Source organism: Micromonospora gifhornensis, from assembly GCF_016863515.1.
In the GTDB taxonomy this organism is placed as follows: Bacteria; Actinomycetota; Actinomycetes; order Mycobacteriales; family Micromonosporaceae; genus Micromonospora; species Micromonospora gifhornensis.
In genome coordinates this window covers 1-115343 of record NZ_BOPA01000018.1, presented here as the reverse complement: position 1 = coordinate 115343, position 115343 = coordinate 1, and the positions used below count along the sequence as shown (strand labels likewise).

79 protein-coding genes, 1 pseudogene and 1 riboswitch (1 of these 81 running past the window's edge) are annotated in these 115343 nt (G+C 70.5%); of the genes and pseudogenes, 27 read left to right on the top strand and 53 right to left on the bottom strand.

Annotated elements, in window-relative coordinates; translation table 11 throughout:
• On the top strand, nt 1-797 hold the 3' portion of the coding sequence (locus Vgi01_RS13025; protein ID WP_102660732.1) for a LacI family DNA-binding transcriptional regulator. It extends 229 nt beyond the left edge of the window; only the last 797 of its 1026 coding nucleotides appear in the window; its start codon lies beyond the left edge, outside the window; it ends in the stop codon at nt 795-797.
• 168 nt (nt 798-965) lie between these two features.
• On the opposite strand, the gene Vgi01_RS13020 is transcribed toward Vgi01_RS13025, so the two are convergent.
• From Vgi01_RS13020 to Vgi01_RS13005, 4 genes are all read right to left on the bottom strand, one after another.
• Complete coding sequence (locus Vgi01_RS13020; RefSeq protein ID WP_233197073.1) at nt 966-2009, bottom strand: LacI family DNA-binding transcriptional regulator; 1044 nt, start codon at nt 2007-2009, stop codon at nt 966-968.
• 626 nt (nt 2010-2635) lie between these two features.
• Entirely contained in the window at nt 2636-3193 is a 558-nt protein-coding gene (locus Vgi01_RS13015; protein ID WP_102657127.1) for a dihydrofolate reductase family protein, read from the bottom strand.
• 163 nt (nt 3194-3356) lie between these two features.
• Complete coding sequence (locus Vgi01_RS13010; protein ID WP_204291163.1) at nt 3357-5930, bottom strand: M14 family zinc carboxypeptidase; 2574 nt, start codon at nt 5928-5930, stop codon at nt 3357-3359.
• Between the two features lie 199 nt (nt 5931-6129).
• Nucleotides 6130-7731, bottom strand: a complete 1602-nt coding sequence (locus Vgi01_RS13005; RefSeq protein ID WP_102657059.1) for a DHA2 family efflux MFS transporter permease subunit — start codon at nt 7729-7731, stop codon at nt 6130-6132.
• A gap of 368 nt (nt 7732-8099) precedes the next feature.
• On the opposite strand from Vgi01_RS13005, the gene Vgi01_RS13000 reads away from it, so the two are divergent.
• The 4 genes from Vgi01_RS13000 to Vgi01_RS12985 all read left to right on the top strand — a co-directional run bounded on the left by Vgi01_RS13000 (nt 8100) and on the right by Vgi01_RS12985 (nt 11446).
• Nucleotides 8100-8690 (top strand): hypothetical protein, encoded by a 591-nt coding sequence (locus Vgi01_RS13000; RefSeq protein WP_102657060.1) that lies wholly within the window; start codon nt 8100-8102, stop codon nt 8688-8690.
• A gap of 9 nt (nt 8691-8699) precedes the next feature.
• Entirely contained in the window at nt 8700-9317 is a 618-nt protein-coding gene (locus Vgi01_RS12995; protein WP_204291162.1) for a copper resistance protein CopC, read from the top strand.
• Nucleotides 9318-9920: 603 nt separating this feature from the next.
• Nucleotides 9921-10343 (top strand): SgcJ/EcaC family oxidoreductase, encoded by a 423-nt coding sequence (locus Vgi01_RS12990; protein WP_102657062.1) that lies wholly within the window; start codon nt 9921-9923, stop codon nt 10341-10343.
• Between the two features lie 89 nt (nt 10344-10432).
• Entirely contained in the window at nt 10433-11446 is a 1014-nt protein-coding gene (locus Vgi01_RS12985) for an NAD-dependent epimerase/dehydratase family protein (RefSeq protein ID WP_102657063.1), read from the top strand.
• A 79-nt stretch (nt 11447-11525) separates the two neighbouring features.
• Here Vgi01_RS12985 and Vgi01_RS12980 read toward each other — a convergent pair whose 3' ends face one another.
• The 13 genes from Vgi01_RS12980 to Vgi01_RS12920 form a co-directional block, all read right to left on the bottom strand.
• Nucleotides 11526-14546 (bottom strand): AMP-binding protein, encoded by a 3021-nt coding sequence (locus Vgi01_RS12980; RefSeq protein WP_204291161.1) that lies wholly within the window; start codon nt 14544-14546, stop codon nt 11526-11528.
• Nucleotides 14547-14822: 276 nt separating this feature from the next.
• Nucleotides 14823-16175: a cytochrome P450 gene (locus Vgi01_RS12975; RefSeq protein WP_204291160.1), complete on the bottom strand. Its 1353-nt coding sequence runs from the start codon at nt 16173-16175 to the stop codon at nt 14823-14825.
• The gene (locus Vgi01_RS12970) at nt 16172-16753 is read right to left on the bottom strand and encodes a flavin reductase family protein (RefSeq protein ID WP_204291159.1); all 582 of its coding nucleotides are present in this window, start codon (nt 16751-16753) and stop codon (nt 16172-16174) included. The genes Vgi01_RS12975 and Vgi01_RS12970 overlap by 4 nt, the downstream gene beginning before the upstream one ends.
• Nucleotides 16754-16772: 19 nt before the next feature.
• A complete protein-coding gene (locus Vgi01_RS12965) occupies nt 16773-17213 on the bottom strand; it encodes an acyl-CoA thioesterase (RefSeq protein ID WP_013733448.1) in 441 nt (146 codons plus the stop codon).
• Between the two features lies 1 nt (nt 17214).
• Nucleotides 17215-22953 (bottom strand): type I polyketide synthase, encoded by a 5739-nt coding sequence (locus Vgi01_RS12960; protein WP_204291158.1) that lies wholly within the window; start codon nt 22951-22953, stop codon nt 17215-17217.
• The gene (locus tag Vgi01_RS12955; protein ID WP_204291157.1) at nt 22950-23963 is read right to left on the bottom strand and encodes an RnfABCDGE type electron transport complex subunit D; all 1014 of its coding nucleotides are present in this window, start codon (nt 23961-23963) and stop codon (nt 22950-22952) included. The genes Vgi01_RS12960 and Vgi01_RS12955 overlap by 4 nt, the downstream gene beginning before the upstream one ends.
• Nucleotides 23964-23968: 5 nt before the next feature.
• Entirely contained in the window at nt 23969-25918 is a 1950-nt protein-coding gene (locus Vgi01_RS12950; RefSeq protein ID WP_204291156.1) for a CRTAC1 family protein, read from the bottom strand.
• A 368-nt stretch (nt 25919-26286) separates the two neighbouring features.
• Entirely contained in the window at nt 26287-27282 is a 996-nt protein-coding gene (locus tag Vgi01_RS12945; RefSeq protein ID WP_204291155.1) for a DUF1702 family protein, read from the bottom strand.
• 57 nt (nt 27283-27339) lie between these two features.
• Nucleotides 27340-28398 (bottom strand): carboxymuconolactone decarboxylase family protein, encoded by a 1059-nt coding sequence (locus Vgi01_RS12940; protein WP_204291154.1) that lies wholly within the window; start codon nt 28396-28398, stop codon nt 27340-27342.
• Entirely contained in the window at nt 28395-30050 is a 1656-nt protein-coding gene (locus tag Vgi01_RS12935) for an FAD-dependent oxidoreductase (protein ID WP_204291153.1), read from the bottom strand. The genes Vgi01_RS12940 and Vgi01_RS12935 overlap by 4 nt, the downstream gene beginning before the upstream one ends.
• Nucleotides 30047-30577: a DUF5987 family protein gene (locus Vgi01_RS12930; protein WP_102657071.1), complete on the bottom strand. Its 531-nt coding sequence runs from the start codon at nt 30575-30577 to the stop codon at nt 30047-30049. Before Vgi01_RS12930 ends, Vgi01_RS12935 begins: the two co-directional genes overlap by 4 nt.
• A 327-nt stretch (nt 30578-30904) precedes the next feature.
• Nucleotides 30905-32419, bottom strand: coding sequence for a polyketide synthase dehydratase domain-containing protein (locus Vgi01_RS12925; protein ID WP_204291152.1), 1515 nt, complete (start codon nt 32417-32419; stop codon nt 30905-30907).
• A 39-nt stretch (nt 32420-32458) separates the two neighbouring features.
• Nucleotides 32459-33406 carry a DUF1702 family protein gene (locus Vgi01_RS12920; protein WP_204291151.1) on the bottom strand — a complete coding sequence of 316 codons (948 nt, stop codon included), beginning with the start codon at nt 33404-33406 and terminating at the stop codon, nt 32459-32461.
• Nucleotides 33407-33850: 444 nt separating this feature from the next.
• Between Vgi01_RS12920 and Vgi01_RS12915 the strand changes: the two genes are divergently transcribed.
• The 6 genes from Vgi01_RS12915 (at nt 33851) to Vgi01_RS12890 (ending at nt 51349) form a co-directional block, all read left to right on the top strand.
• Nucleotides 33851-34657, top strand: a complete 807-nt coding sequence (locus Vgi01_RS12915; protein ID WP_204291150.1) for a TIGR03084 family metal-binding protein — start codon at nt 33851-33853, stop codon at nt 34655-34657.
• Nucleotides 34658-34782: 125 nt separating this feature from the next.
• Nucleotides 34783-35856 (top strand): AraC family transcriptional regulator, encoded by a 1074-nt coding sequence (locus tag Vgi01_RS31405; protein WP_373306944.1) that lies wholly within the window; start codon nt 34783-34785, stop codon nt 35854-35856.
• A 707-nt stretch (nt 35857-36563) separates the two neighbouring features.
• Nucleotides 36564-37985 carry an MFS transporter gene (locus tag Vgi01_RS12905; RefSeq protein WP_204291149.1) on the top strand — a complete coding sequence of 474 codons (1422 nt, stop codon included), beginning with the start codon at nt 36564-36566 and terminating at the stop codon, nt 37983-37985.
• Between the two features lie 52 nt (nt 37986-38037).
• Entirely contained in the window at nt 38038-38568 is a 531-nt protein-coding gene (locus tag Vgi01_RS12900; protein ID WP_102657077.1) for a winged helix-turn-helix transcriptional regulator, read from the top strand.
• 87 nt (nt 38569-38655) lie between these two features.
• On the top strand, nt 38656-50388 hold the full coding sequence (locus Vgi01_RS12895) for a non-ribosomal peptide synthetase (protein WP_204291148.1): 11733 nt from the start codon (nt 38656-38658) through the stop codon (nt 50386-50388).
• Nucleotides 50389-50545: 157 nt separating this feature from the next.
• Nucleotides 50546-51349 carry a VOC family protein gene (locus Vgi01_RS12890; protein WP_239088923.1) on the top strand — a complete coding sequence of 268 codons (804 nt, stop codon included), beginning with the start codon at nt 50546-50548 and terminating at the stop codon, nt 51347-51349.
• Between the two features lie 130 nt (nt 51350-51479).
• Here the strand turns inward: Vgi01_RS12890 and Vgi01_RS12885 are convergent, their stop codons facing one another.
• Both Vgi01_RS12885 and Vgi01_RS12880 read right to left on the bottom strand, forming a co-directional pair.
• Nucleotides 51480-52475: a ribonucleotide-diphosphate reductase subunit beta gene (locus Vgi01_RS12885; protein ID WP_204291247.1), complete on the bottom strand. Its 996-nt coding sequence runs from the start codon at nt 52473-52475 to the stop codon at nt 51480-51482.
• Nucleotides 52476-52528: 53 nt separating this feature from the next.
• Nucleotides 52529-54904, bottom strand: coding sequence for a ribonucleoside-diphosphate reductase subunit alpha (locus tag Vgi01_RS12880; RefSeq protein WP_204291147.1), 2376 nt, complete (start codon nt 54902-54904; stop codon nt 52529-52531).
• Nucleotides 54905-55039: 135 nt separating this feature from the next.
• Nucleotides 55040-55245, bottom strand: a riboswitch (cobalamin riboswitch).
• Between the two features lie 240 nt (nt 55246-55485).
• Between Vgi01_RS12880 and Vgi01_RS12875 the strand changes: the two genes are divergently transcribed.
• Complete coding sequence (locus Vgi01_RS12875; RefSeq protein ID WP_204291146.1) at nt 55486-58860, top strand: endo-1,4-beta-xylanase; 3375 nt, start codon at nt 55486-55488, stop codon at nt 58858-58860.
• Nucleotides 58861-58950: 90 nt separating this feature from the next.
• Here the strand turns inward: Vgi01_RS12875 and Vgi01_RS12870 are convergent, their stop codons facing one another.
• A complete protein-coding gene (locus tag Vgi01_RS12870) occupies nt 58951-59139 on the bottom strand; it encodes a hypothetical protein (RefSeq protein ID WP_204291145.1) in 189 nt (62 codons plus the stop codon).
• A gap of 202 nt (nt 59140-59341) precedes the next feature.
• Nucleotides 59342-60349 (bottom strand): glycoside hydrolase family 11 protein, encoded by a 1008-nt coding sequence (locus Vgi01_RS12865; RefSeq protein WP_204291144.1) that lies wholly within the window; start codon nt 60347-60349, stop codon nt 59342-59344.
• Nucleotides 60350-60999: 650 nt separating this feature from the next.
• On the opposite strand from Vgi01_RS12865, the gene Vgi01_RS12860 reads away from it, so the two are divergent.
• A complete protein-coding gene (locus Vgi01_RS12860; protein WP_204291143.1) occupies nt 61000-61743 on the top strand; it encodes an alpha/beta fold hydrolase in 744 nt (247 codons plus the stop codon).
• Between the two features lie 126 nt (nt 61744-61869).
• Here Vgi01_RS12860 and Vgi01_RS12855 read toward each other — a convergent pair whose 3' ends face one another.
• The gene (locus tag Vgi01_RS12855) at nt 61870-64089 is read right to left on the bottom strand and encodes a protein kinase domain-containing protein (RefSeq protein ID WP_239088943.1); all 2220 of its coding nucleotides are present in this window, start codon (nt 64087-64089) and stop codon (nt 61870-61872) included.
• Between the two features lie 275 nt (nt 64090-64364).
• Between Vgi01_RS12855 and Vgi01_RS12850 the strand changes: the two genes are divergently transcribed.
• Nucleotides 64365-65411: a 1-aminocyclopropane-1-carboxylate deaminase gene (locus tag Vgi01_RS12850; RefSeq protein ID WP_204291141.1), complete on the top strand. Its 1047-nt coding sequence runs from the start codon at nt 64365-64367 to the stop codon at nt 65409-65411.
• Nucleotides 65412-65598: 187 nt separating this feature from the next.
• Nucleotides 65599-66273 (top strand): GntR family transcriptional regulator, encoded by a 675-nt coding sequence (locus Vgi01_RS12845; protein WP_102657090.1) that lies wholly within the window; start codon nt 65599-65601, stop codon nt 66271-66273.
• Nucleotides 66274-66347: 74 nt separating this feature from the next.
• Here the strand turns inward: Vgi01_RS12845 and Vgi01_RS12840 are convergent, their stop codons facing one another.
• A complete protein-coding gene (locus Vgi01_RS12840) occupies nt 66348-66995 on the bottom strand; it encodes an FMN-dependent NADH-azoreductase (RefSeq protein ID WP_102657091.1) in 648 nt (215 codons plus the stop codon).
• Between the two features lie 120 nt (nt 66996-67115).
• Here Vgi01_RS12840 and Vgi01_RS12835 point away from each other — a divergent pair, with 120 nt between their 5' ends.
• Nucleotides 67116-67601 carry a MarR family winged helix-turn-helix transcriptional regulator gene (locus Vgi01_RS12835; RefSeq protein WP_233196689.1) on the top strand — a complete coding sequence of 162 codons (486 nt, stop codon included), beginning with the start codon at nt 67116-67118 and terminating at the stop codon, nt 67599-67601.
• A gap of 146 nt (nt 67602-67747) precedes the next feature.
• On the opposite strand, the pseudogene Vgi01_RS12830 reads toward Vgi01_RS12835, so the two are convergent.
• Nucleotides 67748-68584: pseudogene (locus Vgi01_RS12830) on the bottom strand (alpha/beta fold hydrolase); the annotation flags it as partial.
• A gap of 66 nt (nt 68585-68650) precedes the next feature.
• On the bottom strand, nt 68651-69520 hold the full coding sequence (locus Vgi01_RS12825; RefSeq protein ID WP_204291139.1) for an alpha/beta fold hydrolase: 870 nt from the start codon (nt 69518-69520) through the stop codon (nt 68651-68653).
• A 556-nt stretch (nt 69521-70076) separates the two neighbouring features.
• Between Vgi01_RS12825 and Vgi01_RS12820 the strand changes: the two genes are divergently transcribed.
• Both Vgi01_RS12820 and Vgi01_RS12815 read left to right on the top strand, forming a co-directional pair.
• Nucleotides 70077-71951 carry an LLM class flavin-dependent oxidoreductase gene (locus Vgi01_RS12820; RefSeq protein WP_239088921.1) on the top strand — a complete coding sequence of 625 codons (1875 nt, stop codon included), beginning with the start codon at nt 70077-70079 and terminating at the stop codon, nt 71949-71951.
• Nucleotides 71948-72880, top strand: coding sequence for an LLM class flavin-dependent oxidoreductase (locus tag Vgi01_RS12815; protein WP_204291138.1), 933 nt, complete (start codon nt 71948-71950; stop codon nt 72878-72880). The genes Vgi01_RS12820 and Vgi01_RS12815 overlap by 4 nt, the downstream gene beginning before the upstream one ends.
• 41 nt (nt 72881-72921) lie before the next feature.
• Here the strand turns inward: Vgi01_RS12815 and Vgi01_RS12810 are convergent, their stop codons facing one another.
• The 6 genes from Vgi01_RS12810 to Vgi01_RS12785 form a co-directional block, all read right to left on the bottom strand.
• On the bottom strand, nt 72922-75318 hold the full coding sequence (locus tag Vgi01_RS12810; protein WP_204291137.1) for an RICIN domain-containing protein: 2397 nt from the start codon (nt 75316-75318) through the stop codon (nt 72922-72924).
• Between the two features lie 74 nt (nt 75319-75392).
• Nucleotides 75393-76244, bottom strand: a complete 852-nt coding sequence (locus tag Vgi01_RS12805) for a sugar phosphate isomerase/epimerase family protein (RefSeq protein ID WP_102657098.1) — start codon at nt 76242-76244, stop codon at nt 75393-75395.
• A 5-nt stretch (nt 76245-76249) separates the two neighbouring features.
• A complete protein-coding gene (locus Vgi01_RS12800) occupies nt 76250-77434 on the bottom strand; it encodes a substrate-binding domain-containing protein (protein ID WP_204291136.1) in 1185 nt (394 codons plus the stop codon).
• 13 nt (nt 77435-77447) lie between these two features.
• The gene (locus tag Vgi01_RS12795) at nt 77448-78431 is read right to left on the bottom strand and encodes an ABC transporter permease (RefSeq protein ID WP_102657100.1); all 984 of its coding nucleotides are present in this window, start codon (nt 78429-78431) and stop codon (nt 77448-77450) included.
• On the bottom strand, nt 78428-79402 hold the full coding sequence (locus Vgi01_RS12790) for an ABC transporter permease (RefSeq protein WP_204291135.1): 975 nt from the start codon (nt 79400-79402) through the stop codon (nt 78428-78430). Before Vgi01_RS12790 ends, Vgi01_RS12795 begins: the two co-directional genes overlap by 4 nt.
• On the bottom strand, nt 79399-80910 hold the full coding sequence (locus tag Vgi01_RS12785; RefSeq protein ID WP_102657102.1) for a sugar ABC transporter ATP-binding protein: 1512 nt from the start codon (nt 80908-80910) through the stop codon (nt 79399-79401). The genes Vgi01_RS12790 and Vgi01_RS12785 overlap by 4 nt, the downstream gene beginning before the upstream one ends.
• Nucleotides 80911-81468: 558 nt before the next feature.
• On the opposite strand from Vgi01_RS12785, the gene Vgi01_RS12780 reads away from it, so the two are divergent.
• Nucleotides 81469-85032, top strand: a complete 3564-nt coding sequence (locus tag Vgi01_RS12780) for a ThuA domain-containing protein (protein ID WP_204291134.1) — start codon at nt 81469-81471, stop codon at nt 85030-85032.
• Nucleotides 85033-85118: 86 nt separating this feature from the next.
• On the opposite strand, the gene Vgi01_RS12775 is transcribed toward Vgi01_RS12780, so the two are convergent.
• Entirely contained in the window at nt 85119-85277 is a 159-nt protein-coding gene (locus Vgi01_RS12775; RefSeq protein ID WP_204291133.1) for a hypothetical protein, read from the bottom strand.
• A 244-nt stretch (nt 85278-85521) separates the two neighbouring features.
• On the opposite strand from Vgi01_RS12775, the gene Vgi01_RS12770 reads away from it, so the two are divergent.
• Nucleotides 85522-87822 carry a cellulose binding domain-containing protein gene (locus Vgi01_RS12770; protein WP_204291132.1) on the top strand — a complete coding sequence of 767 codons (2301 nt, stop codon included), beginning with the start codon at nt 85522-85524 and terminating at the stop codon, nt 87820-87822.
• 90 nt (nt 87823-87912) lie between these two features.
• On the opposite strand, the gene Vgi01_RS12765 is transcribed toward Vgi01_RS12770, so the two are convergent.
• A complete protein-coding gene (locus Vgi01_RS12765) occupies nt 87913-90504 on the bottom strand; it encodes a tetratricopeptide repeat protein (protein WP_204291131.1) in 2592 nt (863 codons plus the stop codon).
• A 142-nt stretch (nt 90505-90646) separates the two neighbouring features.
• Complete coding sequence (locus Vgi01_RS12760; RefSeq protein WP_233196691.1) at nt 90647-91198, bottom strand: pyridoxamine 5'-phosphate oxidase family protein; 552 nt, start codon at nt 91196-91198, stop codon at nt 90647-90649.
• Between the two features lie 292 nt (nt 91199-91490).
• On the opposite strand from Vgi01_RS12760, the gene Vgi01_RS12755 reads away from it, so the two are divergent.
• Both Vgi01_RS12755 and Vgi01_RS12750 read left to right on the top strand, forming a co-directional pair.
• Nucleotides 91491-91697, top strand: a complete 207-nt coding sequence (locus tag Vgi01_RS12755; protein ID WP_102657108.1) for a hypothetical protein — start codon at nt 91491-91493, stop codon at nt 91695-91697.
• 362 nt (nt 91698-92059) lie between these two features.
• Entirely contained in the window at nt 92060-92413 is a 354-nt protein-coding gene (locus Vgi01_RS12750; protein ID WP_204291130.1) for a DUF1801 domain-containing protein, read from the top strand.
• Between the two features lie 140 nt (nt 92414-92553).
• Here Vgi01_RS12750 and Vgi01_RS12745 read toward each other — a convergent pair whose 3' ends face one another.
• The 5 genes from Vgi01_RS12745 to Vgi01_RS12725 all read right to left on the bottom strand — a co-directional run bounded on the left by Vgi01_RS12745 (nt 92554) and on the right by Vgi01_RS12725 (nt 97854).
• Nucleotides 92554-93363 (bottom strand): class I SAM-dependent methyltransferase, encoded by an 810-nt coding sequence (locus Vgi01_RS12745; RefSeq protein WP_204291129.1) that lies wholly within the window; start codon nt 93361-93363, stop codon nt 92554-92556.
• Between the two features lie 161 nt (nt 93364-93524).
• Nucleotides 93525-94772: a mandelate racemase/muconate lactonizing enzyme family protein gene (locus Vgi01_RS12740; protein ID WP_204291128.1), complete on the bottom strand. Its 1248-nt coding sequence runs from the start codon at nt 94770-94772 to the stop codon at nt 93525-93527.
• 1 nt (nt 94773) lies between these two features.
• On the bottom strand, nt 94774-95601 hold the full coding sequence (locus Vgi01_RS12735; RefSeq protein ID WP_204291127.1) for a carbohydrate ABC transporter permease: 828 nt from the start codon (nt 95599-95601) through the stop codon (nt 94774-94776).
• Complete coding sequence (locus Vgi01_RS12730) at nt 95601-96581, bottom strand: carbohydrate ABC transporter permease (RefSeq protein ID WP_204291126.1); 981 nt, start codon at nt 96579-96581, stop codon at nt 95601-95603. Before Vgi01_RS12730 ends, Vgi01_RS12735 begins: the two co-directional genes overlap by 1 nt.
• Before the next feature lie 4 nt (nt 96582-96585).
• Complete coding sequence (locus tag Vgi01_RS12725) at nt 96586-97854, bottom strand: ABC transporter substrate-binding protein (RefSeq protein ID WP_102657113.1); 1269 nt, start codon at nt 97852-97854, stop codon at nt 96586-96588.
• A gap of 155 nt (nt 97855-98009) precedes the next feature.
• On the opposite strand from Vgi01_RS12725, the gene Vgi01_RS12720 reads away from it, so the two are divergent.
• Nucleotides 98010-98777, top strand: coding sequence for a FadR/GntR family transcriptional regulator (locus Vgi01_RS12720; RefSeq protein ID WP_102657114.1), 768 nt, complete (start codon nt 98010-98012; stop codon nt 98775-98777).
• Nucleotides 98778-98837: 60 nt separating this feature from the next.
• Here the strand turns inward: Vgi01_RS12720 and Vgi01_RS12715 are convergent, their stop codons facing one another.
• The 7 genes from Vgi01_RS12715 to Vgi01_RS12685 all read right to left on the bottom strand — a co-directional run bounded on the left by Vgi01_RS12715 (nt 98838) and on the right by Vgi01_RS12685 (nt 106270).
• Nucleotides 98838-100232 carry an RICIN domain-containing protein gene (locus Vgi01_RS12715; protein ID WP_102657115.1) on the bottom strand — a complete coding sequence of 465 codons (1395 nt, stop codon included), beginning with the start codon at nt 100230-100232 and terminating at the stop codon, nt 98838-98840.
• A gap of 140 nt (nt 100233-100372) precedes the next feature.
• A complete protein-coding gene (locus Vgi01_RS12710; RefSeq protein WP_204291125.1) occupies nt 100373-101941 on the bottom strand; it encodes a hypothetical protein in 1569 nt (522 codons plus the stop codon).
• A gap of 18 nt (nt 101942-101959) precedes the next feature.
• A complete protein-coding gene (locus Vgi01_RS12705; protein WP_204291124.1) occupies nt 101960-102241 on the bottom strand; it encodes a YciI family protein in 282 nt (93 codons plus the stop codon).
• Nucleotides 102238-103560, bottom strand: coding sequence for a helix-turn-helix domain-containing protein (locus Vgi01_RS12700; RefSeq protein WP_204291123.1), 1323 nt, complete (start codon nt 103558-103560; stop codon nt 102238-102240). Before Vgi01_RS12700 ends, Vgi01_RS12705 begins: the two co-directional genes overlap by 4 nt.
• Nucleotides 103561-103603: 43 nt before the next feature.
• A complete protein-coding gene (locus Vgi01_RS12695) occupies nt 103604-104365 on the bottom strand; it encodes an SDR family NAD(P)-dependent oxidoreductase (protein ID WP_102657118.1) in 762 nt (253 codons plus the stop codon).
• A complete protein-coding gene (locus tag Vgi01_RS12690) occupies nt 104362-105342 on the bottom strand; it encodes an alpha-ketoacid dehydrogenase subunit beta (RefSeq protein ID WP_204291122.1) in 981 nt (326 codons plus the stop codon). The genes Vgi01_RS12695 and Vgi01_RS12690 overlap by 4 nt, the downstream gene beginning before the upstream one ends.
• Entirely contained in the window at nt 105335-106270 is a 936-nt protein-coding gene (locus Vgi01_RS12685; RefSeq protein WP_102657120.1) for a thiamine pyrophosphate-dependent dehydrogenase E1 component subunit alpha, read from the bottom strand. The genes Vgi01_RS12690 and Vgi01_RS12685 overlap by 8 nt, the downstream gene beginning before the upstream one ends.
• Nucleotides 106271-106398: 128 nt before the next feature.
• Between Vgi01_RS12685 and Vgi01_RS12680 the strand changes: the two genes are divergently transcribed.
• Nucleotides 106399-107529, top strand: coding sequence for a mandelate racemase/muconate lactonizing enzyme family protein (locus tag Vgi01_RS12680; protein WP_102657121.1), 1131 nt, complete (start codon nt 106399-106401; stop codon nt 107527-107529).
• 105 nt (nt 107530-107634) lie between these two features.
• Here Vgi01_RS12680 and Vgi01_RS12675 read toward each other — a convergent pair whose 3' ends face one another.
• The 6 genes from Vgi01_RS12675 to Vgi01_RS12650 form a co-directional block, all read right to left on the bottom strand.
• On the bottom strand, nt 107635-107958 hold the full coding sequence (locus Vgi01_RS12675; protein WP_204291121.1) for an L-rhamnose mutarotase: 324 nt from the start codon (nt 107956-107958) through the stop codon (nt 107635-107637).
• 122 nt (nt 107959-108080) lie between these two features.
• The gene (locus Vgi01_RS12670; RefSeq protein ID WP_013733402.1) at nt 108081-108914 is read right to left on the bottom strand and encodes a carbohydrate ABC transporter permease; all 834 of its coding nucleotides are present in this window, start codon (nt 108912-108914) and stop codon (nt 108081-108083) included.
• Nucleotides 108911-109870: a carbohydrate ABC transporter permease gene (locus Vgi01_RS12665; RefSeq protein WP_102657135.1), complete on the bottom strand. Its 960-nt coding sequence runs from the start codon at nt 109868-109870 to the stop codon at nt 108911-108913. Before Vgi01_RS12665 ends, Vgi01_RS12670 begins: the two co-directional genes overlap by 4 nt.
• A 63-nt stretch (nt 109871-109933) precedes the next feature.
• Nucleotides 109934-111235 (bottom strand): ABC transporter substrate-binding protein, encoded by a 1302-nt coding sequence (locus Vgi01_RS12660; RefSeq protein WP_233196692.1) that lies wholly within the window; start codon nt 111233-111235, stop codon nt 109934-109936.
• A gap of 15 nt (nt 111236-111250) precedes the next feature.
• Nucleotides 111251-112255, bottom strand: a complete 1005-nt coding sequence (locus Vgi01_RS12655; protein WP_204291120.1) for a Gfo/Idh/MocA family protein — start codon at nt 112253-112255, stop codon at nt 111251-111253.
• Nucleotides 112252-113502, bottom strand: a complete 1251-nt coding sequence (locus Vgi01_RS12650) for a M20 metallopeptidase family protein (protein ID WP_204291119.1) — start codon at nt 113500-113502, stop codon at nt 112252-112254. Before Vgi01_RS12650 ends, Vgi01_RS12655 begins: the two co-directional genes overlap by 4 nt.
• A 113-nt stretch (nt 113503-113615) precedes the next feature.
• Between Vgi01_RS12650 and Vgi01_RS12645 the strand changes: the two genes are divergently transcribed.
• The 3 genes from Vgi01_RS12645 (at nt 113616) to Vgi01_RS30610 (ending at nt 115069) form a co-directional block, all read left to right on the top strand.
• Nucleotides 113616-114455 (top strand): amidohydrolase family protein, encoded by an 840-nt coding sequence (locus Vgi01_RS12645; protein WP_204291118.1) that lies wholly within the window; start codon nt 113616-113618, stop codon nt 114453-114455.
• Nucleotides 114455-114607 carry a hypothetical protein gene (locus Vgi01_RS30615; RefSeq protein ID WP_239088920.1) on the top strand — a complete coding sequence of 51 codons (153 nt, stop codon included), beginning with the start codon at nt 114455-114457 and terminating at the stop codon, nt 114605-114607. The genes Vgi01_RS12645 and Vgi01_RS30615 overlap by 1 nt, the downstream gene beginning before the upstream one ends.
• A 66-nt stretch (nt 114608-114673) precedes the next feature.
• Entirely contained in the window at nt 114674-115069 is a 396-nt protein-coding gene (locus Vgi01_RS30610) for an HAD family hydrolase (protein WP_239088918.1), read from the top strand.
• Between the two features lie 84 nt (nt 115070-115153).
• Here the strand turns inward: Vgi01_RS30610 and Vgi01_RS12635 are convergent.
• A partial coding sequence (locus tag Vgi01_RS12635) for a non-reducing end alpha-L-arabinofuranosidase family hydrolase (RefSeq protein WP_275409911.1) occupies nt 115154-115343 on the bottom strand: 190 nt, incomplete at its 5' end.

Here is a 115343-nt window from a genome sequence, read left to right as displayed (position 1 = left end):
GCGGCAGGTTCGCCATGTCCATCCTGCTCGGCGCCGAGAACGCCCTCGGCAACGGGCAGATGTCCGTGCTGCTCTGCGACGCGCGCGGCGACGCCATCCGCCGCCAGCACTACATCCGCACCCTGCTGGCCCGCCAGGTCGACGGGTTCATCGTGGTCGGTGACAGCAACGAGGTGAGCCCGTCGGTGACCCAGCACATCCCGGTGCCGGTGGTCTACGCGTACGCCCAGTCCACCGACCCGGACGACCTGTCGATCGTCGCCGACGACGAGGGTGGGGCCCGACTCGCCGCCGAACACCTGGTCTCGCACGGTCGGCGACGGATCGGGCACATCACCGGCCCGGACAGTTACCGCGCCGCCCGCGACCGGGCCGCCGGGCTGCGCGCGGTCCTCACCGAGGCAGGTCTCGTACCGGCCGGCGACCCGCTGTTCGGCGAATGGTCCCAGCGGTGGGGTCGGCACGCGGCACGTCTGCTGCTGGCCGCCCGGCCGGACGTGGACGCGATCTTCTGCGGCAACGACCAGGTGGCCGCAGGCGTCGCGGACACGCTGCGCGACCTCGGCCGTCAGATCCCGGACGACGTGGCGATCGTCGGCTACGACAACTGGGAACTCTTCGCCGAGGAGTGCCGCCCGCCGCTGACCACCGTGGACCTCAACCTCGAACAGCTCGGCGCGACCGCGGTCCAGCACCTCATCGCGGCGCTGGACGGCAACGCCACCGGTGGGGTGATCCGGCAGCAGGGCCGCCTCGTCGTCCGCGAGTCCACCGGACCGGCCCTCACCCGCCACTGACCCTGGTGCCGGCGGCGCTCGTCCCGCCCGCATTTTGCTCGGAGGCCACCTGGCGGCTCGCGCGCGCCCGACGCGAAGGTGCCGCAGGCCCGGCGTCAGGGTGCCGCGTGAGGGGGCACGGCCGACCATGTTCGGGCCGCCACCCGGCAGGTCGAGAGCACCCGCGCGTCAGGTGCCGCGTGACGGGCCGGACAGGGTCAGGCCCGCCGCCGCGCGGTCGCCGTCGCAGAGTGCCGCCGCGCTGCGCCGGATGACCAACTCCGGCACCAGTACGTCGCGGCGGGGTCGCGACTTCGACGCGGGCCGGTCGAGTTGTGCCAGCAACAGTCGCAGGCTGCGCCGACCCAGCTCGGCGAAATCCTGCCGGACCGACGTCAGCGGCGGCAGGAAGTGGGCACCGTCGGCGGTGCCGTCGAATCCGACCACGCTTACCTCACCCGGTACCCGCCGGCCGGCCTCGTGCAGCGCCCGCAGCACACCGAGGGCGAGTTGGTCACTGGCGCAGAAGATGGCCGTGACGCTGCGGTCGCGGGCGAGCCGCTCACCCTGCTCGTAGCCGGTGCCGGCGCTCCAGTCACCGGGCACCACGGCGGGCGTCGGCGCACCGGCGGCACGCAGCGCGGCATGCCAGCCGGCGACCCGCTCCCGCGCCTCCGGCCAGTCCTGCGGGCCGGCGAGGTGGTGAACGGTGGTGTGTCCGAGGTTGAGCAGGTGTCGGGTGGCGAGCCGGGCACCTTCGGCGTTGTCGATCTGCGCACTCGGTACGGCCTCGGTGCAGCCGCCGCCCACGGTCACCGCCGGCAGTCCGGACGACGCCTCGGCCAGGGCGTCGGCCATGGCGGGCTTGGGCGCGATGGCGATGATCCCTTCGACCGACTGGCGGCGGAGCCAGTCGACCGCGTCGAAGACCGATCGACGATCCAGGTGCCGCAGACTGGCGACGCTGACGAAGTAGCCCGCGGCCCGAGCCGCGCCCTCGATGGCGTACAGCATGGAGGTGGGCCCGTAGAGCGGGCTCTCGTAGCCGACGATCCCGAGCGTGCCGGAGCGGCGGGTGACCAGGGCGCGGGCGGCCGGATTCAACCGGTAGTCGAGCTGGCGCATGGCGTCCAGGACCCGCTGTCGGGTGTGGTCGGCGACGTACGGATGCCCGTTGATGACGCGGGAGACCGTCTGGGCCGACACGCCCGCCAGTTCCGCGACGTCCCGCATGATCGAACGGCCCGAACCTCTGACCGGCCGTTCGGCTTCGTTGCCGCGTGCGGGGGCGGACGGGGCTTGTCGCTGCCTGTCCGGCCGGGCACGGCCGCTGTTCTCGATCACCCTGCTCTCCTCGTCAGGAGGTGCCCCGCGCGACGCGGCGGAGGAAGCGGTGGCCCCTCCACCACCGATGTCACCTGACCTCTGACAATGAACGCCGAAAGCGATTTCGGCAATGGCCACCAGGAGATTCGCACAGAAAGCTGAGGCGACCCCCTCCCCTTTCGCCCCGACCGTCCACACCCACCCCTCCCCCACCGTCCCCCTCCCGCCACCCCTCGCGCCCCTCCTGCCCTACCCTGCCCCGCGATCTTGCACTATTGGTCGCCGATATGCGGCTTTTCAGTCGCTACGCCCCGACTGTAAGTGCAAGATCGACGCGGGCGAGAGAGGTGGGGGTGGGGGTGGGGGGTGGGGGTGGGGGGTGGGGGGGGTGGGGTGGGGCAGCGTTGTGGGTGAAAGGGTTTTCGGCAAGGAGTGCCGGGAATTGCGTGGGTTACCTCAAGAGCCGGTGCGGGTACTGACCGCGTCGGCGCGCCCCCGGCCCCCGTGTCCGGGGGTGCGCCGACGAGACCGGGTCAGTGGTTGACGTCGTAGACCGCCAACTGCACACCGTTGCCGTACGTGGCGTGCTCGACAAGGGTCAACCGCTGCTTGTCGGCGCCCTCCGGGGCGAACAGCCGCCGGCCGCCGCCGAGCAGCAGCGGAAAGATGAGCAGGTGGTACCGGTCGACCAGGCCGGCTGCGGCGAGCCCCTGGGCGAGGGTGGCACTGCCGTGCACCAGGATCGTGCCGCCGTCGCCCTGCTTGAGCGCGGCGACCTCGTCGAGCGACCGCAACACCGTGGTGTTGTGCCACTGCGGGTCGGTGAGCGTGGTCGACACCACGTACTTCGGCATCGCGTTGTACTCGGCGAACTCCTCCATGGTCGGCCAGACCGGCGCGAACTCGTCGTAGCTGACCCGGCCGATCAGCAACGCGCCCGCCTCCTGCTCCTCGCGGGCCTTGATCTCCCACACGGCCTCGTCCATCGGCACGTCCTTGAACGTCCAACCGGCGTGCGGGTGGCTGCCACCGCCCGGCGAGTCGATCACGCCGTCGAGGGACATGAACTCGGTGACGATCAGCGTACGCATGGCGCGGGTCTCCTTCATCGGCGATCTGTGGTGCCTTCACCAGAACGTCGAACGGGCCCGGCGGGATTCGACAGCCGACGGAGAAATTTTCCTCGCCGACGAGCAGTGCCCCGCCGGTGCGAAAGCTCGCACCGACGGGGCACCGACATACCTCAGGAACGGACTACTTCTTGTCCTTCTTGGGCTTCTTGTCCTTCTTGGGCTTCTCCGGGTCCGCGTCACCGATGGTGATCGTGGCCTTGTTGAAGTTGTTGCGCTTGTCGGCCTTCGACGGGTCGTAGTTCTTCTCGATGTTGCCCGCCGAGTCGACCGAGAACCAGTGGAAGGTGGTCGTCTCGGTCACGTGGAACACCTCGCCCGGCTCCCGGAACTCGGTCGCCTTGTAACGGGGCGAGTCGAGGGTCGGGCGGCTGCCGTCGATGGTGTAGTAGATGGTCGCCGGCTCGCTGACCTCGAACCGCACGTCGACCGGGCCGGAGAACCGGCCGGCGCCCGGCACCAGCGTGGAGGTGGGGGCCTTCTTGTCCTTGCCCCACTCCGCCGCGATCCGGAACATCTCCATGATGCCGTTGGCGTACTCCATGGTCTCGGCGTGCCCGCTGACCAGCTCCGGGTTGCCCTCCCACGGCGGCTGGAAGGAGCCGCCCTGCCAGTTGCCGGTCGCCGGGTTGTAGATCGAGCCACCGACCTCCCAGCCGAAGGAGAAGATGCCGTAGGTGTGGTACAGGTCCTCGCGGACGTTGCCGGCCGACGAGTAGAGCACGTCGGACGAGCCACCCACGTTCTGCGGCGTGACCACGGTCTCCCGGTACGCCTTCACCTGGGACAGGATGCGCGAGGCGGCCTGCCAGTAGAACATCTCGTCACCCAGCGGCGGACGAGGGGTGGTGACCCGACCGTCGGCCTTGTAGGAGCCCGGCTGCCAGAACAGCTGGCCGCCGTTGGAGTGCACCGACATGAAGAACTTGATGTTCGAGTACGTCTCGGCGAGCCAGACGATGTTCTTCGCCTCCGGCTCCGACAGCTTCTCCGGACCCTGGTACGTGTCGCTGGTGCAGCTGAACGAGCCGCCCGAGTAACCGTCCTGCGCGGAACCCACCCGGTAGTTGCGGTTCAGGTCGACGCCCCAGTTGTTGCGGCGGCCCGGATCGGCGTTGTCGTCCGCGCAGTGGTTGGTCAGGTTACGACGCTGCGAGGCGTTGTTGTAGAAGCTGTAGTTCGCCCCGTCGGGGTTGTTGCTGGGGATCAGGAAGATGTCGGTGTTGTCGACGATCTTCTTGGTCTCCTTGTCGGTCTTGTAGTTGGCGACCAGCCGCTCCGCGGTCTCCAGGGTGGTCGTCGCCGGCACCCACTCGCGGGCGTGGTCCTGCGCCTGGATCAGCACGCCGGGCTTCTTGCCGTCCCGGTGCTTGCCGATCCGCAGAACACGAACGGTGTTCGGGCCACGCGGCACGTCGCCCTCGGGGGCACCGACGCGCTTCTGGTCGAGGAAGTCGGTCAGCGCCACCGGCGCCGTCGGCTGCACGATGCCGGTGCCGGTGTTCGTGCGGTACGGGTGCGAGCGGTCGATCAGCCCGTTGGACTGGGTCTTCAGGGCCGTCGCCACCTGGGCGGCGGTGCTGGCCAGCGCACCGGAGGAGTCCTTGGCGAGCAGGACCCGTACGGCCTTGCCGTTGACCTCGACGGACAGCGGCAGGTTGGCGCCGGGCCGGTCGACGAACTCGACGGTGATGTCGTTGCCGCCCTCGTGGCCCCAGGCCGCGGAGGTGACGACGACCGCGGACTGACCGGTACCACCGATGGTGGCCTGCGCCTTCCGCTGGTAGCCGTTCGTCTTGTACGGCAGGTAGACGATCTCGGCGATCTTCGGGTTCTCCCGAGCGATCTCCTCGATCCGGTCGTGCAGCTGCTGCGGGTGCTTGTAGCCGTCGACCAGGTTCCACTTGTAGCCCGGCTTGTCGGTCAGCGGCGGCTCGCCGTCCTCCAACCAGTCGGACACCGGGCCGACCGCGACGCCACCGGTGGAGCTGGTGACCCGGATCTTGCTCGGACGGGTGTCCAGCTTGAACAGGTTCCGGTGGAACATGTACTGGCCGGAGTCGATGAAGCGGCTCATCGTCCGAGCGAGGGCGAAGTCGGTGCCCGGCCCGGAGTCGTTCTCCACCTGCATGCCGATGATCGGGTTGGTCTGCGCACCCTCGGTGGTACGCGCCTCGACGTAGAGGAAGCCCTGGCCCTTGGTGGTGAACCAGTCGGCGCGGGCGATGCGTACCGTCGTCTCGTGGCTGAAGGTCGACGTGCTCGTCGCCGCGGTGCTGTCGGTCGCCGCAGCGGACCTCGCGGCGACCCGCGCGCCGGCGGCGGCGAAGCCGCCGTCAGCCTCATCGCTCCAGGTGAAACCCTCGCCCTCGGCCAGGATCCGGACGCCCATCGCCTGGAGTTCGGCGACCTGCTCGGGCGTCGCCACCACCTCGGCCTCGATCCCGTCCGGCACCCGCGTCAGGCCGTGTTCCAGGTCGAAGCCGGCGGCCGCCACCTCGTCCAGCATGTCGGAGCCGGTCAGGTGGACGCGCACCACGTCAGCGTGGTCCGCGTGCTCCAGGTGGGAGCGCTCGGCGTCGGCAGCCGGCGCCGGCGTCGCCGCGGGCTCCGCGACGGCCGGCTGGCCCGCCAGCAGGACGCTTCCCACCAGAACGGGTACTGCGAGAAGAGCGATGCGTTGTCGAGTGCGCCGCATTCTTCCCTCCTTCTGCTTGAGCAAGTGTGGGGAGCAACGTATCGGCGTCGACCGCCCTCGCCGGCCCATGTCCTGCCTGGTTGACCGAATCTTGAGTTTGGCGGGTGCCGGGAGGGGTTGACAGCGGGCCGGAGCCGGTCCTGGGGCGAACGCCGAAGGGGCCGCCGGAACACTCCGGCGGCCCCTTCGCTGCAGGTGATCAGTGGATGACGACCGGCGCCTTCGGCTGGTCGCCGGGCTGGTCGTCGAGCAGGTGGGACCGCTCGCGCCGCCGGGGCAGGAACGCCGCCGGGACGAGCGTCAACACGACGAGCGCGAACGCCACCCAGAAGGTGGTGGCGAAGGCGTTGGCGGCGAAGTCCAACCCGCGCTGGATCAGCGACGGCTCGACCGGGAACTGCTGGAGCAGTTCCGGTTGCTGTTGCGCGGCGATGGCCAGGCCGGACTCGGTGACCGGGTTGCCGTTCGGGTCGGTCACGCCCGGGATCGGACGGGAGTTGTTCAACTCGTTGGTGAGGATCACCGACATCACCGCGGCGCCGATGGATCCGCCGATCTGCTGGAGGATGTTCACCAGGGTGGAGCCGCGGGCCACCTCGTGCCCGGTCAACGTCCGCAGCGCCGAAGTCATGATCGGCATCATTGTGCCGCCCATGCCCAGGCCCATCACGAACAGCGAGCCGCAGATCAGCACGTACGAGGTGTCCGCGTCGATCTGGGTGAAGGTGGCGAACCCGGCGATGATCAGCAACAGCGCGAACGGCACCGTCCGGCCGACCGGCACCTTGTCGGCGAGCATGCCGGCGATCGGCATGGTCAGCATCGCGCCGATGCCCTGCGGCGCGATCAGCAGACCGGCGGCCAGGGTCGACTCACCCCGCACCTGGAGGAAGTAGCTCGGGAACAGCAGCCCGGCGCCCATGAAGGCGATGATGAACACGAACATCGTCACCGCGGCCACGGTCAGTCGACGGTTGCGGAACAGCCGCAGGTCCAGCAGCGGGTGCCGGGGGCGGAACGAGTAGATGACGAACGCCACCACCAGGGCCGCACCGATCAGCATGGGCAGCCACACCCCGGTGTCGGCGAAGGTGCCGGTCTCGGGCAGCGTCGAGACGCCGTAGAGGAACAGGGCGAGTCCCGGCGAGAGCATCAGCATGCCGAGGAAGTCGAACGACTCGGAGGGCTCGGGGTTGTCCTTCGGCAGGGCCTTCTGCGCGTACACGAGGGCCACCAGGCCGATCGGCAGGTTGATCAGGAAGATCCAGTGCCAGCTCGCGACGTCGATCAGCCAGCCGCCGAGGATCGGACCGCCGATCGGGCCGAGCAGCATCGGGATGCCGAGCACCGCCATCAACCGGCCGATCCGGTGCGGCCCGGCCGCCCGGGTCATGATCGTCATGCCGAGCGGCATGAGCATTCCGCCGCCGAGGCCCTGCACCACCCGGTACGCGATCAACTCCCCGATGGTGTCGGCGGTGGCGCAGAGCCCGGAGCCGATGGTGAACAGCGCCAGGGCCATCATGTAGAGGCGTTTGGTGCCGAACCGGTCGGCGGCCCACCCGCTGAGCGGGATGACCGTGGCCAACGCGAGGGTGTAGCCGGTCATCGTCCAGGCGACGCGGGCGTACGAGGCGTCGAACTCGCTCTGGAAGGTCGGCAGGGCGACGCTGACCACCGTCACGTCGAGAATCGACATGATCGCGCCGAGCACGACGACGCCCGCCACCTTGAGAACCGCAGCGTCGAGCTTGTCCGATGTCGGGACAGGCTGCGACGCCGCGACCGATTGCTGTGTCACGAGGTCTCCTGAATCGAAAGTGCCCGTCGGGCGTCGCTGGCGGCACCAGCCGGCGATGGCGGGCATGACCGTTGGGCGCTAACCCGCAGCGCAGATTAACCCGCACCAGCGACGAAACTCGCGTGGATTAACGGTCAGCAGACCAACACGTGACGTGTTCCTGGTCACGGCGGGGCACGGCGGGTCGGAGACGTTCGCCTGCGGACCGGGGCGTTCCTGTCAGGCGACCGCGCCGGATCTGCGGTTGGCGGAGTTCGACGTCGCCCTACCGGCAAAGATCGATAAATGCGCAATTATGAGTAAGCGAATCGCGTACGCGTACACCTAACGTAATCGTCAAATTACCCAGCTCTCTGGATGGAGTCCACATGACAGTGGCCAAGGAGCATGCCGCTCGGCGTGGAGTGATCGGCGCGATCAACGAAGCGCATCACCGTGCGGTTCTGGGGCTGTACATGCTCATCGTGCTGGCCCACTGGGCCGAACACCTGGTTCAGGCGTACCAGATCTGGGTGCTGGGTTGGGCCCGGCCACAGGCGCGCGGCGTCCTGGGCATGCCGTTCCCGTGGCTGGTCAGCTCCGAGTGGCTGCACTACGGGTACGCGATCGTCATGCTGATCGGTCTGTTCGCCCTGCGTCCCGGTTTCGTCGGGCGAGCCCGCACCTGGTGGACGATCGCCCTGGCGATCCAGTTCTGGCACCACATCGAGCACCTGTTCCTGCTGTTGCAGGTGCAGGCCGGCTTCCTGTTGCCCGGTACGTCAGTGCCGACGAGCTTCGCCCAGCTCCTCATCCCCCGGGTCGAACTGCACCTGTTCTACAACTCCGTCGTGTTCCTGCCGATGCTTGTCGCGATGTACCTGCACCTGCGCCCCAACCAGCAGGAGTTGCAGTTGCAACGATGCAACTGCACCCTGGAAGGCCGTCAACGGCTCGCCGCCACCAACTCCGGCAGCTGACCGGCCATCATGTCTGCCGGGCGCCGCACGCTGGCCATCGTCACCGCCCTCGCCTCCGTGGGGGTCGCCCTCACCGTCGCCGCGGTCGTCCGGCAGTCCGACGGCACCGTCGCCCAGGTCCTATCGGTCGACCCGGGTGACGGTGCCGCGCTGGCCGCCGCGCCGGACGCCGTCACTCTCCGGTTGTCCACCGGCGCCGACTCGGTGCTGTCCCACGTCACCGTGCGCGACAACGCCGGCAACGCGGTCAACGACGGCCGGGTGCGCACCGACGGGAAGACCGGGCTGCGCCAACCGGTGCGGCTCACCGACCCGGGCGACTACAGCGTCGCCTACCACATCACCTTCTCCAACGGGCAGGACGCCACCGGCATCCTGCGCTTCAGCGTCGGCACCGGTGTCCCGCCCCAGGGCATCGTGGACGTCCCCGACCCGATCCTGGACGACGCCGACCACGCCCACGGCATCGACCCGTTGGGCGCGACGCTCCTCGTCATCGACGGCCTGGTACTGGTCGTCGTCCTCGCGCTGCTGCTGCGTCGGCCCGCCCGTCACCGGCGCGCGCCGGCCGTCTCGGCCGCCTCCGGTCACCTCGACGGGTCACCCGACGAGCCCACTGGCCGCTGAACCACTTGAACGGTCCGGTCGGTGCTGATCACCGACCGAGCCGGTCCTGCGTGTACTGACGTCGCGATGGCCGTGCTTCGCCATCCATCAGCAATCGGCGCGCCGGCCGTAGGGCCGGCATCCACCCTCGCATCCTCGGGTGTGCGCACCGGTTGTCCCACAGGCGCGAGCACGACGAAGGTGGGTGCCTGCGAAGGCCTCCGACCCGGTGCAGGCCTGTCGATGTTCATCGATCACTTGTCCATTCGTGGCCCAGCCTGCGGTTCGGTCGAGCGGCGACCGGTGACGGCGCGCGTAGGCAACGGTCCGAGCGACCATCATTGCGCTGACGTGCGGCGGAGCACTGTCCAGTCACGCACTCGGAGAGATGCGACGGCCGCTGCACCACTGTAATTCTCACAGGTGACGGGCTGCGCCGTCCGGCACCCGCTTCCGGCGGGATCGCCCTCAGCACGCAGCAGGGTGCCCATGGCGTGGAGTCGCCGACCAGCCGACATCAAGGAGAGCGCAGTGCCAGCCACCGACGTCTGGAATGCCGCAAACCTTGCCCTGGACACCCGCACCATCTGAGGCCTGACGCGCCTCTGACGGAAGGAGTCACCCGTGACCACCAACAGCCTCGGACCGCAGGTGTCCGCCGACGACCGAGCCGCTGTCGCGGCCCTACCCGAACGGCTCGTGCGGGCGTGGGCGGCGAACGACGCCGACGCCTTCGCCGATCTCTTCACGCCGGACGGCACCATGATCCTGGCCGGTGTGGCCCGCAAGGGCCGCGACGACATCCGCGACTTCATCGCGCAGGGCTTCGCCGGCCCCTACAAGGGGACCCGCGTCACCGGGCAGCCCTTCGAGATCCGCTTCCTCCGTCCCGACGTGGCGCTGTTGCTCACCGAGGGCGGCGTGCTCGCCCCGGGTGAGACGGAGGTGGCGGCCGAGCGGGCCATCCGCGCCTCCTGGCTGCTGGTCCGTACCCCGGACGGCTGGAAGTTGACCGCGTACCAGAACAGCCCGCGCGACGCGCGCTGACCGTGCACGTCCTTCGGCGCCTTGTCGAAGGTCCCGCTGACCGGTGCCGTCCAAGGTGTCCCAGCTTCCAGTGAAGGGCAGGAACGAACGTGCGTGTACTGGTCACCGGCGGCACCGGTTTCATCGGCTCGCACACGGTCGCGGCGTTGCTGCGTGCCGGGCACGAGGTGCGACTGTTGGTTCGTGACCCCGACACGGTCGGGCGTGCCCTCGGACCACTCGGATTGTCCGCCGCGGACGTGGCGGCCGTCGCCGGTGACGTCACCGACGCGCGGTCGGTCGGCCGGGCGGTGGGCGGCTGCGCCGCGGTCCTGCACGCCGCCGGGGTCTACTCGTTCGACAGCCGCCGTCACGCGCACATGCGGCAGGTGAACGTCGATGGCACCGAGGTGGTGCTCGACGCGGCTCGCGCGGCCGACGTCGAGACGATCGTGCATGTGTCCTCGGTGGTGGCCCTGGCACCGACCGGAGGGGTTCCGCTCGCCACGGATCTGCCTGTCGGCCGTCCGCGGGAGCGGTACATGGCCACCAAGGCGGCTGCCGAGGAGGTGGCCCGGCGGCACCAGGCAGCGGGATCACCGGTGGTCATCACCTACCCGATGGCCACGCTGGGCCCACACGACCCGTACGTCGGCGACCAGGTCGCCAGGTTGCGGGCGCTGCTGCGCGGGCAACTGCCCATCTGGCCGGGCGGCGGATTTCCGGTGGGTGACGTCCGCGAGGTGGCCGACCTGCACGTCGCGGCGCTGGGCTCCGGGTCGGGTCCGCGACGCCTGCTGGCACCGGGACGGACCCTGTCCACCCGCGAGTTCGTCGCGGCCGTACGCGAGGTCACCGGCCGCCGGTTGCCGGTCGGCTACCTGCCCTCGGCGGCGGTGCTGCCGGTGGGGGCCGCCGCGTCCGCGTTCCAGCGGATCTGGCCCTGGCACGTCCCCGTCGAGTACGGCGCGGTCTACACCTGTCACTGCGACCTGCGTACCGGCCCGGAGGTACCTGCGCCGACACGCCCGGTCACCGAGACGATCCGGGACACCGTGGCGTGGTTGTACCGCACCGGTCGCATCAGCCGACGACAGGCCGGGCTGGCCGCCGACGCCGCTTGACGAGGCGACGGCGTCACCTCGGCGGGCGCATCCTCCTAGGCGATCCGTCGCCGGCCGCCCTGGCGGTCCGCCGGCGCGCCTACGGTGCCGCGGCTGCGACAGCTGCGAGGTCTGCCCGACCTTCCGCTGCCTCGACCAGGGCGATCATGCCGGCCAACGTGTGGTGGGTGAAGCACTCGCGCAGCGGAACCGTGACACCGAAGCGTCGCTGGATCCGCTGGACGAGCTGGGGGACGAGCATCGAGTGCCCGCCGGCGTCGAAGAACGAGGTGTCGGCCGCGAACGGACCGGTGCCCAGCAGCGCCGACCAGATCTCGGCCAGGCCCCGTTGCACCGGGCTGTCCACCGGCCGTCGCGCCGCTGCCGATCTCGGTGTGGGCGGTCGGCGACGCTTCCCCTCGCCGGCCGCAGAGCGAGGCAGAGCCTCGACCGGATCGCGGCGACCACGCAACTCCAGCAGGCCGTCCCAGCGCCAGCGGCCGAGGTCACCGGTGCGGTACCAGCGCAGGTCGGTGTCGTCGTCCGGCTCCCCGTCGGGGGCCCGGAAGGCCGCCCGCCGCCAGCCACTATCGTCGCCGCTGCCGTCGTGCTCACCGTCGCGGTCGTCGAGGTAGCCGTCGCATACGTAGCGGCTGCGTACCACGATCTCGCCGGTGAGGCCCGTCGGGCAGGGCTGGTCCGCCTCGTCGAGGACCAGCACCTGCCGTCCGGGAATCGGGCGGCCGATCGGCACGCTCGCCGGCACCGGGCCGGTGATCTCGTGCCAGGTGGCCGCGATGGTCTCGGCGGGGCCGTAGACGGTCGCCAGCCGGGTCGCCGGCAGCACCCGCCGGAAGCCGTTCACCACCTCATCCGACAGTGTCTCGCCGGTCAGCACCAGCCGGCGCAGGCTGGTGGGCCGGTCGGTCGGCTCCCGGGCCGCGAGGACGCCGAGCAGCTCCCGGGCGAGGCTCGGCACCGTCTGGAGGAAGGTGATGCGCTCCCGGACCAACCAGTCGACCAGCTTCTCCGGGTGCGCCCGGATGCGGACCGGCACAGGATGCAGGGTGCCGCCGCCGACCAGCGTGGCGACCGTCTCGCACAGGCTCGGGGCGTGCTCCGGGGCGAGCCACTGCGCCACCCGGGCGCCGGGCGTCAACTCCAGGGCGTCGGCCATCCAGGTGACGAACTGGGCGAGCGCCGCGTGGTCGTGAGCGATGACCGCCGGTCGCCCGGCGCACTCCGAGGCGTACGCCACGTAGGCCGTGCGGGTGAGGTCGTCGGTCGGTGCCGGCGCCGTCGTCGTCGACGGGCGGGGCAGGCACGTCACGTCGACCAGCCGGCCGTCGAGTTCGTCGCGGAACCAGCGGGCCAGGTCGTCGTCCGGGTCCTCCCCCGTCCGGAGCAGACAGACCGGACGCAGCTGCGACAGGATCGCCCGGCCGCGCCGCCCGGCGTCGCCGGTGCCGAACCAGACCAGGTGACCACCGGCGCGCAGGACACCCAGGGACGCGGCGAGCTGCCATGGCCCGGGTGTCATCCGCACTGCCACGGGCTCGCCCTCGACGGCCAGCCCGCGCAGGTAGGTGGCCACCGCCGCGGTGCGGCGCTCCAGTTCGCCGTACGTCCACCGGCCTTCCCGGCTGGCCACGGCGACGGCCTCCGGAGTCTGCCCGGCACGCCGTCGGACGATCTCGTGCACGGGCAGCGCCTCGGCGCGCGGGCCGTCGGTCGAGCCGACCAGCGCCGGGCCGTCCAGGGAGAGCCGATGCACCGGCGTGTGCGGCGCGTCGAGCGCGGCCGACAGCAGCGTACGCACCTGCCCGAGCAGGCCGGCGGCGGTGGCGGTGGCGAACCGGTCCGCGCGGTGGCTGAGGGTGCCGGCGACCGTGGGCCAGGTACTGCGGACGGTGATCGCCAGATCCGCGACGGTGGGGCCGAGGTCGGTCACCGCCGTCGGCACGACACCGGCACCGGCCAGCCGCAGGTCCGCCTCCGGACCCGGTAGGGCCAGCAGGACGTCGCAGAACGGCACCCGCCTCGGGTCACGCTCGACGGGCAGTTCCCGGACCAGCCGCGCGAACGGCAGCTCCCGGTGTCTGGTGGCGGCCCGCAGCACGGCCGCGGCCCGGTCGACCACCTCGCTGAAGGTGGGGTAGCCGCCGAGATCAGCGGTGAGGACCAGCAGGTTGTCGCAGGGGCCGACGAGCGCGGGAAACCCGGGCGGTGGCACCGGTACCGGCATCGCGACGGTCACCCGGTCGTCGTCGCCGTACCGGTGCAGGACCGCCTGCACCGCGGCCAGCAGCACCGCCGCCGGGGTGGCCGACCGGGTCCGGCAGTACGTGGCCAGCTGGTCGGCGAGGGCGGTGCCCCAGTCGAACGGCACCAGGCCGGCGGGCCCGGCCGGGCGGGTGGCGCCGTCATGGTCGACGGGCAGTGGCACCGGCGGCGGCAGCGGGGTGAGGTGGGCGGTCCACCAGTCCAGCAGCCGGCGACCGACGGGACCGTCCACCAGGTCACGCTGCCAGCGGGCGTACTCGGCGTAGCGCAGCACCGGGGCCAGCGACGCGGGTGTGACCGGCCCGGGGCGCACCTGCGCGGCGTAGCAGATGGACAGCTCGTCAACGATGATCGAGATCGACCGGTCGTCGGCCACCGCACGATGCAGTGCCAGCACCAGCCGGTGCGTGGCGGAGCCGGTACGCACCAGCGTCAACCGGGCCAGCGGCGTGTCGGTGGCCCGCTCCGGGACGGAGGCGGCCGCCGCGCAGACCCGGTCGACGGCGCGTTCGCGTTCCGCGTCGGCCAGGTGCCCGAGGTCGACGTGGACGAACGCGCCGTTGGTGTCGGCGGAGACCACCGGCTGCGGGACGCCGTCCACCTCGACCAGCCGGGTCCGCAGCACCTCGTGCCGATCCAGCAGTGTGCGCCAGGCCGATCGCAGCGCCGGCACGTCGATCGTCCCGTGCACGTGCCAGGTACGGACCAACCGGTGCACACCCCGGTACGGGGCGAGTTGCTCCAGCAACCACACACCGTCCTGCACCCAGGAGGTGGGGCCTGGCTCGACCGTCACCTCGGCGTCGCCGGTCAGCGTCGTTTCTCCGCTCGTTGCCACGGACGAATCGTGGCATGTGGAATTGCGGCGGCCTTCTCAATAATTGCGATCCCGAATACCGGCTATGACGGTTGCCCCATCGAGCAGTTCAGCCGGCAGAATGGGGCCATTTTCGACTGCTTTTCCGACCCCGCACACACCGCATTACCGCCGCGTGCGGCCGCTGCTGGTGCACAGCGAAATGCATCGCGACGGTGCGCATCGTCAATGTGTTCCGGGCTTGCGCCGGCGTGCCGCCGTCGGCGGCGGCACGCCGTCCGTTCATCGCGCCATCGGTCAGGAGACCCCCGTGACCCGCATCGGCAGGCCGCCCTTGATCCGCAGGGAGAGCATCGGTTCGGGCACCACCTGGTACGCCGGGTCGCCGGTCAGCCGCAGTTCCCGCACCACCATGGCGGTCACGAAGGTGGCCTCCATCAGTCCCAGGTGGTTACCCACGCAGAACCGTGGTCCGGCGCCGAACGGCACGTACGCGTAGCGCGGCCGGTCGTTCGGGCGGGCGGGGTCGAACCGGTCCGGGTCGAACCGGTCCGGGTCGTCCCAGAACTCCGGGTGCCGGTGCAGGGTGTACGGGCAGATCAGCACGTCCGAGCCGCCCGGCACGTGGTAACCGCCGATCACGTCGGGTTGCTGGGCGATCCGGGAGAGCATCCACACCGGCGGGTACAGCCGCATCGCCTCATTGATCACCTGTGCGGTGAACCGCAGCCGGGCCAGGTCCTCGTACACCGGCTGCCGGTCGCCGAGCACCTCCACCGCCTCGGCGCGGACCCGCTCCAGCACCTCCGGGTGCCGGTCAAGCAGGTGGAAGGTCCAGCCCAGCGTGCTGGCCGTGGTCTCGTGACCGGCCAGCAGCAGGGTGACCAGTTCGTCGCGCATCCGCAGCCGACCCACCCGAGGGTCGGCCTCCTGCCGCGTCGAGACGATCAGCCGAGACAAGGCGTCGTCGCCCTCCTCGCCCCGCGCCCGCCGCTGGGCGACCAACGCGTCGACGACCCGTTGCAGGTCCCGCCGGGCCCGCCGGAACCGCAGCTGGTGCGGCAACGGCAGCCAGGTCGGTACGGAACCCATGGTGACCATCTCGAACATGGCCTGGTCCTGCATGACCTCGAAGGAGTGGCCCACCGAGCGGTGCTCGCTGAGGTCGCTGTCGAGCAGCGTACGACCGAGCACACCAAGGGTGAGCCCGGTCATCTCCTTGACGATGTCGACGGGAGCGCCGTCGCGGTGCGCCCGCAGCCGGTCCACCAGCCCGACGGCCTCCTCGACGACCACACCGGCCTGAGCGGCGATCCGCTTGGCCTGGAACGCCGGTTGGATCACCCGCCGCTGTTTGCGCCACAGCTCACCCTCGCTAGTGAGCAGGCCGTCGCCGAGGGCCCTCCGGGCCTGGGCCAGTCCGACGCCCTTGTGGTAGTTCTGGCTGTTGTCGGCCAGCACGTACTTGGCGTGGTCCGGGTGATTGAAGAAGTAAAGCCGTTTGAAACTCGGCCCGAGCCGGACCACGTCGCCGTAGCTGGCCGCAGTGCGCATCATGCCCAGCCGGTCCTGGGCGAGCTGCCAGAGCGTACGCAGCATCGCCGCTCCGGTCGGCCCCGCCGTGACCCGCCGCGCTCCTGCGATGGTCATCCCGTCACCCCGCCTCGGGCCGCGGCCTGCCATGCCGGCACACCGTCAGCCACGTCGATGCCGTTCCGGTCGAGTTGCCGGAACCGGCCACGTACGAACAGCACCCCGTCGGCCTCGGGTTCCCGACGGACCGCGAGCAGGTTGGCCACGAAGATGGTGTGGTCCCCACCCTCGTAGGACCGCCACAGCTCGCACTCGAAGTGCGCCAGCGCCCCGACGATCAGCGGGGCGCCGGTGAGCCGGCCCGGCACCCAGTCGACCGCGTCGAACTGAGCGGCGCCCAACGGGCGTCGGCGGTCGGCGAAGTGCCGGGCCACCGGCTCCTGGTGTGCGGCCAGGACGGAGACCCCGAACTGGCCGCACTCGATCAGGCTGCGATGCATGATCGCCTGTTGGTCGACGCAGATGAGCACCAGGGGCGGATCCAGGGAGACCGACGTGAACGAGTTCGCGGTCATCCCGTGTGGACATTCCCCGCCCACGGTCACCACGGTCACGCCCGTGGCGAACGTGCCGAACGCACGGCGCAACTGGACCGGATCGCACGGCTCGACGGTGGGCTCTGGCTGGACGTTCACGTGTACCTCCCGTGGATCGCTATGCCGCCCGCGCCCGCACCCGGTAGGGCGCCAGTGCCCGGGCCAGCGCCTCCGGCACCCGGGACGGGCTGGTGCGGTTGTTCGGCCCCCGCATGCAGGCCACCCGTTGCCGGCCGCGGGCGACCAGCACCTCGCCCTCGGGATGCATCCGGACATAGTCGAAGCTGAATTCGATCTGTGTCTGGGCGAGTTCGACCAGCCGCATACGAATGGCCAACTGGTCGAAGGCGGTGATTTCCGCGAAGAACTCGCAGTCGACCTTCAACGTGAACAGCTTGAGATCGCTGCGCAGGTCATCGAGGACATCGTTCGCCTTGTCGTGCAGGAACATCTCCCGGCAACGGCCCTGCCAACGCAGGTAGTTGACGTAGTAGACGTTGCCGACCAGGTTTGTCTCCTCGAAACCGACCGTGTGCCGATACTCGTAGTAGTCCTCCACCTCACAGCCCTCCGTCGGTGCGCACGGTGAACACGACCGGCGTGGCCGCTTGGCCCACGGTGGTGGCGAAGGTCGCCACCCGCGTCGCGCCCGCAGCGAAGACCAGCCACCCGTCGCGTTGGATCGGCGTCAGCGTCACCGAGAGGTGCTCCGGCAGGTCGACCTGCCGCAAGCAGTCCAGCGCCGCCTCCACCTGGGTCGCGGCGGTGTCCCGGTCGACGCCGAAGCTGGTGACCGCCTGGTCGACCAGCACCTCGTACCGGCCCAGAACCGGGGAGCCGCCGTCGACCGGTCGCGGCGAGACGGACCGTACGTCGCAGCCGACCGGGGTACGGGACGCCACGGCGAGGCTGAGCTCCGCGCCGTGGGAGACCGCCACGTACCGCCCGTCCACCTGCTCCGGTTGCCCGTCGGGGGTGTACCGAAGGTCGGCGGCGTACCCGAGTGCCCGGCCGACCGCCAACTCCGGCTGGTCGCCGGCGTTCGGCTCCACCGCCACCGCGATCGCGGTGCCGATCAGGTCGCCCAGGGTCCGCTCCAGGTAGGAGCCGAGCAGCGGCGCCACCCAGGGGCCCCGGCCGTCCTTCTTGCGTACCGCCCGCAGCTGCAGGCCCTCCCACCGCTCGACGACCTCGCCGGTGCTGGTGCGCAACGCGATGTCGTAGACGTAGGTGTCTCCGTCGCGCTCCCGCTCGGTGGCGCAGTAGCGCAACGGCTCACCGGTGCCCATCTGGGACCCGGCCGGGTACAGCCGTGCGATCGCCACCGGCAGCAGCGTGGCGTCCGGTACGCAGACCTGGTTGCCGTGCATCAGCGCGTCGCGGACCCCCGGGTCACCGAGCACCAGCGTGTCCGGCAGGTAGGCGCTGAACCAGTCGGTCTCCGGCACGGTGGCCACGTCGGCGTCGACGTCGCGGGCCGCCGCCCGGTGGAAGGCGCGCAGCCGTTGGAAGCGCGCTCCCTGGAACAGGGTGTCGCCGTACAGGTCCCGGGCCGGGTCCAGCGGCACCGGCGGCAGGTCGTCGGCGACCTGCTCCGGCGGACCGGCCGGCACCGGACCTTCGACGAAGCGCAACGTCGCCTCGAAGTGGTCCGCGGCGAATCCGGTGTCCGCGGTACGGATCACCGCCCGTACCGTGTCGTCGGCGGTCACCAGGGCCGCGACCCGGATGGTGGTGCTGCCGTGCGGTGGCACCACGATCGGCCGGGCGAAGCGGGCCTGCTCGATGACCGGCACCTCGCTGCGACCGGTCACCGTCATGGCCGCCTGGGCCATCGCCTCCATGCCCATGACCGCGGGGAAGAGCAGGTTCCCGTCGAGCAGATGGTCGGGCAGGTACAGGTCGCTGCCGGCGGTGAGTTCGATGTCGGTGACCAACTCCACGCCGTGGTAGCGCACCTGCGGCTGGTCCACGAAGCGCAACAACGGCAGTTCCGGCTCCTCGAAGCGCAGCGTGTCCAGGCTGTCGGCACGTCCGCTGATCACCACCACGGGCGGGGTGTCCGGGTCGGTGACCAGTCGGCGCAGCACCGCAACCCCCTGCTCGGGAGTGATCGGGGTGATGCCGTCGCGGGCCAACGACTCGACGACGGACAACTTCTCCCCCATGCCCACACCGGACCAGACCGACCACTCCAGGCAGATCGAGCGGCAGGTCGGGTGGGCCGCGCCGAAGCGACGGGTCTGCTCGGCCAGCCGGTCGTTGGCCGTGGCGTAGTGCGCCTCGCCCCGCAGCCCGGCCCGGCCGATGATGCTGCCGAAGGTGACCAGCAGCTTCAGCCGGTCGGCGTCGACGGCGTCCAGGACCGCGGCGAGGCCGCCGACCTTGGGTGCCAGCGCGCCGTGGACGGCGTCCATGTCGAGCGAGGTCAACGCCGCCGGTTCGTTGCGCCCGGCACCGTGCAGCACCCCGGTCACCGGGCCGAGCAGGCGCTCGACCTCGTCGACCGCGGCCCGCACCGCCACCGGGTCGGTGACGTCGGCACGCAGGTAGCGCGCCTGCACACCGGCGGCGGCGAAGCGCTCCAGGTTGGCCGCCAGTTCCGCGTCGGCGGCCAGGTCGGAACGGCCCAGCACGGCGAGTTTGGCACCGGCGTCGGCGGCCAGGGCGAGCGCACACTCCGCGGTGATGCCCTTGCCGCCGCCGGTGACCAGCAGCACGTCACCGGCGCCGAGAGGCTGTTCGACCCGACCGGCGTCGATGGGCAGGGCCCGCAGGACCTGCTGCCGACGCGCCCCGGTCACGTCGTAGTGAACCTCGTGATAGGTGTCGGTCGCGGCGACCTCGGCCAGCACCCGGTCGGCGACGTCCAGGGTGGCCGGCAGATGCACCACAGTGGTCCGGATCCGGGGGTCCTCCAGCCGCAGGGTCCGGGCCAGGCCGCTGGCGCCCAGGCCGTGCTGCACCAGCACGAAGCGGTCACCCGCTGAAGCGGTCAGCGCCGCCCGGGCCCCCTGCAACGCCGGTTCGAGTTGCTCCGGGGTGCAGTCGGCCGGCAGCCAGACCAGAACGCCGCCGCCGACGCCACCGGCGGCCAGCGCCTGCCGGGCCTGCTCCGCGCGCGGGTCGGTGTGGCCACCGAACAGTTGCCACCCGGCGTTCGCCTCGGCCGCTCCCGGCGCCGGTGGGGGCGCCTCGACCAGGTCGACCGCGAACGCCCGGATGAAGGTGTCCACGCCCGGCACCGACGTGGGCTGCGTCAGGTCCTCGGCCAACCCGGTGCCGATCAGCGCCTCCATCGCCTCGGCGACCTCCCGTACGGTCGCCGTGGCCACGTTGGTGGGCAGCCGCGACGGCGGTACGCCGAGCTGCTGCGCAGCCTGGTTCACCACCTGGCTGACCGTGATCGAGCTCAGGTGCAGGTCATCGAGGAGTCGGCTGTCCTCACCGACCATCTCCAGCGGAAGTTCCGCCCGGGCGGCGACGAGTTGACGCAGCACCAGCGAGGCCGGCTCCCCGGTCGGTGCGGCACCGTTCACGGAGGCCGGCGCGGCGACCGGCTGCGGCGAGTCGGGCAGCACCACGTCGGAGTCGGTCTCGCACGGGCTGGCGAAGAAGCTGAATTCGTCGACGTCCTTGACCGGCCGGACCAGCCGGCCGTCGAAGAGCTGAGGATGCACCCGCGCCGCCCCGACCACGTACGCCGCGGCGGCGACCCGCAGCACGCTGGCCAGCGTCTCGTCGTCGGTGTTGAGCGCGACCGTCGGCACCGAGGTGTCGGTACGGCCCAGGTCGGACAGGATCCGTCCGGGTCCGACCTCGACGAACAGGTCCACCTCCTTGGCGGCTATCGCGATGGCCTGCGCGAACAGCACCGGCTCGGTGATCTGGTCACGCAGCAGCACCGACAGGTCGACGCCGGCCGGCAGAACGGTGCCGGTCACGGTGGAGACGACCTGGCGTTGCAACGGCTGGAACCGCTCCTCGGCGAGGTATCCGCCGAACGCCTCGGCCGCCTCGGCGACCAGCGGCGAGTGGAAGGCGTGCGAGACCCGTAGGCGCTTGCCGGGGATTCCGGCTGCCTCGGCTCGTTCCAGCACCCGCTCGACGGCGTCGATCGGGCCGGAGATCACCGTCTGCCGCTGGCTGTTGTAGCCGCCGATGACCACCGGCTCCCCGCTGAGCAGGCGGCGTGCGGTCTCCGGGTCGGCCGGGACACCGGCCATGGTGCCACCCGGACGGCCGTGCTCGGCCATGGTCCGTCCCCGGGCGGCGGCCATCCGCAGCAGCGAGGACAGGTCCATCGCCCCGGCCCAGTGCAGCGCGGTGAGCTCGCCGAGACTGTGCCCGACGGCCACGTCGGCCTCGATACCGAGCGCGCTCAGCACGCTGAGCCCGGCGACCGAACCGGTGACGATGCGTGGCTGGGCGACCTCGGTGGCCACCACGTCACCGGTGGGCAGCGCCGCCTCGGTGACGATCCGGTCGGCCTGGGTGAACCGGCGGCGCAGCGCTTCGGCCGGTCGACCCCGGCCGGTGCCCTGGCCGGGGAAGAGGAACCCGACCCGGGCGGCGCCGCGGACGTGGCCGAGGAAGGCCCGGCCGTCTGCGGCGTACAGTCGGCTCTCGCCGGCCTGCAGCGCCGCGTGCACCCGCAGCAGTTGACGCTCGGCGTCCTCCGGCGAGCGGGCCACCACCGCGGCCCGGTACGGCCGGTCACCGAGTTCGGTGTAGATGCTGGCGGCCAGGTCGCCGAGTTGGGCGTAGGACAGGCGGATCACCTGTGCGGCCAGGGCCTGGACCCGCTCGGCCAGTTCGGCCGGGGTGTCCGCGTCCAGGACCAGCAGTTCGACGTTCTGGGCGCGGGCGGCGATGGTGCGGGTCCGGGCGTCCGGCGAGCGACGCGGAGTCTCCTCACCGGACACCACCAGGTGGGTGTTGATGCCACCGAAGCCCATCGCGGTGATCCCGGCGCGCAGCGGCGCGTCGGCCGGCCACGGCTCGGCGGTGGGCAGCACCCGCAGCTTCGCCTCGTTCGAGGTGAGCACCTCGTGCGGCTCCTCGCAGGCGACCGTCGGCGGCAGCATCTGGTGGTGCACCGCGAGGACCGCCTTGAGCAGGCCGGCGACCCCGGCCGCTGCCTTGGTGTGCCCGATCATCGCCTTGATCGAGCTGATCGCGGCCGGGGTGCCGGACGCGCCGGCGGCCCGGCGCGCCTCGGTCAGCGCCCGCAGCTCCGTCGCGTCACCGACCTCGGTGCCGGTGCCGTGTCCCTCGAACATCGGCACGGTCTCGATGCCGAACCCGGCGCGGGCGTACGCCCGGGTCAGCGCCAGTCGGTAGCCGTCCTCCTCCGGCCGGGTGATGCCACCCTTGCCGTCGGAGGACATGCCCCATCCGGCGATGGAGGCGTAGATCCGCCGGCCCTGCGCCACCGCGTCCTCGTGGCGCATGAGGACGACCATGCCGCAGCCCTCGCCGGGCCAGAAGCCGTTGGAGCCCTGGTCGTAGACCTTCATCTCGCCCCGTGCCAGCGCACCGGTCTTGGCGAAGCCGATGATCTCGAACGGGTCGATCGACAGGTCGACCCCGCCTGCGACCGCGACGTCCAGTTCGCCTTCCACCAGGCTGCGGCAGGCGGTGAGCACCGACAGCAGCGACGATGAGCAGGCGCCGTCGACGGTGTAGCCGCCGCCTTTGAGGTCGAAGTAGTTGCAGATCCGTCCGGCGATGGTGTTGGACAGGCCACCGGCCAGGGTGTCCTCGTCGATGGCCGGGAACGGCGCTTTGTATCGCTGTTCCAGGGTGCCGAGGAAGTCGGCGAGCTGGTCGTCGTCCCAGCCCTGCTCGCGCAGGGCGGCACCGACTGTCCGCCGGACGTACGGCCAGCGCAGCCGCATCACGTTCGCCCGGGAGAACTCCCCGGTCAGGGTGTTGCCGACCACCACGCCGGTGCGCTCGCGGGGCAGTTCGGCGCCCATTGGGAAACCGGCGTCACCGAGCGCCCGGGCTGCGGTGTCCAGGGCCAGCCAGTGGGTCAGGTCGGTGGATCGGTACGTGCTGCCGGCGATCCGGTACTTCTGCCGGTCGAACTCGTACCCCTCGATGACCGCGGCGTTGCGGGCGTAGAACCGGTCCGGGACGCTGCGGTCGGCGTCCCAGTAGTCGGCCAGCCGCATCCGTTCGTCCGGCAGGCGGCGGAAGGCCCGCCGACCCGTGATCACGTTCTCCCACAGTTCACCGGGAGAGGCGGCGTCGGGATATCGGCATCCCATGCCGACGACGGCGATCCTGCTCATGCCGGCACCGCTTCCTTGTGGGAGTTGGGGCCCGCGGCGTGGGCGTCGGTGGTGGCGGTCGCGGGGACCGGCACCCCGTCGGTGGGCGCCGCCGCGGCGGCGGCAGCTTCCCGCTCTTCGCGAGCCTTGTTGGAGATGTGCAGCGCCCAGAGGAACATGCCGCGGATGAGGCAGACCGCCGCGGTGGCGAAGAAGAGCCCGTACGCGATGCCCATGCCCGTGATGAGCCCGTAGAGGCTGGCCACGCCGGCGCCGAAGGCGATCTGTGACGCCGGGCGGGACGGGCTGGTTCCCGGGTCGGTGATCATGTAGTTCGTGAACAGCACGAACGCCACGCTTGTCATCATGCCCAGAGCGCCCAGGATGGAGACGTCCAGGACCACGCCACGGATCACCGCCTGGAGCACGAACGCGGACAGCCAGCCCATGATCAACCACGTCCGGCCGGTGAGCTTGGCGTTGAGCATCGTGCCGGCGGTGAGGATGATCGCCGGCACCAGCCAGTCACCGAGCGCCGGGGTGTGCTCGGTGAAGTGGTACGGCGGCGCGATGCTGGCCCACGGGAAGAGGATCAGGATCATCGCGATGCCGAAGTTCGACGGGTTCATGTAGTGCCGCAGTCGACCCCGGACGGGGGCTCGCAGGATCCATTTCGCGGCGATCGCCACGGTGACCCCGAACATCATCACCCAGACCCGGTCGTTGACGTAGGTCAGCATGTTGACGGCCAGCGAGGTGATGTGCGCCGGGAAGAGGAACTCGACGAATCCGCGCCTTCCACCGCCGAGGAAGCGCGGCGCGCGACCCTCGGCCCGGGCACCGATCACCTCCAGCACGATCTCCACCGTGTAGCCGGTGGCGAGCGCGATGAACGGCCACAGCCAGGGCTGCTCGAAACCGAGGTAGACGTAACCGACGATGTTGAAGATCGTGATCGAGATCGCGAAGCGGCGCAGCGCCGTCGTCGTCTTCGCGTCGTGCCGGACGGGGTTGGTCTTGGTGTCGGCCATCTCCGTTACCTCTCGTTGGCCTGCGAGCCGAGCTGCACGTCGTGCCAGCCCGGGGTCAGCTGAAGGTCCTGCTTACGGATTTGTCCGGTGCGGTCGCGCCAGCAGAGCGTGACCTGTACCGAACCGGTGACCTCGGCGCCGAGACCGATGTGCACCTCGTTGCTGCGCTTGCCGGAGTGCCCGCCGCCGCCGTCGACCCGGGAGACGAACTTGCGGCCGTCGGGGGTGGTGACCATGACCTGGGCGCCCACCGCCGGCGAGCCGGTAGCGGCCGGGTCGGCGGTCTCGTGGGTCAGCCGCAGGCCGAGGAAGGCGCCGGCGTCCGGGCTGGTGTTGCGGTAGAAGATCGGCTCGGCCCACTGCCGGGCCACCGCCATGTCGAGCCGGCCGTCGCCGTCGGCGTCGCCGGTGGCGATGCCTCGGGTCGGCAGCGGGATGTCCAGGCCGAGCTCGGGGGCGATGTTGACGTACCGGCCGTCCTTACCCTGAACGAAGAAGTGCAGACGCTGACTACCGCCGATGTCGTCACCGGGACGCACGTTCGGCCACCAGCTCGTGTGGCGCACCAGCGTGTCGTTGGTGGTGGCCAGTTCCTGCAGCTGGGGCCAGCGGTTGACCTCACCGCGGACGAAGCCGGTGGCCTGGGCGATGGCGAGCCGGCCGCCGTTGTCGAAGTCGGCCATCTTGACGTCCCAGCCCCAGCCCGACCAGGCCAGGCCGAGGTCGGCGCTACGGTCCCGGAAGGGCGCCTTGCCGCTGCTGAACGCCGTCTTGACCCCGCTCTGGTCGGCGGCGGTGTTCATGAACGTGTAGTTGCTCTCCTGGATGCCGAACGGGGTGGTGATGTTGCTGACGAACAGGTCGTACAGGCCGTCACCGTCGATGTCACCGAAGTCGGCGCCCATCCCCTTGAACGAGTCCCGGCCCAGCACCTTCGACTTCGGGATGGTCGCGCTACGGGCCCCCTGGACCAGGGCGAACTCGATGTTGCCCGGGGTGGACCGGTTGTAGAGCAGCCGGTCGGGACCGAAGTCGTGCGCCAGGTACAGCTCGGGCAGCAGGTCACCGTCGAGGTCGACGGCGGCCGCGGCCAGCGCCCACCCCTTGGAGGCACTGTGCGGGATCACGTTGTCCACCCGCTGGAACTCGGCGGTGGGCTCGGCGCCCCCGGTGCCCTCGATGAACCGGAAGACGTAGTCCTCGCCGCCGTTGAGGCCGTAGGACATCGAGTCGTTCATCTCCACGCCGCCCTTGACCGTGTCGTCGAGGACCGGGCTGTGCGGGAAGTAGTTACCGACGTAGATGTCGACGTGGCCGTCACCGTCGAAGTCGTCGATGGCCACCGCGTTGGTGTTCCACAGCGGGCCGTTGTACTCGCCGACACCGACGCCGGGCACCAGCTCGACCGGCCGGAAGGCGGCGGTGCCGGAGCTGAGCTCCTTGCCGTTGTTGAGGAACAGGATCGGAGTCCGGGCCCAGTAGTAGACCAGCAGGTCCATCCGGCCGTCCTCGTTGAAGTCACCCGGCGCGCAGCCCATCGGGGCGGTGATCCGGCTGATCGGCAACGGCGCGGCGTCCAGCGCGAACGGCTGGTAGCGCTGCTCGTTGAGGCCCGGAGTCGGGGTGACGATCGTCTGGTCGGTGCGCGGATCGGTGATGCACAGGTCGTTGGCGAGACCGTCACCGTCCAGGTCGTTCATCGCGATGCCGGCGCCCACCGAGGAGATCCAGGCGTCGATGTGGGTGTACGTCTGGTTGACCTTGCGTACGGTCTGCTGATGCTTGCTGGCGGGCAGTGCGATGCCCATGGGCTCGAACGCGTACCGGGACGCCAACTCCGTGCGCTCCGTGGCCGAGGCGCTGGGGAGCCGGACGGCGAAGAACATCCCGACCACGAGGGCGAGGCCGATGATTCCGGCCAACTGCCGGCGCAGCAAGCCAATCGTCATTGACATGAACTCAAGACCTCCCGTTGGTGACGGATTCGTCGGTGGCGACTCCACCGCGCGTCGCGGTGAACTACCGGCCCGGGCCGATCGGACCGCGGGCCGCTCGGCCACACGCAATAGCCGGTGGCTTACGCCCCGTCCGGTTGGCGGGCGGCACGCGTGACCCGGATCGAGATGCTGGTCCGAACCCTCTTCGTGCCGCCCCACCATTCGTAGGGCGTGTCAGCAGATCCTCACAGGAGGTCAGAAACCCGGGCTACTCGAAAAGTGCCAAGCATTGCTGTTCATCGAACTGATGACACATAAAGATATGCTTCCCAATCTGCGGAACTGAGTCCCCAAAAAGGACTGGGAAGGACCTGGAATGTCGGGCATCACTCGGCTGTGGCGGCCGCCGTCTGCTCGAATTGCCGACGGATGTTGGCCCGCCACCGCTCGTACGGCGGCACGGATCCGCCGGCGTCGGGCGCCGGTGCGGTGTCGTCGGCCAGGGCCACGGCCGCCGGCACGGACAGCCCGGACAGCGCTGCCGCCGCCACCGCCGAGTGCGGTGGCACGAAGCCCGCGTGCACTCGCGCGCGCAGCGCGAACACGCTGCCCAGCGCCAACTCGGGGGCGTACTCGCCGGCCACTCGGCGCAGCGTGGCCAGGTCCGCTTCGCCGCACCCACCGGCGAAGGTGGCGGCCAGTCCGACACCGCTGAACAGGTCGGCGTGGCGTTCCGGGGCGAACCGCCGGACGGCGGCGTCGACGTCGAGCACACGGGCACCGTGGATGAACCACAGGGCCCTGCCGATGCCCTGGTCCACTGCTCGACCGAAGTAGTCCCGGTGCCCCTGCCAGTCGTACGGCGCCGGCCTGCGCTGCTCGTCGACCCACTTTGCGACGTCGAAGTAGGCCAGGTCGAAGCCGTACCCGTCCACCGCCAGCCAGGTCATCGTCGGATGGAAGGGGCCGGGCTCCAACTCCGGCACGACCTTGCGCCACAGCGGTCGCGGCAGCCGCGCCATCGCGAAGCCGATGCCGATGTAGGCCAGGAACAGGTGCGGCGCGCCCGGGCCGAGCAGCAGCTCACGGGTGCGTCGCCGCCGCCCGCTGCCCATCGCGTCGAGCACGGTGAAGGCCATCGTGACGCCCTCGTAGGCGAAGCCCCGCATGCCCTCGTCGACCAACTCGACCCGCTGCTGCACCTCCTCGAGGCCACGGCAGTCGATCCCCCACTCGAAGCCGCAGACCACCGCCCGTGGAATCGCCTCCAGCCGTGCCGTGGCCGGTGACGACGGCCCCGGGAAACCCCGGCGGGCGAAGCCGACCTCACTCAGCGCCGGTGCCAGCGCCAACCTGCGCAACGAGCCCAGAACGGTGGACATCGCGTTCCTCCCTCGACGGAGTCGTACCGGACAGCATGGCCGCCGACGCTGCGGCGGTCACGAGGATGCGGGGGCGCCCGGGTCGACCGGGACCCAACCGGCCGCCCGGCGGGCCGCGGCCATGCTGGCCCATGCGGTCAGCTCGATCAGCGCCCGGTCGTCGGCCCCGGCGGCGCGTACGTCGGCCACCACCTGGTCGTCGACCTGGTAGGAGGCGAAGGCGGTGAGCAGCGCCAGCCGCGCCGCCGGTCGGTCGACGGTGGGCAGATCACGCATCGCCTCGCCGACCCAGGAACGACTGATCCCCGTCGGCGCACCGTCCCAGTCGTCGAGCCGGGCGGTGACCAGGTCGCGTACCGACGTGGGCACCGACCGCTGCCCGGCGGCGTCGATGGCCGCGCTGCCCCGGGCGAGCGCGTCGGCCAGTGTGGGGTGGCCGCTGCTCCAGGCGAGGTCCGGGGCAAGCGGCGCGGCCGGCAGCAGGTCCCGGGCGGTGCCGGGCGGCCGGTCGCCGCGGGCGCCGCGGGCCATCAGCTGGCCGAAGACCCGGCGGACACCGCCGCGCATCGCCGACGGCAGGGCGGCCGGCAGCGGCGACGGTTCGAGGAAGACGTTCACCATCCGGTTGAGGTAGTGGAAGACGAACGCCACGCCGAGCAGTTCGACGGCCTCGTCGGCGGGGACCGGCGGCACGAGGTCGCGGGCCTGCGCGCGGTCGGTGCCCGCGCGGGCCCACTCGGCCACCCGGCGCCGGTTGTCGTCACCGGCCGGGTCGGTGGCGGAGCGCAGCAGCCCCGTCATGGTGGCCGAGTGCACCTCCACGCAGTACGGGCAGGAGTTGACCGTGGAGACGGCGGCGGCCACCGCCTCCCGGGTGGCCCGGTCCACCCGGCCGGCGGCGACAAGCGTCTCGCGCAGCACGATCCAGCACGCGGCCAGCACCGGTGGCGCGGGCGAGTGCAGGCTCACCGGCGGGGCGAGCATGCCGAAGTCCCGCTCCACCTGGCCGTACACGACGGCGGTGAGGCCGTCGGCTCGCTCGATGGGCACCGGGGTGACCCGGCGTACGTGTCCCCGGGAGGGACGCCGGGCCACCCTGGCGTAGAGGCCACTCACTGTCGCAGTGCGCTGCGCGCCAACGGCAGCACCGCGTCGCGGCTGCTCGTGCCCCCGTCGGGGGCGGGAGCGCCGTACCGGACGTCGACTCCTCGGGCCCGCGCCGCCGCGACGATGCCGGGCACCGCCCGCTCGGCCAGCGCGGCGATGGTCATCGCCGGGTTCACGGTCAGGCCGGCCGGTACGGCGGAGCCGTCGGTGACGAAGATGCCCGGGTGATTGCGCAGTTCGTGCCGGTCGTCCAGGGCCGAGGTGGCCGGGTTGTCGCCGATGCGGCAGGAGGCCAGCGGATGCACCGTGTAGGCCCCGACCACGTCGTTGGTCCACGGCATCACCCGGGACAGCCCGTCGCGTTCGAGGATGTCGCGCACCTCGGCGTCGGACAGCGCCCATCCGCGCAGCGTGTTCTCGGTCGGCTCGTAGCGCAGCGAGCCACGGGCCAGCATCTGCTGGGACAGCCGTACGGCGTTGCCGCTGGGCGGCACGGCACCGAACTCTCCCTCGTTGTCGTCCTCGCTCATCGTGAAGACGGTCAGCCAGGACTGCCAGGTGCGCAGCAGTTCCTTCTTCTCCGCACCGAACCAGGTCGGCCCGACGGCGTCGGGCACCTGGGCCAGGATGGTGCCGAAGCCCGGCGGGAAGTACAGCTGCTCCAGCGAGAACCGCTCGTACTCGGGCAGGGACCCGTCCAGCCGGTCCCAGCTGGCCACGCAGGGGCCCTTGCCGATCTGGTACGCCTCGTACGGCACCCCGTCCGGCCGGCTGAGGCCGAGCACGTCGCGGATGCGCTCCTCGTCGAAGATGGCGGTGTTGAGTCGCTCGCCGTTGCCGGAGAAGTACCGGCCGACGGCGTGCGGCATGGCGCCGAGGGTCGGCTCGGAGCGCTGGAGGATCACCGGCGTGGCGCCGGCACCGGCCGCGATGATGACGATCTTCGCGTCAATCGTGCCGCTGTCCACCTCGACGCGGTAGTCGACGTCGTCCAGGACGGTGTAGTGCACACGGTAGCCACCGTCGTCGGTACGGCTGAGGTACTGCACCTCGTGCAGCGGACGGATCTGCGCGCCGTGCGCCAGTGCAGCCGGCAGGTAGTTGAGCAGCAGGGAGCGTTTGGCGTCGAACCGGCAACCAGCCATCATCCAGTTGCAGTTGGTGCACTTTGCCTGGTCCAACGCCACCGGCACCGGGTTCGCCGTCCGCCCGGCGTGGTCGCAGGCGGCGCCGAACAGCCCACCGGAGAACGGCACCGTGTCCCAGCTCGTCTGGGAGACGGGCAGCGCCTCGGCCACGCGGTCGTACCAGGGGTCGAGCGTGCCGCGGGAGATGGCGGACGGCCACATCCGGTGCCCGAAGCGGCCCTTGCGGTCGAAGACGAAGCGGGGCGCGCGGGGCATCGCGGCGAAGTAGACGACGCTGCCGCCGCCCACGCAGTTGCCGCTGAGCACACTCATCCCGTCGCCGACGACGAAGTCGAAGACCCGCGTCGACGACGAGCCAAACTTGAAGTCGTGCTCGAACTCCTCACCGGACAGCCACGGCCCGCGCTCGAGCACGACCACGCGCGCGCCGCCCGCGGCGAGATGATACGCGGTGATCGCGCCGCCGAAGCCGCTGCCGATCACAAGGACGTCAGTGCTCTCGGAACTCGTCATGCAGGGCTCCCGGAGGCTGTGGTGTCGGGGTGTGGCTGGGCAAGTTGCCGGCCGTAGCTGTAGGTGTCGAACCGCCACAGCCCGTCGGAGTCGGGCTGGCGGAAGCCGATGATTTTCAGTCCGACGTGGCCGGCGTCGAGCGCCTCCACGGTGTGGGAGTGTGCGGCGGCGTCGAAGGCGATGACGCTGAACATGGCGAGACTGATCCACGCCTCCCGTTCCGGGTGCGTGGGGTCGGTCAGGCGCTGCACCAGCCGGACCCGGTCGGGGAAGTCGAGCGAGACGAACGCCGGCACCTCCGGGTCCAGCTCGATGCCGGCCTCGGCGGCGTACTCCTCGGCGTGCTCATCGAGTCCGTCGGCCAGCGCGTCCAGCGCCGGGGCTAGGCCGCCCTCGGGAGAACCCAGCGCCAGCAACGCTCCGGCGGCGACCGCGCCGCCGTCGGACGAGACGCCGGCCACGGCACGATCGCCCGGCCACCGCTTCTCGCCCGGCAGAATCGTGTCGGCGTACGCCTCCAGCACCATTGTTCGTCCCTGGTTGGTTTCGATTGCCGGGGGCACGGGCATCACCTCTGACGCTCAACTCGAACTGACAGGAAACGCAGGGCCCGAATCGGCGACCGAGGGCAATTCAAGTCACTACTGAAGGCGCCTGACGCCCTCCGCTACATTCATCCAGCCTGGCGTACACCAATGGTGTACGGCGAGCGGCGGGTCGGCATCTCGTGTCATGCTGTCCGTATCTATTTAGGACCCTCAGGCGATGGGAATAGCACGGGCGCACAAATGCGCCCGCCGGTCCCGGCGGCCGGCGCCAGGTGACCATCTGTGGCAGCCGGGAATCCCGCCGGGTCAGCCGGCGGTCGGCTGGTGGCGGGCGGCCACCGCCACCACCAGATTGTCCGGCCCGCCGCGCAGCCCCGTGGCGCAGGTGGACACCCGCCAGCCGCCGGCGCTGAGCAGCAGCCATCCGTCCGAGGTGTCCCGGTCGTAGGTCAGCGGGGTGAACGCGGTGACGCCGACCTTGTGTAGCGACTCCAGCGCCGACCAGACCCGGGTGCCCGCCCGGTGCGGCGATTCGCCGGTCTCGGCGACGATCAGTTCGGCCAGCGCGTGGTGCGCGCCGAGCAGTTGACGCCACTCGACGGGCGTACGCTCGACGACGGTTTCCAGGTCGCAGCCGACCGGCGTACGCGCCGCCACCGCGAGGGTGTGGCCGGCGCCGTGCGCGGCCGAGATCCACCAACCGCCGCCGACCTCGGGGCGCCCGTCGCGTCGGTAGCGCACCGTCGTACCGTCACCGAGCAGCCGGGACACGGCCAGCGCGGTGTGCTGCCGCCGCCACCCCCGGCGCAGGCCCGGCTCCAGCACGGCGGCCACGTCATGGGCGGTCAGGGCGGCGAGCCTGCGGCGCAGGTACGGCCCGAGCACCTGCGCCGGCCACGGACCGGTAGCCCGGCGTACCGGCAGCGGTCTCAGGCGCAGCCCGGTCCACCGTTCCACGATTCGCCCGCCGGCCAGGGTTTCCAGGTCGAACCGGTGAACGTCGTCGTCCTCGACCCGGCGGGTCGCGCGCAGCGTCACCTGTTCGTAGGGGCCGGCCCCGGCCAGCCAGATCCGGTCGACGCCCAGCGGTTGCAGCACCGTGTCGGGCGCCCAGGGGCGCAGTGCGCGCAGGAAAGCGTCCCGCACACCGGGGTCGCCGAGCACCAACGGGCCGGCGACGGCGGCGACCGATCCCACCGCATCGCCTTCGGTCAGCTCCAGCACGCAGCCCGACGCGGTGATCTCGCGGTAGCGCAGCCGGCGGCCCGAGTCTCCCGCCTGGATGAAGAAGGCGCGAGAAGGCCGGTACGGCGCGAGGCCACCGACCCGCGCGGGCGGCATCGGCAGCGCGGTGGGCACCGGCAAATCGGCGGCCGACGGTACGGCGGAAGCGGGAACGGCCGACCGTCCGGCGCCCGGGTGCCGCAGCCGGGCGTGGGCGTAGGTCACCTGACGGCCTCGGTGCTCACCGCGCAACGTGACCACGACGGCGTTGGCCACCGGCTCAGCCGCGGCGGTCAGTCGCAGCCTGACGACGTCCTCGCCGACGGCGAGCGGCGCACCGAACTCGACCGCCTCGAACACCGGCGGACCCCGGTGGCCGGTGAGCGCGGCCCACCCCTGCGCGAGCGCTTCCAGCACGTGCGCGGCCGGCAGCAATGGAGCGGTGGGGTCTCTCGGCTCGTCGAGGCCGGGTGTCTCGCCGGGGCTGAGCGTGGTGGTGGTGACCAGCAGCCGACCGGGGTCGTGGACGAGCACCACGCGGGTGAAGCGCGCGGCGAACGCCAAGGGCTGGGTCATCCCGTCCGCTGTTGTCGCCATGCGCTGCACCGTGTCCACTCTGTGCGGTAGGTCACCGGGTCAGGCGAACTGCGCCTGGATCCGCTGACGCCACACCTCGTAGGCCGGTTCGGCGCTGTCGGGCGGGAGGTTCTCCCGGGCCCGGTCGGTGACCGCCGCCGCCTCCTCCGGGCTGCACCCGCAGAACACCTCGGTGGCCAGGGGCGTGTGCTCGGTGACCAGTCCGGCCCGCAGTCGTGCCTGCGCGCCGAAGGTGGCGCCCTGGGCGAGTTGCGGACGGTACCGGCCAGCGTGGACGGCGAGCTTCTTCAGGTCGTCGGGGTCGGCGCCACCGGCGTAGGTGGCCGCCAGGCCCATGCCGCTCCACAGATCGGCGTGCCGGTCGGCGTCGAAGCGACCGATGATGTCCGCAGCGACGTCGGGATCGGCTCCGGCGACGAACCAGCTGGCCCGGCCGATGCCCTGGTCGAGCGCGCGCCGGGGGTAGTCGCCCGGCAGATCCGGCGGCCACGGCACCGGAGCGACCGTCTGCTGGCGGACGTACCGGTCGGTCTCGAAGTAGGCGCGGTAGAAGCCCAGGCCGTCGAGGACCAGCCAGCGCAGCAACGGGTCAGGCGCGGCCAGCGCCCGCCAGCGCCAGCGCGGGACCTTGGCGAACGCCCAGCCGATCCCCACGTAGGCCATGTAGATGTGGGGCGCGCCGGCGCCGGTCAGGAAGCGGGTGGTGCGGTTGCCACCGGCCATCCCGTCCAGCACGGCGTAGCCCATGGCGGCCCCTTCGTAGGCAAAGCCACGGAACTGCCGCTCGATCAAATCGAGTCGACCGATGTCCGACTCCTCGCGGGCCTCGACCGCGGTCCGGAAACCGGTGAGGAAGCTGGCACCGACGGATTCCAGCCGCTGGCGGGCCGGCTCGTCCTTGACGTGAAATCCACGTCGGCTCATCGTCGTTTCGGCAATGTCCGGCGTCATCAGCTGCGCGCGGAGGGTACGCCACAGGCCTGCCATGAGCTCTCCCCAGGGAAGACGGACCCGATCGGGTCCGGGTCCTCGTCCGGTGTCTCCAGACGAACCGAGGCTATGGGCACGAGTTGACCTGCGCCTACTTCACAGTTGCTCTGAGTGACAGAACGATCACGGAAGACGCTCCCTGGCTGGCCGACGGGGCGATGGCCACCCGAACGCAATTGGCGCCGCGGGCCAACCGGCTGAAAGCACGAACAAAGAAGGAATACGGTCGCCGACTGGGGCACACTCGGAAAGTCTATTCGACGTGATCACACCCAGGGCGCGTCGCCGCACGTCAGAGAATTCTCTCCACGCGCAGACACTTCCACCGAAAATTACTATATCCACCCAAGGCAATGATGCCTACCGATGGGTAAGAAGCAAAATTCGCCGGCCCCGGCGGAACGCCGCCGCCGACCAACCATTTCAGGAAGAGGTATCGACGTGACACAGGCACCGGACGTGATCGCCGATCTCACTGCGGAGAGTGGGGCTCTCGACGCCGTCGTGGCCACGCTGAGCGACGAGCAGTGGGAGACCAGCACACCGGCACACGGCTGGGCGGTCCGACACCAGATCGCCCATCTGGCCGCGACCTTCCGACTCGCCGGACTCGCCGCCGCGCAACCAGCCGCCTTCCAGCAGATGACCTCCCGGCTCAGCGACGACTTCGACGCCAACGTGGCGGCCGCCATGGCCGACTTCGTCGTCGAACCACCGACGGTCCTGCTGTCCCGGTGGCGGACCGAGCGGGCCACCGCGGAGAAGGCACTCGCCGCGGTGCCGCCCGGCCAGATGGTGCCCTGGCTGGTGCGACCACTGCCGGCGCCGGTGCTCGCCGCGGCCGGCATGATGGAGGTCTTCGCGCACGGCCGGGACGTCCTGGACGCTCTCGGGGTACGCCCGGCCTACACCGACCGCCTCGGCCACCTGGTCGGGTTCGCCGTCCGGACCTGGGACTTCGGCTACCTCGCCCGGGGGCGGACGGCGCCGGACGTCCAGTTCCGCTTCGAGATCACCGCCCCGTCCGGCGCGCTCTGGGAGTTCGGGCCGCCCGACGCCAACCAGCGGATCACCGGCCCGGCTGAAGACTTCTGCCTGCTCGTCACGCGCCGGCGGCACCGCGACGACCTCGCGGTGCGGGCCGTCGGCAGCGACGCCGAGCACTGGCTCGACATCGCCCAGGCGTACCGGGGGCCGGCCGGGCCCGGCCGGCGGCCGGGGCAGTTCTCCCAGACCGATCAGGACTGACCGGTCAGGTCAAGCACACACCACGTGAAAAGGCGTCGGACATCTGTCTCGCGCAGGTCCGCCCGCCGGAACGGCGGATCGTCCCATTTGCGAACGTTCCGCCGGGCGGGCATCCGACAAACTGGATGATCACTCCTCGACTCACCGCACCAATTGCTGCTTTCGCCACATACGATGCAAGCGCCCGTTTTTTCCGGCCTGACCAGTGTCGGCGGGAAACTCGAATTGACCTGCATGATTCGCTGTTGATTACGACGCTGAGCCCGGATAGCATAACCCTGCGTCACCGCACAACTTCCCTCCGTCAACAGTCAATGTTTTCCTCGCAAATAAAAGCTGGGTTAACAGAACCAGCACGCGCGGAACGGCGTATCGCCACACGCCAACATCTGACGTCGCCACGCCACAGTCACACAAACGTCGCCACAAGCGCAGCCATCGGATTGGGGGATGCGATGGAAGACAGTATCCAGCGAGCCGTCGGTCGGGTAATCGAAACCATCCGGGAGGACCTAGCGGAGCAACACACCGTGGACGGCATGGCCCGAACAGCCATGTTCAGCAAGTTCCATTTCACCCGAATCTTCCAGCGCACCACCGGCATCTCCCCCGGACGCTTCCTCATGGTCATGCGGCTGCACCGAGCTAAACAGCTGCTGCTGTCCACCTCCATGAGCATCACCGAGATCACCCATGAGGTTGGCTACGCGAGCGTGGGCACCTTCAGCTCCCGCTTCAGCAGCAGTGTGGGGGTCTCACCGAGCACCTACCGCAGACTGCGCGGGGTGACACCACAGGTCCCCGTCGACAACCGGGCTGTTGCCCAACCGCCGATCCCGGCGATCCAGGGCATACTCCACGCACCCGAATCCGAACAGGCCGAGGACCGGCTAACCTTCATCGGGCTCTTCCGCGACCCGGTCCCGCTCGGGCGTCCGGTGCGGTGCACCGTACTGGAAAAGCCCGGACCGTACCGGTTGGAGAGTCCACCACCCGGGCGGTGGTACGTGCTGGCCTGTTCCCGCCTACGGGATCGCCAAGACTACTGGCAGGCCCACTGGAGCGACGACGACGCCCTGATCGGCGTACACGGCCCGATGACCATCAGCCGCCGACCCGGCGCCATGGAGGCCGATCTGCACCTGCGCCGGATGACCCCGCTCGACCCACCGATCCTGCTCGCACTTCCCCTGCCCTGAGCCCGCGCTTCGGGAGCACCCCCACCGGTCCACCACCACCCGTCCACCTCAATCAACCATCGTCGACCTCCGCACCCGCCCCCGTCGCCACCGCACCGTCGCGGCGTACACCGGGACTCGGAGACGTTCTCCGACACATGGACCAGACCCGCCACCGGTGTCGGACCCACCCGCCGGCAACAGAACCGGCGCGGTCACTCGCGACAGCACACCCGCCCGGCCCGCCGGATCCACCCGGTGGGCCGGTCGATGCCGGCCGCCCACCACGGGAGGACGCCGACGGGTGCCCGGTCCTGCCGCACATGACACGTACGGAGAAGTCGCGACCATCCCAGGCGAAGGAATAGCGCCGACCCGCCGCATGAGCGGCGTCCAGATCGCCCCGAACAGCAGCCGGTGCGCACCGTGCCGTCCACCGCGAGACCTGACCGATCGACAGGCGTGACACCGCTCAGGGAACTCAGGAAACACAGGCTCGTGCTGTGGACGCACTGCTGCTATCTTCATTGACCCACGTAAGTTTCAAAACCGGACCGACGTGGCTGAGGGTGGTCCCGTCACGCGCGGCGCCCGGCCACCGAGACACAACCCGGTTCGCACCCGGGTCCGTCTATCCGTGGCCACCGTGGTCGTTAACTGTTGACGGCACGTCCCGACACGCGCCCGAGGCAACAAGCGTCCGCGACACGGGGGAACCAAGGGGCTGGATGGTGGAAAACTTCAGCGGAGCGTCGGCAGCCCGTCTCGGCGCACGGCAATGGCTGGCGCTCGGCGCGCTCGGCGCGTCGTTCCTGGTGGTGGCAGCGGACAGCACAATCGTCTACACCGCGATCCCGAGCATCCAGCGGACACTTGACCTCTCCACGGGGACCGTGCAGTGGCTCATGTCCGCCTTTCTGATCAGCTTCGGTGGCGTCCTGCTGCTCAGCGGCCGGCTGGCCGAACTCTTCGGCCGACGCCGGCTGTTCACCATCGGGCTGGCGCTGATGACCGCCGCCTCGCTGTTGTCGGCGGCGGCCTGGGCCGGTGAGGTGCTCATCGGCGCCCGCGTCCTGCAGGGCATCGGTGCGGCACTGATCGCGACAACCGCGTTGCCGCTGCTCGCCATCGCTCTCGGTCCCGGTCCGGCCCGGGCCCGCGCGCTCGGCCTCTGGACGCTTATCGGCGCCTTCGGTGGCACCGCAGGGCTTCTGCTCGGCGGGCTGCTCACCGACACTCTCGGGTGGCGGTGGGTGTTCCTCGTCAACGTGCCGGTGGGGATCGTCGCCGCGCTGCTGGCACCGATCCTGCCGCCCGACCGCTGCGGCGGATCCGGGCATCCGCTGGAGGTTGCCAGCGGGGTCAGCCTGGTCGGTGCCCTGACCCTGATCGGCTGGACGGTCGTCGCAGCCTTCGCTCCCGGACGCTCGACCGGCCCGGCGCTCCTACGGTTGGCCGCAGCGGCGGTGCTGCTGCTGCTCTTCCTGGTCATCGAAGCACGGACAGGCCGCCGCCTGGTACGCCCCGGACTCCTGCGGTCCCGCACCCGGCTGGGTGGTCTGGTGGTGCTGTTCGCCGCCGGCACGCTCATCGACGGGGTGCTGCTACTTGTCACTCTGTACGGACAGGGTGCGCTGGGACTGTCCGCCGCCAGGTTCGGTGCGTTGATGGTCACCCTGACCCTGTCCTCGGTCGTCGGCTCGTACGTGGGTCAGGCGGTGGTGGTACGGCACGGGCTGCGGCTGGTCGCGTTGACAGGCATGTCCGTGGCCGGTGCCGGCCTGTTGGCGCTGGCCATGGTCAACGGCCCGCTGGACACCGCGGACTTCCTCAGTGTGCTGCCCGTGGTCGGTGCCGGCGCCGGTGCCGCCTTCGTCGCCGCGCAGATCGCCGTGACCCTCGGCGCCGCCGATGCCGATTCCGCGGCAGCCTCGGGCCTCAGCGACGCGTCGTTCAGCCTGGGCGGGGCGCTCGGGCTGGCCGCGGTGTCGGCCGTGCTCGTGGCGAACCAGGCCGCGTTGCCGGTGCCGATGGGCGCCGCCCTGCCGATGGCGTTCGCGGTGACCGCCGGGCTCGCCGCGGTCGGTCTGGTGGCCGCGTTGCTGATGTTGGGTCAGCAGCGTACGCCGGTGCCCAGCCAGGGAACGTAGGGGTGAGATTTCCATCCGACCGGAGCGAGCCGATCGCCTCTACGATGGCCCAATGGCTCTCCGCAGGTACGGTCAGGACTGTTCCATCGCACGAGCTCTGGAGGTCGTCGGTGAGCGTTGGACGCTGCTCATCGTCCGCAATGCAATGGTGGGTGACTGCCGCTTCGAGTCCCTGCTCGACAGCCTCGGCATAGCCCGCAACGTGCTCGCCCAGCGACTCACCACACTGGTCGAGGCCGGCGTCCTCGAACGTGTCCCCTACCGCGAGCGGCCGGTACGTCACGAGTACCGCCTCACCGAGCGTGGCCGTGAGCTGGCACCCGTGCTGGCCGCGTTGATGCGGTGGGGGGAAAAGAACTGCCCCACCGAACAGCCCTCGCCCAACCGGACCCTGGTGCACGTCCGCTGCGAACACCCGGTCGAGCTGGTGTTGCACTGCCCGTCCTGCGACGAGTCAGTCCCGACCAGCGAGGTGGTGCCTCGTCCGGTCGTGCGTTCCGCGGTCGAGCCCGGCGACCCGCAGCACTCGGCGGACGAACGGCCACCGACGGTTCTCACGACCACCGTTCCCGGCGTCCACTGACCGCAGGGCAGCGCAGTCGCCGTCCATACGGTGACGGTCGGCAACTCCGGTTCCCGCCCCAAGATCCCAGCCACCTACCATCCTGCTGTGTCGACTGCGAGCGGGCCCGGCGCCCACCACGGCCTGCTGGGCGTACTCCTCGACGCCGCCGACCGGACACCGCAACAGGTCATCGTGCACGTCCGGGAGGATGGCACGGAGCGTACGGTCAGCTTCCGCCAGCTGCGGGACGAGTCGCTGCGGATCGCCGGCGGCTACCGGGCCGCCGGGGTCGCACCCGGCACGGCCGCCCTCCTGCTCGCCGACGCCGGCGACGACTTCCAGCCGATGTTCTGGGGCGCGCTCGCCGCCGGGCTGGTGCCGGTGCCTCTGCCGCCCGAACCGAAGCGGGTACGCGCCGTGCGGGAGGTGCTGCCCGACGCCGTGCTGGTGACCGACGACGCCACCGCCGCCGTGGTCGCCGGGCTACCCGAGCCGGTGCTGCGCCTGGCCGACCTGCGGACCGGCACCGCACCGGCGGAGCTGCCCACCGTCACCGGTGACGGCATCGCCTTCCTCCAGTTCTCCTCCGGCAGCACCGGCGCGCCCCGGGGCGTGGAGCTGACCCACGACAACGTGCTGGCCAACCTCGAACAGGCCCGGTCGGCCAGCGCGGCCCGCCCGGACGACGTGCTGGTCAGCTGGATGCCGTATTTCCACGACATGGGGTTGATCGGCACCCACCTCACCCCGCTCGCCATCGGCCTCAAGCAGGTACGCATCCCCCCGCTGGCGTTCGCCAAGCGCCCCGCCCTCTGGTTCACCACCGCCCACCGGCACCGGGCCACCCTGCTGTCCGCGGCGAACTTCGCGCTGGCCCTGGCGGTGCGCAGGGTGCCGGCGGAGATCCTCGCCGGGCTCGACCTGCGCGCGGTGCGGTGCGTGGTGGTCGGGGCGGAACCGATATCTGCGACGGTCTGGCGGTCCTTTCTGGCCCACACCCGTCCCGCCGGGCTCGATCCCGCCGCGCTACGACCGGTCTACGGGCTCGCCGAGGCCACCCTCGCGGTGACCTTTCCCCCACCCGGCGAGGTGGCCGTGCCGCACGTGCTGGACCGCGCCGAGTTGAGCCGCGGCCGAGCGGTGCCGACCCGGCCCGGCCCGCACGCGGTCGAACTGATGGACCTGGGCCATCCGGTGGCCGACTGCGCGGTACGCGTCGTCGACGACCACTGCCGACCGCTGGCCGACCAGCGGGTCGGCCAGATCGAGGTACGCGGCCCGAACGTGGCCCGGGGCTACCATCGCGATCCGCAGGCCAGCCGGGACACCTTCGTCGACGGCTGGCTGCGTACCGGCGATCTGGGTTTCCTGCGCGACGGTCGGCTCTGCGTCACCGGCCGGGCCAAGGACGTGGTGTTCGTCAACGGCCGCACCTTCCACGCCGCAGACCTGGAGACCGTGGCGGTGGCCACCCCCGGCCTGCCCGCAGAGGTGAGCGTGGTGGTCGGCGCGACCGACCCGGATTCCGGTGGCGAACGGATCGTGGTGTTCGTGCCGTGGGCCCGTCCACCGGCCGACGCCGGTACGGTGCTCGCCGCGGTGCGGGGCCGGGTGGCCGAGGCGTGCGGTCACGACGAGGTCCGGGTGCTGCCGTTGCCGCCCGGCGCGTTCGCCCGGACCACCAGCGGGAAGTTGCGCCGCCGCCGGATGCGCGAACGGTACCTGGCCGGCGACTTCGCCGACCGCGAGCGGCGCTGGTGTCCGCCGGCCCCCGCCGATGTGCCGCGCGACACCCCACCGGCCAGTGCGGATGTGCCGCGCGACGTTCCGTCCACCGCCAGACTCTCCGGACTGGAACTGGAGGCGCTCGTCCGCGATGTCTGGGCCCGGGTGCTGGGACGTCCACCTGCCACGATCGGGCCGCACGACCGGTTCCTGGCCATCGGCGGGTCGTCGCTCAAGGCCATGGAGGTGCTCGCCGGGCTGGAGGACGCCCTCGGCATCCCGTTGAACCCGGCGGACCTGCGGGACTGTCCCACCGTGGCCAGCCTCGCCGACCGGCTGGCCGACGCACCACTGCGCTGGCTCACAGGTGGCACCGTCGACGCCCCGGCCCAGGGCCAGGTGCCGGTCGCGGTGATCGGCATGGCCTGCCGGTTTCCCGGTGCGGACACCCCCGAGCAGTTCTGGCAGCAGCTGGTCGACGGCGTGGACAGCGTCGACGTGGTGCCCGCACACCGGTGGACCTCGGCGGACGGTACCGCCCGGTGGGGTTCCTTCCTCGACGATCCGATGCTCTTCGACGCCGGGTTCTTCGGCCTCACCGACGAGGAAGCGCGGCTCACCGATCCGCACGCGAGGCTGTTCCTCGAGATCGGCCACGAGGCGCTGGAACGTGCCGGGTACGCCGGGCCACGCCGGCACCGGCACCGCATCGGCGTCTTCGCGGCCGTCGGGGAGAGCCCGTACCCGCAGATGGTGGCGGCGGACGGGTCGGCCGGCGGGGCGACGGCGCTGGTCGGGAACCTGCGCAACCTGATACCGGCCCGGTTGGCGCAGACGCTGGATCTCACCGGGCCGGCGATCGCGGTGGACACGGCGTGCTCGTCGGCGTTGGTGGCGCTGCACCTGGCGGCCCGCAGCCTGGCCGCCGGGGAGTGCGACGTCGCGGTGGTCGGCGGGGTGAACCTCAACCTCGCCGAGACCGGATACCGGCTGCTGGCCGCCGCCGAGGCGCTCTCCCCCACCGGACGGTGCCGCGCCTTCGCCGCCGACGCCGACGGTTTCGTTCCCGGCGAGGGCGGTGCCGCGCTGGTGTTGCGCCGCCTCGGTGACGCGCAGGTCGACGGGGACGAGGTGCTGGCCGTGGTCGCCGGGACCGCCGTCGGCAACGACGGGCGGGCGCTGAGCATGCTCGCGCCGAACCCGCACCGGCAGTGGGAGGTGATCGCGCGGGCGTACCGGGAGGCGGGCATCGACCCGGCTCAGGTGTCGTACGTGGAGGCCCACGGCACCGGCACCGAACTCGGTGACCCGGTCGAGGTCCGGTCGCTGGCGGCGGCGTACCCACCGCCCGTCGACGGGGTGGCGCGCGGGCTGGGTTCGGTGAAGACGAACCTCGGTCACCTGCTCAACGCCGCCGGCCTGCCGGCGCTGGTGAAGGTGGTGCTGGCCCTGCGGCACCGGTATCTGCCGCCCACCCTGCACCACACCCGCCCGGCCGACCGCTGTGACCTCGCCGGAGCCGGCTTCGCCGTGGTCACGCAGGGGCGACGGTGGAGCGCGTCAGGTCCCCTGATGGCCGGGGTGAACGGATTCGGCTTCGGCGGGACGAACGCCCACGCGATCCTGCAGGAACCCCCGCCCACCGCGCCCACCGCGCCTGGCGGGCCGGAACTCGGTCTGGTCACCCTGAGCGCGCACTCGGTGCCGGCGCTTCGGCAGGCGGCTCGGGACCTCGCCGCCCACCTGCGGGCGCACCCGCACCTGGCCGAGGCGGACGTCTGTGCCAGCACCGGCAGCGCCCGCGACGACGCCGCGTACCGGCTGGCGATGATCGCCGACGGCGAGCTGGCCGTGCGGCTCGACCGGGCCGCCGAGACGCCGGGCGAGCAGATCGCGCCGGTCAGCCGGCGACCCCGCACGGTGTTCGTCCTCCCCGACGACGGCGCCACGGTGCCCCCGGCGGCGGTACGTGACCTCTACGACCGGCTACCGGCCTTCCGCGACCGGCTGACCGAGGTCGCCGCCCCGGCGGTACCGGGTCGGCCACTGCTGACCTGGTGCCTGACCGGCACCGACGATCCACAGGTCGCCCGGCAGGTGGCGGTGGCGGTCGGGCTTGCCCTGGTCGGTCAGCTCACCGCCTGGGGCGTACGGCCGGACCGGCTGCTCGGTGTCGGCGTCGGTGACCTGGCGGCTGCGGCGGGCCGGGGCGAACTGGACCCGGCCGAGGCGATCCGCCGCGCCGCCACGGCCACCCCGCCGACCGAGCCGGATTTGCGCGTCGCGCTGAAGCAGCTGTGCGCCGACGGGTACGACACCTTCGTCGACCTGGGCGCCTCGGGTCGGCTGCGTGCCGTGTCGCCGCACGTCGGGGTCGACCCGGCACGGGTGTTCACCGTACTGGAGGGGCCGCCGGCCACCGGGGCTCTGCTGGCGGCGGTGGGACGGCTGTGGGCCCTCGGTGGCCCGCTGGACCGGGCCGCTCTGCACGCCGGTCGACGGCGGGTGCCGGTGCCGACGTACCCGTTCCAACGACGGTCCCACCCGCCGTCGCCGGTGCTGCCCCTGCACCGAGTCACCTGGCGGGAGACGCCCTCGACCACCGGCGGGCCGACGGCCGGCCGCGACCTGCCGGCGCGGGTGCGGTTGCGCGGCCCTGGTGCCGACGGTGACCTGGCCGCCGTACTCGCCACGGCGCTGCGCGAACGCGGCGTCACGGTCCAGGTCGCACCGCAGGTCGACGACGGTACGCCGCCGGAGCTGACAGTGCTGCTCGCCGGTGCCGCGGTCGACCTGTCGGACGTGGCCGACCTCGATCGCGCCGTGGCCGAGCAGGTGCGCACCGTGCGTGCCCTGCTCGACGAGCCGGACACCCGGCTGGGTCGGCTGCTCGTGGTCACCGAGGACGTCCACGTCACCGGGCACGACGAGCGTCCTCGGCCGGTGCAGGCGGTGCTGGGTGGGTTGTGCGCGGCGTTGGCCGACGAGCGACCGGGCCTGCGTGCCCGGGTGGTCGACCTTTCCAGCGTGGACGACCTGGCGGTTCGAGTGGAGTCGATGTGCCGGGAGTTGTCCGATCTCCACCGGGCCGAGGCCACGGCTCGCCCCGCCGACCAGGTGACCGGGCTGGCCTGGCGGGCCGGACGCCGGCTCGAACGACACCTGGTGTCGGTCCCGGTCTCGCGGCCGGGTGCGGCGCACTGCGATGACGTCCACGTGATCCTCGGCGGTGGTGGCGGGCTCGGGGCCGAGTTGGCCCGTACCCTCGCTCGCCGGGGACGACCCACCCTGCTGCTGGCCGGGCGGTCGGCCCAGGCCCCGGCGGGCCTGCTCGACGAGTTGGCCGCGGCCGGCGCCACCGCGACGTACCGGCGATGCGACGTGACCGTGCCGGCCGACGTCGACGCGCTGCTCGCCGGACTGCCCCGGGTGGGGACCGTCTGGCACGCCGCCGGCACGGTCCGGGTCGGCACCCTGGCGGCGAAGTCGATGCCGGAGATCCTGGCGGTGCTGGCACCCAAGGTACGCGGCAGCTACCTGGTGGCGGAGTCACTGCTGCGGCACGGTCACGACCGGGCGGCGCTTGTCGGCTTCTCCTCGGTCAGCGCGGTGCTGCCCGGTCTGGCCACCGCGATCGGCGACTACGCAGCGGCCAACGCCTTCCTCGACGCCTTCGCCGCCGCCCGGCGGGCGACCGGCCGCCCCTTCCAGGCCGTCGGCCTCGCCGCCGTCAACGACACGGGGATGGCGGCCCGAGGCGGCGCCCGCCACGACATCGCCGGCTCGCTGACCGCGCGGACCGTGCTGGACGCGTTGCTTGCTGCTCGGGACGTCGACGCCGCCCACCTGATCGTCGCGGACCGGCAACCGTCGACCGTGCCCCCGGCCGGCGTCGCGCGACGGGGTCAACACGTCGACGGCCGCGCGCAGGCACACGCCGACCGGCCCGCCGCTCCGGCTGCCCAGCCGGTCGCTTCCGGGACCGCCGGAATCGCCAAGGCGGGCGGGGTTTCGGCCCTCAGGTTGCAACCCCATCAGGGTTCGGACGTCGAGGAGTTGGCGCGGTTGCTGCGCCGACTACTCGCGGAGCCCCTGCACCGTCCGGGCGACGAGATCGCCGACGACGACTCGTTCCTCGCCCTCGGACTGGACTCGCTGGCCGCAGTCGACCTGGTCAAACGGCTGGAGGACGAACTCGGCCGGCAACTGCCGGTCACCCTGTTCTTCGAGTACACCACGGTCGCCACGTTGGCCGCCGCGCTGGCGGAAACCGTCGCGGGCCAGCCTGCGGCCCATCCGGCCGGCGGGCGGGCGGAAACCGTTCCGGGGCAGCCCTCGGGCTACCAGGCCGCGCAGCCGTCGAGCGTGGCACGACCGGCGGCGGGCGAGGGATCACCGAGCGGGCCGCTCGCCGACGGGGAGCCGTTCGCCCTCACGGCGGTGCAGCGGGCCTGGTTCGTCAACGAACGCCTGCATCCGAGCGTGGCCGGTTACGCCTTCGTCCGGCAGACCGTCACGGGGCCACTCGACGTACGACTGCTCGACCGGGCCCTGGCCGGCCTCGTCGCCCGGCATCCGATGCTGCGGGTACGGTTCCTCGCCGACGTCACCGCCCCGCGGCAGGTGATCGTGCCTCCGGCCGCCGCCGCGATCAGCCTGGACGTGCGGCCACTGGCCGGTGAGCTGACCACCCTGGAGGAGCAGCTCTGCAACACGCCTGTCGATCTGACCCGGCAACCGCCGCTGCGGGCGGTGCTCGCCGAGGAACGACCCGACCGCTCGCATCTGATCCTGGTGCTGCACCACGCCGCCGCCGACGGGTTCAGTCTCAACCTGCTCAGCGAACAACTCTGGGCGGACTACAGCGCACTGGTGACGGGTCGCACCTCCACGGTGCTGCCCGCCCCCGGCAGCTTCGCCGCCTTCGCCGCTGACCTCGCCCCGCCCCGCGAGACGGATCTGACCTGGTGGCGTCGGACGTTCGACGATCCGGGATGGACGCTGCGGCTGCGGTACGACGGTGACCCGGTGGGCCTGCCCGCCCCGCCCTGCGTCACCCACACCGACGAACTGGACGCCGCGCTGGTGGCGCGGCTGCGCGAGCGGGCCGCCGAAGCCGGTGTCTCCCTGTTCCACCTGCTGCTCGCCGGGTATCTGCGGTGCCTGGCGAGGTGGAGCGGGCAGCGCCGGGTGCCGGTCAACGTGGCGCGCGCCGGCCGGGACGCCCGGATGCCCGGCATCGAACAACTTGTCGGTCCGTTCGCCGACACCCTGCCCCTGCTGATCGAGGTGGACCCGACCGAGCCGGCCGCCCTGCTGGCCGACCGCCTCCGACGGTCCTGGACCGAGGCACAACGACACGGCTCGGTGTCCAGCCTGGACCTGGCCCGGCTGCTCCCCGCGACCGACAGCGGACCGCGTACCGCCAGCCCGGCCGGGTTCAGCTTCGCCCGGTTCCCGGTCGACACCGATCCCGACTGCCCGGTGACGGTCACCCCGACGGCGGCCGGCTCCGGTTCCGCCGCCACCGGGCTCAGCCTGCTGTGGTGGGAGTCCGGGACGACACTGCGGCTGTCCTGGAACTTCCCGCTGCGGTTGTTCCGGCGGCAGACGGTGGCCCGGCTCGCCGCCGAGCACCACCAGGAACTTGTCGACCTCGCCGCCGGGCGGCAGCGGGCCGACGACCAGGATCGCGGCGTACGACCGGAGCCCGCCGCCGGGGACGTCAGCGCCCGGATCCGGGCGGTGTGCCGGCGTACCCCGGACGCGACGGCGATCACCGACGGCCGGCGTACGGTCAGCTACCGGGAACTGGACCGGGCCGCCGACCGGGTGGCGGCGCTGCTGCTCGCCCACAACGTACGCCCCGGCGACCACGTCGGGCTGCTCACCGCCCCCGGCCCGAGTTCGATCATCGGGGTGGTCGGGATCCTGCGCGCGGCAGCGGCCTGGGTGCCGCTGGACGCCGCCCATCCTCCGGCCCGGCTCGACGGACAACTGCGCCGCGCCCGCGTCCGGGTGGTGCTGCACGACGACGACTGCGCAGCCACGGTCGCCCGACTCGACGCCACAGCGGTCAACCTCGACGGCCCGATGACCCTGCTCGACAGCCCGGCGACCACGCTCGACGGCCCGGCGGTCTCGTTCGACGGTCCGGCGGTCCGGCCGGACGACACCGCGTACGTGATCTTCACGTCGGGCTCGACGGGACGGCCGAAGGGGGTGCCGATCACCCACCGGTCGATGACGAACTACCTCGACTGGGCCATCGACACGTTCGGCTATCACGCCGGTGACCGGCTGGCCCAGACCTCGTCGATCTGCTTCGACGCCTCGGTCCGCCAGATCCTGGCACCGCTGCTGGTCGGGGCCACGGTGGTCACCTTCGCCCGATCGGAACTGCGCGACCCGCAGGTGCTGCTGTCCCGGCTGGAACGGGACCGGCTCACCGTGTGGAGTTCGGTGCCCACCCTGTGGGAGCGGCTGCTGCGGACCGCCGAGGACCGCACCACCCGCGAGGGCGTACGGCCGGATCTGACGGCCCTGCGGTGGGTGCACGTCGGCGGGGAGGAGTTGTCGCCGGTGCCGGTACGCCGGTGGCTCGACCTGTTCGGCGACGGCTGCCGGATCAGCAACCTGTACGGCCCCACCGAGGCGACGATCAACACCACCTGGCACCTGATCGACAACCGCCCCGACGAGGCGGTACGCCGACTGCCGATCGGTCGACCCGTCGGCGGGGCCCGGATCCGCGTGGTCGACCCGCACGGCAACCTCTGTCCGCCCGGGACAGCCGGTGAGCTGCTGATCGGCGGCGTCGGCGTCACCGCCGGCTACCTCGACGAGCCCGTGCTGACCGTCGCCGCCTTCACCCGGCTCGACGGCGAACGGTACTACCGCAGCGGCGACCGGGTCCGCGCCACCGCCGACGGCACCCTGGAGTTCCTCGGTCGGCTCGACGACCAGGTGAAGATCCACGGGTACCGGCTGGAGCCAGGTGAGATCGAGGCGGTGCTGCGTACCCATCCGGCGGTGACCGCCGCGACGGTGCTGCACCAGGCCGAGCCGCATCCACGGCTGCACGCCTTTGTCGCCCCCACGCCGGGAACCGGGCCCACGGTGGCCCAGTTGCGCGAACATCTCGCCGCCCGGCTGCCGGAGCCACTGGTTCCGGCGCGCATCCACCTGCTCGACACGCTTCCGTTGACCGTCACCGGGAAGGTCGACCGGGACCGGCTGCGCGCCCACGCCGGCTTCGCACCCACCGCCGGCCCGCAGCGACTCCCGACACCCGCCGATCCGGATGCCGCTGCTGGCGGATACACCGCGACCGAGGCGAGGCTGGCCCGGATCTGGGGTGAGCTGCTCGACCTGCCGACGATCGCGCCCGACGACGACTTCTTCGCCCTCGGCGGCGACTCCATCCTGGTGCTGGAGGTCTTCGCCCGCGTCCAGGAACAGTTCCCGGCCACGCCGAGCCCCACCGTCGTCTACCAGCACCGAACCCTGCGGGACCTCGCCGCCGAGATCGACGCCACCACCGCCACGCGCCGCATCACCGACGGCACGGGCCGCACCGCGGCAGCCACGGACCGGGTCACCGGCCCGGCGGTGCACGCCGACGCGGACGGGCCCTACCCGGTGACGGCCACCCAGCGCGGTTTCCTGCTCGCCGATGCCATCGCACCGGGCGACGGCACCGCCTGGCTGGCCCGGCTACGACTGCGCGGCCGGCTCCGTCGCGACGTCTTCCAACGCGCCGTCGACCTGCTGGTGGCCCGGCACCCGATGCTGCGTACCGTCTTTCCGGCCGGCGTCCGTCCCCCGGTCCAGCAGGAACTTCCCGCCTCGCTACGGTTACCGGTCGGCTACCGGGCGGTCGCCGACCCCGCCGAGGTGGGCGACCTGGTCGCCGAGGAGCGCCGCCGTCGCTTCGAGCCGTGGGCCTGGCCGCTGCTGCGACTGCAACTGCTGGGGCTCGCCCCCGATGACCACATCCTGCTGGTGCACGGCCACCACCTGATCGGTGACGGCTACAGCGCCGCCCTGCTCGGCCAGGAACTGCTGACGGTCTACCACCGGCTGATGGCCGACCAGCCCGACGGACTGCCTCCGCTGCGCACCCACTTCCGCGACTACGTCGAACTGCTGGCCGACCGGGCCGCCGGCCCACCCGACCCGGACGCCCACGGCTGGTGGCGCGGACGCTTCGGCACCCCGTACCGGCCGCCGGTGCTACCCGCCCCCGGCAGCGCGCCCGACCCGGGCGGTACCTCCGAGCCGGTCTGCGGCTTCACCCTGGACGGGACAGTGGTCGCCGGGCTGCGCCGGCTGGCCGCCTCGGCGGCGACCACCCTGTACGCCCCGGTGCTGACCGCCTACCACCGGGCGGTGGCCCGGTTCACCGGACAGGACGACCTGGTCTTCGGCCTGGCGCTGACCGGAAGGGATCATCCGCTGCCGGACCTGCACCGGATCTTCGGCCCGTGCGCGGCGATGCTGCCACTACGGCTGGGCGGCTCGGCCGACTTCGCCGAACAGCTCGCCCACGTCGGGGCCGAGGTCGCCACTGCCCGCCGGTACGACGACCCGCCGTCGATCGCGGCGGCCGTGCCCACCGGCCCGGGCGGCACGCCCATCGGAGCCCAGTTCTTCTTCAGCTTCCTGGACTTCTCCGCCCGCACCGCGCCGCCGCCCGTGCCGAGTGGTGCCGATCGGCTCAGCCTCGACTGGGACGCCGACAGTGAACTGACGCCACCGCCCCTCGGCACCGACCTGTTCCTGACCGCGCGCCCCGAGCGGGACGGGCTCCGGGTCACCCTGCGCGGCTGTCCTGTCACAGTCACCCCGGCCGAGCTGCGCCGGCTCGCCGACTGGCTCCGCGCCGACCTGACCGCCGCCGCGCGCACCGACCCGGCCCGTGGGGACCGGACGGCCACACCTGCCGTGGTCACCGGTGACGCCGCCACCGTGCCGGCGACGACTGCCATTCCCGGCCGATCGACCAGGCTGGCTGCGGCCATCGTCGGCTACCTGCCGCCACCGGCCCAGCTCGCCGCGATCGCCGGGCTGCCCGCCGGCAGCCTGCCCCGGGACCAGCTACGCGGACTGCTCTTTCCCGGTGGCCGTCCGCGTCTGCTGGAGCAGCTGACCACACCGCTGGGCGTCTCCGGCTTCGTCTGCCTGCCCCGCTTCGCCGACGAGCTGACCGCCGCCGGGGACGCCCTCGCCGACGAGACCGCCGAGGCGGTGGACCTGGCCGCCCGCCTCGGCGCCCGCTGCGTGTCGCTGGCCGGGATGATTCCCGCCCGCACCGGCTACGGCGTCGGGGTGCTGCGCCGTACCCGCAGCGGGGTGGCGGTGACCACCGGCCATGCCGTCACCGTCGTCTCCGTCGTCCGCACGGTGCAGGCCGCGCTGGCCGCCACCGGGCGCAGCCTCGCCGGCCGCGACCTCGCCGTGGTGGGTCTCGGTTCGATCGGGTTCTCGGCGCTGCGGCTGTTGCTCACCCGTGCCGAGCAGCCCGCGCGACTCGTGCTCTGCGACGTTCCTGCCGCCGCGCCCCGACTGGGCGAGCACGCCGCGCGCCTGCGGGCGGACGGCTTCGCCGGCACCATCGAGGTGTGCCCGTCGGCACCGGGAATCGCCCCGCTCGGCTACACGGCGGACGTGATCATCGCGGCGACGAGCGCGGCCACCGCACCGATCGAGGTCGACCGGCTGGCACCCGGCACCATCGTGGTGGACGACTCGTTCCCGCCCGCACTGGACACCACGAAGGCCCTCACCCGGATGCGCCGCGACCACGACATCCTGGTGGTCGGCGGTGGACTCCTGCACGTCGGCGAGACCGCACGCGACATACCCGGAGACCTGCCGCCGGTGCCGGTCGACGGCAACGTGCTCGGGCTGCCCGGGACGATCGCCTCCTGCCGGTTGGAATCGCTACTGTGGTCGACCGCTGCGGACCTGCCGCTGGTACACGGCCTGGTGGACGACGCGACCGCGGCGACGTACGCGCAGGCGCTCACCGAGGCCGGCATCGACGCCGCGCCCCTGCACCTGCTGCACCACCCGATCGGGTCGGAGTTGCTCGGGAGGTTCGGACGCTGACCGCTCAGGCCAATTACTCAGCTGCGCCCGTCGCGGCTCGGCCCTACGCTTCCGTCCAGCGGTCGACGGTGACCGGGCCGGTGGTGTGGTCGACGTGCTCGGTCGACGGTGACCGGGCCGGCGCTGCGGTTCGGCCTGGTCGGTCTGCGGAGCGGAGATGAGCAACGAGATGGCATGTCACCTGTTCGCGCTCTGCGTCGACGCCCATCAACCGTCGCGGCTCGCGCGTTTCTGGTCGGAACTGCTGCGGTGGAACGTGACGGACGATCCACTCGACGGAGTCGCCCTTCTGCCCACCGACGACACCGGCTTCCGGCTTCGCTTCCTCGCGAGTCAGGAGCCCAAAATCGGCCAGAACCTGATGCACTTCGACCTGACCAGCACCTCCGTGGAGGACCAGCAGCAGACGGTGGCCAGGGCGTTGGCGCTCGGCGCGCGGCACGTCGACGTCGGGCAGGGCCCCGACGATGAGCACGTGGTTCTCGCCGATCCCGAGGGCAACGAGTTCTGCGTCATCGAGCCCGGCAACAATTTCCTCGCCGAATGCGAGTTCGTCGGCGCGCTGGCCTGCGACGGTTCCCAGCAGGTCGGCTACTTCTGGGCTGCTGCGCTCGGCTGGCCGCTGGTGTGGGACCAGGACCAGGAGACCGCAATCCGATCGCCGCACGGCGGCCCGAAAATCACCTGGGGCGGCCCACCACTGATGCCGAGGTTGGGCCGTAACCGCCTGCACTTCGACCTCGTTCCCCCGCCCGGCGGTGACCAGCAGGCAGAGGTCGACCGCCTCCTCGCCCTCGGCGCAACCCGAATCGACGCCGACCCGGGTGCGAGCCCGGGCGACACCGGTCTGAGCGAGACCGGCCGAGCCGACGCCGGTCGGAGCGAGACCGGTCGGAGCGACGCCGGTCGGGTGGCGATGGCCGACCCCGACGGGAACGAATTCTGCGTCCTGATTGCCTGACGCGTAGTCGCCCCTACAGCGCCGACGGGTCTGGCGGGGATGTGGAATGCCGCTTCCCGGCGGTATGGCGGTATCCGGGTGGGTGGGTGACCGCCATACCGCCGAAACGGCGGATCGGATCAGACCGGGATCAGAAGTCGTCGTCGAAGGCCACTGTGCCGGTGACGCCGACCTGGTAGGCCGAGACGCGGCGTTCGAAGAAGTTGGACAGTTCCTGCACGTCCTGCAGTTCCATGAAGGCGAACGGGTTCGTCGAGCCGTACATCGGTTCGATGCCGAGCACCGCCAGCCGCCGGTCGGCCACGTGTTGCAGGTACTGGCGCATGTCGGCCAGCGGCATGCCGGAGACGCCCTGCTCCAGCAGGTCGGCGGCGAACTGGACCTCGCAGTCGACCGCCTCGGCGAGCATGTCGCGCACCTGCTGCTCCATTTCGGCGTCGAAGAGGTCGGGTTCCTCGGCGCGTACGGTGTCGACCACGTCGAAGGCGAAGGCCATGTGCATCGACTCGTCACGGAACACCCAGTTGGTGCCGGAGGCCAGCCCGTGCAGCAGCCCTCGGGAGCGCAGGAAGTACACGTAGGCGAAGGCGCCGTAGAAGAACAGTCCTTCGATGCAGGCGGCGAAGCAGATCAGGTTGAGCAGGAACGCCCGTCGGTCGGCGCGGGTCTTCAGTTCCCGCAGCTCGAAGATCGAGTCGATCCACTTGAAGCAGAACTCGGCCTTGCGGGCGATCGAGGGGATGTTCTCCACCGCCGCGAACGCCTCGTACCGTTGCTTCTCGTCGGGCACGTAGGTGTCGAGCAGGTTCAGGTAGAACTGGACGTGCACCGCCTCCTCGAACAGTTGCCGGGACAGGTAGAGCCGGCCTTCCGGGGAGTTGATGTGCTGGTAGAGGTTGAGCACCAGGTTGTTGGCGACGATGGTGTCGCCGGTGGCGAAGAACGCGACGAGCCGGGACACCAGGTGCTGTTCGGCCGGGGAGAGCTTGGCCAGGTCGGCGAGGTCGGCGTGCAGGTCGACCTCCTCGACGGTCCAGGTGTTCTTGATCGCGTCCTTGAAGCGGTCGAAGAACTGCGGGTAGCGCATCGGCCGCAGGGTCAGGTCCATGCCGGGGTCGAGCAGCATCTGCTGCTCCCCCGAGCCGGTGCCGGTGCTGGTGTGGGATTCGGAGACGGTGGTCACTGGCAGGCCTCGCAGCTTTCGGGATTCTCCAGGGAGCAGGCAAGTGCTTCGTCATCACTCACCGCGACGACCGGCGTGACGGTCGGGGTGACGGCGACGGTGGCCTGCTGGATGCGGGTCGCGGGTCGCGAGCGCAGGTAGTAGGTGGTCTTGAGCCCGGACTTCCAGGCGTACAGGTACATCGAGGAGAGCTTGCCGATGGTCGGCGCGCTCATGAACAGGTTCAGCGACTGCGACTGGTCGATGAACGGGGCACGGGCGGCGGCCAGGTCGATCAGCGCCCGTTGCGGCAGCTCCCACGCGGTGCGGAACAACTCCCGTACCTCTTCGGGCAGCTCGGCGATGCCCTGCACCGATCCTTCGGCGCGCTTGATCTGCTCGCGGATCGGCGCGGTCCACAGCCCTCGCGCCTTGAGTTCGCGTACCAGGTAGGTGTTGATCTGGAGGAACTCCCCGGACATCGTCTCGCGTTTGAACAGGTTGGACACCTGCGGCTCGATGCACTCGTAACAACCCGCGATCGAGGCGATGGTGGCCGTCGGCGCGATGGCCACCAGCAGCGAGTTCCGCAGGCCGTGCGCGGCGATCGTCTCGCGCAGCGCCGTCCACCGCTGCACCTGGGTGACGTCGGCGCCCCACAGGTCCGGGTGCAGCTCACCGCGCGCCGCGCGGGTGTCGGCGTACGCCGGGTGCGGGCCGAACCGCTGGGCGAGCTGCGCCGAGGTCTCCAGGGCGGTCAGCAGGATCTCCTCCTGCACCCGGCTGGACAGTTCCCGGGCCGGTGTGGAGTCGAACGGCATGCGCAGGGTGAAGAAGGCGTCCTGCAAGCCCATCAGCCCGAGCCCGACCGGTCGCCAGCGCGGGTTCGACGCCGCCGCCTGCTGCGCCGGGTAGTAGTTGATGTCGATGACCCGGTCGAGGAAGAGCACCGCGGTGCGGACGGTCGCGCGCAGCTTGTCCCAGTCGATGCCGTCCGCGGTGAGGTGCGCGGCCAGGTTGATCGATCCGAGGTTGCACACCGCCGTCTCGGTGTCGCTGTTGACCTCCAGGATCTCGGTGCACAGGTTCGACAGGTGGATGGTGTTGCCCGGTGCGCCGGTCTGGTTGGACAGCCGGTTGGCCGCGTCCTTGAACGTCATCCACCCGTTGCCGGTCTGCGCGAGGGTGCGCATCATCCGCCCGTACAGGTCGCGGGCCTTGACCGTGCGGACCGCCTTCTTCTCCGCCGCCCGGTACGCCTCGTCGAACGCCTCGCCGTACAGGTCGGGCAACTCCGGCGCGTCGGAGGGGTCGATCAGCGACCAGTCGCCGTCGGCTTCCACCCGGCGCATGAACTCGTCCGGGATCCAGTTGGCCAGGTTCAGGTTGTGCGTACGCCTCGACTCCTCGCCGGTGTTGTCCCGCAGCTCCAGGAACTCCTCGATGTCCGGGTGCCAGGGCTCCAGGTAGACGCAGGCCGCACCCTTGCGCCGGCCGCCCTGGTTGACCGCCGCCACCCCGGCGTCGAGGGTCTTGAGGAACGGCACGATGCCGTTCGAGCGCCCGTTGGTGCCCCGGATCAGCGCCCCCCGACCCCGCACCCGGGTCCAGGAGATGCCGATCCCACCGGAGAACTTCGACAGCTTCGCCACCTGGTGGTAGCGCTCGTAGATCGAGTCGAGTTCGTCGCGCGGCGAGTCGACGAGGAAACACGACGACATCTGGGTGTGTCGGGTGCCGGAGTTGAACAGCGTCGGCGAGCTCGGCAGGTACGCCAGGCTGGACATCAGCCGGTAGAAGCCGATCGCCTCGCCGGGTGTCCGGGACAGCCCGCAGGCGACCCGCAGCAGCCAGTACTGCGGGGTCTCCACCACCTGCCGGGTCTGCGGGTGCCGCAGCAGGTACCGGTCGGCGACGGTGCGTAGCCCGAAGTACTCGAACCGCAGGTCCCCCGCCGGGTCGACGGCGTCGTCCAGCTTGCGGGCGTTGCGGGCCACGAACGCGGCGGTGTCGTCGCCGATCAGGCCCAGGCCGTGGGCGTACCGGATGGACTGGCTGAAGCTGGCCACCTGCTGGCCGCGTACCTCCTTGTCGACGAACGCGGCCAGCAGCCGCGCCGCGAGCCTGGAGTACTGCGGCTCCTCACCGATCAGTTCGGCGGCCGTCTGGATCGACAACTTGTCCAGTTCGGCGGTGGTCGCACCGTCGTACAGGCCGCTTATCGTCTTCGTCGCCACCCGCAACGGGTCGATCTCGTCCAGGTCGGTGACCCAGCGCTCCACCGCCTTGACGATCTTGTTGACATCCACCGGCTCGGTGTCGCCGTTGCGTTTACGCACCTGCATCACGTGCCGGCGTTGCTCCGGCCCCGCCTGTTCCCGGGTCACCGTCATGGTCCCTCCTCGTACCGGTCGGCGAAGGTCGACGGGCACGCGGGAGGACGCCGCCGGCCACCGGACGGGCTGACTGCCGTCGATGACCAGCTGATGGCGTCGGCCGTCCCGCGCGGCCTTCGACCGCCGCACGCGTAGGCGTACGGCGCGCTGGCAGGTCTTCGGACTCGTGGGCGTGTTCGTGCCTACTGGCCGTCGCTTCCCAGACCTGGCGGATCCAGTGCTTCGTTGACGGCGGTCGTTCCCACTCACCGCTGCGGGGCAGTCCCGGAATTCCACCGGGTTCCCTCTTGCCTCGGCCGTCGTGGAGTGACGGCCGAACCAGCTGCGGACACCACTATATATGGGAACAGGCCAGGAACCTCAACACCACATGCTGTGTCGTCGCGCGCGCCGCACGGATCACCCAACCGGGCGCGACGATGGGCGCGGACGCCTTCGAGCCCGCACATGTTTCCGAAAACTTCCGGAAGCTCTGGCTATGCCAATCGGCTCGTCATAGCATGCACGCGCTTGGATCTGTCCGGAAACCCGACGTCAGGCACCCCCACCACTGTCCAATTTGCGTAAGGGACCAGTCGATGCGCCTGTGGAATCCGTCCCAACGATCACGACGCCGATCACGAACTTTCGCCGTACTCTGTTCGGCCGCGCTCGTCGCGGCCATCACCGTCGCCCCCACCCCGGCGGCAGCCGACGAGGTCGTGCTCAGCAACGACTTCGAGTCCGACTCGTACGCCCCCTGGGGGCCGCGTGGTGACGTGACCCTCGCCATCGCCGACGAGGGGCGCGACAGCGACGGCAGCCTGTCGGTCACCGGCCGTACCGCCAACTGGCAGGGACCGGCCACGAGCGCGACGGCGCTGATGCGGCCCGGCAACCGATACACGGTCACCGCCTGGGCGAAACTTCCGACCGGCACCGACGGCAGTGCCGGCGTGCACTTCACCGTCGAGTCCACCCCGGCCGGTGGCGGTGAGAACACCTACACCTGGATCGGCGACAACGTCACCACCACCGCCGACGAGTGGGTACGCATCGGCGGCGAGTACACCCTGCCCACCGGTCTGGACGCCGCCACCCTCTACGTGGAGGCGGAAGGCAACACCCCGTTCCTGCTCGACGACGTCCTGATCACCGCGCTGGACGGCGGCGGGGGCGGGCCGGAGCCGGGCACGATCGTCATCGACACCGACTTCGAGGACGGCCTGGACGGTTGGGGACCCCGCGACGGTGGTCCGGGCGCCCCGACGGTCACCATCACCGACGTCGCGCACGGCGGCACCTCCGCCGCGCTGGTCACCGACCGGGTGAACCAGGGCGCCGGCCTGGGCCGCGACGTGACCGGCCTGTTCACCGCGGGTGTCACCTACGAGCTCAGCGCGTGGCTGCGGTTCGCCGAGGGTCAGCCGGCCGACCAGATCTGGCTCAGCCTGGCCAGCACCACCGGGGACAGCCAGTCGTTCGCCACCCTCGCCCAGTTCGAGACGATCACCAACTCGGGCTGGACGGAGGTGACCGCACGGTTCACCATGCCGGCGGCGGACAGCGCCTTCCTCTACTTCGAGACCCGCTGGCAGGGCGAGGACGTGGCCGGCAACACCAGCGACTTCCTGGCCGACGACATCGTCGTCCAGGTGCCTGAGCCGCCGGTCATCGAGGACCTCACCCCGCTGTACGAGACCACCGACTTCCCGGTCGGCGTGGCCATCGACAGCCGGGAGACGATCGGTGCTCCCGCCCAGCTGCTGACCCGGCACTTCAACCAGATCACGCCGGAAAACCACATGAAGCCCGAGGCCTGGTACGACGAGGCGGGCAACTTCCGCCCGCACGAGCAGGCGCTGGCCATGATGGACTTCGCCCGCGACAACGACCTGCGCGTCTACGGGCACGTGCTGGTGTGGCACAGCCAGACCCCGGCCTGGTTCTTCACCGATTCCGCCGGTCAGCCGCTGAGCACCTCGGCGGCCGACCAGCAGGTGCTGCGGGATCGGCTGCGTACGCACATCTTCAACGTCGCCGAGTCGATGAGCGAGCGGTACGGCAAGTTCGGCTCCCCCACCAACCCGTTGTACGCCTTCGACGCGGTCAACGAGGTGGTCAGCGACAGCGGTGAGTACAGCGACGGTCTGCGTCGCAGCGAGTGGTACCGGATCCTCGGTGAGAGCTTCATCGACCTGACCTTCACCTACGCCGACGAGGCGTTCAACGACGTGTACGCCGCCGAAGGCGCGGAGCGTCCGGTCACCCTGTTCATCAACGACTACAACACCGAGCAGAGCGGCAAGCAGGCCCGTTACCTGGCCCTGGTGCAGCGCCTGCTCGCCCGCGGCGTGCCGGTGCACGGGGTGGGCCACCAGTTCCACGTGTCGCTGGCCATGCCGATCAGCGCCCTGGAGACCGCGTTGGAGACGTTCTCGGATCTGCCGGTCACCCAGGCCGTCACCGAACTCGACGTCACCACGGGCACCCCGGCCACCCAGGCGAAGTTCATCGACCAGGGCTACTACTACCGGGACGCCTTCCGGGTCTTCCGGGCGTACGCCGATGATCTGCTGGCCGTCACGGTCTGGGGGCTCACCGACGGGCGTTCCTGGCGCTCCGGCAACGGCGGGCCGCTGCTGTTCGACGACAACCTGCGCGCCAAGCCGGCCTATTACGGGGCGGTCGACGGTGAGCTGCCCGCCCGGCTGCGCACCGCCAACGTCTTCGCCGGTGACGTGCCGCTGGCCGCCGCCGCACCGACGGACCTGACCTGGCGCAAGCTGCCGCTGCACCAGGTCGAGGATGTCGCCGGGTTCCAGCTGCGCTGGGCGCCGGACCACCTGACCGCGTACGTCACGGTCGACGACACCACGGTCTCCGGCACCGACCGGGTCAGCTTCGTGCTGGACGGCGAGACCTACCACGTCGCCCGGGACGGCAGCGGTGACGTACCGGCCGTGGCCGCCGCCCGCGACGGCGGTTACCACCTGGTCGCCCACCTGCCGCTGTCCGCAGCGGCCGAGGGCGACACCCGCACCCTGGACGTGCAGGTGCGCGACGGCGACACCACCTCCGGGTGGAACACTCCGGGCGCGGTGGGCACCCTGACCCTGGTCGAGGAACTGTCCTACGTGGAGGTACGGGAGGCCGGTGAGGCGCCGGTGATCGACGGCTCGGTCGACGCCGCCTGGGCGAACGCGACCACGGTGACCACGGACAAGCAGGTCTCCGGCACCGACGGGGCGAGCGCGCAGGTCCGTACCCTCTGGCGGGGTCAGACGCTCTACGTGCTGGCCGAGGTCACCGACCCGGTGGTGGACGTCTCCGGTTCCGACCCGTGGATCCAGGACTCGGTGGAGATCTACGTCGACGCCGGCAACTTCAAGAACGGCAGCTTCCGGTACGACGACACGCAGATCCGGATCAACGCCGACAACGTGGTGTCGTTCGGCACCGGCGACGAGGGGTTCCAGGCGAACCGGCTGGAGAGCGCGACGGTCCGCACCCCGACGGGTTACACCGTCGAGGCGGCGATCAGCCTGCTCGAATACGGTGGCCTGGGCACCTTCCACGGCCTGGACTTCCAGGTCAACGACGCCTCCGACGGGGCCCGGACGAGCATCCGCAACTGGGCCGAGCAGGAGGGCGCGGGCTACCAGAGCACCGCGCGCTGGGGGGTCGGTCGCCTGGTGGCCGGGTCGAACGTGGAGGTGGCGTTGAAGCAGATCACCCGCTGGTACTCCGACAGCGGTGGCGGCTACTGCGCGACCATCACCGCGACCAACACCAGCGACAAGCCGGTCGACTGGTCCGCCGTGGTGCAACTCGAAGGCGACATCTACGACGCGTGGAACTTCAAGCGCGAACGCCTCGACGACGGTAGCTACCGGATCAGGGGTGTGGACTGGAACCGCACCCTGAAGCCGGGGGCCAGCACCTTCAGCGTCGGTTACTGCGCCAACCTGTAGCGACACGTACGACGGGAGGGCACATCGTTGTCGGATGTGCCCTCCCGTGCTGTCCGGGGGCCGTCATCTGCGGGGAACCGACGAAGCGGCTCAGTTCAGGCCGGCCGACCACCTGCCCTCGTCGGCGAGCAGCTCGGTCAGGTCGGACCAGGTCAACTGCCGGCCGAGGGCCAACCCGGTCTGATACACGTGCGGTTCGAGGGCAGCCGCGGGCGGCGACCAGACAGGCGAGGACCTTACGTTGACGTGACCCACCGAGATGACGGGCTGATCGTTCACGCTCGCGATGAGCGGACCCAGTACCCCGAAGGAAATCAACGGCCCCCACGCGTAGCCATCCGTAAGCTCACCCTGACAGCTGGTTATCTTAAGTAGACGGACAGCGGCCGGGCGACGGGTTACCCGGTGGCAGCTCGAGCACGGAGGCGGACACGACGTTGGGGTGCCGACGGTTGCCGACACCCCAGCGTTGCTGTTCAGATCAGCCGGTCGAGCACGTCGCGGTGGGCGTCGTGTTGTTGCCGTTCTTGTAGAGCGTGATGCCGAAGTTGTTGCCGTTGCCGTTCGGGCGGGCCGTGAGCGTGCCGCTGTTGCCACTGATCGAGGCGTTCCAGCTGCTCTGCAGGCTCTGGCCACCGTTGGTGCGGATGGTGACCACCCAGTTGTTGGTGCCGCTGACCGAGAAGGTCGTGTTGAAGCGGTCGCCCCACTCCTCGGCCCGGTTCACGCTCACCGTGCAGCCGTTGTTGCCGGGCGGCGGGGTGGTGGGCGGCGGGTTGTTGTTGCCGCCGCCCTCCTGCACCGTGATGTTGGAGCTGCCGCTGCTCTGGAAGCCCTCGGTCGCCATGATCTGGTAGTAGTGGTTGCCGAGGTTCATGCCGCGACTGGCCCACGCGTCGAAGTGGTTGGCCGTGGTGATGGTGCCACCCACCCGCTTCGAGGTACGGACGCTCCAGTACTGCGAGAACGTCCTGGTGCCGTCGATGGAGGGCTGGTTGACGCGCTCCGTGCGGTAGATGTCGTACGTGCCACCGTCGGTGTTGACCTGGCCCATCGAGTTCGAGCCCGGGGGCCGCCAGCTGCCCCAGCTGTCCACGATGTAGTACTCGACGAGCGGGTTGCGGGTCCAGCCGTAAAGCGTCAGGTACGAGTTGCCGTTCGGGTTGAACGAGCCCGAGTAGGTCACGCTGCGACGCGTACCCGGGTTCCAGCCCTTACCGGCGACGAAGTTGTTGATGTTGCTCCACTGGGTGCTGTACTGGCCGCCGTTCCCCATGGTCATGGAGACGTTGCCGCTGTCCTTCCAGAACGAGAAGAAGAAGCCGTTGTGGTTCCCCTCCTGGTTGCTGGTCACGGTCTGCGCGTGGGCGGGGCCGGCCACGATCGCGGTGGTGCCGGTCGTGATCAGCGCCACCGCACAGGCAGCACCGATGAGAGACCTGAGGCGTACGCGCCCGCGACGTCTCAGTGGGACGAGACCATCCTGCATACTTCCTCCTCATGACGGCTGGCTGAGGGCCAGCAACGCTACGAGCCGGCGGGATCCCGGTGGTCTGACGAGCACCGTCGGGCTATCGGCGTCGTACCGTGGTGGTGGGGTGCCGATCGCTTTCTGCGCCGACCCGGCAGAGGAATCGCCATGATCAGCGATCGAGCCGTGTCGATGGGCACAGTATTGGCACGCAATTGTCGACCGGTCAACAACTTCCGGAAACACTTCCGAAACCGTTGATCCGGCAACGCCCCGCCAGGTACGCCCGTTGTCACTGCTCAGCAGCCACATGCCGCCCATGCCGCGCGCAGCAGGAATTCGCCTGATCGCCACCCGATGAGCAGGTGCGAGGCCGCCGGGGCCGGAAGTTCCAGCCTGCTTTCGCTGCGCGGCCGTGGCGCACCTGAGCGCCGCCGCGAGGTCGGTCGGGGTTCACGAACGCCGGGGCCGCATCGATCGACGGGCATCCGAGGACGCGCGGGCGGCACGCCGATCACGGAGTGCCACCTAGATCGCAATTGTCCGATAAGCGCTCGGCGGAAGCCGCCTCGAAACTACCGTGACCTGGGACGTTGTCCGAAAGGTGCCGCTGACCGCGGCACCGAACAGGCGGGCCTGCACCGCCCGACAGACAGGGGAGTGTATTTGTGAGCTCGAACCCGCAGCAGTCCACGAGCAGTCTGCCCACCGTCCTTCTGGTGCACGGCGCGTTCGCCGAGTCCGCCAGTTGGAACAACGTGGTCACGGACCTCCGGCGTCGGGGCTACCCGGTGATCGCCATCGCCAATCCGCTGCGCGGTCTCAAACCGGACGCCGCCTACGTCCGCGCTGTCGTGGACAGCGTCGGCGGGCCGGCCGTGATCGTGGGGCACTCCTACGGCGGGGCGGTGATGGCCGAGGCGGTGGAGGGTGCTGCCAACGTCAAGGCCCTGGTGTATGTCGCCAGCTTCACGCTCGACGTCGGCGAGAGCTGCGGTGATCTGGCCGCCAAGTTCCCGGGCAGCGAGCTCTCCTCCGCGCTCCAGCCCGTGCCGTTCCCCCTGCCCGACGGCAGCATGGGCACGGATCTCTACATCCAGCAGGACAAGTTCCACGCGGTGTTCGCCGCCGACGTCGCTGCCGACGTCGCCGAACAGATGGCCGCCACCCAACGGCCGGTCGCGGACAACGCCCTGACCGACACCGCCACCGCGGCACCCTGGAAGACCATTCCGTCATGGGCGGTGATCTCCACCCAGGATCTGGCCATCCCCCCGGAGTCGATGCGCTTCATGGCCCAGCGGGCCGGCTCCACCGCCATCGAGGTCGAGGCGTCCCACGCCGTGGCGGTCTCCCAGCCCGGTCCCGTCGCGGAACTCATCGACACCGCGGCTCGCGCCACCGCGGGCTGACCACCGAGCGGACCCGGCGCACCCGGCACGCAGCGTGAACCGGGTGCGCCGGGCCGGCCGAAAAGCCGTCGGCATCCGCAACGGGCACCCGGGCGTCGGCGACCGATTCACCCTTGTGGATCGACCTCACCGGATCGACCACTTCTGGTGGCTGGCGGTGTTGTTGCAGGTCCACTGCTGGACCGGGGTGCCGTTCGCGGTCCCCCAGTCGGTCACGTCGAGGCATTTCCCACTGAGCGCGTTGACCAACTGCCGATCGCCGTTGAGGGTGAACCGCTGGGCGCCGCCGCCGTTGCAGGCGGTGAGCTGGATGACCGCGCCGTCGGCAGCGGACGCGTTGGCCACGTCCAGGCATCGCGAACCCATCCGCATACTGCCGTCCGTACGGACCGACCACCGCTGGCTGCGGTCCCGGGAGTCGGCACAATCCATGATTCGCACGTGCAAGGTGGCGGCCGAGTCCGGATCTCCGACGTCCAGGCACCGGCCGCTCGCCACGCTGACGATCCGCTCGCCGGAGGGGCGGGGGCGGGTACTGCTCGGCGTCACCGTGGGCGCGGTCGACGGCGGGCTGGTCGAGGCCGTTGGTGGCGGCGGCGAGGGGGACGTCGACGGGGCCGCCGGTGACGAGGTGACCGGCCGCGGGTCACCGGTCGGTCGGAAACCGTCGACGATCCGGGCGAATGCCGCCTCGCTGCCGGCCCACAGTTCCTCGGGCGTCGACCAGATGAACGTGTACGCCCTGCCCGCGCCGGTGACGAACAGCCGCTGCCGTACCTGTGTCGCACGGCCGTCGGTGGTGTGCCGCCATTCCCAGTCCGCCGCGCCGTGCTGGTAGTGCACCGCGCCGATGCTGAGCAGGCGGTAGCCGGGGTACCGGCCCTCGGCCGCGCGCTCCTGCGCGGTCAACGCGGCGACCAGGTCGGTCGGGGGCGGATCCGACCGACGGACGACGAGCGACCGGCCCTCGTCCGGCTCGCGGAACTCGACCTGGCCGTCGTTGCGCACGACGCGCCATCCTCTGGGCGCCGCCATCCGGAATCCGCTGTCGTCGCGATACGTGGACCAGGCCAGTGGGGTGGCTGCCGGGCCACTCGGTACGGAGACGCCGGTTGCGGCAAGCGTCGGCACCGGCCCGCCCGCCGCCTCCGGCGGGTCGTCGCCGCGCTCACCCGCCCGGTTGCCGAGCAGTGGCACGCCGCCCCCCACACCGAGCGCCACCAGCAGGAGGGCGAGCCCACCGACCAGCCACCGTCCGCGTGTCATGCGAATCGACCTGGTGGGTGCGGCCGACGGGTCCGGTGCGGCCGACGGGTCCTTCTCGGGCCTGGGATCCGGGCCGGCCTGCACACCGGCGCGGGGCGCCTGGCCCGTGGGAAGGTCGTCCCTGGTTTCCTGCGAACCTGCCGAACCGGCCGGTGCGACGGTCACGAACGTGGGGACGATGCGGTCGGCCGAGGAATCCCCGACGGACGGTTCAGGCAGAGCGGACGGGTCGGGCAGAGCGGACGAGCCGGACGGGTGGGACAGGTCGGTGTGGGCGACCTGGGCCAGCAGTCGCTCTGCCGTGTCGATGTCCATCCGCTCCACCGGGTCCTTGCGGAGCAGTCCTTCGAGGATCGGCGCCAACGCGCCGGCTCGCCGGGCCACCGGCGGTGGTTCGGTGGCCAGCGCGGTGAGGCTCTCCAGGCTGGACGACCGGGCGTACGGCGCTTCCCCTTCGACCGCGGCGAACAGGGTCGCGCCGAGCGACCACAGGTCACCTTCCGGCCCGGCGGCGCCCCTCCTGACCCGTTCCGGTGAGAGATACGCGGGCGAACCGAGGACGATGCCGGTGCGGGTCAGACTGGTGTCCTCCACCGCGGTGGCCAGGCCGAAGTCGGTGAGTACGACCCGACCGTCGACGCCGATCAGGATGTTCGCCGGTTTGACGTCGCGGTGCACGACTCCCACCCGGTGCGCGGCGCGGAGTGCGCCCAGCACCGCCAGCCCGATCTGAGCGGCTCGGGTCGGTGACACCGGACCGTTGACGGCGAGGTGGTCGGAGAACGCCCGCGACGGGACGTACTCCATGACGATCCAGGGGTCTCCGCCGTCTCCGATCAGCACGTCGAACACGCGGACGGCGTTGACGTGGTCGAGCCGGGCGATCGCCCGCGCCTCGCGTAGCGACCGGGTCCGCAATTCCTGCCGCGCCTGGTCCGTGAGACCAGGTGGCGAAACGATTTCCTTGATGGCGACGTCGCGTTCGAGCATCACATCCCGGGCTTTCCACACTCGGCCCATCCCGCCCTGACCGAGCAACTCCGAGAAAACGTACCGATCGGTAATTAACGGCGGCGACATCTCAGGCACCGCGGCAGGCTACCCGCATTGTGGACATCGGCAATATGGCAAGCACCTCACTCCTGTTGTTGAACTTTTGTCATCGGTCCGCCCTCGCCGCGGCCATCCGTCGGTGACCATCCGTCGGCGACCAGCTGGCCCGGCCGGCCCGCGCCGCCGGGGGCCGCTTGGCGGCTCCGCGTCGCGAGCACACCTTGACAACATCCGATGCTCCGATGTGCAATATTCTGCATTCTCGCCGGCATCCCCACCGTGCGGCCCTGAAGGAGTCCCTCATGACCCTCGACGCGTTCCCACGCTTTCCGCTGCTGTTCGGCCCCAGCCCGGTGCACCCGCTGGACCGGCTCAGCGATCACCTCGGGGGCGCCCGGGTCTGGGCCAAGCGGGAGGACTGCAACAGCGGGTTGGCCTTCGGTGGCAACAAGACCCGCAAGCTGGAGTACCTGTTGGCCGACGCGCTCGCCAAGGGTGCCGACACCCTGGTCAGCATCGGCGGAGTGCAGTCCAACCACACTCGGCAGGTGGCCGCTGCCGCCGCCCGGGCCGGCCTGCGGGCCGTACTGGTGCAGGAGAGTTGGGTGGACTGGCCGGACCCGGTCAACGGCAAGGTCGGCAACATCCTGTTGTCGCGCATCATGGGCGCCGACGTGCGGCTGGCCAAGGACGGCTTCGGCATCGGCTTCAAGGAGAGCTGGCAGCAGGCGATGGGCGAGGTGCGGGCCGCCGGTGGCGTGCCCTACGCGATCCCTGCCGGCGCGTCCGACCACCCGCTGGGCGGCCTGGGCTTCGCCAACTGGGCTTACGAGGTCGAGCAACAGGAACGCGAACTCGGCGTCTTCTTCGACACCATCGTGGTGTGCAGTGTCACCGGCAGCACGCAGGCAGGCATGATCGCCGGGTTCGCCGGTCAGGATCGACCGCGACGGGTGATCGGCATCGACGCCTCCGCGAAGATCGACGACACCCGTCGTCAGGTCGAGAAGATCGCCCGCAACACCGCCGCGCTCATCGATCTGGGGCGTGACCTCCGCGACGACGAGATCGTCGTGATGGAGGGCTGGGCCGGGGACCGCTACGGCATTCCGGTGCAGTCCACTGTCGATGCCATCCGGCTGACCGCGAGCCTGGAGGGCGTGATCCTCGACCCGGTGTACGAGGGCAAGTCGATGGCCGGCCTCATCGACCTCGTTCGCGACAACGACATTCCGGCGGACTCGAACGTTCTGTATGCCCATCTGGGGGGTCAACTGGCATTGAACGCCTACAGCAGTGTCTTCGACTCCGACGATTCCGTGGGGCACCGACCGGCCTCGGCACGCTGATTGTCGAATCGGTGAACCACGAAATGCGCACACTGCGCTCTGCCCGATCCGATTACCACCCACCGGTGCATGACAATTGCCCGGGTCGGGGCAGCGCCGGTGTCACCGGGGTGTCCTGCGCGACAAGTCAGGGCGTGGCACGGTGGGCCTAGTTGACAGTGGGAGGAGCCGGTGCACAACATATTGCATGCCTGTTCCACAGGGTCGCGGACTCGCTCCCCGATCGCTCCTTCGGGATGACGCCTACCGGGCGATCCGCGACGCCATCGTCGGCGGCACGCTGGCCCCCGGCGAACGCCTGAACGACAGCGACCTGGTCGAGTGGCTCGGCGTCAGCCGCACCCCGGTCCGGGAGGCGCTGGCCCGTCTGGAGCAGGCAGGTCTGGTCCAGACCAAGCCCGGCCGATACACGATGGTCAGCCCGCTGGACGTCCGTGCTGCCCGCAACGCCCAGTCGGTCACGGCGGCCATGCACGAACTGGCCGTTCGGGAGGCCCTGCCCAACCTCTCCACCGCCGAGATCGACGCCATGCGCGAGGCCAACGCACGGTTCGCCGACGCGTTGCGGCGCAACGACGTGGAGGCGGCGACCGCCGCCGACGACGATTTCCACGGTGTCCTGGTGACGGCCAGCGCCAACCAGGCCCTGCGCGACGTGCTCGAACAGTTCACCCCGATGCTGCGTCGCCTGGAGCGACTGCGCTTCTCCTCGCTCAGCGGCCGAGACTCGGTCGCACAACACGATCGGATCATCGCGTTGTGCGCAGCCGGTGATGTCGCGGGGGCGGCGGCCGCCACCCGCGCCAACTGGGAGACGCTCGCCCCCCTGCTCAACACCGACAGCCCTGGGTCACCCGGCTGAGGCCGACAGCCTGCGGGCACACCAGCCCTCAACTGCCCCGGCCGCTTCGCGCGTTCCGCTCTCGAGACGCCCCTTCAGCTCGCGACGCTCAGCGCGCCGAGGGCGCGACCGGCCTCCCGCGCCGACTCCAGGGCCCCGGCATGCATCTCCGCGGCCGCGTCGGCGAAGGCGTCGAGTGCGGGGGCGACTCCGACCAGGGTGAACTCCCGTTCGATCACGGTGAGATCGGCACCCCAGCAGTCGGCAAGGATCCGGCGCAGGTACGCCGTCGAGTGGTCCCAGCCCTCCCGGGGAGTACCGGCACCGTACGCGCCGCCACGCACCGTGGCGAGCACGACGGGCTTGCCCGCCAGGAACGGCTGCCCGTAGGCGCGAGGGTCCGTCACCACCAGGTCGATGTACGTCTTGAAGTGCTGGGAGACCCCGTAGTTGTAGAGCGGCACGGCGAACAGCAACGCCTCGGCGGCCAGCAGCTCGTCCACCAACGTCGCGGCGAGAGCGACCGCCTCCTGCTGCTCCGGGGTGTGCTCCTCGGCCGGCGTCATCGAGGCGGACACAGCCGCCGCCCAGGCGGTCGACGGCAGGGTGTCCACGCCGATGTGACGGCGCTCGACGGTGTCACCGGGACGGCCGGCCAGCCACTCCTGCTCGACGATGTCCGCGATCTCCCGACTCGCGGACCCGTGGGTACGGATGCTGGCGTCCAGTCTGAACAGGGTCACGACTTCTCTCCTCGGCATGTAGGTTCAAGGTTGAATCAGAGGCTAGAGCAGATGCTTCAAGGTTGAAGTAGTTTGAGACATGCCTCACTCATGAGCGAACCGGGGGAATACTCTTGCGACATGCCTGACGAACCTCGGTGGTTGACCGACCACGAGCGCGACGCCTGGCTTGCGCTGGCCAAGCTGATGTTCAACCTGCCGAGTGCCCTCGACGCCCAACTGCTACGCGACAGCAACCTCACGCTGTTCGACTACTTCGTGCTCAGCGGCCTGTCCATGACACCCGGCCGGACCATGCGCCTCAGCGACCTGGCCAATTTCGTCAGCTGCTCGCTGTCACGCCTGTCGAACGTCGTCAAACGCATGGAGCAACGAGGGCTGCTGCGTCGCGCGCCCGACCCGGAGAGCCCCCGCTACACGGTGGCCACGCTCACCGACGCCGGGTGGGATCTCGTGGTCGCGGCGGCCCCGGGGCACGTCGCGGCCGTGCGCCACTACGTCATCGACGGTCTCACCCCGAGCCAGATCGACGTTCTGCGCGAGGTCGCCTGCCACGTGACCCGGCAGATCGACTCGGCGCCGGAGTCCGCTCGCCGACCCCAGTGACCCCCGGCCCCCCAGGTGTCAGCCCGCGTACTGCGTCGAATGCCTGCACGGACAGGCGATCGCCGTGGCCCCCGCGTCCGGTGGCGGACGCGGTGACCACGGCGATCAGGTGTCAGCCGGCGGTCAGCCTCGCCTGCTGAACAGGCTCATCGGCAGCTGTTGACGAAGGCCAGCAGATCGTCGTTGAGCTGCTGCTTGTGGGTGTCGGTGATGCCGTGCGGGCCACCCGGGTAGATCGTGAGGGTGACGTCCTTGACGATCTTCGCTGCCTGCCGGGCCGAGACGTCGATCGGCACGATCTGGTCGTCGTCACCGTGCACGATCAGCGTGGGAACGTCGATCCGCTGCAGGTCCTCGGTCAGGTCGGTCTCCGAGAAGGCCTTGATCGAGTCGTACGCGGCCTTGTGACCGGACTGCATGCCCTGCAGCCAGAAGGTGTACATCATCCCCCGTGACACCTTCGCCCCGGGGCGGTTCGCGCCGAAGAAGGGGCCTTCGGCGAGGTCCCGGTACTGCTGCGAACGGTCGGCGAGGGACGCGGCGCGCATCCCGTCGAACACCTCGATCGGTACGCCGTCGGGGTTGTTCGGCGTCTTGACCATCTGGGGCGTGACAGCGCTGATCAGAGCCACCTGGGCGACCCGGTCGGTGCCGTGCCGGCCGACGTAGCGGGCCACCTCGCCACCGCCGGTGGAGAAGCCGATCAGCGTCGCCCTCCGCAGGTCCAGGGCCGTCAGCACGGCGGCCAGGTCGTCCGCGTAGTGGTCCATGTCGTTGCCGTCCCACATCTGCGGGGACCGGCCGTGACCGCGACGGTCGTGGGCGACCACCCGGTACCCGTTGACGGCCAGGTGCAACATCTGCGACTCCCAGCTGTTCGAGTTCAGCGGCCAGCCGTGACTGAACACCACCGGGCGGCCGGATCGCGGGCCCCAGTCCTGGTAGAAGATCCGCGCTCCGTCCGGGGTGGTGACGAAGCCCTCGGTGGTGTTCTGCTTGATGCTCATCAAGGTTGCTGTCCTCTCGTTGTCAGTCGGTAGGTGGACGGGTCAGCTGACGGCGCGGGCGGCCTGCGTGATCAGCTTCGCGACCCGGTCGGGCTGCGAGACGGTCACCGCGTGGGACGCCTTCACCTCGACGGTGTGAGACCCGGCGCGCCTGGCCATGAAGCGCTGCGTGGCCAGCGGGATGGCCCGGTCCTCGGTGGCGATCAGGGCCCAGGACGGGATGGTCCGCCAGGCCGCCACGGTCGCCTCCGTCTCCAGCGCGGTGGTCGCCGCGGGCCGCTGGGTGGCGGCCATCAGCCGGGCGACCTTGGCCGGCACGTCGGCCGCGAAGTGCTTGTGGAAGGCGGCGGGATCGACGTACAGGTCGGTGCCGGTGCCGCCGCCGGGCAGCGGGTACGGCACGGCCTTCAGGTTCTGGCCCAGGGTGTTGCCGGGGAACATGCTGAGCAGTTCCGCGGTGCTCTCGCCCCGGTCGGGTGCCAGGGCGGCGAGGTAGACCAGGGCCTTGACGTTCGGGTGGCCGGCGGCGGCGGAGCTGAGGACGGTGCCGCCGTAGGAGTGCCCGGCGAGCACGATCGGGCCGCCCACGCTGTCGAGCACGCTGCGGACGTAGGCGGCGTCGGAGGCCAGGTCGCGTAGCGGGTTGGACGCGGCGAGCACCGGATAGCCGTCGCGTTGCAGCCGGGCGATGACGTCGTTCCAACTGGACGAGTCGGCGAAAGCACCGTGCACCAGCACCACCGTCGGCTTCTTCACCACCTTCGGCCCCCCGTGGGCGAGCTGGATGTTCAGGCTGGCGGTCGAGGTGGGGACTGCGGTGGAGCTGGAAACGGTAAACGCGACCACGCCGGCGATGGCGCCCAGTGTGGTGGCCGCCGCCAGGACCAGGCGGCTCAACGTGCTGCGATGCATCGGATGCTCCTTCGAGACGGTGTCATGGGGCGCCGCAGGGGCGTCCCGGTTGGCTCCCAGCCTCGGGGTCGGACGGCGCGTCGAGAATCAGTCATCTGCCTTCCGATCCGGCTCGATGCCCGTCCCTCGGCAGTGCGGTGTCGGCGGCCACACCGGCGGGATTGAGTCAAACGACCTAGTCCGCCGAACGCCCCGACACCGCCCTGCGGTGCCGGGGCGGCCCGTCCGGGACGTCCGCAACGGGCGGTATCGCCCCTGATCCGGGCGGATGTGCAGGCACATGACTGATTCGCGCCGCGGGTGGGGTCTCGACAGTGAAGTAATCAGGCGCTCGCCCGTCAGGGCCAACCTCGGAGGAGCAGAGCATGCAACCCGCCGTCGTCATGCGTCACAAATTCTGGCGTGACGACCATCTGTCTGAAATATTATCGGTGTCACCGAGCATTTCACTGAGCGAAGACAGCGGCACCAGCCCGCCGAGGGCCGGCTGCGACAGAGGTCAGAACCGCGCGGAGGCGACTCCTCGCGGGCACGAGTCCGGGATGAGGAACATCTGATGGTCATGGAGATCGGCATCGCTCTCGACGTGTCACGGTTGGCTCACGCGCCGCAGGAGACCGTCGCGCTGGCCCGCCTGGCCGAAGAACGCGGCCTGGACCTGGTGGTCGTCACCGACGGAACTGCGCAGCGGACCACCGGCCTCGACCCCTGGACGGCGGCGGTCTGGCTCGCCGGATCTACCAGCCGGATCACCATCGGCGCCCCCGCCGGCGGCACGTCACCACCCGATCCGACCGACCCCGAGGCGCCGTACCCGAAGGTCCAGGCCAAGGCAGAGGACAGCCTCGACATCCTGGCGCCGGGTCGGATCATCTCCAACCCGGCCGGCTGGGTCGTCGCGCCACCGGATGCGAAGCCGGAGGATCTGGCCGGCGCCGCCGAGAGCGATCTGCCCGTCGTGGTCCCGGTGCACTCACGCGAAGACGTCGAGCGTCTCGCCGCGCTGGTCGCCGGGCGCGACGACCGAGCCGGGGTACGCCGACGCCCAGCGGCGGTACGCGCGCACCGCAAGCCGGGCATCGACTACGACGGCGTACCGGCGTCACTCGCCGAGACGGTGGTCGAGCCCGGCGACCCGCCCTACCGCGCCCTGTCCTCGACCTACCTGCGTGGTGGTGGTCCCGGACTCGTGCTGCGACCCCGGACACCGGCGGAGGTGTCGGACGCGATCGGGTTCGCCCGGCGACACCGGCACCTGCCGCTGGGCATCCGCAGCGCCGGCCACGGCATCAGTGGCCGCTCGACGAACCGTGGCGGCCTGGTGATCGACCTGGGCGCGATGAACACCATCGAGGTGGTGGACCCCGCCCGCCGGCTCGTCCGCACCGGTCCCGCCGCGACCTGGAAGCAGGTCGCCGCTGCCCTGGCCCCGCACGGGTGGGCGCTGGGCTCGGGAGACTACGGCGGTGTCGGCGTGGGTGGGCTCGCCACGGCGGGCGGGATCGGCCTGCTCTCCCGCAACCACGGCCTGACGATCGATCATCTCCGGTCGGTGGACCTCGTGCTCGCCGACGGCCGGCAGGTGCAGGCGAGCAGGGAGCAGCACCCGGAGCTGTTCTGGGCCGTACGTGGCGCGGGCGCCAACTTCGGCATCGCCACCTCGTTCGAGTTCGAGGTCGACGAGGTGGGCGAGGTCGGCTGGGCGCAACTCGCCCTGGTCTCCACCGACATCGAGCAGTCGCTACGGCGCTACGGCGAACTGGCAAGCGCAGCGCCCAGGGACACGACTGTCTTCCTCGTCACCGGGCAACCCCGCGACGGCCTCTCGACCGTCCAGCTCTTCGCGGTGGTCGACAACCCGGATCCCGACATCGTCGTGGCGCGCCTGACACCGTTCCTGGAGCTCGGCATGCTCGCCCGCCAGCAGGTGGTGATGACGCCGTACGCGGGCGTGATGGGAAGCGCCGCCGACGTCGGACCGGACGGCCAGCACGGTTTCGGTGAGCCGAACTCCCGGTCGGCGTTCGTGCCCACCCTGACCCCCGAGTTCGCCCGCGACGCCGCCGCGATGCTGCGCAGCGGAGCCGTGTACTTCTTCGAGCTGCGGGCGATGGGCGGCGCGATCGCCGACGTGGCACCCGACGACACCGCCTTCACCCACCGCACCCCGGCCTTCCAACTGGCCGCGATGGGTCAGAACGACAAGCGCCTCACCGCGGTGTGGGAGCCACTGCGCCGGCACTTCGACGGGCTCTACCTCAGCTTCGAGACCGACCGCAGCCCCCAACGGCTGCTCGACGCCTTCCCGGCACCGGTGCTGGAGCGCCTGCGCGCGTTGAAACGCCGGTACGACCCGGACAACCTCTTCCGAGACAACTTCAACATCGACCCGACGGGCGACCCCGCAGCGGTGCAGGAGGCACGCGCATGACCGACTACGGACACGACCTGCTCTTCGGCGTCTTCGCCACGCCCGTCGCGCAGCAGGCCCGACAGGTTGTCGACCTGGCCGTCACCGCCGACCGGGCCGGTCTCGACCTGGTCAGCTTTCAGGACCACCCGTACCAGCCCTCGTTCCTGGACACCTCGACCCTGCTCGCCTTCACCGCGGCCCGCACCGAGCGCATCCACGTCAACGCCAACGTCGCCAGCCTGCCGCTGCGACCGCCGGCGGTGCTGGCCCGGGCCGCCGCCTCGCTCGACATCCTCAGTGGCGGCCGCTTCGCACTCGGCATCGGCGCCGGTGCGTTCTGGGACGGCATCGCCGCCATGGGGGGACGGCGGCTGAGCGCCGCCCAGGGCGTCACCGCGCTGGGCGAAGGCATCGAGATCATCCGCGAGATCTGGGACACCGATGCCACCGGGGCGGTGAACTACGACGGGCGGTACTACTCGGTGAAGGGGGCCCGACGTGGTCCGCGGCCCGCCCACGACATCCCGATCTGGGTCGGCGCGTACAAGCCGAAGATGCTCGCCCTCACCGGTGGGGTCGGCGACGGCTGGCTGCCCACCATCGAGTACCTGCCCCGAGGGGCCGATTCCCTACCCGAACTCAATGCCCGGATCGACGCCGCAGCGCACGACGCCGGTCGCGACCCGGCGGCCGTACGACGGCTGATGAACTTCATGAACGTGCAGTTCTCGTCGGCGCCGCGCGGGCTGCTCAACGGCCCGTCCGAGGCCTGGGTCGACCAGATCGCCGAGCTGGCCCTGGGGCACGGCGTCAGCGCCTTCATCATCGGCGGCGACGACCCGAGCATGACGCAGCGCTTCGGCGCCGAGATCGCACCTGCGGTACGGGCGATCGTCGAACGGGAACGCCGACCCGCTGCGCCGGACCGGACGCAGGGCGAGGCGTGACCGCGTGGTGGGGTGGCCCGACCCACCCCACCACGCGGGGATCAGCTACGCAGGGACCACTGCTGGTTGGTGCCGCCGTGGCAGGCCCAGAGGTGGACCTTCGTGCCGTTGGTGGTGCCGTATCCGCTGGCGTCGAGACAGAGCCCGGACCCGACGCCGGTGATGGTGCCGTTGCTGTTGACGTTCCACTGCTGGTTGCTCTGGCCGTTGCAGTCCCAGATGATCGCCAGGGTGCCGTTGGCGGTGCCCTGACCGGAGGCGTCGAGGCACTTGTTGCCGTACACCATCAGTTGCTTGCCGGCGGTGTAGGTCCACCGCTGGTTGGTGCCGCCGTGGCAGTCCCAGAGCTGCGCCTGGGTGCCGTTGGTGGTGCTCGACCCGCCGATCTCCAGGCAGCGGCCGGACTGCCCACCGACGATCTGCACGCTCTGCGGGGTGCCACCGCCGCCCTGCGGCCCGGCGGCGGCCATCACGGCCTGGGCGCCCGAGGGCCAGTTGCCGCCCGTCACCGTCACGTTGCCGGAGACGACGTTGCCCCGGTCGCCGTTCGTCACGTTGGTGCTGCCGTTTGTCGACCAGTTGTTGGTGACGGTGAAGTTGCCCATGTTCTCGGCGTACCAGTAGTTGGCCGTGGCCCAGGTGCCGGTCGAGGAGAAGACGTTGTTGCGGGCGGTGAAGAAGCGTGAGCCCTCGTCGAAGTAGAGCCCGAAGTGACCGTTGGTCCGCAGGCAGTAGTTGTCGCTGATCAGCGCGCCCGGGTTCGCCGACAGGGTGTAGATGCAGCCGCCGTCGTTCATCTGCTGCATGACGTCGTGCACGTAGTTGCCGATCAGCCGGTTGTTGGCCGCCGTGGTGGCGGTGGTGTAGCGCGGCTGGTAGTTGTACAGGCCCCGGTCGGCGTAGTGGTTGCTGCCGCCGGCGTCGTTGGAACCCCAGCCGTAGCCGATGGACATGCCGGTGTACGGCATGTTGTAGACCTCGTTGTACGAGACGGTGGCGTTGTTGACGTACGTGGTCAGCACCGACACGATGCCCCGGTACTCGATGCCCAGGTCGTGCAGCCGGTTGTTGCTGATGGTGATGTCCCGGTTGACCATCCGCTGGTCGCTCGGGTGATGGGCGTCGGCCCGTACGCCGCCGACGACGATGCCCCCGGCCGCGTTGCGGGCGATCTCGGACCGGGTGACGGTGATGTTGCTGGTCCCGAGGCCGACGCCGCTGGCGTGGGCGTTGGCGTCGTTGCCGATGCCGATGGCCGTCTGCCCCAGGTTGACGAACGCGGAGTCGCTGAGGGTGATGTTGTCGGCGGCGGAGATCTGCACGGCGGCCGGCATCTGCTGCCAGTTCGGCCGGGTCGCCTCGAACTGCGGGCAGCCGTTGTGGCACGAGCTGAAGGCGGGCCAGTTCCAGTTGCCGTAGATGTACGCGCCGGTCTGCTGGTCCACGTAGCCCTGGTTGCTGCTGGCACCCAGCCAGCTCGTGCCGGTGAAGGTGATCCCGGAGAACGTCACGTGGTGCACGGGCGCGGCGTACGTGCCGCCGATCTGGAGCAGGGACTGCAGGGTCGGCAACTCCACCCGGGCGGTGTTCATGTTCTGCCCGGCGAGCGGGATGTAGGACAGCGCGCCGCTGCCCGGGTCCAGGTACCACTCCCCCGGCGAGTCAAGGAACTCGTAGGCGTTGCTCAGGTAGAGCGGGCCGGGCCGGTGCGGGCTGGTGAAGGTGTCGTACCCGAAGTTGTTGTTGCTCCAGCCCGGCTGCTGCATCCGAATCTGGTTGCCGCTGATGCTCTGCACCGACACGTACCGGTCGGTGAAGGAGTTGACGCTCTCCATCTGGATGCGGCTCTGGTTGGCCAGGTTGTTCAGGTAGCTCAGCGCGCCGCTGGTGAACCGCATGCCGGTGCTGTCGGCGGTGAAGTCGGCCCGGTTGACCTGGGTACGGGCCCGGGTGGCGACGGCACCGTCGACGTAGAGCTGCCGGCTGTCCAGCCCGGCGCCGACGTTGGCCCGCCAGATGTTGCGGCCGGCGTCGACGAGCGACCAGCCGGTGACCGCCCGCGCGCCGCTGATGACGGGTCGGGCCGACGGTGCCGCCTGCCACAGCACCCGGTAGCCGTTGGTGCCGGAGTCGGCGGCGGTGAACCGCAGTGGCGAGGACAGCCGGTACACCCCGTCGGCGAGTTGCACGACGATGTCGCCGGACATCGAGCTGTTCTGCGCCCGTACCGCGGTCTGCGCGGCGGTCAACGAGCACGGTTGGGCGGCGCTGCAACTGCTGCCGCTGCCGGACGGGGACGCGTACAGGGTGGTGGTGGCCGCGAGGGCGGGTGCGGCGGAGGCGGCCACGACGGTGGCGGTGACCGCGCCGGTGAGCGTCACCGCCGCGATCGCGGCCAGCACCCTTCTGGGTGCGGCCGACAAGGGAGGTACGGACACAGAGGTCTCCTTACCGGGGACGGGTGTGGTGGTGGGGGTGCGTGCTCAGGGCTGCACGGGATGTCGCCGGCAGGTCAGCCGAGAATTCCGCGCAGGTGGGCCAGGCCGTCGAGGGCGAGCCGGTCCGGTGAGGGAGCCAGCGGTCGCCAGATCGAGGCGGCGGTGGCGATCGTGTCGTTGTCCGGGGTGAACGACTCGATGCAGACCGCGCCCCGGTATCCGGTCGTGGCCAGCACGGCGAGGAACCGGGGCCAGTCCAGGTGGTCGGCACCGGGAGCCCCCCGGTTGGTGCCGCTGACCTGGACGTGCTTGATGTGCGGGCCGGCGGCGGCGAGCGCGGCGTACGGGTCGGCCTCCTCGATGTTCATGTGGTACGTGTCGATCATGAGGCCGACGTTCGGCGGCAGACCGTCGATCAGGTCCAACGTCTGCTCGATGGTGTTGACCACACTCGTCTCGTAGCGGTTGAGCGCCTCGACGCCGATGGCCACGCCCCGCTCGCCGGCGTAGTCGGCGACCGGCGTCAGCGCCCGACGGAAGTCGGCGTAGCAGGTGGCGCGCTCGGCCACGCTCATCCGCCAGGTCCGGCCCACGGAGGCGTAGACCGGACCGCCGACCGTCGGCGCGCCGACGGCCACCGCAGCGTCCACACAGCCCCGCAGGTACGCCCGGGTCGCCTCGACCACCTCCGGGGTGGCGTCGACCAGGTCCCGACCGGGCGGGGTGACCGCGCAGACGCCGGCGGCGGTCAGGCCGTGGGCCGTGAGCAGGTCCCGGGTCCGGGCCGGATCCCAGTCCCCGGGCTGCTCGATCGGCAACTCCACCGCGTCGAAGCCGAAGCGGGCGATCCGGGGCACCAGGTCGGCGAGGGCCGCGTCGTCGACCGGTGAGGCCCACACCCATGGGTTGACGCCGATCTCGTACATCGGGCCTACTTCCAGCGCTGGGGGTATCCGGGCAGGTCGGTGCAGCCGCACATCGCGTAGTGCAGCGGCGGCATGTCCGCGTCGAGGTAGCTGTCGAGGTTCTCCTGCGTGATCGTCGGCTGGGGCAGCTTCCACGGGCTGGACACCTGCTGGCCGTCGAGGATGCGCAGGGCCGCGATGATCGGGGTGCGCCACTGGTAGGTCGGGTAGGTCGGCGCGATCGCGGTGAGACCGGCCTCCTTCCACACCTTCAGGAAGTCGAGCTGGTCCTCGCCGTTGATCGGGGGCACCGGCTTGCCGGCGTCCTGGAACGCCTCGACCGCCGCGACCGCGACCGCCCCGGCGTCCATCCAGACGCCGTCGATGGTGCCGTACCGCTGGAGGTAGTCGTCGACGATCTTCTTGGTCTTGGCCGGGTCACCGTCGGTGAACTCGACCCCGACGACGTCGACGCCGGCCTTGTCGAAGGCGACCTTCGCGGCGGACCAGCGGGTCTCCAGCACGTCCACGCCGGGCAGGATGCGCAGGGCGAGCAGCTTGCCGCCGGGCTTCATCCGCTGGCTGACGAACTCGGCACCGACATGACCGAAGCCGTACCCGCCGATGGGGTTGATGAAGGTCACCGGGCAGTCGGTGTCGACGCCACGGTCGAAGACGATGACCGGCAGACCGGTCTGGCAGGCCGCTTCCACGGCCGGGGTGAGGGTGGCGGTGGTGTTCGGCGAGACGATCAGGGCGTCGCAGTCCTTGCCGAGCAGGTCGTTGATGTCGGCGATCTGCTTCTGGTCCTTACCCTCGGCCTCGACGTGCACGAACTCCTTGATCCGGTCGCCCTGCGCCGCCACCTCCGCCTGCATGGTCTTGTAACCGACCTGCCGCCAGGGGTTGTTCAACGCCGCGTTGGAGAAACAGATCTTGTACGGGCCGGCCTTCTTGAACTTCGTGGTGTCCACAAGCGTGGGGTTGAGCGCCTGCTCCCACGGCTTGTCCGCCGGCCCGGTGGCGGTGGCGTCGAGCAGCGCCAACTCGTTGTCGTAGTCGGTCTGGTCGAAGAACTTCGACTGCTCGCCGGTGCCGGCGCCGGCCGGTGCGGACTCGGTGCTGGACGGGGTGGCCACCGGCGTGTCCGTGGCGCAGCCGGCGAGCGTCAGCAAGGTCACCGCGGCGACCGCGGCCAGGCAACGTTTCATGAGGCAATCCCCTTTATCTGGATGAGAAACGCCGGGCCGAGACCGCCACGGCGAGCAGGATGATGGCGCCTTGCACGCTCGGTCTGAGCGCGCCGGAGACGCCGTAGAAATTCATCAACGCGAAGAGCAGTTCGAGGGTCAGCGCGCCGAGCATCGCGCCGACGACCGAGCCCCGGCCGCCGCCGAGGGCGACCCCGCCGAGGACGACCGCAGTGATGGCGCCGAACTCCAGGCCCGCGCCGGCCTGGAAGGAGACGCCGCCGTACCCGCCGATCAGGATCGCGGCGACCGCCGCGGCGAGGCCACTGAGGACGAAGGCGATGGTGCGGGTACGCCACACCCGCACCCCGCTCAGCTGTGCGGTACGCGGGTTGTCGCCGACGGCGACCAGGGTCCGACCGAAGTCGGAGCGCATCAGCAGCACCGCGGCCACCGCGAGGACCAGCAGGACCAGCAGCGCGTACGGCAGCCGACCGAACACCGGTACGTCCTCGACGGCCCGGCGACCGAGTTGGCGGAACTGGTCGGTGAGACCGCCCTTGGGCGCGCCGTCGGACCAGAGGTAGACCGCGCCGACGAGGATCAGGAACATGCCGAGGGTGGTGACGAACGAGGGCACCCGCAGCCGGGTGGTGATCAGGCCGTTGACCAGGCCGACGAGCGCACCCCCGGCGAGCAGCACCAGCACCACCGGCCAGGTCCGCGACGGGTCGCTGTCGATGAGCCGGGCGGCGACCACCACCTGCGCGGTGACCAGGGAGCCGACGGACAGGTCGAACTCCCCGGAGACGATCACGAAGTACTGACCGGCGGCGAGCAGGATGATCGGCGCCGAGCGGCCGAGGAACGACATCAGCGACGGCGGGCTGAGGAAGTCGGGTTGGCGGGCGGCGACGAGGACCAGGAGCACCACCAGCACCGCGAGGATCGGCAGGATCCCACCGCTGTTCCACCGCCGCAGCGGTGCGAGGCGACGCGAGACGGTCTGTGTGGTCACCGGTCCGCCTTCCGCAGGGCCCGACGGGCGTAGACGGCCACGGCGGCGATGATGATCACGCCTCGGACGACCTGCTTGGCGAAGGCGTCCACCGCGAGTTGGTTGAAGATGGCGTCGATGCCGGCGAGCAGCAGCACGCCGCCGACGGTGCCGACGACCCCGCCCCGGCCGCCGGCGAGGGCGGTGCCGCCGATCACCACCGCGGCGATCGATTCCAGGTCGTAGAGGCCCTCGGTGCCGACCCGGGGAGCGCCGGAGCCGAGGCGGCTGGCGAGGTAGATCCCGGCGAGCCCGGCGCACAGGGAGCAGAGCACGTGGGCGGTCACCCGTACCCGGTCGTTGCGGACACCGGAGAGCCGGGCCACCTCCGGGTCACCGCCGACGGCGATCAGGTGGTGACCGAACCGGGTCCGCGACAGCAGGAACCAGCAGGCCCCGGCGACCGCGAGCAGCAGCAGGAAGGACAGCGGTACGGGCCCGACCCGCTGGTAGCCGAGGGTCTGTACGAGGGCCGGGGCGGTGCTGCCGGCCGGGCCGTCGTACCTGCTGTCGAGATAGCCCTTGAGCAGCAGCCCGACACCGAGGGTGGCGATGAACGGGTTGATCTGACCGGTGGTGACGAGCAGCCCGTTGAACAGCCCGATGCCGGCGCTGACGAGCAGGGTGAGGCCGATCGCGGGCAGCAGCGCCGCGTTGCTGCCGTTCATGGTCTCGGCCGCGACCAGGGTGCTGAGGCTGACCACGTACGCCACCGAGAGGTCCAGCGAGCCGCCGAGGATGACCAGGGTCTGGCCGACCGCGACGAATCCGAGCCCGGCGGCGACGTGCAGCAGACTCACCGTCGTCGACTGGTTGAACAGTTGGCCGCCGTCGATCGCGACGACCAGCCAGCCGATGGCGAGGGTGAGGCCCAGGGCCACGAACACGCCCGGCACCGGCCGCCGGGCGGGCGACAGAGGCAGGGCGCTCACGCGGCCGTCTCCCGTACCGTGCCGACGGCGAGGGCGACGACGTCCTCCTCGGTGGCGCCGGCCGGCAGTTCGCCGGCGATCCGCCCGTCGCGCATGACGATCATGCGGTCGCTCATGCCGAGCAGTTCGGGCAGGTCCGACGAGATCATCAGTACCGCCGCGCCGTCGCGGGCGAGTCGGCGCACCAGGTCGTGGATCGCGGACTTGGCACCCACGTCGATACCGCGGGTGGGTTCGTCGAAGAGCAGGATCCGCGGGTTCACGGCGAGCCAGCGGGCCAGCACCACCTTCTGCTGGTTGCCGCCGGACAGGTACCGGATCTCCTGCTGGTCACCGGCGCTGCGGACCTCGACGGCGGCGAGCAGTTCCCGGACCCGTACGGTGCGGGCGGTGCGGCCGGAGCGGAGGGCGAAGACGGCGCGGCTGGCCAGCAGCGCGTTGTCCAGTACGGACTGACGGGCGACGATCCCCTCGCCCTTGCGGTCCTCGCTGACGTAGGCGACCCCGGCCCGCATCGCCGTACGCGGGGAACGCAGTCGGGTCGGGGTGCCGTCGACGACGACCTCGCCGGCGGTGAACGGTGCCACCCCGAACAGGGCTCGGGCCAGGGCGGAGCGCCCGGAGCCCTGCAGGCCGCCGACGCCGAGCACCTCTCCCGCGCGCAACGTCAGGTCGATGTCGCGCAGCTTGCGGTTGGCGCCCGCGCGGACGGTGAGCCGGACCTCGCCGATGTCCTGCGGGGTGGCTCGCGGCGGGTAGTAGTGGGACAGTTCCCGCCCGACCATGTGCCGGACCAGTTCGTCGGCGGTGGTGTCGGCGGTGGGTACGGTGGTCACCCGCCGGCCGTCCTTGAGCACGGTGATCCGGCTGGACAGGTCGAAGACCTCGGTGAGCCGGTGCGAGACGTAGAGGATGCCGATGCCCTGCTCCTGGAGGCGGCGCACCAGGCGGTAGAGCAGGGCCACCTCGTGGTCGGCCAGCGCGGCGGTGGGTTCGTCCATGATGATCAGTCGCGCGTCGAGGGCGAGCGTCTTGACGATCTCGACGACCTGTTGCTGGGCGACGCTGAGGCGTCCGACCGGCGCGTCGGCGGGTAGGGCCGTCTCGCCGATCGAGTCCAGCAGGCGTCGGGTGGAGGCGAGCATCTGACGCCGGTCGACCAGGCCGCGGCGTACCGGCTCGTGACCCAGGTACACGTTCTCGGCGACGGTGCGCTCCGGCAACAGGTTGAACTCCTGGTGGATGATGCCGACGCCGGCCCGCTGGGCGTCGCGTGGGCTGCCGAACACCTGCGGCTGCCCGGCCAGGGTGATGGTGCCGGCGTCCGGGGCGTACCCGCCGGAGACGATCTTCATCAGGGTGGACTTGCCGGCACCGTTCTCGCCGACGACCGCGTGCACCTCGCCGGCCGCGACGTCGAGGTCGACCTCGTGCAGGACACCGACGCCGAGGAAGGACTTGCTGATGCCCCGCAGGGCGAGCAGGGCACCGGGGTGTCCATCTGGCATCGTCGAAATTCCTCACGGATAGTAGTCAGAGTCAAGGTGCGTCGGCGGCACACAGGGCACTTCCGCGCTGGCAACCCGCCCGTTTTCGTCGCCGAGCACGGCACTTCCTGTGGTCGTGCTCAAACTTTCGCTTGACACAACCGAAACATCACACGTATGAAGATAGATGTTCGGGTATGAGTTCGCAATCCCCTACCTGGCAGCGGCTTTCGATCATCCTGCCGCCCAGGTGAGCGTGCATACGGGCACCTTCAGGACGCGCGCTACCGCACCACACCGCTCCAGATGTTGTCGTTAACATCAACGACTTCCCATATATAGAGCTTCCGGCCCCGGCCCTCCCGACCACGGGACGGCAACCGATCCGGCATGACGCTGCGTGACCGCCGGCCGTGCGACCGGGCGACGCCAGGCACGACGACGCGACCGGGCTCGCGCCCACCGCACGGCACCCTGCGCCGTGCCCGGACCGGTGACCGGCTCCGTGGTCGCACCACAGTTGCCCCGCCCCACACCGCCCCGCCCCGCCCCGCACCGCACCGCCACAGAGGAGACGGAATGCGTCGTAAGACAACAATCATCGGTGTGACCCTGGGTCTGTTACTGGCGCTCGCGCTGGTCAACCCGGCGTCGGCGGCGCCCGCCTTCCGGGCGTTGCTGTTCACCAAGACCACCGGCTACCGGCACGACTCGATCCCCGCCGGGGTGTCGATGTTCCAGCAGCAGGCGGCAGCCGACAACTTCGAGCTCGTACACAGTGAGGACTCGAGCGTCTTCACCCCGGCCAACCTGGCCACCTTCGACGTTCTCATCATGTTCCAGACCTCCGGCATGGTCTGGACCTCGGCCGCCCAACGCCAGGCGGTGGAGGGCTACCTCGCCTCCGGCAAGGGAATCGTCGCCATCCACAACGCCACCGACATGGGCATCGAGGGCGAATACCCGTGGTGGGACCAGACCATCAACGCCGGCGCGCACATGCCCGAGCACTCCCCCGGCGTGCTGCCCGGCACCGCGATCGTGGCCGACAAGAAGCACCCGTCCACGGCCAGCCTGCCGGACCGCTGGAACCGCAGCGAGGAGTGGTACAACTTCGACAAGAACCCCCGCGGCGACGTGCACGTGCTGGTGACCGCCGACGAACGGACGTACAACCCCGGTTCCCGGGCGATGGGCCCGGACCACCCGATCTCCTGGTGCCGCAGCGTCGGCGGCGGTCGGGTCTGGGCCACGGCCATGGGTCACGCCATCGCGTCCTACAGCGAGACCCACTTCCGCAACCACGTCCTCGGTGGCGTCAAGTGGGCCGCCGGCAACCAGCCCGGCGACTGCGGTGGCACCGTCTGGGGCAACTTCGAGAAGCGCACCCTCGACGACAACACCGTCGACCCGATGTCGCTGGCGGTAGCACCCGACGGTCGGGTGCTCTACGTGCAACGTGGCGGCCAGGTCAAGATCTTCAAGCCGAGTACGAACAGCACCGTCACCGCCGGCACGCTGAGCGTCTACACCGGCGGCGAGGACGGGCTCACCGGGCTGGCCCTGGACCCGAACTTCGCCAGCAACGGGTACGTCTACCTGTACCACTCACCGGCCAGCAGCAGCACGGACGTCAACCGGGTGTCCCGCTACACGCTGACCGGTGACACGCTCAACATGTCCAGCGGTGTCACCATCATCGACATCCCGGCGTACCGGGACCGGACCTACCCGGAGCCCGGCCACACCGGCGGGTACATCGACTTCGGTCCGGACGGCAACCTCTACATCGGCACCGGCGACGACGTGGCACCGAACCTCGACCCCAACTGGCAGGGCTACGCCCCGCTGGACTGGCGGTCGGGCAAGCACATGCTCGACGCCGCCCGTACCGCCGGCAACACCAACGACCTGCGTGGCAAGCTGCTGCGGATCCGGCCCTCGGCCGGCGGCGGCTACACCATCCCGTCGGGCAACCTCTACCCGCAGGGCACCGCGCAGACCCGCCCGGAGATCTACGCGATGGGTTTCCGCAACCCCTTCCGCTTCTCCATCGATCCGTCCAACGGCTGGGTCTACCTGGCCGACTACGGGCCCGACCGCAATCCCCCGACCACCAACCGTGGCCCCGAAGGTCTCGTCGAACTCAACGTGATCAAGGCACCGGGGAACTACGGCTGGCCGTTCTGCCACGGTGACAACCAGCCGTACGCGCCGTACAACCCGGACACCGGTGCGGTCGGCGCCAAGTTCAACTGCGCGGCGCCGGTGAACAACTCGCCAAACAACACCGGCCTGACCAGCCTCCGGCCGGTGGTCGCACCCAACATCTGGTACGGCTACGGCACCTCGCAGACCTTCCCCGAGCTGGGCTCCGGCGGCTCCGCGCCGATGGGTGGACCGGTCTACCGGTACAACGCGGCGAACCCGTCGGCGACCAAGTTCCCGCCCTACTACGACGGCGTGCACTTCTTCTACGAGTGGTCCCGCAACTACATAAAGGAGGTGCACTTCGACTCCGCCACGGCGGTCACCCGCACCAACCCGTTCCTGCCGACCACCCGGTTCAACAAGCCGATGGACATGGAGTTCGGCCCGGACGGTTCGCTGTACCTGCTGGAGTGGGGGACCAACTTCGGTGGCGGCAACAGCGACTCGGGTCTCTACCGGATCGACTACATCCAGGGCGGTCGTACCCCGATCGCGAAGGCGACCGGGACGCCGACAAGCGGCAACGCCCCGCTGACCGTGCAGTTCTCCAGCGCCGGGTCGATGGACCCCGATCCGGGCGACACGCTCAGCTACCAGTGGACCTTCGGTGACGGCACCACCTCGACGGCGGCCAACCCGTCAAAGGTCTACACCAGCAACGGCAACTACACCGCCCAGTTGAAGGTGACCGACAGTTCGGGCAAGAGCGGCTTCGCCAACGTCCAGATCACCGTCGGCAACACCGCTCCGGTGGTCACCATCACCACCCCGGCCAACGGAGGCATGCTGACCTTCGGCGACCAGGTCTCGTACCAGATCTCCGTCTCCGACCCGGGTGGCGCGGCGATCGACTGCTCCAAGGTGTTCCTCAACCCGGCTCTCGGGCACGACGACCACGCCCACGAGACCACCGACTATCCCGGCTGCTCGGGCACGATCCCGACCGACCTGCTCGGCGGGCACCCCGACGGCGCCAACCTGTTCTACGTGCTCAACGCCCGCTACACCGACAACGGCGGGGCGGGTGGCGCGGCGCCGCTCACCGGTCACGCGCAGGTGATCCTCCAGCCCAAGCACAAGCAGGCCGAGTACTACAGCAGCCAGTCCGGCACCCGGATCGTCGAACAGGCCGGCGCGCAGAGCGGCAAGCGCATCGGGGACATCTCCAACAACGACTGGGTGGCGTTCACCCCGATGAGCCTGTCGGGGATCAACACGGTCAGCTACCGGCTGTCGTCGCCGTCGGGCGGCGGCACGATCGAACTACGGGCCGGCTCACCCACCGGCACCCTGCTGGCCACCACGCCGGTGCCCGCCACCGGCGGTTGGGACAACTACCAGTCCACAGCACCGGTGAACGTCACCGCCCTGGCCGGGACCCACACCCTGTATCTCGTGTTCAAGGGCAGCGGCAACAACTGGTTCGACCTCGACTCTCACACCTTCAGTGGCCCCGGGGTCGGCACCGGCGGCCCGGTCACCCCTCCTCCCGGTGACGGGGTTGCGGGCAAGACCTGGACGCTTACCGCGCAGCACAGCGGCAAGCTGATGGACGTCAACGGTGTCTCCACCGCCGACGGGGCGCAGATCCATCAGTGGGCGTCCACCGGCGGCAACAACCAGAAGTGGCAGGCCGTCGACGCCGGTAATGGCGCGGTCTACCTGAAGGCGGTGCACAGTGGCAAGTGCGCCGAGGTGATCGGCGGCTCCACCACAGCGGGGGCCTTCCTCCAGCAGGCCACCTGCAACAACAGCAACCAACAGAAGTTCACCGCCACCCCGACCGGCACCTCCGGGGTCTACACGGTGAAGAGTGTGCCGAGCGGGCTCTGCCTGGACGTCAACTCCGCCGCCACCACGGACGGGGCCCGACTGTTGCAGTGGACCTGCCACGGTGGCACCAACCAGCAGTGGCGGTTCAGCGCGGCCTGACCGGCCACAGCTGACCAGTGACACCTCTGATCGGGACCGGCGTCGCACCACGGCGCCGGTCCCGACACCGTTGGCTCCCGAGTCGCTCAGGGAAGCAGCAGCCGGAACCGGGGCAGTTCGAAGAGCTTGAGCCGGGCGAGGGTGACGGCCACCATCGGCTCCTCCGGATCCCACCGGCCCGCCTGCACCGGTAGGCCGGCGAGCGCGGCCACCTCGCCGTACCGCCGCAGGTACTGCAATCGCACATGCCATCCGTCGGCGAGCCGCCGTCCCAGCGCGTCGTCTGCGAGGAACCGTTCCAACGCCGATTCATCCCAGCCCGCCGCACCCGCCTCTCGTGCGCCACATGGCGGGGAGTGCCAGCACCACGAAGGCGTTTATGGGTTTGTATGGGATTTCCCCACCCTGTCCCCCACCGCGCGACCCTCCTCAGCAAGACCCGCCCGCAGACGAGCGCCAGGCGGTTTCACAAGCGTTGGGGAGGAAACGATGCTGAGATTGCTACCGCGAAAACGTCGAGCACAACTCGGGCTGGTCGGCGCCACGATCGCGGCTGTCCTACTGACGATGGGAGTCGTCCACGCCGGCAGTGAAGCGGAGCAACCCGCCACGCAGGAGAATCTCCTGGCCTGGCATGCGCAGATCGTCGAGGCCCCGCGGCCATCGCTGGACGGGTGCTTCGACGCGACCTATCCCAAGGTGGTGTGGCGGGAGACCGCGTGCGTGGACCAGCCGGCGATCCCGATGTCCCCGAACCGTGTACCGGCTGCGCGGAGGGACATCGGTGGTGGCACCGGAATGGGCATCGTGACGGAGCGACCCGCGGATGCCGGTGACATCACCAGGGCGACCGGCACGTTCGAGGATGTCAAGGACAAGGACCTGCTGACGGTGAACTCCTCCCCGACCAGCGGGCCGGTGATGGCGAACAGCTACACGCTCCAGCTCAACACCAACCGCCTCAAGGTCAGGGAGTGCGCCAGTTCACCGACTCCCGCGCTGTGTGAGGGCTGGAAGCAGTTCATCTTCGCCAACACCCCGCAAACCGTTCCGAATGAGCCACCCAGCCGTCTCTACATCGACTACTGGTTGCTGGCTTACAACCCGGATGCGAGCCAGGGCAAGCCCTGCCCGATCGACTGGACTGAGGTCCCGGACGACGGCGAGGTCCACTGCTGGCTGAGGCGCGAGAGGGCGGCGGGCCCGCTTCCCTACGTACCGATCAGGAACATCGCACTTCCGGGCTTCAAGCTGGAAGCGCAGACGCAGACGGTCGGCGCGGACACCGTCGTCGACGTGGTCACGTTCAACGATGGGAACCAGAACGCCGCCTCGACGTCCAGTTCGGATGTCCTTCACGTCGTGCCAGGGGAGCCGCTGCCGGACCAGGCGGGACCGGGATGGACGCAGGTCGAGTTCAACGTGTTCGGCTTTGGCAACGGATCCACAGCCGTCTTCAACAAGGAGGCCGACTTCAACCTTCGCACGACGATAGTCGACGGCAGTCCGAAGGCGCCCGAATGCAAAGATGTCGGCTACAGCAAGGAGAGGAACAACCTCAACTTCGCCAAACCGAGTGCGACCCCCACATCGCCGGCGCCAGCCCTCATCATCAACCAGGCAGCCAAGAATCGGGAGCTGGCGGGCTGCAGGGCCGCCGTCGCCGTCGGCGACACTCACCAGTACACCTTCGCCGGTACGTACTACGACTTCCAGGCTACGGGTGACTTCGTCGAGGCACGGGCCGGTACCACGTTCGAGGTGCAGACACGCAAGAAGTCTGGCGCCCCGACCTGGCCCAACGCATCGATGAACCAGTCAGTCGGCGTGCGGATGGGCAACACCAGGCTGGCGGTGTGCGCCGGGACCCGTCTGGTCGTGAACGGAGTCGACACCAACCTGCCCTCCGGCGAATCACTGCTGCTTTCCACCGGAGTGGCGATCGACCGGGTGGGAAACGTCTACACGTTCAGGGACCCGTCCGGCAACCTCGTCCGCAGCACCGCCATCGCCGGCACCGTACCGTACGTGAACCTGGGCATCAGCCTGGGCTCCGAGACCCCGGCGGTGCGCGGCCTGCTGGGCAACCACAACGGTGACCCCCACTTCCTCGAAGCCAGCAACGGCGACCCCCTGCGTGTGCCGCCCTCCTTCGCCGACCTGTACGGGGTCTTCGGCAACAGTTGGCGGGTCAGCCACACCACCTCACTGTTGCGCTTCTGCGAAGCCGTCGGCGTGGGCAACCCGGCAGAGCCGTTCTACTCCCACAACCTCCCCGCGAATGTTCTTCAGCCGGCGAAGGAGTACTGCGCCACGCTACGTCTCGAGCCGATGTGGAATGTCTCGTGCGAGCTGGATGTCGCCGTACTTGGCCGGCAGGCTGCTGACATCTTCGTCGGACTTCCCAAGGCCGCGGTGGACGGCAACCCCGCACCACCATCCCCTTCCCCCTCGCCCACCGGAGGCAACGGTGCCTGCCGGATCGCCTACACAGCCAACTCCAACGCGGCGTCCGCCAGCTTCACCGGCAACGTGACCATCACGAACACCAGCAACACTCCCGTGAACGGGTGGACTCTGACTTTCTCGTTCACGAACGGGCAGCGGATCACCAGCAGTTGGAACGCCAACGTGACGCAGTCCAACGCGTTGGTGACGGCACGGAACCTCAGCCACAACGGCACGCTCGCACCCGGCGCCTCCACGTCGTTCGGCTTCCTGGGCAATAGCGGCATCTCCAACCCGCCACCGGTGGGGTGGACGCTGAACGGCTCCCCCTGCACCACCTGACCCACGGGGGGGGGCGGTCATTCTCGACCACTCCCGTAACGCGAGATCCCCGGGTTGGGAGCCACCGGGCGGGCTTCCCGGGGATCTCGCTCAGGTGTGGATGCCGGCGTTGTCGAGGGCGGCGAGGCAGGCGCGGATCTGGTCGACCTCGGGCGTACCGAGGTCCGTGAAGATGGCGAGGGCGTGGTGGTAGTGAGCACGGACCTCGTCGAGATGGCCGAGGGCGCGGTGGGCATTGGCCAGCCCAGTGTGGGCGCGGGCCTGCTGGTCGCGGGCACCGATCTCGGCGGCGATCCGCTGCGCGGCGGTGTGATGGCGATGAGCGTCGGCGGGGTGGCCTGCGGCGAGCGCGGCCTCGCCGATGCCGTTGAGCGCGTACGCCTCGCCGTGCCGGTCGCCGGTCGTCCGCAGGATCGTCAGGGCCTGTTGGTGGTACTCGGCGGCCTTGGCGGGCTCGCCGCGAGCAGCGTGGAGGGTGCCCAGCCCATCCAGCGTCCAGGCTTCGCCGTTGCGGTGGCCGGCATGACGAAACAGGACAAGCGCCTGGGCCAGGCTTTCGGCGGCCGCCCCATGCCGGCCCAACCGCGTGTCGACCTCCGCGAGGTTGACAAGCGACACCGCCTCGCCGGCCCGGTCTCCGGTCTCTCGGAACAGGGCGAGCGCCTGCCGCAGGTGCGTGGCGGCCTCGCCGTACCGACCCGCCTTCTGTTCGATGTCGCCGAGGTTTGTCAGCGTGCGGGCCTGACCGACCTTGTTGCCGGCTCGCCGGTGCAGGATCTCGCCCTGCGCGAAGTGGGCGGCGGCCTCGCGATAGCGGCCGAGCCGCTGTTCGGCGATGCCGAGGTTGGTCCGGGTCCGGGCCTGCCCGGGAGCGTCGCCGGTCTGTTCAAACAGGCGTAGAGCCTCGGTGAAGTGTTCGGCTGCGGCTTGGTGCTGGCCGCCCCAGAGGTAAGCGACGCCAAGGTCGGCGAGGGCGTGGGCCTGTTCGGTGACGTCGTCGATGCGGCTGGCGGCACGGCGGGCATGACTGTGGACGGTGATGGCGTCGCTGTTGTGGCCACCGGCGAAGTACTGGACCAGGACGCGGGAGAGCCGGATGGCGTGGGCGGGCCAGTCGTGGGTGGCGGCGTGGGCCACGACGGTGACCAGGGCTGGCCGTTCGGTGTCGAGCCAGATGCGGGCGGTGTCCGGGTCGGTCAGCTCGGGGACGCAGGTACCGGACGGGGCGACGTGGGGTCGAAGATGCACCTGGGCGGGGTGCAGAGCGTCCATCGCGGAGGCGGCCGTGGCGAGATAGTAGTCGAACAGGCGGGTCAGGGCGGCGCGACGGTCGCGTGGGCGGACCTCGTCGTGGGCTCGGGTGGTGGCGTACGTGCGGACGAGGTCGTGGAAGGTGTACCGGCCCGCGTTGGACTGGTGCAGCAGGTGGTCGCGGCACAGGCGGTCCAGATGGGCACGGGTGACCTCGATGTCGGCGCCGGTCAGGGCAGCCGCGGCGTAGGCGTCGCTGTCCTGCCCGGGGTGCAGCGCGAGCAACCGGAGCAGCTGGCGCTGGTCGGCGGGCAGGCGGTGGTAGGACAGGTCGAGGGCGAGCTCGACACCGGTTTCCAGGCGTCGCTGGTCGTGGCGTTCGTCGAGCCGGTCGGCGTGATCGGTGAGGGTCCAGTCGGGTGTGGCGCGCATGTGTCCGGCCGTCAGATCCAGCGCCAGCGGCAGGTAGCCGCAGCGCCGTGCGATACGGGCGGCAGCGGTGCGATCGTCGCCCACCGGGACCTGGCCAGCGGCGTGGGCCAGGTATCGAACGGCCTCGTCCGCTGCGAACACGTCGATCACCAACTGCGTGGCCGAGGGCAGGTCGGACAGGCTTCGCCGGCTGGTGATCACGGTGAGACAGCCGGGCACCTCGGCGAGCAGCGGGCGGAGTTGGTCGAGGTCGGCGGCGTTGTCCAGCACGATCAGGGTGCGGGTACCGGCGAGCCGGTCACGGTAGGCCGCGGTGCGGGCCTCGAGAGCGTGGGGGATGCGCTGCGGCGGTACACCGAGCAGCCGCAGGAAGCCGTCCAGGACGGCGGCCGGGTCCGCTGGAGGTCGAGCGGGGTCGGGGTGAAATCCGCGCAGGTTGACGAAAAGCGCCCGATCAAATTGACGTTCCCGGATGAGAATATGCCCGGCGTGAATGGCGAGCTGGGTCTTACCGACGCCGGCCATCCCCTCTATCGCCGAGATCGCCACCGCGCCGTTGCGGCCGAGAGCGCGGCGGAGCTGATCGAGTTCGGCGGTACGACCGGTGAACCCGGCCAGGTCGGGTGGAAGCCTGTCCTGGACCTGCACCACGACGGCGGCCAGGGCCTCCCCGCCGACCACCCGCAGCGCCTGGCGCCACTGGTGCACGTACCCCTCGTCCGGGTGCAGTGCCTGCACGACTGCGGTCACGAGGTCGGTGTTCAGCCGCCGCCGACCGGGTTTGAAGCAGTCCACGACCGTGGGCCGCTTGGCCAACTCGCCGGTCGGGCGACCGGCGGCCCGCCACGCGTTGTTGACCTGGCCGGTGATCCATTCGTAGGACGGGTTTCCCGCCCAGACCTTCAACGACCGCAGCCCTGCGACCAGCTCATCCAGCGTGCGGGCCCGACCCGGGTCGGGCATTGCGGCGGACGCATCCTCCGCTCGGGTAGCGGTCATCGACAGTCCCACATATACATTGACGCTCAAGAATGTTTTAGCTCATTGTAGCCGCGCCGACGCGGAGGGGGTGCCCCCTACGAAGGGCGGCCCCCCGCCTGGATCACCAGCACCCCACCCGAAGGCGAGACCGTGCTGTGGGTCAGGGCTTGGACGTCACGGTGAGCTTTGCGATGTCTGGGGCATAGACGGTCATCCAGTGCGGATGCAGCCGGTAGTAGACCACGTCGTTGTCCCAGTCGAAGAGGTCGTCGCCGTAGAAGTCCTTCAAGTACGCAAGCACGTCCGGCCAGTCCCTGGCCTGGTCGCCGTTGCGGGGGTTGAGGATCTCCACCGTGCCGTGCGTGAAGACGCCGAGATCCTCACCGCGCATGTGTGCGGCGCTGACGGCGGGCCGCGCCGCGAGGTGGCGCGCCTTGGCGGCGTCGGGCGCCGTGCCGAAGTACCACTTGCCTCGCAGGAAGTGCCCGTCGACACCGCTGATCCGCGGCTCACCCTTCGCTGTCACGCTGGACAGAGCGAGCGTGCACATGCCGGTGAGGACCTGGGTGAGCTGCTCCGCGTTCAGTGTGCGCGCGGAGTTGATGATCGAGCGAAGGTGAGACGTGGAGCGGGCGAGGGAGGCGTCAAGCAGGGCTTGGAGTTCTTCGAGATCTTGTGGGGTTTCGCGCATGGAGGCCTTGTCTCTCCGCATCTATCTGTGCCGTGGTCCGCGCCTATCACCGGCGCCGACCGATGAACCCATGCTCCACCCAAAACCTGACACCTTGCGTCATGTTTCTTCAACTCGCCTGCGGACGCCAGCGGCAGCCGGCCTGACAGACCGGCGGCGCGACGTGACGGCTCCCGACCGGCCTGGATGGTTTACTCGGGCAGTCGGTCCCGACTCGGGTCAGCCTGCCCGCTACCGTCTGCGTATCGCGGCGGCCACGCTTCCAGACCCGCCGCGATACAGCCCAGTCCTGAAACAGCACGAGGAGACACCCATGACCGACGCCACCAGCGACGCCGATCCCACCGCCGACGCCGAAACGGACACCGAGGAACAGCCACAGCCCTTCGAGAACCGGGCGGCACGCCGGTCCAAGGGCAAGGCCACCGCCAACCACACCGGGGGTACCCCGAGCCGCGTCCACGGCCGCTCCGGCACGGTGCAGAGTCCTCGCCAGTACGGCAACCGTCGAAGCGGCTGACTCCGGACCTCCTGGTAACGGCCGCTCCAGTAGTTGTGGCCGCTACCAGTGTCTGGCCGCAGCCGCAGGTTCGTTTGCAAGGCGGGGCCTCATCCGCCCATCGGTACGTTCGACGTGGGGTTCCGGATCCCCCGTCATGCTCCGTGGCGCCCTGTCCGAGGCAGACCCGGACGACCACGCCGCGGCGGATCCGTTAGCCTGACTGCGGTGGTCCGCCACCGACTGCGCTTCCACGTGACAGACCACGTGAATCATCGCGGAGAGACCTGAGCAGTTCAGGACATGTCCGGGTGGGGTGCGGCGCACTGTTGCGCCGACTTCATACCGCCGGTGCCCGACATCGGCAGACGAAAGGACATGACATGTCGTCGAAGGACGAAAAGAACCTGACGCAGGTGGTCGACAGGATCTCGAAGATGGACGAGCCGATCCGTTCGACGATGCAGCGGGTGCACGACATCATCATGGCCGCGGCCCCAACCCTGAAACCGCGCATCTGGTACGGCATGCCCGCCTACGCGAAGTCGGCGAGCACACCCGCGCTCATCACGCTGCGCATGGACGAACGATTGAACCTCGCGATCACCGAGAAGGCCACCTTCCGCGCGGCAGGCGGCGCGGACGGTGGGCTGATGCCGGCCGCGTGGTACTTCGAGACGGTGGATGCCGTCACTGAGAGGCGAATCGCCGAGATCGTCCGCTCCGTGGTCGATTGATCGTCTGCACCCCTGTCCCGGGATGAGGGTGGACCGCACCTCGGCACGACCGGGCGTCGGCGTGACCCTTCTGTCGGTGGCCGCGTCACAGCCAGCGGCTGGGGTCGACGACGCATGTCCTGGCCGAGCGAGCGTCTCCGTCAGGCCCGGCAGACGATCTCGCCGTGCAGCACGGCGAACCAGGCATCCGCTGCTTCGGCCCACTCCCGCCAGCCGTCCGAGATGTTGCGTAGGTCCTGCGCTGTGGCGACGCCTGCGGCCAGCACCTGTCGGGCCAGGTCCGAATTCAGGATCCGCTCGGCCCACATCCCGCCCCACCATTGCCGGTCCTCCGGCGTGGCGAAGCACCAGGTGCTCGCCGTCGCCCTGACGTCGGTGAATCCGGCGGCGTGCGCCCAGGAGAGCAGACGCCCTCCGGCGTCCGGCTCGCCTCCGTTGGCGCGGGCGGCCTGCTGGTACAGGGCGAGCCAATCGTCGAGCGCCGGTACGCGAGGAAACCAGGTGAACGCCGCATAGTCGCTGTCCCGCGCGGCGACGATGCCACCGGGACGGCAGACCCGGCGCATCTCGCGCAGCGCCTGGATCGGATCGGCGACATGCTGAAGCACCTGGTGGGCGTGGACGACGTCGAACGTACCGTCGGGGAGGTCCAGCGCGTGCACGTCGGCGACCGCGAAGTCGATGTTGCCCTGACCACGGGCGTCGGCCTCGGTGCGGGCGAGTTGGAGTGCGTCGTCGGTGATCTCGACGGCGGTGACTCGTCCGGGTGCGACGCGGGCGGCCAGGTCGACCGTGATGGTGCCCGGTCCGCAGCCGACGTCGAGCACCGACGTGCCCGGCGCGAGGTGCGGCAGCAGGTACGCCGCCGAGTTCTCGGCGGTACGCCACCGGTGTGAGCGCAGCACCGACTCGTGGTGTCCGTGGGTGTAGACGTTCGGTGCGGCCGGCATGCGCGAATCCCCTCGATCGACCACCGCAACCGTAACCATCCATCCCATTATTCGGCAGAGAATTCCCATGATATGAACTCTGCCGACCGAGACCCGTACTGCCACCAGCGCCGAGCGCCGCAGCCCCGTTGCCGCACCGTCGGCCGCAGCGGCAAGGACCCTCATGACGCCACCGTCCGGTGGATCTGTCCGTCGGGCTCGTGGTTGTCACGGGACGCTGGGGTGGGTGCCGCGACGGGCCACCGCCGATGGGGAGGTACCCCGTCGGCCTCCGCCAGCAGGCGGCGTCCGGCCTGCTCCGGCCGTACGTTCGGGCTGTCACCCGGGTGGGCCTGCGGACGTCGGCCGGCGGCGGCGATCACCCGCTCGTCGACGTGGATGCCGAGCCCCGGCGAGTCACCGAGGACGAAGGCACCGTCCTCGACGTGCAGGTCGACGGTGAGGCCGACCGGTGGACGCAGATCCTGCAGCTCGCTTGTCAGGTGGTTCGGCACCGAGGTCGCCGCGTGCAGCAGCCCGACCGGGCTGTTGCCGATCGGGCTGATCGGCAGGTCGTGCGCGTGGGCCAGGGCCGAGGCCCGCAGGAAGTGCGTGACACCCCAGACGGCGGCCGTCTGGACGATGTCGACCGCGCCGGCGGCGATCAACGGGCGGTACTGTTCGAGCCCGGTGAGGTTCTCGCCGGTGGCGACCGAGGCGCGGATGCCCCGGCCGACCGTGGCGAGACCTTCGGCGTCCCAGCGTCGGACGGGTTCCTCGATCCAGATCAGGTCCAGCACGCGTTCGATCTCGCTGACGTGTCGGACCGCCTGTTTGCGGGTCCACGCCTCGTTGACGTCGAGCATGAGACCCGGCCTGCCGCCCTGACCGGCCTCGGTCAGCACGTCCCTGATCAGGCACAGCCGGCGCCGGTCACGCTCGATGTCCAGGCCGCCCTTGAGTTTGGCGGCCCGTAGGCCGTACTGGGCGTACTCCTGGTATGCCATGACCAGTTCGTCGTCGGTGAGGCCGATGTCGAGACCGGACGCGTAGGCCGGGACCCGCCGGTCACGGCCGCCGAGCAGCCGCCACAGCGGCTCACCGGCGGCCTGCGCCTTGATGTCCCACAGGGCGGTGTCGAGCGCGCCGATGGTGCCGAAGACCGGGCCCGCGTGCCCGGCCTTGAAGGTGTGCCGCAGCATCCGGTCGTAGAGCGTGGTGACGGCGCGGGGGTCCTCGCCGTCGATCGCCGCGAAGATCCGTTCGATCTCCACGGACGGGCCGATGCCCACTCCGCGGATGCCCTCGTCGGTGTCGACGACGACGATCGGCACCGGGACCACCCCGTCGGCGAAGACGCCGTTGGCGTCGCCGACGGGGCGCCCCCATTCCTGCACGGTGGTGAGCGTCCGATATCCGGTGATCTGCATGTCAACCCTTCGTGGAGCCGGCGGCGACGCCGTCGGCGATCTGGCGCTGGAGGAAGAGGTAGACCACCAGTACGGGGATGGCGGCGATCAGCACACCGGACGCGAAGGTGGGGATGTCGTCGGAGTACTGCCCCCGCAGCGAGGTCACCCCCACCATCAGCGTGCGGTGCTCGGCCGACGGCATCATCACCAACGACATGAGTACGTCGTTCCAGCAGAACAGCGCGTTGAGGATGCCGACGGACAGCAGCGCCGGTGTGCCCAGGGGCAGCATGATCCGGCGGTACACGCCGTAGATGCTGTTGCCGTCGATCCGGGCCGCGTCGATGATCTCCGGTGGCACGCCCCGGTAGTAGCTCGTCATCAGAAAGACGGTGAAGGGCAGGAACTGCGCCACGTAGACGAGGATCAGCCCCGGGTACGTGTCGATGAGCGCCGTGTCGGCCATGATCCGGGCCAGCGGCACCATGATCACCTGGAACGGCACGAACAGGCCCGCGAGGCAGCCCAGGAACAGCGCCGACGAGCCGCGGAAGCGCAGTTGACTCAGGGCGAAACCGGCCATCGAGCCGAGCAGCAGCAGCAGGATCACCGACGAGGTCACCACGACCAGCGAGTTGACGAAGTAGCGGCCCATCCCGACGCTGGTCCACGCCGTACTGATGTTCTCCCAGCGCAGGGCATCGGTGAGGGCGAACCGGTCGAGGATGTAGTCGCGTCGGGTCTTCATCGCCACGTTGGCGGTGAACAACAGGGGGTAGATCGTCGCCAGGGCCAGCAACGACATCGGAAGGGCGATCAGCCATCGCCCGCGCCGCAGGTGGGACATCAGCTCTCCTTCCCCGCCCGCCTGAGCAGTTGGATCTGCAACAGCCCGACGACGAGCATGATCACGAAGAGCACGGTCGAGGCCGCCGAGGCGAGGGCGGGGCGGTTCATCTGGCCCTGCTGGATCCAGATGTAGTACTCCGGCAGATACGTCGAGCCCTCGGGGCCGCCGCTGGTCATCACGTAGAGCAGGCCGAACATCGAGGTCAGCATCCCGATCATCGTGGTCACGAAGACGAACTGGATGGTCCGGGACAGACCTGGGATGATCACGTGCCGGATCACCTGTGGCAGCGACGCTCCGTCCACCCGGGCCGCGTCCAGCAGGGCGCTGTCCAGCGTCGCGAAGCCGGCCAGGAAGACCACCAGGGACATGCCGAACGTGGCCCAGACGTGCACCCCGACCACCACGAACATGGCGATGTCCGGGTTGCCCAGCCAGTCGGTCGGCGGGACGCCTACCGCGCCGAGGACGGCGTTCACCGGGCCGTCGAAGGCGAGCAGCAGGTTGAAGATCGCGCCCACGATGACCGGGGAGAGCACCGCGGGGAAGAAGTAGACGCTGCGGTAGACGCGGTGACCGGGCACCCGCAGGTAGATGAAGGTGGCCAGCAGCCCGGGGATCGCCACCGCCACCGGCAGCAGCAGCACCAGCCACCCGACGTTGCCCAACGCGGTACGGAACAGCGGGTCCGTCAACAGCTCGCGGTAGTTGTCGATGCCCACCGCCGTTCCGTTGCGTGTCCCGTCGCCGGTGAAGGAGAAGTTGACGCCGAGCAGCAGCGGGTAGAGCCGCAGCAGCACGATGATCAGTACTGCCGGTGCGACCAGGATGTAGGGGGCGAGGCGCTCGGCCCGCAGGCCGCCGCCGCTGCCGGCGCGGCGCGCAGGGCGGCGGCGGGCGGCGGGGTCGACCGCCGGACCGCCGGTCCGACCGGCCAGAGCCGGTCGGACCGACGGCTGCGTGTTTCCGATCGGCACGCGCTCAGCCCGCCTGGTCGGAAGCGGCCAACTGCTTCACCACCTCGTCGACGGTGATCGAGCCGCTGAGCAGCTGCTGGGAGAGCCGCCCCATCAGGTCGATCGTCTTGGAGGAGAGCGCCACGTGCAGGGCCGGCTTGCCGCCCTTGAGCTCGGAGACGATGCCGGCGACGGCCGCGCCGCCCTGGGAGACGTCGATGGTGGTGTCGGCCGCGACCGCGCCGGCGTCGGCGTAGAACGCCTTGAGCGCGTCGGTCGAGGTCAGGGAGCGCACCAGGTCGGCGGCGATCTTGGGATCCTTCGTCCACTTCGCGACCGCGTACCCGATGCCGCCGTCGTAGGCCAGGCTGGGCGTGGTGCCCTCGGTGACCACCGGCGCGCTCATCACGCCGAGGTTCTCGGGGGTGAGGAACTCGTTGAAGTCCTTCCAGTGCCCCACGTCGGACATCAGTCCGATGATGTGGGCGGCCTTGCCGGACTGGAAGATGGCGAAGGAGTCGTTGAACATGGCGGTCGAGTTGGCACCGTCGTTGTTGAGGCCCGCCTCGCCGGCCTCCTTCCAGAGCGCGAAGACCCGCTTGACGTTCGGCGAGTTCCAGTCACGCTTGCCGGCGATCCAGTCGTCGTACTCCTGGGCGGTGAGGATGCCCGAGCCCAGGGCGGAGAGCCAGAACTGGATGCCCACGCCTTCCTTGTTGCCCAGGGCGAAGCACTTGGCGCCGGCCCGGGCGATGGCGGTGCAGTCGGCGAGGAACTTGCTCCAGGTGGTGGCCGGCGTCGCCGGGTCGAGCCCGGCCTTGGCGTAGAGCGCCTTGTTGTAGTAGATGGGGTGGCCCTGCAACGTCACCGGGCCGGCATAGGTCTTGCCGTCGGAGGTGAAGGCGTCCCAGCCGGCCAGCCGCTGCTTGTCCTCGGCCACGTACTCGTCCAGCGGCACCAGGGCGTCCACCCGGTCGCGGATCTGGCCACCGCCGTTGAAGAGCATGACGTCCGGGCCCTTGCCGGCCTGGATCGCGGCACCGAGCAGGGTGTAGTACTGGTCGAAGGGCTGCGCGACGAACTCGACCGTCACGTCGGGGTGCTTCTTGGCAAAGTCGGCCTTTGCCTTGTCGAGGTACTGTGCGGCGGAAGCCTCGCCCGACTTCCAGTCCCACACCACCAGTTTGTCTGCGGAGCCGCCGGAGGAGTTGCCCGATCCGGTGGCACTTCCGCAGCCCGCCATCGTCACCAGTCCGACAACAAGGGCGGCTGACCATAACGCGCGCTGTTTCATCGTTGTTCACCTCTGAACGGGGTTGGCTGACGGCCCGGCCGCCACGCCGACAATCGATCGATGGAACGTAACTCGTATGACGTCTGATGGTCAACAGGCGGGACGTACACTGATCTCTTGGACGTCGTGCCACGGCAAAGCAAATCGGAGGGGACATGACGCCACCGGAGACGACCCTCGAAGGCCTCGTGACCCCGGCCTGGGTCCGGCGACCCACAAACCTCGCCAGGGCGGTCACCGCCGAGCTGGTGCAGCGAATCGTCCGTGGGGTGCACCCCTCCGGCACGGCCCTGCCACCGGAACCGGTCCTCTGCGAGACCTTCTCGGTGAGCCGCACCGTGGTGCGGGAAGCGGTGAAGGTGCTCCAGGAGAAGGGCCTGGTGCAGGTCCGCCAGGGTGCCGGCACGATGGTCACCCCGCAGTCGATGTGGGACATGCTCGACGAACTGGTCCTGGCGGCCACCATCGCCGAGGACGACAGCCTCGCCATCCTCGACGACCTCGTGGTCACCCGGCGGCTGCTGGAATCGGACATGGCCCACGTCGCCGCCCGGCAGGCCGACCAGGAGACCCTCGACCGGCTCCGCGCCCTGGTGGACCGGATGGACGAGCTCGTCGACGACCAGGTCGCCTACCACGACCACGACCGGGCCTTCCACGACGTGATCATGCAGGCCTCGGGCAACCGCATCGCCCGTGGTGTCGTCCGGTCGCTGGAGAGCCAGGTCGTCAACACCGCGCGCTACATGGGCCGGACCCAGCGTTCGCTGTGCGTGGCGTCCAACCGCGGGCATCGCCGCATCTACGAACGGATCGCCGCCCGGGACCCCGAGGGTGCCGCCGAGGCGATGTTCACCCACATCACCGAGGCGTGGCTGGTCCGCCGCAAGGGCTCCGGCAAGGTGCCCCGGCTCCAGCGCTGATCGACGACCGGGCCGCCGCCACCCGTCGTGCAACGGGTGGCGGCGGCCGGCCGGCGCAGGTCAGGAGAACTGGGCGAAGAACCGCCAGATCTCACCCTTGGTCCAGGTGGTGACGCCGCTCTCGGCGTAGGTGCCGTCCACCGGGCCGGGCATGTGCCCGTTGTCGAAGGCGGCCCACTGCACCGGGTAACCCGCCCGGCAACCGGAGTACGCGGTGGTGATGTGGGTCCGGCTGCCGGCCCCGGGCTCCGGCGGGTTCTGCGCGGTGCATCCGTTGTTGCGGACGAACGTGTCGCGCAGCGACCGCCCCTGGCCGATGCTCAGCACGTTGTCCGAGATGCCGTGCAGACCGAAGTACGCGATCGGCTGCGAACCACCGGAACAGCCGCTGATCTGCGCACCGGCGATCACCGCGACGGCCCGGAACACGTCGGCCCGGGCACAGGCGAGGGCGTAGCTCATGCCGCCACCCCAGCTGAAGCCGAGCGCGAAGCGCTGGCGCGGGTTGACGCAGAGGGCACTCTCGATGTGCCTGATCATGTCGTCGACGAAGACGACGTCCTCACCGCCGGCGTTGCCCCAGCCGTTGCCGAGCCCCTGCGGGGCGACCAGGATGGCCGAGTTGTTCGACTGTTCCTGCTGGCCGTAGTAGGACCAGGCGGCGCCGCTGGTCCCGCCCGAGGAGACGTCCTGCATGGTGCCGCCACGCCAGTGGAAGCCGAAGATCAACCGGTAGGGGTTGTTCTGGTTGTAGTTGGCGGGCACCCGCAGGATGAACGACCGGCTCTTGCCGCCGCTGGAGATCGTGTGCGTGCCGCTGTTCAGGGTGGGCGCCTTGCCGCAGCCCGTACCGCCCGTCGGTGGTGGCGGTGTGCTGCCCCCGCCGTCGACGCGGACGAGTTGCCACTGCTGGTTGGCGCCGTTCCAGTCGGCGTACTGCACGATGTTGCCGCCGTCGGCGGTGGACGCGCCCTGCACCTCCACGACCTTGTTGCTGTGCCGGCTGATCAGCCGGACGTGACCGCCGTCGGAGTCGGCCAACCGGAACTGCTGGTTGGTCCCGTTGTGGTCCGACCACTGCACGATCGCGGCGCCGTCTGAGGTCGAGAAGTTGTAGACGTCGAGGACCTTGCCGGAATGCCGGGACTTGATCCGGTAGTAGCCGCCGCCGGAGTCAACGAACTGCCACTGCTGGTTCGCGCCGTTGTTGCGGGTCCACTGGCTGATCCGCGCGCCGTCACCGGTCGCCGAGGCGTACAGATCCAGCGCCTTGCCGCTGTTGCGGTTCACCAGGACGTACCAGGCGTTGGTGTCAGGCGTCGCCGCGGCGGCCGGGGCGGCCTGCACGGCGACGAGTGTGCCGGCGGTCAGGACGGCGGCAGCGACCGCCGCCAGTCCCGACCGCCATCTGCGGCGTGGTGGGGAGGCGGGACGAGCCTCACCGATGACGTTCATGGCCGACTCCTTCGATCGGGGACTCACCCGGGGCGTGCGCCCGAGCGGGCCCGGCCGCGCCGGCATGGTGGTGGCGCCGGCCGGGCAACCCAGCCATCGAAAGTTAACTATGAAAACGTCATACGTCAAACGACAGAGGTCTATCCGGCCGAGTGCGCGTGCCGGGCCGCCCGCTCGGCCAGCCACAACCAGCGTCGCTGCACCTCGCCGCTGGTGGCGGCGACCATCGCCAGGGCGTCGCCGCGCACCTTGCCCAGCGCGTCGGCGTCGGCCGCCGGGTCGTCGAGCAGGGCCGCGCCGTCGCGGAACGCCTCCGCCTCGGCCGAACCGCCGAACCGGGGGGCCACCTCGTCGCGCCAGAAGTCGGCCCAGGCCAGCTCCGGGTTCCAGGAGAACCGGGCGTACGCCAGGTAGCTGACCTCGTTGGTCGGGTGGTACGCGGACGCCTCGGCGAAGATGGTCAGCCCGCGCATGCCGGCGGCGGCGGTCCGGGTCGCCATGTCGGTGTACATCTCCGGCACCCAGGAGTGGCGCTGCCGGTTCCACTGCGACCCGGCGTGGGTGCGCAGCACGTTGGTGGTGTGCGGCAGCGCCGCCACGTGCTCGGCGGTCAGCCGCTCCCGGTTGTCGTACCAGAAGCCCCGGTTGATGCAGTACTGGTAGGCCACGTCGTCGGGCAGGTCGGCCAGCGGACGCTGCGCGTCCAGGTCGAAGATGTTGTCCCAGTACACCTCGACCAGGTGCCGCAGCGGCACCCCGGCCGGGCCGGTACGCCGGGCGGTGTCCAGCAGCGTCGGATACACCGACCGCATCGCCTCGTACGACCAGGAGGTGCGCTCGCCACCGGTGTGCGCGGTGCAGCGCGCGCAGGCGCAGCTGCCGTAGTCGCCGGTCTCGAAGTTGATCCCGCCGACCGGCAGGGTGTCCAGCAGCCAGTCGATGGCGTCGCGGTTCCAGGCCAGGTTCTCCGGCTGCGACGGGCAGGCGGCCATCATGTACTCGCTGGCCGGGAAGTGCAGGTCGCCGAACTCGTCGATGTCGAAGCCGACCTTCTTCGGCAGCTCGGCCGCCAGGTCTGGGCGCTGGCGCAGCCAGGTGGCGAGGTTGTACCGGTGCCGGCCGTCGAAGTAGACGCCGCCGTAGGCGTTGATGCCCACCCCGGCGATGATCCGCACACCCCGGGCGTTGGCGTACTCGCACAGGTCGCGGGCCGCGTCGACGCCGCCGTGGGCGTCGCGCAGCAGCCCGTACACCACGATCCCGCCGATGCGTTCGGCGCTGCAGAAGTCCACGAGCCGCCGGTAGTCGGCACCGAAGGCGTCGGCGCCCTTGGCGTACGGGTTCAGCGCGCCGATCTCCTGCAGGCCCAGTTGACGCAGGTCCCAGTTGGTGGAGTGGTCCCAGGTCCAGAGGGTGCGCAGCGGCAGCCCGGGGGCGCTGTCGTAGGTCCCGACGGGCAGCCCGTCCGGGGTGGCCCGGCCCAGCAGGTCCCGCACGCCGTAGATCAGCCCGGCGAACGGGTCACCGACGATCCGGATCTCCCCGGTGGCCGGCACCTCGACCCGGAAGCCGCCCTCCGGCAGGGCCGGGTCGGGCGTGAGCCGTACCGGCTCCGTGCCCTGCCCCAGCGCCTCGGTCAGCAGCGTGGCCGCGAACGGCGCGTGTTCGGCGCCGAGCACCCGGACGCCGGAGAACGGACGGTACGACATCATGACCTCCCGAGGGACTCAAGGGGTGGCGGCGAGGTAGTCGACGACGTCGATGGCCGTCCACACCCCGTTACGCCAGTAGGGATCGTGTTCGACGAGGGCGCGGGCCGCCGCCGCGTCGGCCGCCCGCAGCACGAGCACGGAGGCGCGCAGGTCGGCGTGGGCTCCGGCGATCAGGGCGGTGCCGTCGGCCAGCAGGTGCCGCACGTACGCCAGGTGGGCGGCCCGGTGCGGCTCGCGGCGCACGGTGGCGTCGGCGGCGAACGTGGCGGTGACCAGCCAGGTCTGTTCGAATCTCACGCGTCCGCCCCGATCGCGCCGACGAGACGTTGCAGGGCCACCCGGTAGACGGTCTGCGGCCGGCCCGCGCCGGTGCTGACGTGCACCCCGACCTCCTCGGCGAACCCGGCGGCGCGCAGCGCCTTGAGCAGCCGGCGCGCCGATCGGGCCTCCACCCCGTACGCGTCGGCCAGTCCCCGGGCGGTCACCTGGTTCGGGTCCATCTGGTGCAGCGCCTCCAGCAGCCGCCGGGTGGACAGCGGCCCGAGGCGCAGTTGCTCGGAGACGCGCAGCACGCCGGGGGCGGTCTCGCGCAGTCGTTGCTTGACCGCGCTGCCCCGGGTGGAGTAGATCTCGCCGTCCGGGAAGACCACGTGCGTGTCGCCGCCACCCCGGCCCAGGGCGAGTGCCTGGCGCGCGTTGGCCTCGGCGGCGGCGATGGTGGTGCCGGCGCCGAAGCCGACGGTGTGTTCCCCGTCCACCCCGCGCAGGGTGAGCAGGGAGGCGTGTCCGGCCCGGTGCCGGGCGATGGCGCTCTCCACGGTGCCCCGGGTGGTGGTGATGACCAGGGTGCGGTCGTCGATGGTGTTGAGTCGCCCGCGCATCCGCTCGGCGTGCTCCAGCAGCGCCTCACGCAGCCGCAGGCGCTGTCGTTCCGCCTGGTACGGGTCCTGCGGTCGGCTGGCCGACTCGGCCACCTCGATCATCATCACCGCGATCTGGGTGGCCCGGGACTGGCGTACCTCGGCGGCGAGCCAGGCCCGGCGCAACGCGTCGCGGACCGAGGCGCGGGTGTGCTCGACACGCCAGACCGGGACCCCGCGTTCGCGCAGCTCCCGGTGCACCGCGCCGAGGCAGGTCAGGCACGCCTCGACCGCTCCGGACTCGTACCGCTCGCGGTGGTAGGCGGTGACCTCGGCCAGCGAGGACAGCAGCAGGCCGGACGAGTCGGCGATGGGCAGGATCTCGGTGGGCGGGGTCAGGTCGATGTCGTGGTACGTCTCCCGGACGGTGTCCGCCTCGATGGTGTCCACGCTGACCCGGGGCAGCTGGCCGGCACCGGCGAGCAGCATTCGGGACAGGGTGCGGTACAGGTCGATCCCGGCGTGCCGGATGTAGTCGATCTCGGCGCGCAGCCCACCGGCCGCCGCGGCGAAGCTGTACGGGATGCGCCCGGTGAACAGCAGCACCTGGCACACGTCGTCCAGCTCGCGAGCCAGCTCGGGGGCCTGCTCCGGGTCGGTGTACGTGCGGACGCTCACCTCCTCCGCGCGGCCTTCCCCGGCTGCCACCTCCTGCACGAGCCGGATCGAGTCCTCCGGGCCGATGATCCCGATCACGCTGCCGCCTCCACGTCGTCGCCCTGTCTGCCGGTCGGGCTGCTCAGCCGGTGTAGACGGTGCCGGCGATGCCGGCGCTGGCCGGCGAGGCCAGCAGCACCAGCACCGACGCCACGTCCTCGGGGCGGCCCAGGGCCGCCTCGATCCGGGCGACCTGGGCACCGTTGACGCCGTTGGCCCGCGCCTCGTCCAGCGACCGCCGCATCAGCGGGGTGTCGATGTCGCCGGGGCACAGGGTGTGCACCCGGATCCCCTGTGGACCGAGGTGCCGGGCCAGCGTCAGGGCCAGGCCGTGCAGTCCTCCCTTACTCGCGCCGTAGGGTACCGATCCGGATCCGGTCAGCACGCCGGCCTTGGAGCCGACCAGCACCAGCACCCCGTCACCGCCGCCGAGGTGCCGTACGGCGTGCTTGGCGACGAGGAACGGCCCGGTGAGGTTGACCGCGATGACCTGCTGCCACAGCTCCAGTGGCAGGTCGGCAAGCTCGGTGCCCTGACCTCGCATGACGCCCGCGACGTGCAGCACCGCGTCGATCCCGCCCAACTCGGCGGCGACCGCGTCGAGTGCCGCGGACACCTGCGCCTCGGCGGTCACGTCGACCGGATGGGCGCAGGCGGTCGCCCCGGCGGCTCGGGCCTGCTCGGCGGCGTCGGCCGCACCGGCGGCGTCGGCGTCGAGCACGGCGACGGCCGCGCCGGCCGCGGCAGCGGCCCGCACGGTGGCCAGCCCGATGCCGGAGGCACCGCCGACGACGACCACCCGACGGCCGGTGAGCAGGCCGGCCGCCGGGGCGACGCCGGTCACCGGTTGACCGTCCGCCGGACCGCCTCGACCACGTGCGCCGCCTCGGGTACGACGGCCTTCTGCAGCGCCGGTGCGGCGGGCATCGGCACGTCCGGCGCGGCTACCCGGGCGACCGGGGCACGCAGGTCGGTGAAGCACTCCGACGCGGCCCGTGCGGCGATCTCCGCACCGAACCCGCCGGTCAGGTTCGCCTCGTGGGCGACGACAAGCCGGCCGGTGCGGGAGATCGAGGCGCCGACGGTCTCGAAGTCCAGCGGGTTGAGCCAGCGCAGGTCGATCACCTCGGTCTCGATGCCCTCGGCGGCGAGTTCGTCGGCGGCGGCCAGTGCTGCCGGGACCATCCGGGACCAGGCCACCACCGTGGCGTCCCGGCCGTCGCGGACCACCCGGGCCCCGCCGACAGGCTCGACCGGCGCGTCGGTGCGGACCGGACCGCGGGTCGGGTAGAGCATCCGGGCCTCCGCGACCACCACCGGGTCGTCGCTGACCACGGCGGTCCGCAACATCTGGTACGCGTCGTCCGGGGTGGACGGCAGCGCCACCCGCAGACCCGGGGTGTGCGCGAGGTACGCCTCGATCGACTGGGAGTGCTGGGCGCACGCGCCCGGCGAGTACCCCTGCTGCATCCGGATCACCAGCGGTGCCTTCCACCGGCCGGCGCTGGAGTAGCGGATGTTGGCGATCTGGTTGACGATCTGGTCCATCGCCACGAAGGTGAAGTCGGCGTACATGATCTCGGCGATCGGCCGCAGGCCGGTCATGGCCGCGCCGAGCGCCATGCCGAGGAATCCGGTCTCCGAGATCGGGGTGTCGAAGATCCGCTCGGAGCCGAACCGCTTGTGCAGGCCCTTGGTGGCGCCGAACGGGCCACCGGGCAGGGCGACGTCCTCACCGAAGTAGACGGTGTCGGACCGGCTGTCCAGTGCCCAGGTGAGCGCGGCGTTGACGGCCTGGATGTACCGCAACGACTCAGACATAGACGTACTCCTTGACGGTCGCCGGGTCCGGGTACGGCACGGCGCGGGCGGCGGCGATGGCGGCCTCGACCTCGGCGGCCACCTCGGCGTCGATGACGTCGAGGCGGGCGGCCAGGTCGGCGTCGGCGGCGGCACGGATGCGGGCCAGCGGCTCGCGTTCGCGGGCGGCTGCGACCTCACCGGCCGGCCGGTAGTGCTGTGCGTCGCCGCTGTAGTGACCGACGAGGCGTTCGGTCATCGCCTCCACGATGGACGGACCGGAGCCCTCCCGGGCGCGGGTGACCGCCTCGCCGACCGCCTCGGCGACCGCGTCGGGGTCGTTGCCGTCGACGACCCGGCCGGGGATCCCGTACCCGGCGGCCCGCTCGGCGAGTTGACGGACGCGGACCATGTCCTCGATGCGGGACATCTCCGAGTAGACGTTGTTCTCCACCACCAGGACCAGCGGCAGATCGAGCACGGCGGCCATGTTGAGTGCCTCGTGCACGTTGCCCTGGTTCATCGCGCCGTCACCGATGCTGACCACCGAGACCGCACCGCTGCCGGTGCGCTGCGCGGTGAGCGCGGCGCCGGTGGCGATCGGCACCCCGGCGCCGACGATCGAGTTCTCCCCCACGAACCAGCGGCCCGGGTCGGACAGGTACGGCGAGGCGGCCCGGCCGCCGTTGACGGCCGAGTCGCGGCCCATCATCTCGGCGAACAGTCCGGCCATGTCCACGCCGCGGGCCAGTGCCCAGCCGTGCCCCCGGTAGGTCGCCGTCACGTAGTCACCGTCGCGCAGTGTGCGCGCGGCACCGACCGGGATGGCTTCCTGCCCGTTGCACAGGTGGATCGAGCCCGGGATCTCGCCGGCGTCCTTGAGGGCGGTAAGCCGCTCCTCGAACCGGCGGATCCGGGCCATCGCCCGGTAGTCGTCCGGCAGACCCATCACACCCCCTGAAGATTTAGAGCCCTATTCCGGCTCGTTCGGATTGGAGCCTAGACCAGGGGCGTCATGCTATGGAAGAGTGCAGGAGCAAGTTTGTGGCCGTTATAGGTCTCTAATTTGGGGGCAGCATGGAGATCACCGCCGTCGAGTCGGTGGTGCGGGGCGACGCGCACTTTGTCGCGATACACACGTCGACCGGGCTGGTCGGCGTCGGACAGTCCGCCTGCTGGGGCTATCCGGGTGCCGTGCACGCGGTCGTGGAGACGTTCCGCCCGTACCTGCTCGGCGCCGACCCGAACCGGATCGAGCACCACTGGCACCACCTCTACCGGATGGGTCCGTTCCGGGGATCGGTGCTCACCGCCGCCGTCTCCGCGATCGACCTGGCCCTGTGGGACCTGCTCGGCAAGCGCCTGGAGGTGCCGGTCTGGCAGTTGCTCGGCGGCCGGGTGCGCGACCGAATCCGGCTGCACCTGCTGCTGCCCGGCACCGGCGCGCAGGCCCTCGCCGAGCAGGCTGCCGCGGCGGCCGCCGACGGGTTCACCGCGGTGAAGTTCGACCCGCTGCCGGCCAACTACGGTGACCTGTCGCTGGCCCGGCTGGTCGCCGAGACCGAGGCGACCACCGCCGCCGTCCGGGACACCGTCGGCCCCGACGTCGACCTGCTCATCGAACTGCACCGCAAGCTCACCCCGTTGCAGGCCGAGGCCGTGGTGCCGGCGGTCGGCCGGTTGCATCCGCTGCTGGTCGAGGACCCGATCCAGATCGACAGCGTGAGCAGCCAGGCCGAGGTGACCCGCCGGGCGCTCGGGGTGCCGATGGCCAACGGGGAACGGCTGCACACCATCTGGGAGTTCAAGGAACTGCTGGCCCAGGGCGGCGCCCAGTACGTCCGCCCCGACCTCGGTCTGGCCGGCGGAATCAGCCACGCCCGCAAGATCGCCGCGCTGGCCGAGTCGTACCACGCGGCCGTGGTCAGCCACAACTGCCTCGGGCCGCTGCTCACCATGGCCTCGGTGCAGCTGGACACCGCGATCCCCAACTTCGTGACCCAGGAGTACTCCCCTCTCGACGACACCCTCGCCGACGGCCCGGCCCGCGCCTGCGTACGCCGCCAGGGCGGTTTCCTGCCGGTGCCCGAGGCGCCCGGCCTGGGCGTCACCCTGGACCTCGCCGACGAGACCCCGCTGGACCTCACCGGCCGCCCGCTGACCCGCATCCCCTACCGCGCCGACGGCTCCGTCGCGTACGCGGTGTAAGGAAGGGCACCTTATTAACGCCTGCGGTAGAGCACGGGCCCCTTGTTAACACCGTGCGCCGGATCGCCCGAGGACTGGCGATCCGGCGCACCGGTGTTTGAGGGCTCAGCCGGCCGGCGGACGGCCGGGATGGTGGAACACCGGGTACGCCCACAGTGGCTCACCGTCGGCGTCGGCGATCTCGGCGAACAGGTGCGCCAGCGAGGCGCTCCAGCGCGCCTGCACCGACGACGCGCCGGTGACCCGACGGGCGTGGTCGAAGCCCCACCGGGTACGCAGCACGCAGATCAGCAGCAGGCCGTGCCGGTAGATGTGGTAGTCGTACATCCCCGCCTCGTCGAGCAGGGCGGCCATCTCCGGCCACAACTCGGCGTGCCGGCGCTCGTACTCGGCCTCCGCCCCCGGGCGCAGGCGGTACAGGTGACACACCTGCGTGCCTGGCCCGCAGGCCGGTCCCGTTCCCGATCCGGTGCCGGGATCGGGGACGGGACCGGCGTGACCCGTGTCCGGACGATGAGGAGTATCCGGGTCAGGGCGGTGCACCGGGTCGCTCACTTGCCGGAGCCGGCGAGCGCGCCGGAGATGAGTTGCCGCTGGAACACCAGGTAGATGATCAGCACCGGCAGCAGGGCCACGATCAGGCCGGCGCTGACCAGCGGCACCGACACGTCGTACTGGCCGCTGAGCAGGGAGACGCCGACCATCAGGGTCTTGGAGTCCGAGCCGCCCATGATGACCAGCGGCAGCAGCAGGTCGTTCCACATCCAGACGAAGTTGAAGATGGCCAGGGCGGCCAGCGCCGGGGTGGCGATCGGGGCGAGCAACCGGAACAGGATGGTGAAGTGTCCGGCGCCGTCGACCCGGGCCGCCTCGATCAACTCGTCGGGTACCTGCTGGAAGTAGCCGGCGAGCTGGTAGGTGCCCAACGGCAGGCCGAAGGCCGCGTACGCCAGGATCAGGCCCTGGTACTCCCCGGACATGCCCAGGTCCAGCACCGTCTGGTAGAGCGGGTAGATGATCGCCTGGCTGGGGATGGTCAGAGTGACGATGATGAACAGGAAGACCAGCTTGCCGCCGCGGAAACGCAGCTTGGTCACGGTGTACGCGACGAGCATCGCGGCCAGCACCGACAGCACCAGCCCACCGACCGTGGTGATGATCGAGTTGAGCAGCAGTCGGGGCATGTTCATCCGCTTGAACGCCTCGACGTAGTTGTCGAAGGTGATCCCGGACGGCAGTCCGAGCGGATCGCGGGCGAACCCGGTCTGCGTCTTGAGCGAGCTGACCACGGTGAACAGCAGCGGGTAGAGGGCCGCCACCGCGACCACCACCAACGCGAAGACCAACAGGTAGCGCCCGATCTGGGCGGAGTATCGCCGGTTCATCGCGGCTTCCGGGTCCCCTCTTTGAACATGTGCCGCACGCTGAAGACCGAGATCAGGGCGACGAAGACGAACAGGGCGATGCCGATGGCCGAGCCGTAACCCCGGTCGAGGAACTGGAAGGTGGTGAGGAAGACCAGGTACTCGGGAAGCATGGTGGCGTCACCGGGGCCGCCCTGGGTCAGCGCGTAGATCAGCGGGAAGAGCCAGATCAGCACGCCGGAGGCGCAGAGCACGCTCCAGTACGCCACGGTCGGGCGCAGCATCGGCACGACCACGGAGAACAGCCGCCGCCAGAAGCCGGCGCCGTCGAGGTACGCGGCCTCCAGCACCTCGTCGGGAATGGTGGCCAGCCCGGCCAGGTAGGTCATCACACCCAGGCCGAAGAAGCTCCACAGCGCCACCGCGACGAGTGAGAACAGCGCGCTGTTGCGGCCGTTGAGCCATTCGAGGGCCAGCGGTTCCAACCCGACCGTACGCAGCAGGGCGTTTATCGGTCCGTCCGGCGCGAGGATCTGCCGGAACATGATGCCGACAACGATCGGCGCGATGGTGTACGGGATGAAGTAGACGGCCCGGAAGAACTTCCAGCCCGGTGCCCGCTGGTGGATCAGCACCGCCAGCACCAGCGGTACCACGATCCAGACCGGGAGGGTGGCCACCACCAGCAACGCGTTGCGGAAGCTGGCCAGCACCATCGGGTCGTCGAACATGCGGGTGTAGTTGTCGAACCCGGCGAAGGAACTGTCACCGAACCCGCTGGAGGATTCGAAGCTGGTGGTGACGCCCCGCACCAGCGGCACCAGCTTGAAGGTGAACGCCAGGGCCAGTGCCGGCAGGACCAGCAGGGCGCCGAACCACCACTCCCGGGCGTGCCGGAAACGCCGGGTACGGCGTACCGGCGCAGGTGGCGTCGTCGCGGCGGCCGGCTCGGCGGCCGGCGCGGTGGAGATGCTCATCGGGTTGTCCTCCCCCGGGAAGCTGGCGGGTGGGGTGGCGCTGGGCCACCCCACCCGATGCGACTAGTTGCCCTGCTTCTTCGTCGGGCTGCGCTCCAGCGCCTGCTGCATCTGGTCGGCCCACTTGTCGACGGTGAGCTGGCCGAGGGTGACCTGCTGCCAGCCGCGGGCCAGCGCGTCGGCCTCCGGACCCGACAGCATCACACCGGCGTGCAGGGTCGGCTCGGCGATCAGCTCCTGGATCTTCTTGAAGGCCGGCGACTCCGGCAGCAGCGCCGGGTCCACGTTCTTGTTCAGCGGCTGGCCCTTGGCGTACTTCACCCAGAGCTCGCCGTTCTCCTTGCCGGCCAGCCAGGTGATGAACTTCAGGCCGGCTTCCTTCTTCTCGCTCCACTTGGTCACGCCGTAGACGGCGCCCTCGATGCCGGAGAACTTGCCGGCCAGCGGCGCGGACGGGTTGATGGCCGGCCAGCGGGTGACGCCGAGCTTGTCGTCGCCGAGGGCCTTGCCGAACGCCTCCCAGTTCACCGCGTCGGAGATGATGGTGCCGGCGAAGGCGGCGTCACCGCGCTGGAAGATGTCGGCGCCGTCGGGCAGCATGGTGATCGACGGGGCGTTCTTGTTGGCCCAGCCCTTGGTGGTGATCTCGGCCAGCTTCTCCAGGACCTGGACCAGCTTCGGGTCCTTCCAGGACAGCGTGCCGTTGAGCACGCCGCGGATGTCGTCCTCGGTCAGGTAGTTGCGGGCGATCTCCGGGAAGTCCCAGTACGCCGGGAAGGTGCCGGACAGACCCAGGGCCAGGCAGGTCTTGCCGGCCTTCTTGACCGCGTCGCAGGCCGCCCCGAACTCGTCCCAGGTGGCCGGCGGGTTCTCCGGGTCGAGCCCGGCCGCGGTCAGCACGTCCTTGTTGTAGTAGAGGACGTTGCCCTGGTAGGAGAAGGGCACGCCGTAGCAGGGCTTGCTGGTGTCGAACTCCTCGCAGGCGCCGCTGTAGGTGACCAGATCCTTGTTGATCTCGGCCGCCTTGTCGCCCAGCGGTGTGTACGCCCCTCGCCTGTCGAACAGCTCCAGGCCGGCGTTGTTGGCCATCACGTCCGGGCCGGACTGCGAGGTGATGTACGGCCCCTGCACCTCGGGGTACTTGTCGAACGGGACCGACTGCAGGTCCAGCTTGATGTCCTGGTGGCTGGCCTCGAAGGTGCTCTTCACCTGCTGCCAGTACTCGGTGCCACCCGGCTCCCAGGTGAGCACCTTGAGGGTCACCGGGCCGTCGGCGGCGTCGTCACCGCCACCGCCGCAGGCGGCGAGCAGCGCGGCGGTGGCCACACCGGCGGCGAGGACACCTGTCAATCTACGTCGAAACATCGGCGCAAACTCCTGTCAGGAAAGGGGTTCGGGGGAGATCCGACGAGGCGCGCCACCGGCGGCGGCACTGTCGGCCATGGCCGTGGCGACCTGCACCACGTGCAATCCGTCGGCGAGCGGGACGACCGCCACCGACTCGACGCCGGTCACCTGACCGACGAAGTGGCGCAGTTCGGCGGCGAGTGCACCGCCGCCGTCGACCGGCGACAGCAGCCAGTCCGGCGCCTCGGTCTGCTCGCCCTGGACGAGCAGCGTGGGGTGGCCGAGGTCGACGTGTGCGACCCCGTCGGTGCCGTACACCTCGACCAGGTCCGAGGTGTGGTTGGGCGTGTGTTCAGGCAGGAGGTAGCTGTTGCGGATCGACGACACGACGTCGTTGGCGTGCCGAAGCTCCGCCCACACCAGGACCGGCGTCGCCGATCCGGGTCGGGTCCGGGCCGCCGCGCGGACCTCGACCACCGGCGACTGGGCGTACCAGATGGCCAGGTCGATGTCGTGCACGGCGGTGAGTAGGGCGGGGTGTTCGTCAGGGAAGAGCCGGCTGAGGGTGCGCGGCCGGTCCCGGCGCGACGAGATGGCCAGCACCTGACCGAGTCGGCCGGCGCGGACCGCGTCGTAGAGCGCCCGGTGCGGTGCGCTGTGCCGCAGGATGTGTCCCGGCTGGCAGAGCACCCCGTGGGTGCGGGCCGCGGCGACGATGGCCTCGGCGTCGGCGACCGTCGCCGCGAGGGGCTTCTCCACCAGGACCGGCACGCCGGCGGCGAGCAGCGTGACCGCGACGTCGCGGTGCGCGGGGCCGGGCACGCAGACCGAGGCCGCCTGCGGCGTCCCGGCGGCGAGCAGTTCCTCGACCGTGCCGAAGGTGCGGGCCACGTCGTGCTCGGCGGCGACCTGCTGCCGTACGCCCGGGTTCGGGTCGACAAGCGCGGTCACCGGCACCCCGAGGGACCGGTACGCGGCGACGTGCCGCAGCCCGAAGGCCCCCGCGCCGATCACGGCGACCTCGACCCGCTGGCTCATGCCGCCACCGCCGCGCTGTCGGTGTCGCTGCCGGTGTCGTCCGCGGTGGCGGCCGGGGTCGGCACGGACGCGGTGGCCGGGGCGACGAGTCGACCGTCCAGGACGGCCCGGGTGAGCCGCTCCAGCGCGTTCACGCCGTATTCGAGGCACCGCTCGTCGACGTCGAAGGAACCGGAGTGCAGGGACGCGCCGCCCCGCTCGCCGGTGACGCCGAGCTTGACGTACAGGCTGGGGCCGAGCGCGCCGAGCAGCGCGAAGTCGTCGGTGGTCAGCGGCGGCACCGCGAGGTCGACCACCTCCACCAGGCCGGGCAGTTCGGCGTGGGCCAGCGCGACGAGTTCGGCCGCGTTGCGTACCGGGGGCATCTCGTTGGCCCAGGTGAAGCGGATACCGAGGTCGAGCGCGGCGGCCTGCTGGCGGGCGACCCGCTCGATGACCACCTTGAGCCGCTCGCGGGTGCCCTCGTCGAGGGTCCGCAGGGTGCCGGTGGCCTCGGCGTACGCGGCGACCTGGCTCTGGCTGGCGCCGCCGGAGATGGTGCCGATGTTGAAGGCCACCAGTTCGTCGGCGTTGCGGGACCGGGCGACCGCGGCGTGCAGCATGTTCACGATGCCGCTGAGGCCGAGAATGGCGTCGCGGCCCAGCGCCGGGGTGGCGGCGTGCGCGGCCCGGCCGAGCACCTCGATGCGGAAGGCGTCCTTGGCCGCCATCGCCGTGTGGCGGTCCACGCCCAGCGTGCCGACCCGCAGGTCCGGCCAGCAGTGCAGGCCGAGTACGGCGTCGAAGCGGCGACCGCTCAGGGCTTCGTGCAGGAGCGCGGCGGCGGCACCGGAGGCCTCGCCGAAGGGGATCTCCTCGGCCGGTTGGAACAGTACGGCGACCGAGCCCCGGGCCGGTGGCGCGGCGGCGAGCCGGGCGGCCACCCCGTAGGCGACGGTCATGTGCACGTCGTGTCCGCAGGCGTGGCAGACCCCGGGGTTGGTGGAGGCGTACGGCTCGGTCTTGGCGTCCTGGACCGGATAGGCATCCATATCGGCCCGAAGGAGGACCGTCGGCCCCGGAAGCGCACCTTCGAGCTCCAGGAGCAGGCCGGTGCCGGCGATGCCGGTGTGCACCCGACCGAACGGCTGGAGCTTCCCGGCCAATGTCTCGGCCGTCTGATGCTCGGTAAACCGCAGCTCCGGGTGGCGATGAAGCTGACGCCGCAGCCGTACCAGCTCATCGACCCCGTCGTGTACCAGCTCCACCCAGCCCACTCCTCGCTCGCGGCCTGCAATCCGGACCTAATTGAGACAAGAACCTAAAGCCGGGGGGCGGCCACGTCAATAACCAGGCCAGATTTGGGTTATCGTCCGTGACCATGGACCTCGCTGACGCCCACCTGCACCTGTTCGCCAACGGCTACCCGGGCCGCTACGGACGCTCCCCCGCCGGCGCCGAGGAGCTGGCCGCATATCAGGACATCCGCCGCGTGCACGGCATCGATCGGGCGCTGGTGGTGGGCTACGAGGGCGAGCAACACTTCGCCGGCAACAACGACTACCTGGCCTCGCTCGTCGGCAGCCATCCCTGGATCGCCCCGGTCGCCTACGTCCCACCAAATGGGCCGGCAGACGGCCAACTGGCCCGCTTGTGGGCAGCCGGATTCGTGGGCGTCTCCGCCTACCTCGCCGACACCGCGCAGGCCGACCGTTTCGCCGCCTGGCTGACCACGGCGGCCCCGCAGCTCACCGCCGCCCGGGCGCTGCTCAGCCTCAACGCCACCCCGGCCGCCACCGCCCGGCTCGGCACCGCCCTGGCCGGGCTGGACGCCTGCCCGGTGCTGTTCAGCCACCTCGGACTGCCCGGCAGCCGCCCCACTCCCCCGTCCCCACAGCAGGCGGCCGAGACGCTGGCGCCGCTGCTCGACCTGGCCCGGCTGCCGCAGGTCGGGGTGAAGGTCTCCGGTCTCTACGCGGTCAGCGAGCCCACGCACGCCTGGCCGCACTCCGCTGCCCGGCCCTTCGTCGACCTGCTGCTGGAGCGCTTCGGCAGCCGACGGCTCTACTGGGGCTCGGACTTCCCGCCCAGCCTGGACCACGTCTCGTTCAGCCAGACCCTGGAGCCGGTCGGCCTGGCGCAGCTCTCCCGCACCGAGCAGGCCGACATCTTCGGCGCGAACCTGCGGCGCGCCCTCGACGGCGTCCAGGCGGCACGCTGATGACGGCGATCCGGGCGGTCCTGCTCGACCTGGAAGGCACCCTGTACGCCAACCGGAGGGTGATCGGCGGCGCGAGTGATGCGATCGCCGAGCTGCGCGAGCGAGGCCTGGGCGTGCGGTTCCTGACCAACACCGACTCGAAGACCGCCTAGCGGATCCGTTCCGAACTGGCCGGCTACGGGCTTTCCGTCGCCGCGGACGAACTGTTCACTCCGGTGGTGGCCGCCGAGCGGCTGCTCACCGCAGCGCAGGCCCGTACGTTCGCGCTGCTCTCCCGGGAGCTGACCGCGCTGATGCCGACGGTGGCGGCCGTTGGCCCGTACACCCATGTGCTGGTCGGCGACTGCCGCGAGACGCTTGACTACCCGGCGTTGGACGAGGCGTTCCGGGCGGTCCGCGCCGGCGCGGAACTGGTGGCGTTGCAGCGCGGCCGGTACTTCAAGCGCGCCGACGGCGACCACGTCGACACCGGCGCGGTGGCCGGGCCGCCGGGCTGGGAACCGTGCAGGTGCGCACCGGCAAGTACGCCGACCAGCGCGCCGAGGGGCTCACCGGCGACGCCGACCACGAGGTCGACTCGGTGGCGGATCTGCCCGCGCTGCTGCGCAGGCTGACCGTCGCATGACCCGAGGGCGGGCTCGGTGTGTGCCGAGCCCGCCCGCCTTTCACGTCACTCGTTGTGGAACTGGGTCACCTGGTCAGCGTTGCAGGGTGAGTACGCCCGGGCGGTACGGCAGCAGGCCGTAGTCGCCGCCGGAGTTCGGGGCACGGCCCTGGTACAGCAGTTGCAGGTTGCACGGGTCGACGGTCATCGTCTGGTCGGCGTTGGAGCGGATCAACTCGCCGTGGCTGATGTCGTTGGTCCAGGTCGCGTTGCTGTTGGCCTTA

Coding starts and splice junctions, on each gene's coding strand:
- Vgi01_RS12785 (WP_102657102.1), bottom strand. CDS start 80,910: ATGCCAGATGGACACCCCGGTGCCCTGCTCGCCCTGCGGGGCATCAGC.
- Vgi01_RS12815 (WP_204291138.1), top strand. CDS start 71,948: ATGACCGACTACGGACACGACCTGCTCTTCGGCGTCTTCGCCACGCCC.
- Vgi01_RS12855 (WP_239088943.1), bottom strand. CDS start 64,089: ATGTCGCCGCCGTTAATTACCGATCGGTACGTTTTCTCGGAGTTGCTC.
- Vgi01_RS12800 (WP_204291136.1), bottom strand. CDS start 77,434: ATGAAACGTTGCCTGGCCGCGGTCGCCGCGGTGACCTTGCTGACGCTC.
- Vgi01_RS12680 (WP_102657121.1), top strand. CDS start 106,399: ATGGAGATCACCGCCGTCGAGTCGGTGGTGCGGGGCGACGCGCACTTT.
- Vgi01_RS12710 (WP_204291125.1), bottom strand. CDS start 101,941: ATGTCGTACCGTCCGTTCTCCGGCGTCCGGGTGCTCGGCGCCGAACAC.
- Vgi01_RS12735 (WP_204291127.1), bottom strand. CDS start 95,601: ATGTCCCACCTGCGGCGCGGGCGATGGCTGATCGCCCTTCCGATGTCG.
- Vgi01_RS12760 (WP_233196691.1), bottom strand. CDS start 91,198: ATGCGGAGAGACAAGGCCTCCATGCGCGAAACCCCACAAGATCTCGAA.
- Vgi01_RS12930 (WP_102657071.1), bottom strand. CDS start 30,577: ATGGTGCTGGAGGCGTACGCCGACACGATTCTGCCGGGCGAGAAGCGG.
- Vgi01_RS12660 (WP_233196692.1), bottom strand. CDS start 111,235: ATGTTTCGACGTAGATTGACAGGTGTCCTCGCCGCCGGTGTGGCCACC.
- Vgi01_RS12845 (WP_102657090.1), top strand. CDS start 65,599: ATGCCTGTTCCACAGGGTCGCGGACTCGCTCCCCGATCGCTCCTTCGG.
- Vgi01_RS12825 (WP_204291139.1), bottom strand. CDS start 69,520: ATGCATCGCAGCACGTTGAGCCGCCTGGTCCTGGCGGCGGCCACCACA.
- Vgi01_RS12655 (WP_204291120.1), bottom strand. CDS start 112,255: ATGAGCCAGCGGGTCGAGGTCGCCGTGATCGGCGCGGGGGCCTTCGGG.
- Vgi01_RS31405 (WP_373306944.1), top strand. CDS start 34,783: ATGATCACTCCTCGACTCACCGCACCAATTGCTGCTTTCGCCACATAC.
- Vgi01_RS12850 (WP_204291141.1), top strand. CDS start 64,365: ATGACCCTCGACGCGTTCCCACGCTTTCCGCTGCTGTTCGGCCCCAGC.
- Vgi01_RS12750 (WP_204291130.1), top strand. CDS start 92,060: ATGTCGTCGAAGGACGAAAAGAACCTGACGCAGGTGGTCGACAGGATC.
- Vgi01_RS13015 (WP_102657127.1), bottom strand. CDS start 3,193: ATGCGTACGCTGATCGTCACCGAGTTCATGTCCCTCGACGGCGTGATC.
- Vgi01_RS12935 (WP_204291153.1), bottom strand. CDS start 30,050: ATGACGAGTTCCGAGAGCACTGACGTCCTTGTGATCGGCAGCGGCTTC.
- Vgi01_RS30615 (WP_239088920.1), top strand. CDS start 114,455: ATGACGGCGATCCGGGCGGTCCTGCTCGACCTGGAAGGCACCCTGTAC.
- Vgi01_RS12960 (WP_204291158.1), bottom strand. CDS start 22,953: ATGAGCAGGATCGCCGTCGTCGGCATGGGATGCCGATATCCCGACGCC.
- Vgi01_RS13000 (WP_102657060.1), top strand. CDS start 8,100: ATGACAGTGGCCAAGGAGCATGCCGCTCGGCGTGGAGTGATCGGCGCG.
- Vgi01_RS12835 (WP_233196689.1), top strand. CDS start 67,116: ATGCCTGACGAACCTCGGTGGTTGACCGACCACGAGCGCGACGCCTGG.
- Vgi01_RS12955 (WP_204291157.1), bottom strand. CDS start 23,963: ATGGCCGACACCAAGACCAACCCCGTCCGGCACGACGCGAAGACGACG.
- Vgi01_RS12780 (WP_204291134.1), top strand. CDS start 81,469: ATGCGTCGTAAGACAACAATCATCGGTGTGACCCTGGGTCTGTTACTG.
- Vgi01_RS12665 (WP_102657135.1), bottom strand. CDS start 109,870: ATGAGCATCTCCACCGCGCCGGCCGCCGAGCCGGCCGCCGCGACGACG.
- Vgi01_RS12690 (WP_204291122.1), bottom strand. CDS start 105,342: ATGTCTGAGTCGTTGCGGTACATCCAGGCCGTCAACGCCGCGCTCACC.
- Vgi01_RS12950 (WP_204291156.1), bottom strand. CDS start 25,918: ATGTCAATGACGATTGGCTTGCTGCGCCGGCAGTTGGCCGGAATCATC.
- Vgi01_RS12875 (WP_204291146.1), top strand. CDS start 55,486: ATGCGCCTGTGGAATCCGTCCCAACGATCACGACGCCGATCACGAACT.
- Vgi01_RS12885 (WP_204291247.1), bottom strand. CDS start 52,475: ATGCTGCTCGACCCCGGCATGGACCTGACCCTGCGGCCGATGCGCTAC.
- Vgi01_RS12975 (WP_204291160.1), bottom strand. CDS start 16,175: ATGACCATCGCAGGAGCGCGGCGGGTCACGGCGGGGCCGACCGGAGCG.
- Vgi01_RS12880 (WP_204291147.1), bottom strand. CDS start 54,904: ATGACGGTGACCCGGGAACAGGCGGGGCCGGAGCAACGCCGGCACGTG.
- Vgi01_RS12745 (WP_204291129.1), bottom strand. CDS start 93,363: ATGCCGGCCGCACCGAACGTCTACACCCACGGACACCACGAGTCGGTG.
- Vgi01_RS12905 (WP_204291149.1), top strand. CDS start 36,564: ATGGTGGAAAACTTCAGCGGAGCGTCGGCAGCCCGTCTCGGCGCACGG.
- Vgi01_RS12765 (WP_204291131.1), bottom strand. CDS start 90,504: ATGACCGCTACCCGAGCGGAGGATGCGTCCGCCGCAATGCCCGACCCG.
- Vgi01_RS12925 (WP_204291152.1), bottom strand. CDS start 32,419: ATGGCGACAACAGCGGACGGGATGACCCAGCCCTTGGCGTTCGCCGCG.
- Vgi01_RS13020 (WP_233197073.1), bottom strand. CDS start 2,009: ATGCGGGACGTCGCGGAACTGGCGGGCGTGTCGGCCCAGACGGTCTCC.
- Vgi01_RS13010 (WP_204291163.1), bottom strand. CDS start 5,930: ATGCGGCGCACTCGACAACGCATCGCTCTTCTCGCAGTACCCGTTCTG.
- Vgi01_RS12720 (WP_102657114.1), top strand. CDS start 98,010: ATGACGCCACCGGAGACGACCCTCGAAGGCCTCGTGACCCCGGCCTGG.
- Vgi01_RS12890 (WP_239088923.1), top strand. CDS start 50,546: ATGAGCAACGAGATGGCATGTCACCTGTTCGCGCTCTGCGTCGACGCC.
- Vgi01_RS12740 (WP_204291128.1), bottom strand. CDS start 94,772: ATGCAGATCACCGGATATCGGACGCTCACCACCGTGCAGGAATGGGGG.
- Vgi01_RS12715 (WP_102657115.1), bottom strand. CDS start 100,232: ATGAACGTCATCGGTGAGGCTCGTCCCGCCTCCCCACCACGCCGCAGA.
- Vgi01_RS12920 (WP_204291151.1), bottom strand. CDS start 33,406: ATGGCAGGCCTGTGGCGTACCCTCCGCGCGCAGCTGATGACGCCGGAC.
- Vgi01_RS12770 (WP_204291132.1), top strand. CDS start 85,522: ATGCTGAGATTGCTACCGCGAAAACGTCGAGCACAACTCGGGCTGGTC.
- Vgi01_RS12995 (WP_204291162.1), top strand. CDS start 8,700: ATGTCTGCCGGGCGCCGCACGCTGGCCATCGTCACCGCCCTCGCCTCC.
- Vgi01_RS12725 (WP_102657113.1), bottom strand. CDS start 97,854: ATGAAACAGCGCGCGTTATGGTCAGCCGCCCTTGTTGTCGGACTGGTG.
- Vgi01_RS12865 (WP_204291144.1), bottom strand. CDS start 60,349: ATGCAGGATGGTCTCGTCCCACTGAGACGTCGCGGGCGCGTACGCCTC.
- Vgi01_RS12755 (WP_102657108.1), top strand. CDS start 91,491: ATGACCGACGCCACCAGCGACGCCGATCCCACCGCCGACGCCGAAACG.
- Vgi01_RS12820 (WP_239088921.1), top strand. CDS start 70,077: ATGGTCATGGAGATCGGCATCGCTCTCGACGTGTCACGGTTGGCTCAC.
- Vgi01_RS12945 (WP_204291155.1), bottom strand. CDS start 27,282: ATGTCCACCGTTCTGGGCTCGTTGCGCAGGTTGGCGCTGGCACCGGCG.
- Vgi01_RS12685 (WP_102657120.1), bottom strand. CDS start 106,270: ATGGGTCTGCCGGACGACTACCGGGCGATGGCCCGGATCCGCCGGTTC.
- Vgi01_RS12670 (WP_013733402.1), bottom strand. CDS start 108,914: ATGAACCGGCGATACTCCGCCCAGATCGGGCGCTACCTGTTGGTCTTC.
- Vgi01_RS12645 (WP_204291118.1), top strand. CDS start 113,616: ATGGACCTCGCTGACGCCCACCTGCACCTGTTCGCCAACGGCTACCCG.
- Vgi01_RS12805 (WP_102657098.1), bottom strand. CDS start 76,244: ATGTACGAGATCGGCGTCAACCCATGGGTGTGGGCCTCACCGGTCGAC.
- Vgi01_RS12900 (WP_102657077.1), top strand. CDS start 38,038: ATGGCTCTCCGCAGGTACGGTCAGGACTGTTCCATCGCACGAGCTCTG.